This is a genomic window from Hungatella effluvii (assembly GCF_003201875.1).
GTDB lineage: Bacteria > Bacillota > Clostridia > Lachnospirales > Lachnospiraceae > Hungatella > Hungatella effluvii.
The window spans coordinates 57,672-173,014 of record NZ_QJKD01000004.1; the positions used below are offsets into that span (position 1 = coordinate 57,672).

General features: G+C 49.6%; 114 protein-coding genes, 2 tRNA genes and 1 pseudogene (1 of these 117 only partly in view). 62 read left to right on the plus strand and 55 right to left on the minus strand.

Annotated elements, in window-relative coordinates; all coding sequences use genetic code 11:
* The first annotated feature begins 5 nt into the window (after positions 1-5).
* The 5 genes from DFR60_RS08870 (at position 6) to DFR60_RS08890 (ending at position 7,001) form a co-directional block, all read left to right on the plus strand.
* Positions 6-845 carry an MBL fold metallo-hydrolase gene (locus tag DFR60_RS08870; protein ID WP_110322579.1) on the plus strand — a complete coding sequence of 280 codons (840 nt, stop codon included), beginning with the start codon at positions 6-8 and terminating at the stop codon, positions 843-845.
* Positions 846-867: 22 nt separating this feature from the next.
* Positions 868-2,247: an MFS transporter gene (locus tag DFR60_RS08875; RefSeq protein ID WP_110322580.1), complete on the plus strand. Its 1,380-nt coding sequence runs from the start codon at positions 868-870 to the stop codon at positions 2,245-2,247.
* Complete coding sequence (pgmB, locus tag DFR60_RS08880) at positions 2,204-5,179, plus strand: beta-phosphoglucomutase (RefSeq protein ID WP_110322581.1); 2,976 nt, start codon at positions 2,204-2,206, stop codon at positions 5,177-5,179. The genes DFR60_RS08875 and pgmB overlap by 44 nt, the downstream gene beginning before the upstream one ends.
* A gap of 524 nt (positions 5,180-5,703) precedes the next feature.
* Entirely contained in the window at positions 5,704-6,591 is an 888-nt protein-coding gene (locus DFR60_RS08885; protein WP_110322845.1) for a DUF3881 family protein, read from the plus strand.
* A 336-nt stretch (positions 6,592-6,927) separates the two neighbouring features.
* Positions 6,928-7,001, plus strand: a tRNA-Arg gene (locus DFR60_RS08890).
* Between the two features lie 213 nt (positions 7,002-7,214).
* Here the strand turns inward: DFR60_RS08890 and DFR60_RS08895 are convergent.
* The gene (locus tag DFR60_RS08895) at positions 7,215-8,645 is read right to left on the minus strand and encodes a site-specific integrase (protein WP_110322582.1); all 1,431 of its coding nucleotides are present in this window, start codon (positions 8,643-8,645) and stop codon (positions 7,215-7,217) included.
* Positions 8,646-8,665: 20 nt separating this feature from the next.
* Positions 8,666-8,875, minus strand: a complete 210-nt coding sequence (locus DFR60_RS08900; protein ID WP_110322583.1) for a helix-turn-helix domain-containing protein — start codon at positions 8,873-8,875, stop codon at positions 8,666-8,668.
* Between the two features lie 750 nt (positions 8,876-9,625).
* On the opposite strand from DFR60_RS08900, the gene DFR60_RS08905 reads away from it, so the two are divergent.
* From DFR60_RS08905 to DFR60_RS08960, 14 genes are all read left to right on the plus strand, one after another.
* The gene (locus DFR60_RS08905; RefSeq protein ID WP_110322584.1) at positions 9,626-9,829 is read left to right on the plus strand and encodes a hypothetical protein; all 204 of its coding nucleotides are present in this window, start codon (positions 9,626-9,628) and stop codon (positions 9,827-9,829) included.
* Between the two features lie 11 nt (positions 9,830-9,840).
* The gene (locus DFR60_RS08910; RefSeq protein ID WP_110322585.1) at positions 9,841-11,046 is read left to right on the plus strand and encodes a hypothetical protein; all 1,206 of its coding nucleotides are present in this window, start codon (positions 9,841-9,843) and stop codon (positions 11,044-11,046) included.
* 519 nt (positions 11,047-11,565) lie between these two features.
* Positions 11,566-11,727 carry a hypothetical protein gene (locus tag DFR60_RS30315; RefSeq protein WP_167437557.1) on the plus strand — a complete coding sequence of 54 codons (162 nt, stop codon included), beginning with the start codon at positions 11,566-11,568 and terminating at the stop codon, positions 11,725-11,727.
* A 2-nt stretch (positions 11,728-11,729) separates the two neighbouring features.
* Positions 11,730-12,794 carry a YqaJ viral recombinase family nuclease gene (locus DFR60_RS08915; RefSeq protein WP_110322586.1) on the plus strand — a complete coding sequence of 355 codons (1,065 nt, stop codon included), beginning with the start codon at positions 11,730-11,732 and terminating at the stop codon, positions 12,792-12,794.
* 59 nt (positions 12,795-12,853) lie between these two features.
* Entirely contained in the window at positions 12,854-13,027 is a 174-nt protein-coding gene (locus DFR60_RS30320; protein ID WP_167437558.1) for a hypothetical protein, read from the plus strand.
* A gap of 3 nt (positions 13,028-13,030) precedes the next feature.
* The gene (gene recD2 / locus DFR60_RS08920; RefSeq protein ID WP_110322587.1) at positions 13,031-15,307 is read left to right on the plus strand and encodes an SF1B family DNA helicase RecD2; all 2,277 of its coding nucleotides are present in this window, start codon (positions 13,031-13,033) and stop codon (positions 15,305-15,307) included.
* A gap of 67 nt (positions 15,308-15,374) precedes the next feature.
* Positions 15,375-16,961 carry a hypothetical protein gene (locus DFR60_RS08925; protein WP_146218587.1) on the plus strand — a complete coding sequence of 529 codons (1,587 nt, stop codon included), beginning with the start codon at positions 15,375-15,377 and terminating at the stop codon, positions 16,959-16,961.
* 52 nt (positions 16,962-17,013) lie between these two features.
* Positions 17,014-18,642 carry a YodL domain-containing protein gene (locus DFR60_RS08930; RefSeq protein WP_110322589.1) on the plus strand — a complete coding sequence of 543 codons (1,629 nt, stop codon included), beginning with the start codon at positions 17,014-17,016 and terminating at the stop codon, positions 18,640-18,642.
* An 87-nt stretch (positions 18,643-18,729) separates the two neighbouring features.
* Positions 18,730-19,725, plus strand: a complete 996-nt coding sequence (locus DFR60_RS08935; protein ID WP_110322590.1) for a Cas9 inhibitor AcrIIA9 family protein — start codon at positions 18,730-18,732, stop codon at positions 19,723-19,725.
* 22 nt (positions 19,726-19,747) lie between these two features.
* Complete coding sequence (locus DFR60_RS08940) at positions 19,748-20,296, plus strand: DUF7666 domain-containing protein (protein WP_110322846.1); 549 nt, start codon at positions 19,748-19,750, stop codon at positions 20,294-20,296.
* Positions 20,293-22,488, plus strand: a complete 2,196-nt coding sequence (locus DFR60_RS08945) for a PcfJ domain-containing protein (RefSeq protein WP_110322591.1) — start codon at positions 20,293-20,295, stop codon at positions 22,486-22,488. The genes DFR60_RS08940 and DFR60_RS08945 overlap by 4 nt, the downstream gene beginning before the upstream one ends.
* 60 nt (positions 22,489-22,548) lie before the next feature.
* A complete protein-coding gene (locus tag DFR60_RS08950) occupies positions 22,549-22,872 on the plus strand; it encodes a hypothetical protein (protein WP_110322592.1) in 324 nt (107 codons plus the stop codon).
* A complete protein-coding gene (gene ligA, locus DFR60_RS08955; RefSeq protein WP_110322593.1) occupies positions 22,873-24,888 on the plus strand; it encodes an NAD-dependent DNA ligase LigA in 2,016 nt (671 codons plus the stop codon).
* Between the two features lie 79 nt (positions 24,889-24,967).
* Positions 24,968-25,594, plus strand: a complete 627-nt coding sequence (locus tag DFR60_RS08960; RefSeq protein WP_110322594.1) for a hypothetical protein — start codon at positions 24,968-24,970, stop codon at positions 25,592-25,594.
* 111 nt (positions 25,595-25,705) lie between these two features.
* Here the strand turns inward: DFR60_RS08960 and DFR60_RS08965 are convergent, their stop codons facing one another.
* Positions 25,706-26,014 (minus strand): helix-turn-helix domain-containing protein, encoded by a 309-nt coding sequence (locus DFR60_RS08965; RefSeq protein WP_110322595.1) that lies wholly within the window; start codon positions 26,012-26,014, stop codon positions 25,706-25,708.
* A gap of 142 nt (positions 26,015-26,156) precedes the next feature.
* On the opposite strand from DFR60_RS08965, the gene DFR60_RS08970 reads away from it, so the two are divergent.
* From DFR60_RS08970 to DFR60_RS08980, 3 genes are all read left to right on the plus strand, one after another.
* On the plus strand, positions 26,157-26,861 hold the full coding sequence (locus tag DFR60_RS08970; protein WP_110322596.1) for a hypothetical protein: 705 nt from the start codon (positions 26,157-26,159) through the stop codon (positions 26,859-26,861).
* Between the two features lie 132 nt (positions 26,862-26,993).
* Entirely contained in the window at positions 26,994-27,908 is a 915-nt protein-coding gene (locus tag DFR60_RS08975) for a ParM/StbA family protein (protein ID WP_110322597.1), read from the plus strand.
* Between the two features lie 4 nt (positions 27,909-27,912).
* Positions 27,913-28,323: a hypothetical protein gene (locus tag DFR60_RS08980; RefSeq protein ID WP_110322598.1), complete on the plus strand. Its 411-nt coding sequence runs from the start codon at positions 27,913-27,915 to the stop codon at positions 28,321-28,323.
* A 15-nt stretch (positions 28,324-28,338) separates the two neighbouring features.
* Here the strand turns inward: DFR60_RS08980 and DFR60_RS08985 are convergent, their stop codons facing one another.
* The gene (locus DFR60_RS08985; protein ID WP_110322599.1) at positions 28,339-28,683 is read right to left on the minus strand and encodes a helix-turn-helix domain-containing protein; all 345 of its coding nucleotides are present in this window, start codon (positions 28,681-28,683) and stop codon (positions 28,339-28,341) included.
* A 162-nt stretch (positions 28,684-28,845) separates the two neighbouring features.
* On the opposite strand from DFR60_RS08985, the gene DFR60_RS08990 reads away from it, so the two are divergent.
* The 23 genes from DFR60_RS08990 to DFR60_RS09100 all read left to right on the plus strand — a co-directional run bounded on the left by DFR60_RS08990 (position 28,846) and on the right by DFR60_RS09100 (position 50,407).
* Complete coding sequence (locus tag DFR60_RS08990) at positions 28,846-29,175, plus strand: hypothetical protein (protein WP_110322600.1); 330 nt, start codon at positions 28,846-28,848, stop codon at positions 29,173-29,175.
* Positions 29,176-29,351: 176 nt separating this feature from the next.
* Positions 29,352-30,227 carry a LysR family transcriptional regulator gene (locus DFR60_RS08995; protein ID WP_110322601.1) on the plus strand — a complete coding sequence of 292 codons (876 nt, stop codon included), beginning with the start codon at positions 29,352-29,354 and terminating at the stop codon, positions 30,225-30,227.
* Positions 30,228-30,408: 181 nt separating this feature from the next.
* Complete coding sequence (locus DFR60_RS09000) at positions 30,409-32,322, plus strand: beta-glucoside-specific PTS transporter subunit IIABC (protein ID WP_110322602.1); 1,914 nt, start codon at positions 30,409-30,411, stop codon at positions 32,320-32,322.
* Between the two features lie 26 nt (positions 32,323-32,348).
* A complete protein-coding gene (locus DFR60_RS09005; protein WP_110322603.1) occupies positions 32,349-33,797 on the plus strand; it encodes a glycoside hydrolase family 1 protein in 1,449 nt (482 codons plus the stop codon).
* 54 nt (positions 33,798-33,851) lie between these two features.
* Complete coding sequence (locus DFR60_RS09010) at positions 33,852-34,109, plus strand: HPr family phosphocarrier protein (RefSeq protein WP_110322604.1); 258 nt, start codon at positions 33,852-33,854, stop codon at positions 34,107-34,109.
* A gap of 32 nt (positions 34,110-34,141) precedes the next feature.
* On the plus strand, positions 34,142-34,858 hold the full coding sequence (locus DFR60_RS09015; protein WP_110322605.1) for a YczE/YyaS/YitT family protein: 717 nt from the start codon (positions 34,142-34,144) through the stop codon (positions 34,856-34,858).
* The gene (ptsP, locus tag DFR60_RS09020) at positions 34,849-36,468 is read left to right on the plus strand and encodes a phosphoenolpyruvate--protein phosphotransferase (RefSeq protein ID WP_207659513.1); all 1,620 of its coding nucleotides are present in this window, start codon (positions 34,849-34,851) and stop codon (positions 36,466-36,468) included. The genes DFR60_RS09015 and ptsP overlap by 10 nt, the downstream gene beginning before the upstream one ends.
* Before the next feature lie 56 nt (positions 36,469-36,524).
* The gene (locus tag DFR60_RS30665) at positions 36,525-37,673 is read left to right on the plus strand and encodes a cyclophilin-like fold protein (RefSeq protein WP_207659514.1); all 1,149 of its coding nucleotides are present in this window, start codon (positions 36,525-36,527) and stop codon (positions 37,671-37,673) included.
* A 206-nt stretch (positions 37,674-37,879) separates the two neighbouring features.
* On the plus strand, positions 37,880-38,416 hold the full coding sequence (locus DFR60_RS09030) for a flavodoxin family protein (protein WP_110322848.1): 537 nt from the start codon (positions 37,880-37,882) through the stop codon (positions 38,414-38,416).
* 46 nt (positions 38,417-38,462) lie between these two features.
* Entirely contained in the window at positions 38,463-38,837 is a 375-nt protein-coding gene (locus DFR60_RS09035; RefSeq protein ID WP_110322607.1) for a MerR family transcriptional regulator, read from the plus strand.
* A 14-nt stretch (positions 38,838-38,851) separates the two neighbouring features.
* Entirely contained in the window at positions 38,852-39,517 is a 666-nt protein-coding gene (locus DFR60_RS09040; RefSeq protein ID WP_207659515.1) for a DUF4405 domain-containing protein, read from the plus strand.
* Positions 39,518-39,580: 63 nt separating this feature from the next.
* Positions 39,581-40,144, plus strand: a complete 564-nt coding sequence (locus DFR60_RS09045; RefSeq protein ID WP_110322609.1) for a flavin reductase family protein — start codon at positions 39,581-39,583, stop codon at positions 40,142-40,144.
* A gap of 1 nt (position 40,145) precedes the next feature.
* On the plus strand, positions 40,146-40,772 hold the full coding sequence (locus tag DFR60_RS09050) for a TetR/AcrR family transcriptional regulator (RefSeq protein ID WP_110322610.1): 627 nt from the start codon (positions 40,146-40,148) through the stop codon (positions 40,770-40,772).
* Positions 40,773-40,814: 42 nt separating this feature from the next.
* A complete protein-coding gene (locus tag DFR60_RS09055; protein ID WP_110322611.1) occupies positions 40,815-41,750 on the plus strand; it encodes an aldo/keto reductase in 936 nt (311 codons plus the stop codon).
* Positions 41,751-41,763: 13 nt separating this feature from the next.
* Positions 41,764-42,246, plus strand: a complete 483-nt coding sequence (locus tag DFR60_RS09060) for a flavodoxin (protein ID WP_110322612.1) — start codon at positions 41,764-41,766, stop codon at positions 42,244-42,246.
* Between the two features lie 113 nt (positions 42,247-42,359).
* Positions 42,360-43,019 carry an SDR family NAD(P)-dependent oxidoreductase gene (locus tag DFR60_RS09065; RefSeq protein ID WP_110322613.1) on the plus strand — a complete coding sequence of 220 codons (660 nt, stop codon included), beginning with the start codon at positions 42,360-42,362 and terminating at the stop codon, positions 43,017-43,019.
* On the plus strand, positions 43,016-43,951 hold the full coding sequence (locus DFR60_RS09070) for an amidohydrolase family protein (RefSeq protein WP_110322614.1): 936 nt from the start codon (positions 43,016-43,018) through the stop codon (positions 43,949-43,951). Before DFR60_RS09065 ends, DFR60_RS09070 begins: the two co-directional genes overlap by 4 nt.
* A gap of 139 nt (positions 43,952-44,090) precedes the next feature.
* Positions 44,091-44,849, plus strand: a complete 759-nt coding sequence (locus tag DFR60_RS09075; RefSeq protein WP_110322615.1) for a carboxymuconolactone decarboxylase family protein — start codon at positions 44,091-44,093, stop codon at positions 44,847-44,849.
* Between the two features lie 282 nt (positions 44,850-45,131).
* Positions 45,132-45,971, plus strand: coding sequence for a DUF362 domain-containing protein (locus DFR60_RS09080; protein ID WP_341457939.1), 840 nt, complete (start codon positions 45,132-45,134; stop codon positions 45,969-45,971).
* 16 nt (positions 45,972-45,987) lie between these two features.
* Positions 45,988-46,890, plus strand: coding sequence for a permease (locus tag DFR60_RS09085; protein ID WP_110322616.1), 903 nt, complete (start codon positions 45,988-45,990; stop codon positions 46,888-46,890).
* A 30-nt stretch (positions 46,891-46,920) separates the two neighbouring features.
* Complete coding sequence (locus DFR60_RS09090) at positions 46,921-47,673, plus strand: flavodoxin (protein WP_243005013.1); 753 nt, start codon at positions 46,921-46,923, stop codon at positions 47,671-47,673.
* Positions 47,670-49,874, plus strand: a complete 2,205-nt coding sequence (locus DFR60_RS09095) for a flavodoxin (protein ID WP_110322617.1) — start codon at positions 47,670-47,672, stop codon at positions 49,872-49,874. The genes DFR60_RS09090 and DFR60_RS09095 overlap by 4 nt, the downstream gene beginning before the upstream one ends.
* Before the next feature lie 227 nt (positions 49,875-50,101).
* Complete coding sequence (locus tag DFR60_RS09100) at positions 50,102-50,407, plus strand: winged helix-turn-helix domain-containing protein (protein ID WP_110322618.1); 306 nt, start codon at positions 50,102-50,104, stop codon at positions 50,405-50,407.
* 131 nt (positions 50,408-50,538) lie between these two features.
* On the opposite strand, the gene DFR60_RS09105 is transcribed toward DFR60_RS09100, so the two are convergent.
* A complete protein-coding gene (locus DFR60_RS09105; RefSeq protein WP_167437560.1) occupies positions 50,539-50,886 on the minus strand; it encodes a helix-turn-helix domain-containing protein in 348 nt (115 codons plus the stop codon).
* 442 nt (positions 50,887-51,328) lie between these two features.
* On the opposite strand from DFR60_RS09105, the gene DFR60_RS09110 reads away from it, so the two are divergent.
* Together DFR60_RS09110 and DFR60_RS09115 are read left to right on the plus strand one after the other, a co-directional pair.
* Positions 51,329-51,745 carry a sigma-70 family RNA polymerase sigma factor gene (locus tag DFR60_RS09110; protein WP_110322620.1) on the plus strand — a complete coding sequence of 139 codons (417 nt, stop codon included), beginning with the start codon at positions 51,329-51,331 and terminating at the stop codon, positions 51,743-51,745.
* Positions 51,735-51,917 carry a helix-turn-helix domain-containing protein gene (locus DFR60_RS09115; protein ID WP_110322621.1) on the plus strand — a complete coding sequence of 61 codons (183 nt, stop codon included), beginning with the start codon at positions 51,735-51,737 and terminating at the stop codon, positions 51,915-51,917. Before DFR60_RS09110 ends, DFR60_RS09115 begins: the two co-directional genes overlap by 11 nt.
* Positions 51,918-52,011: 94 nt before the next feature.
* Here the strand turns inward: DFR60_RS09115 and DFR60_RS09120 are convergent, their stop codons facing one another.
* The 31 genes from DFR60_RS09120 to DFR60_RS09265 all read right to left on the minus strand — a co-directional run bounded on the left by DFR60_RS09120 (position 52,012) and on the right by DFR60_RS09265 (position 76,723).
* On the minus strand, positions 52,012-52,344 hold the full coding sequence (locus tag DFR60_RS09120) for a hypothetical protein (protein WP_110322622.1): 333 nt from the start codon (positions 52,342-52,344) through the stop codon (positions 52,012-52,014).
* Entirely contained in the window at positions 52,341-52,715 is a 375-nt protein-coding gene (locus DFR60_RS09125) for a DUF4313 domain-containing protein (protein WP_110322623.1), read from the minus strand. Before DFR60_RS09125 ends, DFR60_RS09120 begins: the two co-directional genes overlap by 4 nt.
* 49 nt (positions 52,716-52,764) lie before the next feature.
* Positions 52,765-53,298: a decarboxylase gene (locus DFR60_RS09130; protein WP_110322624.1), complete on the minus strand. Its 534-nt coding sequence runs from the start codon at positions 53,296-53,298 to the stop codon at positions 52,765-52,767.
* 30 nt (positions 53,299-53,328) lie between these two features.
* Complete coding sequence (locus DFR60_RS09135) at positions 53,329-53,883, minus strand: hypothetical protein (protein ID WP_110322625.1); 555 nt, start codon at positions 53,881-53,883, stop codon at positions 53,329-53,331.
* Positions 53,870-54,301 carry a DUF6809 family protein gene (locus tag DFR60_RS09140; RefSeq protein ID WP_110322626.1) on the minus strand — a complete coding sequence of 144 codons (432 nt, stop codon included), beginning with the start codon at positions 54,299-54,301 and terminating at the stop codon, positions 53,870-53,872. The genes DFR60_RS09135 and DFR60_RS09140 overlap by 14 nt, the downstream gene beginning before the upstream one ends.
* 61 nt (positions 54,302-54,362) lie before the next feature.
* A complete protein-coding gene (locus DFR60_RS09145; protein ID WP_110322627.1) occupies positions 54,363-57,413 on the minus strand; it encodes an N-6 DNA methylase in 3,051 nt (1,016 codons plus the stop codon).
* A 13-nt stretch (positions 57,414-57,426) separates the two neighbouring features.
* On the minus strand, positions 57,427-58,326 hold the full coding sequence (locus DFR60_RS09150) for a hypothetical protein (protein WP_146218588.1): 900 nt from the start codon (positions 58,324-58,326) through the stop codon (positions 57,427-57,429).
* Positions 58,327-58,383: 57 nt separating this feature from the next.
* Positions 58,384-59,268, minus strand: coding sequence for a DUF5688 family protein (locus tag DFR60_RS09155; protein ID WP_110322629.1), 885 nt, complete (start codon positions 59,266-59,268; stop codon positions 58,384-58,386).
* Positions 59,269-59,429: 161 nt separating this feature from the next.
* Positions 59,430-59,687 carry a hypothetical protein gene (locus DFR60_RS09160; protein WP_110322630.1) on the minus strand — a complete coding sequence of 86 codons (258 nt, stop codon included), beginning with the start codon at positions 59,685-59,687 and terminating at the stop codon, positions 59,430-59,432.
* A 48-nt stretch (positions 59,688-59,735) separates the two neighbouring features.
* On the minus strand, positions 59,736-60,275 hold the full coding sequence (locus DFR60_RS09165) for a sigma-70 family RNA polymerase sigma factor (RefSeq protein ID WP_110322631.1): 540 nt from the start codon (positions 60,273-60,275) through the stop codon (positions 59,736-59,738).
* A gap of 103 nt (positions 60,276-60,378) precedes the next feature.
* A complete protein-coding gene (locus tag DFR60_RS09170; RefSeq protein WP_110322632.1) occupies positions 60,379-61,218 on the minus strand; it encodes a hypothetical protein in 840 nt (279 codons plus the stop codon).
* A 44-nt stretch (positions 61,219-61,262) separates the two neighbouring features.
* Positions 61,263-62,333, minus strand: a complete 1,071-nt coding sequence (locus tag DFR60_RS09175) for a DUF932 domain-containing protein (protein WP_110322633.1) — start codon at positions 62,331-62,333, stop codon at positions 61,263-61,265.
* Positions 62,334-62,366: 33 nt separating this feature from the next.
* On the minus strand, positions 62,367-63,179 hold the full coding sequence (locus DFR60_RS09180; RefSeq protein WP_110322634.1) for a hypothetical protein: 813 nt from the start codon (positions 63,177-63,179) through the stop codon (positions 62,367-62,369).
* A gap of 128 nt (positions 63,180-63,307) precedes the next feature.
* A complete protein-coding gene (locus tag DFR60_RS09185; protein WP_110322635.1) occupies positions 63,308-63,718 on the minus strand; it encodes a single-stranded DNA-binding protein in 411 nt (136 codons plus the stop codon).
* A gap of 337 nt (positions 63,719-64,055) precedes the next feature.
* Positions 64,056-64,544, minus strand: coding sequence for a hypothetical protein (locus DFR60_RS09190; RefSeq protein ID WP_110322636.1), 489 nt, complete (start codon positions 64,542-64,544; stop codon positions 64,056-64,058).
* A 6-nt stretch (positions 64,545-64,550) separates the two neighbouring features.
* Positions 64,551-65,246, minus strand: coding sequence for a hypothetical protein (locus DFR60_RS09195; RefSeq protein WP_110322637.1), 696 nt, complete (start codon positions 65,244-65,246; stop codon positions 64,551-64,553).
* Positions 65,247-65,295: 49 nt separating this feature from the next.
* Positions 65,296-65,874, minus strand: a complete 579-nt coding sequence (locus tag DFR60_RS09200) for a sigma-70 family RNA polymerase sigma factor (protein ID WP_110322638.1) — start codon at positions 65,872-65,874, stop codon at positions 65,296-65,298.
* A gap of 16 nt (positions 65,875-65,890) precedes the next feature.
* A complete protein-coding gene (locus DFR60_RS09205) occupies positions 65,891-66,307 on the minus strand; it encodes a zinc-finger-containing protein (RefSeq protein WP_110322639.1) in 417 nt (138 codons plus the stop codon).
* Between the two features lie 56 nt (positions 66,308-66,363).
* Positions 66,364-66,714, minus strand: coding sequence for a hypothetical protein (locus DFR60_RS09210; protein WP_243005014.1), 351 nt, complete (start codon positions 66,712-66,714; stop codon positions 66,364-66,366).
* A 180-nt stretch (positions 66,715-66,894) separates the two neighbouring features.
* A complete protein-coding gene (locus DFR60_RS09215) occupies positions 66,895-67,116 on the minus strand; it encodes a DUF6133 family protein (protein ID WP_110322641.1) in 222 nt (73 codons plus the stop codon).
* A gap of 53 nt (positions 67,117-67,169) precedes the next feature.
* A complete protein-coding gene (locus tag DFR60_RS30330) occupies positions 67,170-67,319 on the minus strand; it encodes a hypothetical protein (protein ID WP_167437561.1) in 150 nt (49 codons plus the stop codon).
* 127 nt (positions 67,320-67,446) lie between these two features.
* Positions 67,447-68,325 (minus strand): hypothetical protein, encoded by an 879-nt coding sequence (locus tag DFR60_RS09220; RefSeq protein WP_110322642.1) that lies wholly within the window; start codon positions 68,323-68,325, stop codon positions 67,447-67,449.
* On the minus strand, positions 68,322-69,254 hold the full coding sequence (locus tag DFR60_RS09225) for a type II secretion system F family protein (protein ID WP_110322643.1): 933 nt from the start codon (positions 69,252-69,254) through the stop codon (positions 68,322-68,324). Before DFR60_RS09225 ends, DFR60_RS09220 begins: the two co-directional genes overlap by 4 nt.
* A gap of 15 nt (positions 69,255-69,269) precedes the next feature.
* On the minus strand, positions 69,270-70,670 hold the full coding sequence (locus DFR60_RS09230) for a CpaF/VirB11 family protein (RefSeq protein WP_110322644.1): 1,401 nt from the start codon (positions 70,668-70,670) through the stop codon (positions 69,270-69,272).
* Positions 70,667-71,524 carry a CpaE/TadZ family protein gene (locus tag DFR60_RS09235; RefSeq protein WP_243005015.1) on the minus strand — a complete coding sequence of 286 codons (858 nt, stop codon included), beginning with the start codon at positions 71,522-71,524 and terminating at the stop codon, positions 70,667-70,669. Before DFR60_RS09235 ends, DFR60_RS09230 begins: the two co-directional genes overlap by 4 nt.
* Before the next feature lie 28 nt (positions 71,525-71,552).
* Positions 71,553-72,431: a Flp pilus assembly protein CpaB gene (cpaB, locus tag DFR60_RS09240; protein WP_110322645.1), complete on the minus strand. Its 879-nt coding sequence runs from the start codon at positions 72,429-72,431 to the stop codon at positions 71,553-71,555.
* 91 nt (positions 72,432-72,522) lie between these two features.
* Positions 72,523-73,014 carry a prepilin peptidase gene (locus tag DFR60_RS09245; protein WP_243005016.1) on the minus strand — a complete coding sequence of 164 codons (492 nt, stop codon included), beginning with the start codon at positions 73,012-73,014 and terminating at the stop codon, positions 72,523-72,525.
* Positions 72,989-74,686 (minus strand): DUF8193 domain-containing protein, encoded by a 1,698-nt coding sequence (locus tag DFR60_RS09250; protein ID WP_110322647.1) that lies wholly within the window; start codon positions 74,684-74,686, stop codon positions 72,989-72,991. The genes DFR60_RS09245 and DFR60_RS09250 overlap by 26 nt, the downstream gene beginning before the upstream one ends.
* A 164-nt stretch (positions 74,687-74,850) precedes the next feature.
* A complete protein-coding gene (locus tag DFR60_RS09255) occupies positions 74,851-75,429 on the minus strand; it encodes a DUF6550 family protein (protein WP_110322648.1) in 579 nt (192 codons plus the stop codon).
* 266 nt (positions 75,430-75,695) lie between these two features.
* On the minus strand, positions 75,696-76,202 hold the full coding sequence (locus tag DFR60_RS09260) for a hypothetical protein (protein WP_243005017.1): 507 nt from the start codon (positions 76,200-76,202) through the stop codon (positions 75,696-75,698).
* 8 nt (positions 76,203-76,210) lie between these two features.
* Positions 76,211-76,723 (minus strand): DUF4320 family protein, encoded by a 513-nt coding sequence (locus tag DFR60_RS09265; protein ID WP_243005018.1) that lies wholly within the window; start codon positions 76,721-76,723, stop codon positions 76,211-76,213.
* Between the two features lie 231 nt (positions 76,724-76,954).
* Here DFR60_RS09265 and DFR60_RS09270 point away from each other — a divergent pair, with 231 nt between their 5' ends.
* On the plus strand, positions 76,955-78,046 hold the full coding sequence (locus DFR60_RS09270) for a hypothetical protein (RefSeq protein ID WP_110322650.1): 1,092 nt from the start codon (positions 76,955-76,957) through the stop codon (positions 78,044-78,046).
* Between the two features lie 134 nt (positions 78,047-78,180).
* Here the strand turns inward: DFR60_RS09270 and DFR60_RS09275 are convergent, their stop codons facing one another.
* The 10 genes from DFR60_RS09275 to DFR60_RS09320 form a co-directional block, all read right to left on the minus strand.
* Positions 78,181-79,731 carry a S1 RNA-binding domain-containing protein gene (locus DFR60_RS09275; RefSeq protein WP_110322651.1) on the minus strand — a complete coding sequence of 517 codons (1,551 nt, stop codon included), beginning with the start codon at positions 79,729-79,731 and terminating at the stop codon, positions 78,181-78,183.
* Between the two features lie 69 nt (positions 79,732-79,800).
* Complete coding sequence (locus tag DFR60_RS09280; protein WP_110322652.1) at positions 79,801-81,786, minus strand: VirD4-like conjugal transfer protein, CD1115 family; 1,986 nt, start codon at positions 81,784-81,786, stop codon at positions 79,801-79,803.
* 23 nt (positions 81,787-81,809) lie between these two features.
* Positions 81,810-82,931, minus strand: a complete 1,122-nt coding sequence (locus DFR60_RS09285) for a hypothetical protein (RefSeq protein ID WP_243005021.1) — start codon at positions 82,929-82,931, stop codon at positions 81,810-81,812.
* 143 nt (positions 82,932-83,074) lie between these two features.
* Positions 83,075-83,737 (minus strand): DUF6100 family protein, encoded by a 663-nt coding sequence (locus DFR60_RS09290; protein WP_110322653.1) that lies wholly within the window; start codon positions 83,735-83,737, stop codon positions 83,075-83,077.
* A 19-nt stretch (positions 83,738-83,756) separates the two neighbouring features.
* Positions 83,757-84,284 (minus strand): DUF5697 family protein, encoded by a 528-nt coding sequence (locus DFR60_RS09295; protein WP_110322654.1) that lies wholly within the window; start codon positions 84,282-84,284, stop codon positions 83,757-83,759.
* 165 nt (positions 84,285-84,449) lie between these two features.
* A complete protein-coding gene (locus tag DFR60_RS09300) occupies positions 84,450-87,656 on the minus strand; it encodes a VirB4 family type IV secretion system protein (protein WP_110322655.1) in 3,207 nt (1,068 codons plus the stop codon).
* Between the two features lie 103 nt (positions 87,657-87,759).
* On the minus strand, positions 87,760-89,136 hold the full coding sequence (locus DFR60_RS09305) for a C39 family peptidase (RefSeq protein ID WP_110322656.1): 1,377 nt from the start codon (positions 89,134-89,136) through the stop codon (positions 87,760-87,762).
* Positions 89,137-90,150, minus strand: a complete 1,014-nt coding sequence (locus DFR60_RS09310) for a hypothetical protein (RefSeq protein WP_110322657.1) — start codon at positions 90,148-90,150, stop codon at positions 89,137-89,139. It abuts the gene before it with no gap.
* Positions 90,151-90,174: 24 nt separating this feature from the next.
* The gene (locus DFR60_RS09315; RefSeq protein WP_110322658.1) at positions 90,175-90,885 is read right to left on the minus strand and encodes a hypothetical protein; all 711 of its coding nucleotides are present in this window, start codon (positions 90,883-90,885) and stop codon (positions 90,175-90,177) included.
* 32 nt (positions 90,886-90,917) lie between these two features.
* On the minus strand, positions 90,918-91,310 hold the full coding sequence (locus tag DFR60_RS09320) for a fimbrial protein (protein ID WP_110322659.1): 393 nt from the start codon (positions 91,308-91,310) through the stop codon (positions 90,918-90,920).
* Between the two features lie 682 nt (positions 91,311-91,992).
* On the opposite strand from DFR60_RS09320, the gene DFR60_RS09325 reads away from it, so the two are divergent.
* Complete coding sequence (locus DFR60_RS09325; RefSeq protein ID WP_110322660.1) at positions 91,993-93,828, plus strand: hypothetical protein; 1,836 nt, start codon at positions 91,993-91,995, stop codon at positions 93,826-93,828.
* A 116-nt stretch (positions 93,829-93,944) separates the two neighbouring features.
* On the opposite strand, the gene DFR60_RS31140 is transcribed toward DFR60_RS09325, so the two are convergent.
* Both DFR60_RS31140 and DFR60_RS09330 read right to left on the minus strand, forming a co-directional pair.
* Complete coding sequence (locus tag DFR60_RS31140) at positions 93,945-94,070, minus strand: hypothetical protein (protein WP_278321378.1); 126 nt, start codon at positions 94,068-94,070, stop codon at positions 93,945-93,947.
* 11 nt (positions 94,071-94,081) lie between these two features.
* Positions 94,082-94,360: a DUF3892 domain-containing protein gene (locus DFR60_RS09330; RefSeq protein ID WP_243005022.1), complete on the minus strand. Its 279-nt coding sequence runs from the start codon at positions 94,358-94,360 to the stop codon at positions 94,082-94,084.
* A 333-nt stretch (positions 94,361-94,693) separates the two neighbouring features.
* Between DFR60_RS09330 and DFR60_RS09335 the strand changes: the two genes are divergently transcribed.
* Positions 94,694-95,041 (plus strand): helix-turn-helix domain-containing protein, encoded by a 348-nt coding sequence (locus DFR60_RS09335; protein WP_110322661.1) that lies wholly within the window; start codon positions 94,694-94,696, stop codon positions 95,039-95,041.
* A 2-nt stretch (positions 95,042-95,043) separates the two neighbouring features.
* Positions 95,044-95,676 (plus strand): ImmA/IrrE family metallo-endopeptidase, encoded by a 633-nt coding sequence (locus DFR60_RS09340; RefSeq protein ID WP_167437562.1) that lies wholly within the window; start codon positions 95,044-95,046, stop codon positions 95,674-95,676.
* Positions 95,677-95,737: 61 nt separating this feature from the next.
* Here DFR60_RS09340 and DFR60_RS09345 read toward each other — a convergent pair whose 3' ends face one another.
* Genes DFR60_RS09345 through DFR60_RS09355 form a run of 3 tightly spaced genes read right to left on the minus strand, consistent with a single transcriptional unit; the run spans position 95,738 to position 98,012 of the window.
* The gene (locus DFR60_RS09345; RefSeq protein ID WP_341457934.1) at positions 95,738-96,262 is read right to left on the minus strand and encodes a DUF5720 family protein; all 525 of its coding nucleotides are present in this window, start codon (positions 96,260-96,262) and stop codon (positions 95,738-95,740) included.
* 50 nt (positions 96,263-96,312) lie between these two features.
* The gene (locus DFR60_RS09350) at positions 96,313-96,858 is read right to left on the minus strand and encodes a hypothetical protein (protein ID WP_110322663.1); all 546 of its coding nucleotides are present in this window, start codon (positions 96,856-96,858) and stop codon (positions 96,313-96,315) included.
* On the minus strand, positions 96,855-98,012 hold the full coding sequence (locus DFR60_RS09355) for a MarR family transcriptional regulator (RefSeq protein ID WP_110322664.1): 1,158 nt from the start codon (positions 98,010-98,012) through the stop codon (positions 96,855-96,857). Before DFR60_RS09355 ends, DFR60_RS09350 begins: the two co-directional genes overlap by 4 nt.
* Before the next feature lie 374 nt (positions 98,013-98,386).
* On the opposite strand from DFR60_RS09355, the gene DFR60_RS30335 reads away from it, so the two are divergent.
* Together DFR60_RS30335 and DFR60_RS09365 are read left to right on the plus strand one after the other, a co-directional pair.
* Positions 98,387-98,453, plus strand: a tRNA-OTHER gene (locus tag DFR60_RS30335).
* A gap of 133 nt (positions 98,454-98,586) precedes the next feature.
* On the plus strand, positions 98,587-98,940 hold the full coding sequence (locus DFR60_RS09365) for a hypothetical protein (RefSeq protein WP_146218589.1): 354 nt from the start codon (positions 98,587-98,589) through the stop codon (positions 98,938-98,940).
* Here the strand turns inward: DFR60_RS09365 and DFR60_RS09370 are convergent.
* The 3 genes from DFR60_RS09370 to DFR60_RS09380 all read right to left on the minus strand — a co-directional run bounded on the left by DFR60_RS09370 (position 98,937) and on the right by DFR60_RS09380 (position 100,987).
* A complete protein-coding gene (locus DFR60_RS09370; protein ID WP_243005023.1) occupies positions 98,937-99,575 on the minus strand; it encodes a hypothetical protein in 639 nt (212 codons plus the stop codon). The two genes, DFR60_RS09365 and DFR60_RS09370, sit on opposite strands and share 4 nt — an antisense overlap.
* The gene (locus DFR60_RS09375) at positions 99,572-100,129 is read right to left on the minus strand and encodes an RNA polymerase sigma factor (RefSeq protein ID WP_110322667.1); all 558 of its coding nucleotides are present in this window, start codon (positions 100,127-100,129) and stop codon (positions 99,572-99,574) included. Before DFR60_RS09375 ends, DFR60_RS09370 begins: the two co-directional genes overlap by 4 nt.
* 171 nt (positions 100,130-100,300) lie before the next feature.
* Positions 100,301-100,987 carry a helix-turn-helix domain-containing protein gene (locus DFR60_RS09380; protein ID WP_110322668.1) on the minus strand — a complete coding sequence of 229 codons (687 nt, stop codon included), beginning with the start codon at positions 100,985-100,987 and terminating at the stop codon, positions 100,301-100,303.
* A 158-nt stretch (positions 100,988-101,145) separates the two neighbouring features.
* Here DFR60_RS09380 and DFR60_RS09385 point away from each other — a divergent pair, with 158 nt between their 5' ends.
* The 8 genes and pseudogenes from DFR60_RS09385 to DFR60_RS09410 all read left to right on the plus strand — a co-directional run bounded on the left by DFR60_RS09385 (position 101,146) and on the right by DFR60_RS09410 (position 108,749).
* Positions 101,146-101,334 (plus strand): hypothetical protein, encoded by a 189-nt coding sequence (locus tag DFR60_RS09385; protein WP_110322669.1) that lies wholly within the window; start codon positions 101,146-101,148, stop codon positions 101,332-101,334.
* Positions 101,335-101,489: 155 nt separating this feature from the next.
* Positions 101,490-101,732: a hypothetical protein gene (locus DFR60_RS09390; RefSeq protein WP_110322670.1), complete on the plus strand. Its 243-nt coding sequence runs from the start codon at positions 101,490-101,492 to the stop codon at positions 101,730-101,732.
* A pseudogene (locus DFR60_RS31420) lies at positions 101,717-101,815 on the plus strand (hypothetical protein); the annotation flags it as partial. The gene DFR60_RS09390 and the pseudogene DFR60_RS31420, both read left to right, overlap by 16 nt.
* Positions 101,816-101,852: 37 nt before the next feature.
* Positions 101,853-102,149 (plus strand): hypothetical protein, encoded by a 297-nt coding sequence (locus DFR60_RS30850; protein WP_243005024.1) that lies wholly within the window; start codon positions 101,853-101,855, stop codon positions 102,147-102,149.
* Positions 102,146-102,496 (plus strand): hypothetical protein, encoded by a 351-nt coding sequence (locus tag DFR60_RS30155; protein WP_146218590.1) that lies wholly within the window; start codon positions 102,146-102,148, stop codon positions 102,494-102,496. The genes DFR60_RS30850 and DFR60_RS30155 overlap by 4 nt, the downstream gene beginning before the upstream one ends.
* 19 nt (positions 102,497-102,515) lie before the next feature.
* Positions 102,516-106,043, plus strand: coding sequence for an InlB B-repeat-containing protein (locus tag DFR60_RS09400; protein WP_167437564.1), 3,528 nt, complete (start codon positions 102,516-102,518; stop codon positions 106,041-106,043).
* Positions 106,044-106,101: 58 nt separating this feature from the next.
* Complete coding sequence (locus tag DFR60_RS09405) at positions 106,102-106,782, plus strand: response regulator transcription factor (RefSeq protein WP_110322673.1); 681 nt, start codon at positions 106,102-106,104, stop codon at positions 106,780-106,782.
* Positions 106,779-108,749, plus strand: coding sequence for a sensor histidine kinase (locus DFR60_RS09410; protein ID WP_110322674.1), 1,971 nt, complete (start codon positions 106,779-106,781; stop codon positions 108,747-108,749). Before DFR60_RS09405 ends, DFR60_RS09410 begins: the two co-directional genes overlap by 4 nt.
* Positions 108,750-108,951: 202 nt before the next feature.
* Here DFR60_RS09410 and DFR60_RS09415 read toward each other — a convergent pair whose 3' ends face one another.
* Positions 108,952-110,424, minus strand: coding sequence for a GntR family transcriptional regulator (locus DFR60_RS09415; RefSeq protein WP_110322675.1), 1,473 nt, complete (start codon positions 110,422-110,424; stop codon positions 108,952-108,954).
* A gap of 430 nt (positions 110,425-110,854) precedes the next feature.
* Here DFR60_RS09415 and DFR60_RS09420 point away from each other — a divergent pair, with 430 nt between their 5' ends.
* On the plus strand, positions 110,855-115,343 hold the 5' portion of the coding sequence (locus DFR60_RS09420; protein ID WP_110322676.1) for a CheR family methyltransferase. Its footprint extends 326 nt past the window's final position; 4,489 of the gene's 4,815 nt are visible here — the first part of the coding sequence; its start codon is at positions 110,855-110,857; its stop codon lies beyond the right edge, outside the window.

Sequence of the window (115,343 nt, forward strand, 5' to 3'; positions counted from 1 at the left end):
TTTCCATGAAAATAAAGTATTTGGGAACCGCGGCCGCGGAAGGCTGGCCGGCGCTGTTCTGCGACTGCCCATCCTGCCAGATGGCCCGGGAGCTGGGCGGTAAAAATATCCGGACACGCGCCCAGGCGGTGGTGGATGGCAGACTGTTAATCGATTTTGGACCGGATACGTATCTGCATGTGATCAGAGACGGTCTGAAGCTCCATGAAATAAACCATTGTATCGTGACTCACGGGCACTGTGACCACTTTTATACCACGGATCTGATGATGAAGGCCAGACCATATGCACAGTCCGGAAGCGCCGCGCCGTTTCATGTCTATGGGACAAAGCGGATCGGAGAACTGTATAAACGCATGCGGGATGTGGATGACGACTGTGAAAATCTGGATGACTGTGTAAAACTCTCTGAAATTTACCCGTTTCAGCCATTTTCCGTCTTAAATTACCGGGTGACGCCTCTTCGGGCCGCCCATGATCCGGCGGAGTGCTGTCTGATCTTTCTGATCGAGGATGAGGCGGGAAAGACGCTTCTGTATGGAAATGATACGGCGTATTTTCCGGAGGAGACGTGGGAGCAGCTGCGCGGCCGGCGGCTGGATCTGGTAAGCCTTGACTGCACCATGGGGATTCTGGGGGACGGAGCGACCCATATGGGCTGGAATGGGGACGTAAGAACGAAGGAAAGGCTGGAGGCCATGGGTTGCGTCCATGACAATACCGTGTTTATCCTCAATCATTTCTCCCATAACTGCGGTCGCGGGCTCTCCCATGAGGAGATGGAGGCGCTGGCGGCGCCAAAAGGCTTTCTGGTAGCCTGCGACGGGTTTACAGCGGAAGTATAGGACGAAAGACGGGAGAAAGAAGATGCAGAAAAAATTAAATCGGATTTATGACGGCCATATGCAGGCGCTTTTATTCTGGATGTGCTGGCTGGTGTATTTTGCCTCCTATATCGGCAGGCTTAACTATTCATCGGCCATGCCGGCCATGATCGGCGGTTCTGTGATTACCGCCTCGCAGGCCGGGTTTATCAGTATGGTCTACTTTTTTGCCTACGGTGCGGGGCAGTTTCTCAACGGTATGCTGGCAGACCGCCTCCATCCGGGGAAAATGATATTTGCCGGGCTGTTTGCCTCCGGTCTCTTGAATCTGGCCATGGGTTTCTTATCAGGCTTTGGGATGATGGCGCTGTTCTGGTGTGTCAACGGGTATACCCAGGCGATGATCTGGCCTCCAATTATGAGAATCTTTGCAAAGATGATGACCGAAGAGAGAAAAGTAAAGTACTGCGTGCATATCACCTCCACCATGGCAGTAGGAACGCTTGCCTCCTATCTGTTGTCCGCGGCGATGATCGCGGCTGCGGGCTGGCGGTTTGTGTTTTATGCTGCCGCCGTATGCATGTGCGGGGCAGCGCTGGTGTTTTGGCGCGGGTTTGCAAAGGTCGAGGCGTATTCAGCGAAACATGGGGCTGCGGAGGCATATGGGGGTGTGGTAGAAAGCGGGAATGTGGTAGAATATGAAAAGACGACAGAACAGGGGAAGGCGGCAGACACCGGATCCATGCCATTTGGACGGCTTCTGACCGCATCCGGCCTTCTTTTCCTTCTGATACCGGTGGTGGTTCACGGCGTATTAAAGGATGGGGTAACCTCCTGGGTTCCAACGTATATCAGCGAGACGTTTATGGCCTCGCCGACGCTGTCCATCCTGGTGACGACCATGCTTCCGATCATCAACCTGACCGGGGCCTATGCCGCCCAGTTTATGTACCGGAGATTCTTTCAGAAGCAGGAGGTTAAGACGGCGTCCTTTTTCTTTCTCATTGCCACCGGCGCGCTGATTCTGCTCTGGCGGTTCAGCGCGGTCAATATGTTTCTGACGGCGGGACTGCTGTCTGTTATTACGGCGTCCATGATGGCGGTCAATACGCTTTTTGTCAATCTGCTCCCGCTCCGTTTTGAAAAGGAAGGGAGAGTGTCGACCGTTTCAGGCTTTTTAAATGCAATGGCATACCTGGGATGTGCCATATCCACCTATGGAATCGGTGTGCTGGTACAGCATGCGGGATGGCAGGTGACAATCTTTGGCTGGCTGGCCATAACTGCCGCTGCCATGGCCGTATGCTTTGCCTTAAGAAACCGGGTATTTACAGTGAAACTTACACAACGTTGTACTAGAGTGAAGGAGGAGGCAATCCATGAGCAAATGGATTTATCAGACAAACGGGTTCAGCCCCGATGAGGAAAGCTGCGTGCTGCACGAGACCGTGTTTCATAACGGGAACGGCTATATCGGAGTGCGCTCTAATTTTGAGGAGGGGTACCCGGAGGGGCTAAAGACCATCCGCGGCTCCTATATCAATGGGTTTTATGATTTTATGAAAATGCCTCAGGCGGAAAAACTCTATGGCTTTGTCGAGGAAAAGCAGACCATGGTCAATGTGGCTGATACCCAGACGATCCGCTTAAAACTGGGAAGTGAGGAATTTTCCCTGTTTGAGGGAACCGTCCTCCGGTTCTGCCGCCGTCTGGATATGGAAAAAGGTGTGACAGAGCGCAGTATGGTCTGGCGTTCTCCCGAAGGGAAAGAGGTGGAGATTACCAGCCGGCGTATGGCTTCTTTTGCCAAGCTGCCGCTTTTTACCATTGAATATCAGGTAAAATCCATAAATTACAGCGGCCAGGCCGAAATAATCTCGGTTCATAACGGGGAGGTGAGCAATTACTGTAATCCCGATGATCCGAGAGTCGCGGGAGAAAGTATCTCTCACCTTTGCCCGGTAAGGGCAGTGGTGGAGGGCGCCGTTTCCTGTCTGGTTACTTCCGCCGCAGTTTCCGGCCTTCTGGCCTGCAGTGCGGTATGCCACCAGCTGTCCGTTCCGGCGGAGGAGACGAAAGAGACGGCAGGCCATCAAATAACACGGACGTTCCATGTTCAGATGAAGCCGGGGGAGAGTGTCACTCTGACTAAATATACGGTGTTTACTGACTCCGTGCGCAGGCAGGACGCGTTTGCCTGGGCTATGGAGGAGATGAAAGAGGCCCTGGATATGGGGCTGGAATACTGGTATCAGAGGCAGCAGGAGTATCTGGCGGAATTCTGGAGGCGTTCAGATCTCGATATAGATGGGGATGAGGAGACTGCTGTGGCAGTGCGCTATAATCTTTACCAGCTGCTTCAGTCCGCGGGCCGGGATGAATTCTGTAATATTGCTGCAAAAGGGCTGTCCGGCGAGGGATATGAAGGCCATTACTTCTGGGATACTGAAATGTATATGCAGCCGTTTTTTACGCTGACGAACCCGGAGATTTCCAGAAAGCTGCTGTCATTCCGATACAGGACACTGGAGGAAGCAAGGAAGAACGCCCGAATAGCCGGACACAAAAAAGGAGCGCTTTATCCATGGAGAACCATCATGGGTAAGGAATGCTCAGGATATTTTCCGTCAGGAACAGCGGCGTACCATATCAATGGTGACATTGCCTATGCGGTGGCGGCGTATTACCTTGTAACGGAGGACCGGAAGTTCCTGGCAGACATGGGAGCTGAGATTCTGTTTGAGACAGCCAGACTCTGGATGGATGCCGGGAATTTCCATGAGGGCCGTTTTGAGATCCATGAGGTGACCGGACCGGACGAATACACATGCCTGGTGGATAATAATTACTATACAAACGCATGTGCCAAATACAACCTGCACTGGGCCGTAAGATCCTGGGAGATTTTAGAGAAAGCGGGAACCCTGGGGCCGGTGGCAGAGAAGATTGGAGTGACGGAAGAGGAGGTGGACCTGTTCCGAAAGGCGGAGCGGACCATGTACCTGCCTTATGATGAAAAACTTGGCATCAATCCGCAGGATGATACATTTCTGTCTAAAAAGGTCTGGGACTTAAACAAAACGCCTAAGGAGAATTTCCCTCTTCTGCTTCATTATCATCCGTTGTATTTATACCGCCATCAGGTGTGTAAACAGGCGGATACAGTTTTGGCCCACGTATTGTTTGAAGACATGCAGTCCAGGGAAACCATGGAGAAGTCGTTTGACTATTATGAGAAGATTACAACACATGATTCCTCGCTTTCTACGTGTATTTTCAGCATTATGGCTTCCCGTCTGGGGAGAAAAGAAAAGGCATACAGCTATTTCGGAGACTCGGCAAAGCTGGATCTGTTTAATACGCACCATAACACGGGGGATGGCATCCACACGGCCAACATGGGCGGCGTCTATATGGCGGTTGTCTATGGATTCGGAGGGCTTAGGGTTAAGGAACAGGGATTGTTCCTGGCTCCGTATCTGCCTGAGAAGTGGAACTCCTACCGGTTTACGTTTGCTTATCTTGGGAGCTTAATTTCAGTGGAGGTAAACAGAAATGGCTGCAGACTTACTTTGCTGGAAGGAAGACCGCAGACTGTGACTGTCTATGGCAAACGGTATTCTTTCACAGACTCTGTTGAATTTCCAATGATGGATAAAGAAGAGTGCGGTGAGAGTGACCAAAGGATAAGCAGAATGGAGAGCACGCCGCGGTATGATGCGGTTATCTTCGATCTGGATGGGGTCATCTGCCATACGGACGCGTACCATTATGAGGCGTGGAAGGCGCTGGCGGACAGGCTTGGAGTTCCGTTCGATCAGCAGATCAACAATCTTTTGCGGGGAGTGTCCCGGGAGGAAAGCCTGGAGATTATCTTAAGGCATGGAGGCCTGACTACTCTGACAGAGGAGGAAAAACGGCGGGCTTGTGCTGAGAAAAATGAGATCTACAAGGGACTTTTAGATGAGATGTCACCGGCCGATTTAAGCGCGGAGGTGAAGGACACGCTTGACGGCCTGCGGGCCATGGGAATCAAACTGGCGATCGGTTCCTCCAGCAAAAATGCGAAAAAAATTTTGGAGCGGATCGGTCTCGGCGGCTATTTTGACGCTGTTTCAGACGGAACAAATATTACGCGATCCAAACCGGATCCGGAAGTATTTCTTCTGGCGGCGCAGTACGCGGCGGCGGATCCGGAGCATTGTCTGGTCGTTGAGGACGCCAGGGCAGGCATCGAGGCGGCGTGCCGTGCCGGGATGGACAGCGCCGGTATTGGCGATGCCGCATCGTGCGGAGAGGCCTGTTATGGCATGGAGACATTTTCACAGCTGCTGATAATCTGTGGAAAGCCGTAAAATGGGGGGTACAGTTCACTCCCCACCAGGGTTACCGCAGTCCGGTTCGGCCGGGCAGGCCCGCTCAGTCTTTCCTGTGACTTTGCAGGGTATTAGAAGTTCTTAACGCGCAAAATTTTTCGTTCAGGTGAAATTCCCACTTGTCTGAGCGCAGCGAGTTTGGGAATTTCATCTGGTTTTTAGAAAAATTCTGCACGTTTAGAACTTCTTATGCCCGAAACCGGAACAGGAAAGACTGAGCGGGCCTGCCCGGCCGAACCGGACTGCGGTGGCCCTGGTGGGGAGTGAACTGTAACAAATGGGGATAAAATCATAATAATTTTGTAAAATATTACTGGCATTATCTCATATTATAGTATATAATAAGCGATAAGACTTGAGGCGGAGTTTTCTTCGCCTCATTGTTTTCTTTCCTGAAATGTGAGAAAATAGAGATAGGGAACAGGAAAGCAGTAAATTTGAGCAAAGAAGTAAATCTCAGTAAAGAAGTAAATTTCAGTAAAGCAAAGGCAGGTGACGACATTATGCATAAATTCTTAAGGTCTATTGGATTCAGCCTCTACCAGAAGGACCGGGATATCGATAAAATGTTAGATGAATTGACAGAAGATTTATCCGGCATGAAGCGGATTCAGCTGGATGAGGAGACGAACCTTTGTGAGATCAGAAAAGAGGTTGCGCCCGGAATGGGAATCGCCGTATTCGGTCAGATGGACCGTGATGGAGTATTTCGCCGGAATTATTACTATCCTTTTTTGAGAAGTGAGGATATGACATCGGATGTGTCCTGTTCCATTCAGCGCCATACAGAGCGTGAGACGTATGCGGGACTGCTTGATGAGTATAAGGTCGGTATTTCCCTGATTTTTTATATCGATAATTCATTCGAATGCAGGGAGAGAATCATGGATGAGCGTTCCCTGGAGACTAAGCGTGCCAACTTAACCGGACTGGCGGTCAGCGGCAAGATTCTTCTGCCGATTCAGAAGACGGAGAAGCAGAGGGAGAACGCGAAGGTCACGGCGAAGGAGCGGAACACGCTTTTGGAAGCGGCCAAGAATGGTGATGAGGATGCCATGGAGACTCTGACTATTGAGGATATCGACATGTATTCCCAGATTTCCAGGCGCGTGATGAAGGAAGATTTATATTCGATCATCGATTCCTGTTTTATGCCGTGCGGAGTTGAATGCGATCAGTACTCGGTAATCGGTGAGATTACGGAGATTGTGGAGAAGAAGAACCAGATTACCGGAGAAGACGTTTACGATTTGAAGCTGGAATGCAGCGACATCGTATTCCATGTGGGGATTGCAAAGCAGGATTTGACCGGAGAGCCCGCGGTAGGAAGACGGTTTAAGGGACAGATCTGGATGCAGGGCAATGTGGTGTTTGACGAGACGGCTGACTAGGCCGTGTTTGGATATGAATTTTTAAACACACGCAAAGCCGGGGAATTTTGAAAGATTCTTTAAGTAAAACTTGACGAAACGCATAATTGTTAATATAATAATATACAGCCTGTGCGTGGGGATGCCTGCGGAACAGGGAAGGTTTCTGTAACTCAGCAGGATAGAGCGTCCGCCTCCTAAGAGAACCTACTGCGGACACATTTTGGGGATTCGCCCCATCAAAATTTTATATGCGTTTCTGTAGCTCAGCAGGATAGAGCGTCCGCCTCCTAATATCCAGGTCATCAAAGTCCTGGGAGGTAAAAAAGCTCTTTTCATAAACTTCATATCGTTCGAGTCCTCGTAGCTCAGCTGGATAGAGCACACGCCTCCTAAGCGTGGGGTCGGAAGTTCAAATCTTCTCGGGGACGCTGAAATGCCGTAACTTCAAGGGTTGCGGCATTTTTGTTCTTTCAGGGATTCCAACATTTCCTCCTTTCTCAGCCTTATTTTCGACCTGCCGCCTGCAGGGGAAGTCCCAAATGGATTAGAACCCCCTTGCGGGAAAAACAAGGTCTGCTAATCGTTTTGCTAATTTGTACTTTTATGTACTCCGGTTGCGTCCTGTGTTATCTGGTGTCGTTTTATGCACCAAGCATTTTTTTTGCAAGCTGCGTCATGATCTGTTCGCCGTACTGCTCAATGAATTTCTGGGTGAATGCATCCATAGCCTGCGGGGAAGATTCCAGCTGTTTCATCATGGCGTCCGGATTTGGCATGGAGCTGTTACCCTCTTCCTGGAGGCTGCGTTCAACAGGGCGCATATCAGGATTGGAATAAAAAGCTGTCTCAAATTTCTGCGCATTCACTTTTCTGTCTTCATCCAGGATATGCGCGTAGATTTCCGTGATCATGTCAATTTGTGCGTGTCCGGTATCTCCCTGGGTGGCTTTTAAATCGCCTTTGTTCAGCTTCAGCTTGTAAGTGGTGCTGGAATGACGCAGGGAGTGAAACACTACATTGGGCAGCCCAGCAGACTTTTTAAGGCGTTCAAACTGATTGCCGATAATGCGGTCTTCACAGGGCCTTCCCGTTTCCTGTGCCAGTACCAGGCTGTAGTCCGTATAGTCCGGCCCCATGAACTCTTTGAGCCTGTCCTGCTTTTCCTTCCAGTCACGCAGGATAAGGGCAAGGGTTCTGGGAAGCCATACTTTGCGGATGCTGCTTTCGGTCTTCGGCTTTTTCAGGACAAGCCTGGTGGATGATTTGCCGCCCATCAGCCTGGGGAACACGAAAAGGATATCCTTTTCCCCAAGGGCATCTATGGCCCGCTGGTCTACTCTGGTAAGTTCTTTTTCAATCCACACATATGCGTTATCGTTTGCAATGTCTTCATCCGTGATGTGAACGCAGTCCCATGTCAGACCGGTGATCTCGCCCATCCGCATGGAGCAGGCAAAAGCAAGGTTGATCGCAATATACAATTTTCCGTCCTGGCAGTTGTCAAGAGCCTGGCGGATGATGTCCGCTGTCCAGATGGCACGGACATTCTTTTCCCGTTTCGGCAGTTCGGCATCCTCAAAGGGATTCCTGCCGATCATATCCCAGCGGACGGCCTGATGAAAAGCGCACCGGAGGAGCTTTATGATCTTCTCAATGGTACATGGTGTCACATATTCCGTCTTTGCATGGCGGTACGGGGTATTCACCGGAGCCGTTTTCTGAAGCTGCTGGATATATTTATCCACAGTCCTTTTGTTGATGTCCTGGACAACAAGGTTTCCGATCAGTGGATTGATGTAATTGTTGATCAGTGCCGTATTGCTGGCATAGATGGAGAGTCCCCACCGCTTTTCTCCGTAAAGCTCCACAAATTCCTTTAAGAAGCTTTCCACTGTTGTAGTATTGGGCGGGATAAAGGTTCCATTATCAAGTTCAGCCTCCACAGCTGATTTTCTTTTCCGTGCCTCTGCTTTGGTACTGAAAGTTTCCCATTTCTGTCTTTTCTGTCCTTCCTGATCTATATAGGTATAGACAACAGCATGTTTTTTTCCTCTTTTTTGAATTGATGCCATATGTGCAGGCTCCTTTCCTATTATGTTTTACTGCTCCCGTCAAGCCATTGGTCAAAGGATATCCTGGAGATACGCAGTTTCTTTCCAATGCGTACTGTTTTAAAAGCTTCCGCAGCGCAGAGATTATATACGGAGCGTTTGCTGACGCCGAGTATCTCTGCTGCCTCCGCAACAGAATAGCTTCTTTTTTCCGGATTGGCTTTCGGGGTATTGTCTTTATATTCAGCCACAGTGTCCTCCTTTCTGTGTGGCTGGAAAGAGCCTACGGTTCCTTACCTTTATATCTTACGAAATCAGAGCCAGCCACTTCAACAAAAAAATAAAAACAAGACGTTCTAATTCTAAAAAATTTGTTCGTATCCACATGGTGCCCCGGGCCACTTCCTGCGCCAGAAGTTCTTGCCGCGTATTTTCAGGCCGTGCTGTGCAGCGATCAAGCAGGGGTAAGACGCTTTCAAGGCAGGCTTATCCCATGCACCTGTATAACTCCCAGTACCATGCTATGAAATTTTCAATGTGCGTTCATATGGCATCCTTTCTTAAATGACCTATACAATAATAAAATAGCCGGGTGGGCAGGGGATTTCTGCAGGAATCGAAAAAAATTTTAAATACTATATATAGTTTTAAATCATTGACTGATTCCATATCTTGTGCTACACTTTTCCTGTAATTGATTTTTGTGCGAATTCCTTCATGGAGATACAGGCGGAAACGTCTGTATGCGGAATGCCTCCGCATTGCACACGCTGTTAAGTTTGTATGAATGTACCAGCAGTATCACTACGTCTGTGAGTGATGGATTGCTGTTTTTTTATTTTGTAAATTACAGATTCTTTTATCAGAGCAGGAATGACGCCGGTTCATAGAAATTATGAACACCAGATATATAAGGGGAGTCATCCCTGTTTTTTTATTGCCCAAATACCGGAAGGCTGGGGATAGAAACTGATACATTAGGAAAGGAAGGTGGAAAGAGATTGCAGAAAGTAAGATGGCTGGATCAGGACTGCAACAAATGCGGGAAACAGTTAAACAGCTGGGATGCCCGGCTATCAAAAACCCTGGCATACAGATACCCATGCTGTGAATCCTGCATTGCCGGAGAATACGGCATGTCGGCGGAAAGGCTGAGGGACCGCATGGAAGACTATTTTGGGATGCGCCCCTGCCAGGGGCTGTAAGGAGGAACGGAATGAAAGAGAATGAGTATAAGGAATATAATGCTTTAACAAAGCGGCTGCTGGCGGAAGGCTATACCGCAGACCATCATCCGGACAATGTAAGGGTTGATGTCTCCCTGTGGGAGAAAAAGACCCTTGATAATTATTACGGAGGCTTTACATATGAACGGTGGTGGATATTCGAGCAGACCTTTAAGACTCCCTGCGGGCTGCAGTGTAAGGGGCTGCAGTGCCACAGCAACATGAGCTATATGGGGATTGAGTGGACCTTTGAAAACGATATGGCGACCATCCACTGCCCTTATGAAAAGAAGGAGTGTAAGCTGAAACATGAATACCTCCAGGAGCATGGCGTGCTGCGGTACGATTGTGAAGTCCATATGACGGATGAGGAATACTGCTATGAAGGAAGTGTGGAGCATATCTTAAAACTCCATGATGACGAGATCCGGAGGCAGGAGGCCGGCTTTGAGCTGCAGAAGAACGGGCGCGTCTGCCGGGAGCATACAAGATTTAACAGAGATACGCTGGAATGGGAAATGAATTATGACCCTTATTACTGCGGGCTGAGGAGATGTGCCGGGATGTGTCCGGTCCTTGGACATGAACTGGAGAAGAAAAGGGGAAATGTGTTTTATGATGTGAAGATTTCCTATCTCAGATCGGACCTGAACGGCACACTGTTTGAGGGGCAGGTGGATACCCAGATGATCAAGGGGAAAAAGCTCTTTGAGCATCCGGTGAGCATGGATATCGCTGAACTATGCGCCAGGCTCTGCCAGGACAGGATAAGGGACAAGGTGCGGAGCCATTATTTTACGGAACTGTTTTTCTCTGAATACCACGGCAGGTATTTTTCTTTTGAAATCCTGAATGTTCGTGCCGAGCACAGGGAGAGCAGGGACCTGATGCAGGACCTGGAAGATATCCGGAACGGAATCCAGATCATACATGTCTCCGACATGGAAAAGCAAAATTCTGAAAACAAAAAAGAGAGGCGAAGGCAGCAGAGGGAATCTGCAGTCAGGCGTCTGGAAAAGAAACTGGTGGAGGATGGATATGAGAGCCTGAAAGAATTCAGTGCAGACCGGCGCCATGCAGATAAGTGGCTGGGGCCGGAGCGTATTGCAGAGCTGGAAAAGCTCCGCCAGGAAGAAGAGAAGGAGAGGAAAGAGCAGCCGGTGCAGCTCTGTCTGTTTGATGGGGAAGTTTCCTGAAACACAGGAGGCACTTTTATAGTTCCTTTTATGTTCCGGACACCCCTGAAAATACTATATATAGTATTGACAACTTGACTAAATCAATATATTGTGCTAAACTGTCCTTGTAATTGATTTTTGTGCGTATCCCGTAAGGGAAATACAGCCGTCAGGCCGTATGCGGAAACCATTCCGCATTGCACACGCTGTTAAGTTTGTATTTTTGTGCCAGTAGTACCATTATGCCCTGTGGGCAGTGGTTTTACTGGCCTTTTTTATTTGAAGGGAACAGGTTCCCTTTTAAAGCGGAAATGACAATGGTTCATGGGAATCCATGGACGCCAGAGATTTGGCAGTCATTTCTGCTTTTTTTATTCCACCGCCCAAACGCCGGCAGCGGCTTTGAGGATAAAGAATCGTTGAGCCGACAGGCGAAACGGTCCGCTACCCAAACGGAGCAGAGCGCAGTTTGGGGTTCCCGTTTTTTATGGAGCGAGGAACGAGCGAAATAAATATTAAGAAAGGCAGGTAAAAAGAATGAGAGCAGGAAACAAGAAGACCAGCAGGAACTGGAAGAAACAGGCGGCAGGCTATCCGATTCAGGATACCGCTGTCCGGAAAGCAGATGCCCAGTACGGGAAGAACTGTACCATAACCCGGACAGTGAACTTCACACACAGGGCCAGAAGGGGGGCGTGACCATGCCCGATACGAACATGGAAAGAGCAAGACATGATCCGCCGGTACTGGTGGATACGGAGGGCCTTACCCGCGAAGAGTGGCTGGGCTGGCGCCGTCACGGGATTGGCGGCAGTGACGTGGCTGCCATCATAGGGATCTCCCCTTTCCGCACGGCACGGGATATCTATTACGATAAGCTGGGCATTGCGGCGGTAGAGGAAGATGAAGGCAACTGGGTGGCCCTGGAAATGGGGCATCTCCTGGAAGACCTTGTGGCGAAAATCTTTGAGCGGAAAACAGGGCTTAAAATTTACCAGATCAAAAAGATGTACCGGCATCCCCTTTATTTGTTCATGCTGGCAGATGTGGATTATTTTATCACCATGCCGGACGGGACAAAAGCCATCCTGGAGATCAAGACCACCAATTATAATGCAAAGGATTTATGGTGGAAGGACGGCAGGGAGATCGTGCCGGCCTATTACGAAGCACAGGGCAGACACTACATGGCCGTGATGGATATGGACCGTGTATTTTTCTGCTGTCTGTACGGCAATACGGAGGATGAGGCCATCATACGGGAAATCCGCAGGGATGCGGCATACGAGGAAGAGATGATCTTCCTGGAACAGGAATTCTGGAACAGCTATGTGCAGAAACAGGTCCCTCCTCCCTATCTGGAGGACGGGGATGTGATTCTTGCAAGCGCCAGGCAGCACTGCGGGCGGGCCGACAGGGATGCGGAAACGATCATCCTGAAAGACACCATGCAGTCCACACTGATGCGCTACATGCAGCTCCAGGAGCAGAAAAAGCAGTCGGATAAATATTCCAAAAAACTGGAAGCGGATATCCAGAGGCTGAAAGCGATTCTGGCCGCGGAGATGGGAACAAGCTGTAAGGCTGTCTGCGACGTAGGCGGGAGCCGGTATACACTGACCTACAACCCTGTCCGCAAGATGCTGGTTGACAAAGACAACCTGGCACGGCTGAAGCTGCAGTATCCTGAAATCTACGAGCAGTTTGTGACGGCATCGGAGTTCCGGACCTTCCATGTAAAGGTCAGTGCCATGGATGCCGCCTGAAAGGAGAGAAAGACACACAGATGCTTTGTAAAAAACAAAATCAATGATAAGGAGTGAAAATGAAAAGAAAATTACTGATACTGGGGAGCACAGCGGGAATTCTTTTACTTCTTTTGCTGAAAGCTGTATACCGGCTCATACGCCTGGGCTGGTTTCTGCTGGCATACCCTCTGCTGGGCGCTGTCCTGGCAGTCATTGTAAGCCTGTTTGTGTTATGGCTTTTATGGAGGTGAAAAATGAGTTATACAGGTACTTATGACGGGAAGATCTTCCACAACCCGTCAAATAAATTCTGCATTGTGGTGATAAAGACTTCGGATACATCCGTTCCGGAGCAGGCGCGGGATAAGAGGCGGTACAGGGACCACCTGATCCGTTTCACCGCTGTCGGCTATGAAATCCCCATGACGGATGCCGTGGAGCTGGAACTGGACGGGGAATGGGTAAACGGAAAATACGGCATGCAGTTCCAGGTGGAGCAGTGGCGTGAGATTGTGCCGAAGACAAAGGAAGGGGTACTGAGCTACCTCGGTTCCGGCCTGATCAAAGGCATCGGGGAAAAGACTGCCTCTGAGATTGTGGCCAAATTCGGTACAAATACGCTGGATATACTGGAAAAACACCCGGAACGGCTTCTGGAAGTCCGCGGGATAACGGAAAACAAACTGGAGGATATCCGGACCTCTTTTGCGGAGAGCCGGATGCTGCGCGACATCATGACGCTGCTTGCGCCCTTTAAGCTGACGCCGAAGACAGCATTGAAAATCTACCAGCATTTTGGTCCGGCCTGTCTGGACCTTTTGAGAAAAAGCCCCTTTGAGCTGTGCCAGATACCGGGCTTTGGGTTCCGGAGGGTGGATGCCATTGTAAGGAAGACGGATAACCGTCCCCGCGATCCCATGCGGATCAGGGGCGCACTCCACTGTACCCTGGACGAGGCAAAGGGAAAGCAGGGGCATCTGTTCCTGGAAAAGGAAGATCTGTGTAAGGCAGCCTTTAAACTGCTGAATGAAAAGATCCCCCTGCCGGAGATGCGTGTGCGCCCGGAGGAAGTGGAAAGGGAGCTGGACGGCATGATACTGAGCGGCCTGGTTGTTTCCATGCGGGATAATATCTACCATCCCGCCGCATTTGCCCAGGAGGATGAGACTGCCAGCCGGATCGCAAGGCTGCTGGCAGAGGAAAAACCGCCGATGAGGGATATTTCTGCCCTGATCGATGCAGTCCGGGCGGAGCAGGGGCTTAAGACTTCCGGGAAACAGGAATCCGCAGTGCGGACAGCGTTTCTCTATAACCTGTCCGTTATCACCGGTTCGCCGGGCACAGGAAAGACAACGGTATTAAAGATGATTTTGGAGGTTTACTGCAGGCTTTATCCCGACAACAAAATCGTCCTTATGGCGCCTACGGGCCGTGCAAGCCGGAGGATGGCGGAGAGCACCGGGTTTGACGGGGCATGCACCCTCCACAGCGGGCTGGGCCTTGTCAGCGAAGAGGATGAGGGAAGCCGCAGCAGGAAAAAAGACGGCCTGGATGCGGATCTGGTGATCGTGGACGAGTTTTCCATGGTGGATATGTGGCTGGCAGGAAAATTTTTTCCCGCATTGAAAAAAGGGGCGAAGATCGTCCTGGTGGGAGACCCCGACCAGCTGCCCAGCGTGGGGGCGGGAAATGTGTTCAAGGAACTGATCCAGTGCGGCCTTGTGCCGGTTACGGTGCTGGATGAAATCTTCCGCCAGGCAAAGGACAGCCTGATCGCCCACAACGCACGGTTCATCCATGAGGGCAATACCAGACTGTATTATGGGAACGATTTTCAGTTCCTTCCCTGTGATAACCAGGAAGACGCGGCAGCGGCCATCATTGAAAGGTACTGCCAGGAGATTGAGGGCAGCGGGATCGAGCATGTGCAGATCCTCTCTCCCTTCCGTACAGAAGGGGCGGCATCTTCCGACCATCTGAACGCCGCCATCCGGGAGATCGTGAATCCGTTCCGGTCCACGGAGGACGAGGTGCGTATCGGCCCGAAGACATTCCGTGTCGGAGACCGCATCATGCAGACGAAGAACACTGACAAGGTATCCAACGGAGACCTGGGATTTATCCGGTATATAGAGGATACGCCGGACGGGAAACGGATCGGCCTGGAATTCGGGAAAGACCGGAACCTGGAATACGGCACGGAAGACCTGGTGAACCTGGACTTCGCTTATGCGACCACTATCCATAAGGCCATGGGTTCCGAATACGATATCGTGCTGATGCCTATACTGAAAGCACACTATATCATGCTCTACCGGAACCTTCTGTATACCGGGATCACCCGTGCCAAAAAAAGGGTGGTGCTGGCAGGAGAAAAGAGCGTGCTGTTCATGGCCATCCATAAGAATGAGATCAGCAAAAGGAACACACTTCTGGGAGAGCGCATCCGCCTGTATTATAAGGCTTATGCAAAAAGCGCCGGGACAGCCGTGCCGGAGTTCCCGGAAGAAAAACTGAAAGCAGCAGGTTAAAAATGGGATGCAGGTGCAGAAAACGCACGGGATATCCCTTATTTATTTGATGAAAGGAGTTTTTAAGATGAGTAAGAATGAACAGACAGCAACCATGTATGAGAGCATCCCCGCAGTGGCAGAACTGAACAAGGTGCCGGGCTTTAACCCGCTGAAGCTCCTCCGCCGCATCGTCTCCCCGGAAAACGGGGAGGCAGTGCTGCAGCTGGACCTTCCCTATAAAAAGTTATGGTTTCGGCTGGCGAACCCGAAAGGGCGCATTCGGCTGAACGCACTCCGCATCACGGAGCAGATGGCGATTTATGAGGCACAGATTTATCTGGAACGCACGGATGAGAATCCCATCGGCAGTTTCACTTCCAGCTGTACAACGGAAGAAGCGCCGGGAGGCCGGTATATCCAGGCGGCACAGCAGATGGCTATGGATGAGGCCCTGTCAGATGCGGGCTTTGGCATCCAGTTTGCCGATGTGAACATGGGCGCCAATGGAAGCCGTTATGGCAGCAGGATTCCGCTGAATGGAACTGCACCAGATAAAAATGTAAGTGTTTCTTCTGGTACAGGCATCGTTTCCAAAGAAAGTGTGCAGCCGTCAGCGGCGCCTGCGGGAGGCATGGTAAAGACTTTCCCAACTGCCGCAGATACCGGCATGGAAAAAAAGAAAACAGCGGATAACAGACTGGCAGTGGGTACAGCTGCGGAGACAAAGGCACCGCCTGAGTCTGTAGCAGAAAATGGCAGCCTTATGGCTGGCCTTCCGGCTGGTATGCAGGGAGGCTCAGAGAGCTTACCGGCCAATCCGGAAAACCGTACCGGGAATCTTGCGGTACAGCCTGCCACAGAGCAGAAAATGACAGAACAGCTTCCCGCAATGTCCACGGAAACCGTGAAGATTGGTGAGGCTGCTGACAGGGTACAGATGCAGACTGAAAATAACAGTCTGCCTGCAGGACCACAGACAGAGATTCAGGAAACGCTGCAATCTGCCGGCACAGGAGAGCTGCCTGTAAAAGCGGCGGAGGCAGAAGGACTTCCTGTACAGAAAAGTGCAGGACTGCCTGCCGCAAAAGAACCGGGAGATGTGCTTCCTGCTTCTGAAAAGAACAACGTGGAGGAAGATACCAGAAAAGCGGTACAGGGGATGATGGCGTTGTTAGGAGGACAGAATATCCCCCAAAAGACGGCGGCCGTTTCCACCGGAGCTTCCAGAAGTATTGAAAATACACAGATAAAGGCTTCGGCTTCCGAAGTACAGAACCTGCCTGTCACCGAAGGCACGGTATCAGAAACACAGAACCCGTCTGCCACCGGAGGCACGGTATCAGGAACACAGAACCTGCCTGTTACCGGAGGAGCAACACCAGAAACACAGAACCTGCCTGCGGCGGAAAACCAGGCACAGGGAGAAACAGAAGCCAGATACACGCCTGACATGCCGGTAGAGGAGATCGTCAAGCTGATGACCTTTGAAGAGGCCGGACAGGTGGTGGTGGATATGGGTGTCTGCAAAGGACAGACCATTGCGGAAGTGGCAGAACGGCGCCCGCCCAGCCTGAAATTTTATCTGTACGGCGGTTACCGGGGGGACAACAACATCCTCCGCGCGGCGGCCCAGATCATGCTGGATTCCCTGGCTGCAAAGAAAGCCGGGTAAAAGTGTTTTACAGAGAAAGGCAGAGAGAAAGTAAGGAAGGAGGGTGCAGGCGATGTCCTCATTATCACAGGATTTCCCGTTTGGGATCATGGATGTGGTGGAGCTGCTGCATCTGCGCATCCGGCGCAGGCAGGCGGACAGTGTCTATACGGACTGCCCGTTCTGCGGCGACCGGAGGGGAAAGATGAACGTCAATTTTGTCAAGAATGTGTGGCGGTGCAACTACTGCGGCGAGCACGGCGGAATGCTGAACCTGTACGCAGGGGTCAACCATACCACCAATTCCGAAGCCTACCGGGAAATCTGTGATGCCCTCCAGGCGGGGGATACTTCCTGGGGATTTGGAGGAACAGAAAATACGGATGTTTCTGCAGGGGTTCCGGCAAGGGAATCCCATGCAGGCAGCCAGCCGGCTGGGGGAATACCCCAGTCGGAGCGTGCCGGTATCCAGGAGATACACCAGACCTATTCCCTGCTGCTTGAAATGTTATCCTTAAACCCTGCACACCGGGCGCATCTGCGCTCGGAAAAGCGGGGGCTTACGGACGAACAGATCGACAGCCTGGGATTTAAGAGCACCCCGCCCTTTTTTCTGTGCCGATCCCTGACGGAAAGGCTGATGAAACAGGGATGTAAGGTAGAGGGAGTGCCGGGCTTTTATCTCCATGAGGGCGGATACTGGACCGTGAAGTTCAGCAGCCGCGCGGCAGGCATCCTGATACCGGCCGTCGGCGTAGACGGTCTGATCCGGGGGATGCAGATCCTTCTGGATGTTCCCTTTAAGGATAAGGATGATCCGCCGGAAAAGGCCGGGACGAAATATATCTGGCTTTCCTCCTCCGCAAAGAACATGGGGACCACTTCCGGGAGTCCGGTGCATTTTATCGGGAATCCCTTTGCCCGGACCATCTATGTGACGGAGGGGATACTGAAAGCGGACATCGCCTATATGCTGCTGAACCGCACCTTTGTGGCGGTGGCCGGGGCAAACAACCTGGCACAGCTGGGGCCAATGTTTAAACTCCTTGCACAGAATGGTACGGAGCTGGTCATCGAGGCTCACGATATGGACAAGTACAGCAATGAGATGATCGCAAAAGGAAGCTCGAAGATTTACCTGCTGGCAAGACAGCATGGGATGGAGTGCCGGCGGCTGACCTGGAATCCCAATTACAAAGGGATTGATGACTGGCAGCTTGCGCTCCGCAGAGAAAAACAGCAGAAAGAAGGTGACGAACAGAATGAGCAGAAAGACAGGGTGTTTTTCTGCCGGGAAGGAACAGGACAGCCGGAAAGGATTCCGGATTTTCCGCACCGCAGATGGAAGTTCCGTATTTACCAGCTTTCCTTTGACGCAGGCCGGGAGACCATCCCCTTTGCTTTTAAGGGAATCCGGGACCTGCACAGGGCCGGGTATGAACAGCCTCCGGCTGCGGTGTATGAGCTGGTATGGGATTCGGAGCTTCTCTGCCCGGACGGGTGGAAGGATACGGAGATACTGGAGCAGATTTCGGTACACTTTGGAAAACGTGTACCGGAGGACTGCAAAGGACACCCGCTTGCATCTTCGGATGTGGTGGAACTGGATGATGGAGCAGGACGCCGCTATTTCTACATAGACGGCAGGATATTTGAACCTGTCCGCTTCTCTCCCTTTCTTGCAAAGCCAATGAGAGGGTAAGAGGCGGAACAATAAGCATGGCATGGAGCGGGAACAGCGTTATGGCTCGTTTCTTCTCCATGCCGTTTTTGACGAAAGGAGATTTTTATGGGTACTTTTGCAGATATGAGCATGGAAATGAACATAGGAGACAATCCGTTTGAGGAAGACGGACTATTTGAAGATACTGCGGAAAGAACAGGGGAAGGCACACCGGATGGATTTCTGCCGGTGACAGGTTCGGTTCCGGACAATCCCTTCGAGGATGGAGCGGAACAGTCCGGCCGGTTGCCAGTCGTTGGAGAATCCACAGAGACCGGGGAACTGGTGGAAACGGAAGAAGAAAGTGCCTGTCCCAGAGAAGATGCAGGGGAAGAAGAGGAACCGGAAGAGAAAGAAACGGATGCCACGGATTCCGATGCGGAAAAAGAATCGGAAGATAAAAAGCGTGCGGAGCATGAGGCGGCAGAGGCCAGACGCAAAGCGGAGTGGGAGGCCAAAAGGCAGGAAAAGCAGGCTGTAAGGCAGGCACAGCTTGACCGGATCAGGGCCATGAATGAGGAAGAGCTGACCGCTGAATCCATGAAACGGATCAGTGCCGATACGGAGAAGCTGACCCGCCGCAACATGAAGGAATGTGTTTCGGAATATATCCAGACCGCGTGCCTGGAAGATGCGGCATTCGCCAGACAGGTCATGCTGCCCCAGAAGAACATGGTCCGCTGTTTCCAGTACATTAACCGGAAAGCCTATGAATACGTCCAGGATGAGATGAAGGCAGCCGGGATACAGCCAGGAAGGGATACGCCCTGCTATTCCAGCGATATTCCGGACGATCTCTGTTACCACTGGGCAGAAGAGTATTTCCGGACCGGGGATGTAAAGGAAGACAAAGAGGACGAGGAGGAGTTTGTTCCAAAGCCTTATGTGGGGAAGACGTCTCCCGGCTCCAAAGGAAAGAAAACCTCTGCCAGAAAATCCCCTGCCAAAAAGCCGGCGGAGAAGAAAGCAGAGAAAAAAGAACCTGCCGACAACGGGCAGATGTCCTTTATGGAACAGCTTTCTCTTGAAGGTCTGATGACACCGGAAAAGAAAGCAGGATGAATCATTTATGGAGGTGAAAAGGATGATTGCATATAAAGGTTTCGATCCCGGCCTGATCTGCCGGGAGTACCGGTTTATAATGGGGGTTAATAAGACGGAGAAGGCGAACTGCCGCCAGAACGGTTTCCACTGTGCGGAGAACCCCCTTGACTGTCTCACCTATTATCCCAACATGGACCAGGCTGAATACTACATTGTAAATGCCGGAGGAGACATGGATGAGGATGGGGATGATACAAAAATCTCCTGCACGGAGCTGACAATACTGAAAAAGCTGACAAAAGAGGATTTTTTCCTTCACAGCCTTGCTTTCATGGCCGACCATCCATTACGGGAGTGGAGCAGCCATGTAACAAAAGACCGGGCAGAGGCATCTGCCGGATATGTCGTGGTGAGGGGAATTGATCCGGTAGCAAACGGCAGAGAGAAAGATATCCTTGCTTTTGTAAAGGAAGATCCGGTAAACGGGCATATTATTCAGATTGCCCTGGCGCAGGTAGATGGGAGGAAACTCCTCCCAAATACCTGGTATGGAGCAGATCTGACAGAAAGGCAGGTGGCATTGTTATGAAAAAAAAGAAACTGCTGGAACTGAGGGCTTTGAACGCGACTTCTGACATGATGCAGACGGCAGATGCGGACACACCGCAGCGTACCGTACAGAAGTACTGGTACGGAGAGCATGTTTACACATCTTACCAGTATGGACTGTATATGCGCTGCCAGGTCATGAAAGATTTTCTGAAAGTTGCTTTTTTCCTTCCGGAGCATATGCGGATGGGAGGAAAAAAGCCTGCTTATGAATTGTATATTGATAAGAAGCAAAAAGAATTCCTTACCTATGACAGGCTCAGGGGAAAATGGCTGACAGCAAAGCTGGACCGGATTCCCTGGCCAGGGTATGTTTCTTATTCAAAGAAAGAATGGATCAGCCCGCAGGGACATAATCTGATTAAAAAATACCTCGGCGGGGAGCATGGAGGCTACCAGGGCCTGCTGGAATACCAGATGAAAGTCCGGGCAGACGAATTGAAGCAGCGCCATAGAAGAGAGACTGATCCGTGGGACCTGGATCTGGAACAGACACCGGAACTTCCCAAAGACTGGGAACGCTGGGTGGATAAGGTCGGCATCACAGAAAATTATATTTTCTACCAGTACAGCAGGAAAGGGGCAAAGACAGGATACTGTACATTCTGTGAAAAGGAAGTGGCGGTCAGGAAACCGCGTCATAATAAGACTGGGTACTGTCCACGCTGCCGCCATAAGATCACTTTTAAATCCATTGGAAAAGCCGGCACGGTTGTAACGGAGCGCGAGCGCATGTACCTGATGCAGCGGTGCGAGGACGGTTTCATCCTCCGGGAATTCTACGGCTACCGAAGATACCCGAAGGGGGATTATCAGAATCCGGAATGCAGCAGCTGGGAGGTCCGCAGGGCCATCTATGACTGTCATGCGTACCCCCTGAACGCATATTACTGGGGGCTGTATAAACAGTCTGAAACCCGGTGGATCAGCACATCTTTCTGTAATCCCGGCTGGTACGGGGATGGAAGGGGAAGGGTTTATGGAAAAACCCTTCCGACACTTGCCGCAAAAGAACTGCACCGTACAGGGCTTGTAGAAGCCATTCGGGACAACCGGAAAATCGATCCGGAAAAATATCTTTCGGTCCTTGATAGAGTGCCGCAGCTGGAACAGCTGGCAAAGGCGCATCTGCCCGCCCTGGTTACGGAATGTCTGGGAAACTACTATAATTTTAGGGAGGCATTTAAGAATCCGAAATCCGGAAGCCTGCTGAAGCTTTTGGGGATCGATTCCCAGCAGATGAAGCGGCTTAGGGAAAACAGGGGCGGACGGCAGTTCCTGACATGGCTGCAGTATGAAAAAGTTACCGGGAAATACCTGCCGGATAAAGCGGTTGCATGGTTCTGCAGTGAAGATATCCTGCCGGACAAACTCCGGTTTATCACAGACCGGATGAGCGTGGTACAGATTTATAACTATATCCGGCGCCAGATGCAGGAAAACCATATGAAAAGCAGTGAGGTGCTGGCCACATGGAGCGACTATCTCTCCATGGCCTGCCGCCTTAAAATGAATACAGGCGATGCGATCATCTACCGTGTCCGGAAACTGCGCCAGCGGCATGACGAGCTGGTAGAACTGTGCGGGCAGAAAGAACTGGCGATCAGGGCCGGGGAGGTTCTGGAAAAATATCCGCATGTTGAGGACATTTATCAGGAGATAAACAAAGTCTATGGGTATGCTGATGAAGAGTATGCGGTTATTGTTCCATCACAGATTGAAGAGATCATGGATGAAGGCGAAAAGCTCCATCATTGTGTCGGGAGCAGTGAACGGTACTGGGAGCGTATTGAAAGGAACGAGAGCTATGTGCTGTTTCTGCGGAAGGTTTCTGATCCGGATACTCCTTATTATACGCTGGAGATTGAGCCGGACGGGACTGTAAGGCAGAAACGGACGATGTACGACCGCCAGAAAGAAGATATCAAAGACGCGGAGAAATTCCTGCGGGAATGGCAGAAAGTAATTTCCAAGAGGATTACCGAAAAAGAAAGGGGGCTTGCAGAAAAAAGCCGTATTTTACGGAAAGAGGAATTCACACAGCTGCGTGAAAACCGGATCATTATCCATACCGGTGATTTAAGAGGCCAGCTTCTGGCTGACGTCCTGATGAAGGATCTGATGGAAAACAAAGAGGAACCGGCGGAAACTGCACTGGCAGATGCCGCTTAATATGTATCGGGCAGGGTGCTTTTGGGGCGCCCTGCCTTTGTCAATGACAAGGAGGAACCTATGGTAAAAAATCTGAGCCAGTTAAAAAAGACTTTAAAGAAGGGAACCTGTTTTGAGATCACCGCCCACTGCCGCCCGGAATACGTGGGGCAGAAACGTAAGGTAACGGTGGCAAATACCCAGGGGTTTTACAGCATCGTGCCGGAGGAGCCGGAGTGTAAGGTCACCCTTGCCAACAACGGCAAAGGGTCTGTCCTCTGGTGGAGCAACGCCCCGTATTGGAGATTTAAGGATGGCATCTGCAGTATATACTGCAATGATAAGCAGCATACACAAGAGTTTCTGATCATGTCATTCCGCATCATGGAACAGGAGGTGGCTTGAATGGTACAGAACGCATGGGAAAAAGTGCAGGCATTGACTGCACAGTTGAACCGGTACAGGGATGAATATTATAACGGCAATGCCCCGTCTGTTTCAGATGCTGTCTATGACAGGATGTATGACGAGCTGGCACTGCTGGAAAAGGAGACGGGAATCTGCATGTCAGATTCCCCCACCCGGACAGTGGGATACCAGGCCGTCAGCGAACTGGAAAAGACGAAGCACCCTATCCCCCAGCTTTCACTGGAAAAGACCAAAAGTGTAGAGGAACTGGTTTCCTTTGTGGGGGAGCATCAGATCCTTCTGATGCTGAAGCTGGACGGGCTGACGGTCAAGCTGACTTATGAGGAAGGGAAACTGGTCCAGGCCGCTACCCGCGGTGACGGGGATACCGGTGAAGTGGTCACACATAATGTCTGCGGCATTTCCGGGATACCACAGCACATTCCGTATTTGGGGCGTCTGGTGGTAAGCGGGGAAGCCTTTATCCGCCCCGGCGACTTTAAGCGCCTGCAGGAAACCCTGACGGACAGCAATGGGGAACGCTATAAGAATGGAAGGAATCTGGCTGCCGGCTCCGTGCGCCTTTTAGATGGCGCGGTCTGCCGGGAGAGGAAAGTGATGTACATGCCTTTTTCTGTGGTGGAAGGATTCCCGGAACTGGGGTTAAAGTCCCAGAAACTGCGGAAACTTCCGGAGCTGGGGTTCCAGGTGTGTAAATTTGTCATAAGCAGGCGGAGCCTTACCTGTCAGGAGATGGAGGATGGCATTAGGAAGCTGGAGCAGTTTGCCAGTGACAATGACATTCCTATTGACGGGATTGTGGCATCCTATAATGACATCGCCTTTTCACAGTCCTGCGGGAGGACGGGCCACCACTATAAGGACGGCCTGGCCTTTAAGTTTGAGGATGAACTCCATGAGACAAAGCTGCTTTCCATCGAATGGAATCCCTCCCGTTCCGGGGAGATTTCGCCGGTGGCGGTTTTCCGGCCGGTGGAGATAGACGGATGCCAGGTATCCAGGGCGAGCCTGCATAACCTTTCCTTTATCGAGGGAATGGAGCTGGTGCCCGGCTGCCGGATACTGGTCAGCAAACGGAACATGATCATCCCCCATGTGGAGGAGAATCTGGACCGGGGGCGTTTTGTCATGGAGCAGGCCGTGCCGGAAACATGTCCCTGCTGCGGGGAGCCTGCCCGCATCCATGAGAGCCGTTCCACAGAGAATGGGAAAGAAAAGGTCACCAGGACGCTGTTCTGCGACAACCAGAGGTGTGAAACCAGGCGCCTGCGTCAGTTCGTGCATTTTGCAGGGCAGAAAGCCATGAATATCGAGGGACTGTCCGAGGCCACTCTGGAGAAATTCATTGGAAGGGGATGGATTCATACTTACATGGATCTCTACAGGCTGGACGACCATAAGGAAGAGATCGTGAAGATGGAAGGCTTTGGGGAGAAGTCCTGGCAGCGCCTCTGGGACGCCATCCAGGGCAGCAGGAACACGACATTTGAGCGGTATCTGATCGCTATGGACATCCCCATGGTGGGAAATACCGCCAGCCGGACCCTTGCCGCACAGTTCCACGGGGATCTGGAGGAATTTGAGGATGCCGTGCATCACCAGTATGATTTTACGCAGCTCCCCGATTTTGGGGATACCCTGCACAACAATATCCACGAGTGGTTTTATGATGAAGAAAATTTATATGTATGGGAGGTATTACAGCAGATGTTACATATCGAAAAGAGGACAACGGAAGAGAATACAGGCATGGTACAGGAGAATCCCTTTGTGGGGAAGACGGTTGTAGTGACCGGAAAGGTGGAACCCTACACCCGTAGCGGCATCAACGAGAAGATTGAATCCCTGGGCGCCCATGCGGCAGGTTCCGTGAGTAAAAAGACCGATTATCTGGTCTGCGGAGAGAATGCCGGGAGCAAGCTGGAGAAAGCCAGGGCACTTGGGATCACGGTTCTGACGCCGGCCCAGTTTTTTAGTATGGCCGGCGAATAGGGACAGGCACATATAATGATATTATTTTTTGCATGGGGAGAGGGATATACGCTCTCCCCTGCTGCTAGGAGGGTATGAGATGAACAACAGAACAATGATAAAGCTGTCCGCTTCTGAGGACTGCATCACCCTGCGGACATTCTCCAAAGAGTATCATTCTCCCCAGGGTTTTATATTTCTGGAAAAAGATTTACTGGAACTGGAAGAAAAAAGATATATGACAGTATCCGATATCCGCTCCTTTGCAAAGCTGGCACTGAGAAAGACTATGGAGCAGGGGAATATTCTGGAAATTTCCTTTACCTGGCTGCGGGACATTGGAAGAGAAGAGGTGGCCGGAAGGACAGAGACGGTCCGGCTTTCTTATGAGAAGTTTAAGGCATTTGTAAAGGAGAGCCGGGAGAGAGGCATCCAGCTTAGGGTGCTGTCTTTGGAGGAACACACCGGGCCGAAGATTGAATTCCAGAGCAGACGGAACCTGAAAGCAGTGGCAGAGACGAAGGCACTGCGGAAAAAGCTGGGGAAGTTTCTGGGAAAACATTTCCTGAGATGGCAGGGCAGCAGGCAGATCACCGTATATGATGATTTTGAACCGTACAGCTTTTTCTTTCAGGAACAGACGCCTTATGGGAGCGGCATGTGCGGGGGAGTCATCCTTCACGGCAGGGAGAACCTGGAAAAGGCGTATTATGGAATACATACCTGACCGGAAAAGGCAGGATGGCCCTCTGTCCGGTATTTTTAGCAGGGGGCTGTAGGTAAGAAATGAAAAAGGACATGCGGAGAACGATTCCATGTCCTTTTCTTTTGCTTTCTTTCAATGCCTCAACCCTTTGACGATTTCCAGAACATTCTGCCGGTTTTTATCGTCCAGTGCATCCATATCTTTCAAAAACTCCCGATATTCCGAAGGATGGCTGTTGCCGTCATCAAAAAATTCTGATGGCGTGACTCCCAGATACTCGCATATATAGAAAAATACCTGCATAGACGGAAAGCCATTTCTGTTTTCCAGTCCGTTGATATATCCTGCGCTTTGTCCGATAGCGAGGCTCATTTCTCTTGCAGAAACTTTCTTCTCGGCTCTCAATTTTATCAATCTGTCGTAAAATAAATCCTCAAACATAACCCGCCGCCCTTTTTATATTATTGTACCCTACACCTGTTGCGATTATATCGTGGTAAATTATATGTTTCATTTGAGTTATCTGATTTAACTGGATATAATGATAAATATGAATAATTTACCACGACAGGAGGAAATTCCGATGAAGCGTAAAAGATTGTTTACAAAAAGGCAGCAGAAGTGGCTGTCAGTTCCGACATTTTTTCTTATACTTCTGACATCCGGATGCCAGTCTGACGGCCATACGGAAAATGTGCCGGCGGCTGCGGATATTCAGGAGGAAACTTCCCAACAGTATCATTCCGATCTGTCATCAGAAGATTGTTTTCTGTGCGGGGAAAGTAAGGGAACAGCACTGCCTCTGTACCGGGGCCAGGAAAATATAGGCATTATTGATTTAAATACATTTGACCTGGCTCCTGTAACAATCAACCGGTATGATGACTTTGGAAAGCTGATTGAAAAACCGGAAAACGGTTCTTCAACCCATATTACAAGAACCGGGGAAAATGGATTTTTTCTTGTTGTATCAGCAGACACAAACAGAGGCTATGCCCGCGGGCATTTATCTTTCGATAAAGAAGCAATGCTGGACATAGATCAGGCAGCTTCTTACTTATGCGCCGACTGTCTGAACCGGATGATGGATAACTGCTGGTCTGATACACCTTTGAATATGGGAGTGATTGATTTTAGTACAAGGGAGATACGGCTTTTCGAGGAGAAGATCCAGGCTTTTACAATGAATGACTATTATATTTCCTGTGAGAACCGGATTGCGGATGAGGAAGGCACAAGAAATATAGACCTTCTAATTTTTTATTGTCCTGAGCGGTATCAGGATTGATTGTTACGGTACAGGGGGGCAGCAGGGTGTGGCAGTTTCAGTTGCTGCCGCCCTGCTTTTTTCTTTTTTGTTGAAAAATGCGTAATCCATGCGTAAAGGATAAGTATAAAACAGAAAAGGAGATGGAAAACTATGTTAATTGCAATCGATCACGGAAATAAACAGATGAAGACGCTCCACTGCCCGCCTTTCGTATCCGGGCTGACAGAGAGCATCACCAGGCCGTTTGGCAGCGAGATTCTGGAATACCGGGATAAGTTTTATACGCTGTCCAACCAGAGGATTCCCTATAAGAGGGATAAGACGGAGGATGACCGGTTTTTTATCCTTACCCTGTTCGGGATTGCGGAGGAGCTTCATAAAAAAGAGCGGTACGGGGAAGAGGTGGTGCATGTATCCCTGGCAGTGGGGCTTCCGCCTGCCCATTATGGGGCGCAGAACCAGTCCTTTATCCGGTACTTTTCAGGCAGGGGTATTGTAAATTTCCAGTACCGTGATAACCCGTACACGATCTATATTGAAGATGTGCGCTGCTACCCGCAGGCTTTTGCGGCGGCTGTGACCATGATGGACAGGCTGTTGGACAAGCCGAGGGTGCTGGTCGTGGATATCGGCGGCTTTACGGCGGACTATCTGATGATGCGCTCCGGCCGGGCAGATTTAAGCGTATGTGATTCCCTGGAAAACGGGGTGATCCTTTTGTATAACCGGATTCGGACAAAAGTGAATTCGGAATTTGATATCCTGCTGGAGGAAACGGATATTGATGGTATCTTAAAAGACGATGGGTGCATATATGCCCCGGAAGTGGTTTCCCTTGTGGAAAAGCTGGCGCAGGATTTTGTCAATGACCTGGCAAACAGCCTGCGGGAGCGCATGCTGGATCTGATGTCCGGCATGGTAGTATTTGTGGGCGGCGGCGCCATCCTGTTGCGCCGGCAGATAGAAGCCTCCGGAAAGGTGAGAAATGCCCTGTTTGTGGAGGAAATCAATGCCAACGCAAAGGGATATGAATTCCTTTATAAGATGGAAACGGCAGGCAGGTGAGCCTATGGGGGAAAAGAAAAACAGGGAGCGGTTCAGCATCAAATTTAACGAAAATGATCCGGCTCATAATGCGGTCATACGTCTGCTGGAGAAACAGGGACCGCACAGCAAGGCGCAGTTTCTTGTCAATGCTGTCCTCCATTATATCCACTGTCCGGAAACGCCGGATATTACGGTTCCCCCGGCAGTGGACAGGGCGGCTATAGAAGAGGTTGTTGCAGAGATTCTGGAGAGGAAGGGAAAAGAAACGGTAAAGCAGAGCAGCCGCATACCGGATGAAAGGGAAGAATCTGTGACGGAGCAGGGAACTGTAAAACAGGAACAGAAAGAAGATACGGGGCCGCCGCAGAAAGAAATAGACCAGGCGACACTGGCATTGATTGCAGATACCATGTCGGCGTTTCGGAGCAGTTAAAAAGCACAGGAAGGATTATTTTCCGCTCTGTGCTTCCCGTTCATTCAGGGCAAGGATAAAACTGTTAATAATATCCTCCAAATGGCGGTATTGTAGGGGAGGAAGGTCCGAGATTTTAGAGAGCAGGACGGAATGGTCGCCTTTATTTATTTCACCGAGGAGCAGGTAGTCGGTGCTGATGTCAAGGGCAGAACAGACCCGGATGATATTTTCCGGGCGCAGTGCTTTCTTGCCAAGTTCTGCAGAGGAAACGGTCTGGGGCGTGATGCCCGCTTTTTCCGCCAGTTCCTCCTGTGTCAGGCGGAGCTGTTTCCTCCGGTTTAATATGCGGTTTCCAATCTGTTTCAGTAAATCATCCATTCCCTTGCCTCCTTGCTATGGACTAATTTTATCTGCTATGATATAAATAATTAAGCGATTATGGTTGATAAAATTCTTCTATAACATATATAATGGGCAGAAATGGGAAGAATAACAGGAAAATAGGAAATAATAATTGCAGCACAAAAAGGAGAAAATGGTATGTATAATGACGTTTGGTTAGAAGTAGCCCAGTTTCTGGGAAATCTGAACAGGGAAAATGTGAGCCGGAAAAGCTATGTGCGAACACCGGAGTATGAGAAGGCGGAACAAGCATGGATAGAAAAGGAAAAAGAGTGGGAGGCATTTGTTGATACCCTTTCTGATGAATACAGGGAACGGGTGGAAGATATGAAAGAATGTCTGGAAATTTATGCTTCTGAACAGGAAAGGCGGAGTTATATGCAGGGGTATGTGGATTGTGTACAGATGTTGTATCATATGGGGCTTTTAAAGGAAAACAAAGAGCTTCATGTGGAAAAGTATAACTAAAAAAATAAGGAAATAGATATATATCTTAGGAATGTAAATATAGTGATGCAAATATCGCAAAATTTTACGAATAGCATAATGCGTGAAATGTTGAAAATGAATAGCAGTATGTGATAAAATATGACTTGGATAGAATGATAACCCAAGTCATATTTAATATAAGGAGATTGATTACTGTGGAAATCCGCGTATTGAATTATTTTTTGATGGTTGCAAGGGAAGAAAATATAACAAAAGCGGCTAATCTGCTTCATATTACCCAGCCAACTCTTTCCAGACAGCTGATGCAGCTGGAAGAAGAATTTGGAGTAAAATTGTTTATGCGGAATAGTCACAAAGTAACACTTACCGAGGATGGACTGCTGCTGAAACGGCGTGCCCAGGAACTGGTATCACTTGCAGAAAAGACAAAAAAGGAAATGATACATGAAAAAGACATAGCCGGCGAAATTGCAATCGGGAGCGGCGAAATGATGGGAATGAGTGTGCTTGCAGGTATCATGGACGAATTTCGACAAAAATATCCCAAAGCACATTTTGATGTTTACAGTGGCAATGCTGATGGGATTAAGGAAAGAATTGAGAATGGACTTCTGGATGCAGGACTTCTGCTGGAGCCAGTGGACATATCCAAGTATGAGTTTGCAAGAATGCCGGGTAAAGAGCAGTGGGGGGTTGTGGTAAAAGAAGATTCTTCTCTGGTGGAAAAAGGGTTTGTTACGCCAGATGATATTGCAGGCCTTCCACTCATTACTGCGAAACGCGCAATGGTGCAAGATGAACTCCATAGTTGGTTTGGAGAAACGGCAGACCAGCTTAATATTGTGTCAACCTATAATTTGATGTATAACTCAATCATGCAGGTCAAAAGGGGAATGGGCATTTTATTATGTCTGAAACTGGATGTTCAGTCAGAGGGAGTAAAGTTCATTCCTTTGTCACCAACGCTTGAACTGGGTTCCGTGTTGGTATGGAAAAAGAATCAGATATTTAGTCCTGCCGTAGAAGCATTTACACAATTTTGTAGTCAATACTTAAAAGGCATTTCATGAAATAAAATACAAGTATTTGTATGGTAAACGATATAATGATACACTGAAGGTACTTCAAAGGAAGTACCTTTTTTAGTGGCTGGTCAATAGAAATCAATGTTTCTTGCAAACATTACAAAAGGATGAAATAGCGCAGGTGCACATGCCTATGGAAGCCTGAAAATAAAAAGGAGAGAAAGGTATGAGTAAAAAATATGAGGCTTTGGCCGGGGATATTATCCGTATGGTCGGAGGAGCAAAAAATGTGGACACGTTACATCATTGCCAGACAAGATTGCGCTTCAAGCTGTATGACGAGAGTAAGGCAGAACTGGAAGCACTTTCAAAACTGGAAGGAGTTGCAACAGCAATCAATAAAGGCGGAATGATACAGGTTGTGATTGGGCTTCATGTGGCAGATGTGTATGAGGAGGCTGTGAAGTATTTAGAGCCGGGTGGGGAAACATCGCAGTCACCGGCAGTACAGGAACAGAAAACAGATAGGGCTGCAGATAAGGAGAAGAAAAAGCAAAATCCATTTGATATAGCGACCAGCTTTATTTCAAGCATATTTGCACCCATTGTTTCAGCGCTGGCAGGAGCAGGCATGGTGAAAGCACTCCTGTCCGTATTGGTGGCCTTCCATCTGATTGATACAGCAGGGCATACATATATCATCATAAATATGATCAGTGATGCAGCATTTGCTTTTCTGCCTATTCTGCTGGCGTATACAACCGCACAAAAACTGAAATGCAATCCAATCATGGCCGCAACTGTGGCTGGGATTCTGGTTCATGGAACATGGGGATCTCTTGTGGCGGCAGGCGAATCAGTAACATTGTTCGGATTTATTCCGCTGTATCTGGTTGCCTATACCTCATCGGTAATACCGATTGTACTGGTACTTTTGGTGCAGGCGCCGCTTGAGAGATGGCTGAACAAGGTGATTCCCGGCGCAGTAAGACTGATCTTTGTTCCGATGTTTACTTTCTTAATCATGGGTGTTTTGGCACTTGGTATTTTGGGGCCGATTGGTGCGATGGTCGGACAGGGACTGAGCGTGGTGTTCCTGTGGCTTGGAACAAACGCAAGCTGGGCGCCGCCTCTGATTGTGGGAGCGTTATTCCCGATTATGGTAATGTTTGGTATCCATCATGGTATCGCACCGGTAGGCACTATGTCAATTATGCAGCTGGGATATGATGCAATCTGGGGACCGGGAATTGTATGTTCCAATATCGCTCAGGGTGTGGCAGCGCTCGTCGCCTCCGTTATGACGAAGGATGCCAAGACAAGGCAGATTGGGATTCCTTCCGGCATTACCGCACTGATGGGAACAACGGAGCCGGTATTATACGGAGTGAACCTTCCTAAAAAGTACCCTTTGATTGCAGCCATGATTGGCGGCGGGGCAGGCGGCCTGTTTGCGGGTATTACGCACACGAGACGTTTTGCATTTGGTTCTTCCGGTATCCCGGCGGTGGTCATGTATATCGGAGAGAATACGCTTCAGTATTTTTATCAGATTATTATCGCACTGGTGATCAGTGCAGCAGTATCAGCGGTATTTACCGTTATTTTTGCAAAAAAGCAAAAGACAAAGACGGAAACGGACAAAGATGCGCGATTGGAACAACCAAAAGAAAAAGAGAGAGCGGATGCAGGAAAAGTGTTTTCTCCCGCAAAGGGAAGAGCTGTGCCGATGGAACAGATTCCGGATGCAGTATTTTCATCCGGTGCATTGGGAATCTGCTGCGGGATTGAACCGGAGGAGGGCGTCATTACGGCTCCGCTTAATGGAGAGATCGTTCAGCTTTCCGATACGCTCCATGCAGTTGGGATTCAGGGAGAGAATGGAGCAGAAATATTGATTCATGTAGGTGTGGACACTGTTGAGATGAAGGGAGATGGATTTGCAGCCTTTGTCAAGGTGGGAGATCAGGTACATACCGGGCAGAAGCTTTTGACTATGGCTCTGGATAAGATTAAAGCTGCAGGCCATGAAAGAACCGTGATTACCGCAGTTACAAACAGTGATGACTTTTCAAAAATTGAGCTGACTGCAGACGGCATGGTTCAGGCAGGAGAAGAATTATTGACATTAGAAAAGTGACAGGATTTTAATGAGGAGGTAATAGAATGGCTGTTATTAGAATGCCGGAAAATTTTCTGTGGGGCGGTGCGGTTGCAGCAAACCAGTTTGAAGGAGGATGGAAGGAAGATGGGAAGGGACCCTCTATTGCGGATATGTGTACAAGTGGTTCTCCCGAACATCCAAAACTGATTACAAGGACGATCCGTTCGGACTGTCTGTATCCCAGTCATGAGGCGTCTGATTTTTACCATCGTTATGAAGAGGATATTGCCCTGATGGGGGAAATGGGATTCAAAGTTTTTCGCCTTTCCATCAACTGGACAAGAATATTTCCTACAGGTATGGAAAAGGAGCCAAATGAAAAGGGGCTGGAATTTTACGACAGGGTGTTTGCCTGCTGCAGGCAGCATGGGATAGAACCGCTTGTTACGATCAGTCATTATGAAATGCCATATGCCCTGGTTGAAAAATATAACGGCTGGCACAGCCGCGAAGTGATTGATCTGTTCCTGAATTACTGTAAAGTTCTTTTCGAGCGATATAAAGACGATGTGAAATACTGGCTGACCTTCAATGAGATCAACGCAGGTACCAATCATGTCCTGGGAGCAATGATTTCTCTGGGGACAGTACAGGGATATGAGGGAGCGGGTATTCAGGCACCGTCAGATCTTACGGTACGATATCAGGCGCTGCATCATCAGTTTGTTGCCAGTGCGAAGGCAGTTATTTACGCACATGAAAATTATCCGCAGTTCCGGATGGGAAATATGATCTGTTTCCTGACACGCTACCCGTTTACCTGCGATCCGGAAGATGTCCTGGCCTGCCAGGCAGAGATGCGGAGGCTGAACTGGTTCTGCTCGGATGTGATGTGCAGAGGCGAGTATCCATTTTATGCAAAACGCTTTTTTGAAGAGAAAGGAATCGTGATAAAGCAGGAACAGGGAGACACCGAAATCCTGAAAAAGGGAACGGTTGATTTCTATACACACAGCTTCTATCAGACAAACTGTATTACCACGCACAGCGGAGCGGAAACGAGCGCCGGAAATATGGGCGGAGGAGCCAAGAACCCCTATCTGGAATCTTCGGAATGGGGCTGGCAGATTGATGCGAAGGGACTGCGGTATGCGTTGAATGAGATTTATGAGCGCTACCATATGCCGGTCATGGTTGTGGAAAATGGCCTGGGAGCCAGAGATACGGTAGAGCTGGACGGAAGTATCCATGATTTATACCGTATCAATTATCTGCGGCGGCATATAGAAGAAATGAAAGAAGCGCTCCATGATGGCGTAGACCTGATCGGTTATACCCCCTGGGGATGCATTGATCTGGTATCTGCTTCTACCGGCGAGATGTCAAAGCGTTACGGTTTTGTTTATGTGGACAAAAATGATGATGGTACGGGAACGCTTAATCGGATACGCAAGGACAGTTTTTACTGGTACCAGAAAGTGATCCGTACAAACGGGGAAGATTTATCATAGTGCCTTTGGCGCAATTACTATCATTGGAAAGAAAATAAGGAAGGAGACAAAGGTATGAAAACATTTGAATACACAATTAAGGACGAGGTAGGGATTCATGCAAGACCGGCGGGACTGCTGGTTAAGGAAGCAAAAGGCTATACATCCACGATCAAGGTGGCAAAGGGTGAAAAAGACGCGGATGCGACCAGACTGATGGCAGTTATGTCGCTGGGGGTAAAATGCGGTGACACGGTTGTGGTTTCCATTGAGGGAGAAGATGAGGAACAGGCAGCCGAAGGAATCAGGAAATTTTTCGAGGATAATTTGTAAAAAAGCTGGAAGTTGGAAGGAGAAGGTAAACGGTGAAACATTTTAACAGGATTACTTTATATCTGTTTGGGTTATTTGTGATTACAATAGGCATCAATCTCTCCATTATATCGGCGTTGGGGGTGTCACCTGTTTCGGCGTTTACCTATCCCTTGAGCGAAGCAACTGGCATTTCGCTGGGAACGGTCACGGTAGTAACTTATGTCAGTCTGGTTCTGATTCAGTGGGGAATGCTTGGAAGCAGATTTAAAAAGAAAAATCTGTTGCAGGCACCCTTTAGCTTCTGCTTTGGTTTTTTTGTGGATCTGACAGGAAGGGCGCTGGCGTTTATCCGTCCGCAGGATTATATGCAGCAGTTTGGCATTATGCTTTCCGGAGTAGTGGTCTGTGCATTTGGCGCTGCAGTCTATATCATTATGGACATTGTGCCGAATGCACCGGAAGGTTTTAATCTGTCATTGAGTGAACGGTTCAGAATACCGTTTTCAAGGAGCAAGGTTCTGTCAGATTTGATGTTTATTGGCATCGGGGTAATCATTTCGCTTGCCAGTGCGGGAAAAGTTACGGCAATCCGCGAAGGGACTCTTATTTCCGCATTATTGACGGGGCATATTGTAGGTTTTTTTATGAAGTATCTGGAGAAACCGTTGAAAAAGGCAGCTTTTGAAGATAAGCAGATGGATAATATGGAAAGATCTGAAATTGTGGGGAACAGTAGGATACATATTGGGAGAAAATCATGCAGATAAATGGAAAAAGTGTTTTCAATGGAATTGCCATTGGAAGGTTATTTGTTTATAACAAGGCAGAAAATCAGATAAAAAGGAAAAAGGTAACGGATGTCCGAAAAGAGATAGAACGGTTTCAAAATGCAAGAGAGGAAAGCAAAAAACAGCTTTCGGAACTCTATCATAAAGCGCTGAAGGAAGTAGGTGAGGTGAATGCTGCCATTTTTGAGGTCCACCAGATGATGCTGGATGACCTTGACTATGAAGAATCCATAACGAATATGATCACAGCGCAGGAGGTAAATGCGGAGTTTGCAGTTGCCAGTACAGGCGACAATTTCTCTGAGATGTTCGCGGCAATGGATGATGATTATATGCGTGCGCGGGCAGCGGATGTAAAGGATATATCGAACCGTATTATCACAGTTTTACAGGGAGAAAACCACAGCATTATTCAATCGGAGGAGCCGGTAATACTTCTGGCGGATGATCTTGCGCCGAGCGAAACTGTGCAGTTGGACAAATCAAAGATAATATCATTTGTAACAAGACATGGATCAACAAATTCTCATACGGCAATTCTTGCCAGAACCATGAATATTCCGGCATTGATAGGCGTGGATTTTCCGGAGGATGCAGATGGAAAGATGGGAATTGTGGATGGACAGGAAGGGGTTCTTATTATAGACCCGCAAGTGTCTGTCATGGAGGAATATACGGCAAAGAAAGAAAAGGAAGATGAGGAAAAGCGTCTGCTTTTGGAACTGAAAGGGAAGGAGAATATTACCCTTGACGGGAAGAAGATCAATCTTTATGCCAATATTGGCGGTGTGGGAGATGTCGCAGACGTACTTGCAAATGATGCAGGCGGGATTGGTCTTTTTCGGAGCGAGTTCTTATATCTGGAATCGGAAGATTACCCTACCGAGGAGGAGCAGTTTAAGGCATACCGTACAGTAGCGGAAAACATGGCCGGGAAAAAGGTCATTATTCGTACCCTTGATATTGGGGCGGATAAGAAAGTGGATTATTTTCATCTGGACAAAGAGGAAAATCCGGCAATGGGGTATCGTGCAATCCGCATTTGTCTGGACAGCAAAGAAATATTCAAAACTCAGTTGCGGGCATTGTATCGTGCAAGCTATTATGGGACGATTTCCATTATGTTTCCAATGATTATTTCAGTGGGTGAAGTAAAGAGGATTAAGGAAATAATCCGTGAAGTAAAGACAGAACTGGACGAAGCAGGTGTTCCCTATAAGGATGTAGAACTTGGAATTATGATTGAGACGCCCGCAGCTGTCATGATCAGCAATGAGCTGGCAAAAGAAGTTGATTTTTTCTCTATTGGGACAAATGACCTGACCCAGTACACACTGGCAATCGACAGACAGAACCCAAAACTGGATAGAATTTATGACGCACACCATCCCGCACTGTTAAAAATGCTTCAAATGGTTATTGAAAACGGACACAAGGAGGGGTGCTGGGTGGGTATCTGCGGAGAATTGGGAGCGGATATTACTATGACAGAAATCTTTCTGAAAATGGGACTGGACGAGCTTTCTGTAAGTCCTTCCATGATTTTACAGGTACGTCGGAAAATCAGGGAATGCAGGATTGAGGGGTGAAACTGCTTCTGGTATCAGGAATTTGCAGTAAAAGTGAACGAAAGGAATGGTACGCTATGAAATTTAAGAAATTGGCAGCAGGGCTGCTCTGCCTTATGTTAAGTATTTGCTTAATGGCATGCGCAGGCGAATCCGAAGTAATAGACTCCATTGTGACAAGGAACGAAACCGAAATTCAAATGGAAAGTCAGGGGGAAGAAACAAGTCAGGAAGCATCGGTGGAACCGATACTGGGGCAGGAAAAAACAGGAAACGGGAATATATTGATTGCCTATTTTACATGGGCCGACAATACCTATGTGGAGAATCCGGACGCAGTTGATGTGGATGCAACAACCTCTGCAAGCGTGCTTCCGCCGGGAAATGCGGCACTTCTGGCATCATGGATACAGGAGAGTGTCGGCGGCGACCTGTTTTCTATTATTGTGGAAGAGCCTTATTCCAGTGACTATGATGAATGTCTTGACAGGGCAGCGGAGGAAAGGGCGCAGAATGCCCGTCCCACGCTTACGTCTCACGTTGAGGATATGAGCCGGTATGATATTGTCTTTCTGGGACTTCCTAATTGGTGGTATGGTTCCCCAATGGCAGTACTTAGTTTTCTGGAAGAGTACGATTTTACAGGAAAAACCATCATTCCTTTTGTAACCCATGGAACAGGAGGCTTTGCCAGTACGCTGACGGATATACAGTCGGTACTTCCGGATGATATTACAATGCTGGAGGCAATCGGCATTTACAGACCGGAAGTGAAAGAATCCCATCAGGCAGTGCAGGAATGGATCGCAGGATTGGGAATTGATTTTGACGCAGGAGAAGGCAGCAGTGCCGCAACGGCAGAGACAGGAGAAAACAGGGTTCAGATTTCTTTTCGGGATATGCAGGTCGTTGTGAAGATGGAGGATAATTCCGCAAGCAGGAACTTGCTGGAACAGTTGCCGCTTACCCTGGAGTTTGAGGATTATAACCGGACGGAGAAAATAGCTTATATGGATGCGGAGCTGGATTATGGTGATGCGCCAGACAGCTGTAATGCGGTAGCAGGGGTTATGGCATATTACATACCCTGGGGAAACCTGAGCCTGTTTTATGAAGATTTCAGAGAATCCGATCAGCTTGTCCCATTGGGAATGGTTGAGTCAGGACAGGAATTTATCCGTTTATTGGAAAACGGGGAAAGCGTATTGATTGAACGCATAGAATAATTCTATTTTAAATCAAGGCTTCCGGCATCAGGAACAGGGCACGGAAGCTTTTTATACATAGTGATATGCAAAAATTGTATGACATGAGATAAACGATAAGCATTAGACATTCCATGAGGACAAAACTATAATATTTACATAAGCAACAGAAACGGCAGTCTGCGAAAAGAAATACGAACTGTCAGGAGGAAATGGAGGTATGGAAGATGAATATTGTTGTTTTGCAGGGAAGTCCGAACAGAAGCGGCTCTACAGCGATTCTGGCAGAAAATTTTGAGAGAGGAGCTGCAGAAGCAGGGCATAGGATACAGCATATTGATGTGGCCGCTAAGAATATAAGACCGTGTACAGGATGTGTTACCTGCGGATATGAAGGACCCTGTGTGATAAAGGACGATAACCGGCAGATTCGGGAGGCGGTTCTTGGCGCAGATATGCTTGTGTTTGCAACGCCGCTTTACTATTATGGAATGTCCGCACAGCTCAAAACAGTCGTAGACCGGTTCTGTGCATATAATTCCAGCATTAACAGAAAACATATGAAATCGGCGCTTTTGGCGGTGGCATGGAACAGTGATGGCTGGACATTTGATGCACTGGAAAGCCATTACCAGACACTGGTAAGGTATCTGAATTTTGTTGATCAGGGCATGGTGTTAGGCAGAGGATGCGGGACACCGCAAATGACGGCAAAAACGCAATATCCGGCGTCAGCCTACCGGCTGGGCAGGGAACTGCGCTGACTGAAAGCAGGCGTAAGTGGGCGGTAATGACAGGAGGAGCAGGATAATGACGATTGACGAAGTAAACAGAAAATACCAGATTCCGAAGAAAATTTTGAAAGAGTATGAGAGCTGGGGACTGTGCGGAGCAGTTCGGAAGGTCATGGGAAACTGGCAGTATGATGATCAGGATCTGGAGCGTTTAAGTCTGATTATGACGCTGCATGACATAGGATTCCGTTCGGAAGAAGTGGAAACTTATATGCACCTTGTAATTGAAGGAGACGGGACGCAGGATGAAAGGATGCGTATATTGGATCAGAAAAGGGAAAAAGCTCTGGACGAGATCCATTTCCGGGAAAAGCAGCTCGACCGGATGGATTATCTGAGGTATGAGATACGGAAATGCCAGAACAAGCAGAAGAAACCGGGAAGACAATAAAGGGAGTGATGTTCGTGCAAGGAAGAATAAAGACCATAATAGACATTGCAATGTCGGTACTCTTGCTGTTTCTGATGGCATATATGCTGACAGGGCAGAAAGTGCATGAGTGGATGGGAACAGCGATGCTGGTGTTGTTCCTGCTCCATAATATCCTGAATTGCAGATGGTATATGGGCTTAATTAAGGGAAAGTACAGCCTTTACCGCATCATGCATACGGCCGTCAATTTCGCTTTGCTGGCAGCCATGATTGGCATTGCGGTGAGCGGAACCATATTGTCGCAGTTTGTGGTGGGATTCCTGCCTATTCATGGAGGAATGTTCTTTGCCAGAAAAACCCATATGCTGTGTTCCTACTGGGCATTTCTGCTGATGTCGGTACACCTTGGGATGCACTGGGGAATTGTGGTCAGAAAAATAGAGAATCTGGCAGGAAAAGCCGGCAGGGGAGTGGTATGGAATAACATACTGAGGCTGACGGTTATTGCAACAGCCTGTTATGGGGCATATGCCTTCATAAAAAATAACTTGCTGTCCTATATGCTCCTGCAGAACCTGTTTGTATTTTTTGATCCGGATCAGCCCCTGTATGCATTTCTGGCGGAGTATGCTGCCATGATGGCAATGTGGGCATGCGCAGCTTACTATGGGGCAAAGCGGTACAAAACACAGCCCTAAAAAGTAAAGGTAACATATCAAAATATATTGACACAGTATCATAATAGAAAAGGAGAATGCACAATGAAAAAGAATATTGGATCACGGTTAGCTTTATATCCCACACCAGTAACGGTAATCGGGGCCATGGATGGCGAAAAACCTACCTGGACGCTGGTAGCCCATGTGGGGATCATCGGACATGACCGTGTACTGGTAAGCCTTGCGGCACCGCACTTTATCAACCATTGCATTAAGGAACGACAAAAGCTGTCCATCAATATTGTGGATGAAGGATTTTTGCCGGAAGCGGATTACAGCGGATCAGTCAGCGGAGCAAATAATGACAAATCTGAGCTGTTTTCGTATGAACTTGGCTCATCAGGGACGCCAATCATTGATAAGGCGCCGCTGACAATGGAGTGCAGCGTTGTGGACGTTTATAATACGCCGAATTTTGAAAGCTTTATCTGTACGATTGACAGTACCTATGTGGATGAGGAGCATCTTACGGATTCCGGAAAGATCAACTACCGGACCTTAAAGCCTGTGCTGTTTGAGTTCCCAACATATGAATACCTGCGGACCGGAGATGTGATAACGCCCTGCCTTTCTTATGCAAAAGAGATGAAAAAAGGAGAGCGGTAGAATGCCGAAAGGATCGCTGGGACTGAGACAGGCAAGAAGAAATGAAATTATTTCGGCCTGTGAACAGTTATACCAGACCATGTGTTTTAGGGAAATTACCCTGAAAGAGATTGGGCAGACGACTTCTTTTACGAGGACATCTATTTATAATTACTTTCAGACAAAGGAGGAGATTTTTCTTGCCCTGCTAAAAAACGAATACGAGCTGTGGATTGAAGAACTTCAGACAGTCATGGATGAAAATGAGAGACTTGATAAAGCTGCCTTTGCCGAAAAGATTGCGTTGAGCCTTGAACATAGAAAGCAGCTTCTTAAAATTATGTCCATGAATATGTATGACATTGAGGAAAACAGCCGGATGGAAAGTCTGGTAGAGCTGAAGGAAACATATGGAAAGGTATTGCAGATCTTTGCTGAGTTGTTGGATAAGTTTTTCCCGGCTATGAGCGCAGAGGAACATAAGAACCTGATTTATCAGTTTTTCCCATTTATATATGGAATTTATCCACACACAACTGTAACAGACAGGCAGAGGGAGGCCATGGAAAAGGCCGGTGTGAACTATACTTATATGTCAATCCGTGAGATTACAGGAAACTGTTTAATGAGGCTTTTGCCTGACAAATAAGAATAAAAACAAATCAATCATATTTTAAGGAGGAAACTTACAATGAACAAGAATTTACCGAAAATCGCAATGGGAGCATGGGCATGGGGTGATACCGACGGGTATTTTGGCAATACAATGACCGGAGAGGAGTTCCGCCCGATCTTTGAGGCAGCAATGAAAGCGGGTTTAAATCTGTGGGATACCGCCACGGCATACAGCAACGGGGAGTCTGAAAAGATCCTCGGCGGCTTTGTAAAGGATGCCGGGCGTGAGAACGTGCTCGTATCCACCAAATTTACGCCCCAGATGGCCGGTATGTATGGTGACAGCGTGGAGAAGATGTGCGAGGCAAGTCTGGAGCGCATGGACATGGATTATTTTGATATTTACTGGATTCACAATCCCGTCGGCGCGCCGGAATATACAAAGCAGCTCATTCCCCTGCTTCAAAGCGGCAAGGTAAAGAGTGTGGGCGTATCAAACCATAACCTTGCACAGATCAAGGAGGCTGATGAGATACTGAAAGCTGCGGGCTACAAAGTTTCTGCGGTTCAGAACCATTACAGCCTGATGAACCGTTCCTCTGAAGAGTCCGGCATCATTGCGTATTGTAAAGAGAACAACATTGTTTTCTATGGGTATATGACACTGGAACAGGGCGCCCTTTCCGGAAAATATGACACAGAGCATCCTTTCCCCGAAGGAAGCGCAAGGGCGAAAGTATTTAACCCGATGCTGCCGCAGATTGAGGTCATTACGGCAGAACTGAAAAAGGTTGCCACGTCCCACGGTGTCTCTGCAGCGCAGGTTGCAACAGCCTATGCGGTAAATAAGGGCGTGCTTCCGATTTTGGGTGTAACCAAGATCTATCAGGTGGAGGAAGCGGTAAAGATTGCGGATATTGTCCTGACAGCGGAAGAAATCGCTGCATTGGAAGCGGCGGCGGATAAATCCGGAGTTGACTCCATCCAGTTCTGGGAAAGCAAAATGGAATAAGGGGGAAAGTAAAATGGGCAAGACATTAGTAGCATATTTCAGTGCGAGCGGAGTTACCAGGAAGGCGGCTGAAAATCTGGCACAGGCGGCAGGAGCTGACCTGTATGAGATTAAGCCTGCCACGCCTTATACCCGCGAAGACCTTGACTGGACGAATAAGAACTCCCGCAGCAGCATGGAGATGAATGATAAGTCCAGCCGACCGGCGATTACGGATACTGCTGCGGACATCTCAGGGTATGATACGATCTTCCTTGGCTTCCCGATCTGGTGGTATGTGGCGCCGACGATCATCAATACTTTTCTGGAGGCATATGACTTTTCCGGGAAAAGAATCGTGCTGTTTGCAACCTCCGGTGGAAGCGGGTTCGGCAAGGCTGTAGAAGGACTGAAACCTTCCGTTTCCGCGGATACCGTAATCGTGGAGGGAAAACTCTTAAATGGCAGAAGTTCTTCCGCAGACTTAAAAGCATGGGCTGAGAGTATGATGCAATAGGAAACGTGCTTTGGAAGCAGTAGGAAGCAACTCGGTAAAGGCAGCCTGGAATCAATGATTCAAGCTGCCTTTTTTGTAAAATTTATGCGCTGTGAGCGCAGACAGGAGCAGAAATGGAAAAGACAATCATAATAATCGGATCCGGGAAAGGGCTTGGCAATCATATTGGGAAAAAATTTGGTCATAATGGGTTTCATGTTATTCTCATGGCGAGAAACAGGGCGGCGCTGGAAGAATACCAGCAGGAATTTGTGTCTGAGGATATAAAATGTGACATATATCCGGTGGATACCTCGGATTTTCAGGGATTAAGCACAGCATTAAAAAATGTCAGGGAGAAATATGGCACTCCCGATACCCTGGTCTACAATGTGGGGGTGACGGATGCGGATGCAGACCATGACATTACAGCGGAACTTCTGATGGAGAGATACCGTGTGGATGTAGCGGGCTGCTATCAGGCGGTAAAAGAGATTGTGACAGACGAATTTTGTGACCGGAAAGGCACTATTCTTGTAACAGGCGGCAGACTTTCCATAAATCCTGAGTTCACCTATCTGCCGCTTTCATTGGATAAAGCCGCCTTACGCTCCCTTTGCATGATTATGAAAGAAGAACTGGAACCGAAGGGCGTCCATGTGGGAACAGTCATGGTGTGCGGCGGGATTAAACCGGGAACTTATTTTGCACCGGAAAACATTGCGGAAAAATTCTGGGAGCTTTACCAGAACCGGGAGTTGTTTGAGATCCGGTATGAGAAGGTGACAGAATGAAAAAATTTGACGTACACGGACATTATTTCCCGCCTGCGTATGAGGAACTGCTGAAAAGGCATGAACTCAGTATTTTAGACGGGGCAAAGCGCCCTGCATGGAGCGAGGAAGGGCAGCTTTCCTTTATGGACGAGTTGGACATTGAGAAGACAGCTCTTTCCATATCTTCCCCACACCTGCATATGGGTGACGTGGCGGAGGCGGTTGAAACTGCAAGAGCCTGTAATGAATATGGTGCAGGTCTGCTCAAAAAATATCCGGGCAGATTTGAGATCATGGCGAGTCTGCCGGTGCCGGAAATTGGCTATGCAATCGGAGAAATCCGCTATTGCAGGGAGTATCTAGGCATTAGAAACTTTGCGCTCCAGACACATTCCCGTGGAATTTATCTTGGCAGTGAGGTGCTGGAGCCACTCATGGAGGAGCTGAACAGGAAGCAAACGGTAGTGGCGGTTCACCCTACCCAGCCTTCTGCTGTCTGCGGAGGGGTAAATGAGAAACTTCCGTCGGCTCTGATGGAATACTTTTTTGAGACGACCAGAGCTGTCACCAATATGTTGATGAATGGAACGATTCGCAAGTATCCGAATATCCGGTGGATCATTCCCCATGCGGGCGCTTTCCTGCCGGTTCTCTCAGACAGGCTTGCAACCCTTGCCGGAGCCTTGAAGTTAAGTGACAACCTGGATATATTTGGCGATCTGGCTCTGCTGTATTATGACCTTGCAGGCATTTCCATGCCGAAGCAGTATGAGGTTCTACAGAAAATCGCCCCGGCAGACCATTTGATGTATGGAAGTGATGAGCCGTTTACACCGCCTGTTTTATGCAGGAAACTAGCAGAGGTGATGGAGCAGACAATCGCCGGAGAATGGCAGGAGGATATTTTCAGCGGAAATGCAGAAAGGCTTTATAAGGAAATGGCATGGTGAAATGTCTAAAAAGCATTTCATAAACAAAGAACTAAGCATTAGACATATGACGGCAAGTGAAATATAATTTAAGTACAGTAAAAGATCTATGAATAGTAAAATTTTTAAGAAAATATGACAAAATGGAGGAAGATTTATAATGAGCGAAAAGATTGTACAGACAGCAGGACGGAGAGATCTTGGAGAATTTGCGCCGGAGTTCGCACATTTCAATGATGATGTCCTGTTCGGGGAGAACTGGAATAATCAGGATATTAACTTAAAGACACGCTGCATTGTGACGATGGTGGCGCTGATGTCCTCCGGCATCACGGATTCCTCTCTGGTTTACCATTTGGAGAACGCAAAAGCGCATGGCGTTACAAAGGCGGAAGCAGCGGCAATTATTACCCATGCGGCTTTCTATGCGGGATGGCCCAAAGGCTGGGCAGTATTCCGGTTGGCAAAGGATGTGTGGAAAGAGGATATTCCGAAAGAAGATGCTAAAGCGGCTCACGCTGCAGAAATGGTATTTCCCATCGGTGCACCCAATGACGGCTTTGCACAGTATTTTATTGGCCAGAGCTATCTTGCTCCGATTTCTGCCACACAGGTTGGTATTTTTAATGTGACCTTTGAGCCGGGCTGTCGTAACAACTGGCATATCCATCATGCCGACAAGGGCGGTGGGCAGATCCTTGTCTGTGTGGCAGGCAGGGGATATTATCAGGAGGAAGGGAAAGAGGCACAGGAGCTTCGGCCTGGGGATGTGGTAAACATTCCTGCAGGTGTAAAGCATTGGCATGGAGCAGCTAAGGATAGCTGGTTTTCGCACCTTGCCATAGAAGTTCCCGGTGAAAATGCTTCCAATGAATGGCTGGAGCCGGTGACGGATGAAGTGTATGATTCGCTGAAATAACGGAGGTGCAGGATGAAAAAATGGATTTTGTTTTTCCTCGCAGCAATGCTGGTATTAGCTATAGCAGGCTGTGGGCAGAATGGAGACTGGCGGGAGGATACGCCTGCTGAGGATGACAGGGTTGTTTCAGGAGAACCTGGGCAGTCGGAGGAAACAGGTTTCGTGAATGAGCCGTCACAGGTGGCGGGCGATACAGCGGGCGGCAACACAGCAGACGAGGCAGCGCTGCCTGCATCAGATAGTGCCGATGCCGCTGTAAATGGTGATGCGCCTGCTGTCTATATGACAACGGATATCAGTCCGGAGGGACTGATGGCGATTTACGAGGCATTGGGAGCAGAGCCATCCGGAAAGATTGCAGTAAAGTTGTCTACCGGCGAAAACGGGAGCAACTATCTGCGCCCGGAGCTGATCGGGGATTTGGTTCAGGAGCTGGGTGCGACGATTGTGGAGTGTAACACGGCTTATGGCGGACAGCGCGCAAATACGGCAATGCACTATCAGGTAGCGGAGGATCACGGCTATACGGCGATTGCGGATGTGGACATTATGGATGAGGACGGTTCCATGACACTGCAGGTAACAGGCGGTGATAACCTGACAGAGAATTATGTGGGCGCTCATTTTGCAAACTATGATTATTATGTGGTACTCTCCCATTTCAAGGGCCATGCGATGGCAGGATACGGTGGAGCCATCAAGAATATTTCCATAGGCATTGCGTCTTCTGAGGGAAAAGGTCATATTCATACAGGCGGGAAAGGCGGCAGTATGTGGAGCGCTGACCAGGATTCCTTTCTGGAGTCCATGGCAGAGGCCGGCAAGTCAGTAACGGATTATCTGGACGGAAATATTTTATACATCAATGTAATGAACCGGCTTTCGGTGGACTGTGATTGTGACGGGAATCCTGCGGAACCGGATATGCACGACATCGGTATTCTGGCTTCCCTTGATCCGGTAGCTGTGGATCAGGCCTGCATCGACCTTGTGTACGGTGCGGAGGATGGACAGTCGCTGGTAGACCGGATTGAATCAAGGAACGGACTCCATACATTGGAGCAGGCAGAAAAGATTGGGCTTGGAAGCCGGGAATATCAGCTGGTTTCGATTGATGAATAACGGGAGGTGACGGTGTATGTTGGAGGTATTGCACCGGGAATTTATTTATCTCTGGTATTATTTCAGTATCCAGTTCCAACAGATTTTCCGTTATTGGATTTTGGGAATGGTGCTTGGTTCTGCGGTCTCCGTCTTTTTGAAAGACAGGATACATAATGTTTTCCGTTCCCTGGGAGATAAGAAGCTGGGGCTTTTAGGGATTCCGATTGCCTCGGCGCTGGGGATTGCCTCGCCGCTGTGTATGTATGGCACGATTCCCATTGCGGCATCTTTTTCAAAGAGCGGGATGAAGGATGACTGGCTGGCAGCATTTATGATGAGTTCCATCCTGCTGAACCCGCAGCTCATCCTGTACAGCATGGCGCTTGGAACCACGGCGCTTGTTGTCCGTATTCTCTCCTGTTTTTTATGTGGGACTGCCGCCGGTTTGCTGGTGCATTTTATTTATAATGAGAAAGCCTTTTTCCGCTTTGGGAATTTCGATGAACCGAAATCAAGGGACACCGATCCCAACATGGTACTGCGGTATCTGAAAAATCTCTGGCGGAATGTAAAAGCGACAGGCTTATATTTTCTGTTTGGCATTGTCCTTTCTGCGTTGTTTCAAAGATATGTGCCGACAGGAGTGACTACGGCTCTGTTCGGAGGAAATGAAGCGTGGGGCGTACTTATGGCAGCTACAATAGGCGTTCCTCTCTATGCCTGCGGCGGCGGGACGATCCCGCTTTTGCAGCAATGGCTTATGGATGGCATGAGCATGGGGAGCGCCGCGGCCTTTATGATTACCGGCCCGGCTACAAAGATTACAAATCTTGGGGCGGTGAAGATCGTACTTGGAATGAAGCATTTTATTCTTTATATCGCTTTTGTTATGCTCTTTTCTTTGCTTTCCGGGCTGCTGGTTAATTTAGCTGTGTAAAAAATATAAAAGTTCAGGAGGTCTTGTATTATGAAAAAATTTCAAAAAATGATGAGCATTGTATGTATGATAGGGATGCTGCTTAGTTTTACGGCTTGTGGTTCTTCTGGCGGAAGCCAGAGTACAGGCGGGCAGCCTGAGACACCGGAAGAGGCAGTTTCGACACAGGAGGAAACGGATAAAAATTCGGATACGGAGGCTGTGGAACAGACCACAGATCAGGATACAGAGGTTGCGGAACCAGCAGATACAGAAGATGAATCTGGTGAAGAAACCAGCGAAGAAAGCAGCAAGGTGCTGGTGGCTTATTTCTCTGCAACCGGAACAACGAAGGCTCTGGCTGAGTATGCCGCAGACGCTTTGGGGGCGGATCTGTACGAGATTGTACCGGAGGAGCCATATACAGATGAAGATTTGAATTACAGTGACAGCAGTACAAGGGCAACGGTGGAGCAGAATGATAAAACTGTACGGCCTGCCATTTCCGGCAGCGTGGAAAATATGGATCAGTATGAGATTGTATTTCTTGGCTATCCCATCTGGTGGGGCGAAGCTCCGCGCATCGTTGATACCTTTATGGAAAGCTATGAGTTTGGCGGAAAAACCATTGTTCCCTTCTGTACATCCGGCAGCAGTGGGATTGGCTCAAGCGCTGCAAATCTGCATGACTTGTGCGGGGATGATGTGACATGGCTTGACGGCGTCCGTCTGGGAAGCAGTTCTTCCCGTGAGGATATTGTAGAATGGATTAACAGTCTTGGACTGAATGTGGAGGCAAAGTGAAATCGAAAGCAGTTGCAAAAAGAATCATAGATATCATCATGCTGTTTCTGCTGCCTGTTCTTATGGCGGAAATTCTGACTGGGCAATGGCTGCATGAATGGCTTGGAACCGGTATGGTATTCCTGTTCCTTCTGCATCATGTTCTTAATTTCGGATGGATGCGGAATCTGTTTCAGGGAAAATATACCCCGCTGCGGTGCGCGGGGACAGCGCTTAACATCCTGCTGATTTTTGATTTTCTGGCTCTGGCGTTCAGTGGCATTATGATGAGTGGCTTTGTATTTGAATGGCTTCCATTTTCGGGAGGGATGATAACCGCCCGAACCCTGCATCTGTTTTCTTCCCATTGGGGTTTCATTTTGATGTCCCTGCATACCGGGATGCACTGGAAGCTCGTTTTAGGTATGTGTAAAAGCAGGATGCCGGAGAGAAAAATGGATGATGTGTTTCTCTGGCTGCTGCGGGGAGCCGCCTTTGGTATCGTACTGTTTGGTATCTATGGGTTCATGCAGCAGAAAATGACAGATTATCTTTTCATGCAGACACATTTCGTATTTTTTGATGAAACAAAATCCGTGTTGATGTTTTATGCGGAAGTAACTGCCATGATTGGTATGTTTATTGTGGCAGGGCATTATCTTGGAATGGCAATGCAGAAATGGAGGTGCGATGAAATGGGAAAGAGGATTGCAAAAATTCTGGCGTTCTGTATCCCGGTGGCGGTGATTGCTGCTGTTATTTTTTCCTTAAATCATGGTAACAGCAATCCCGGAGATACATGGAGCGCAGATGTTCCTTCGATGGAGGAAAATGTAGAAGAACAGGCACCGTCACAAGGAGAGACGGTACAAACGCAGATAGAAAAGCCTGCGGTGCAGACAGAGGTGGAGGATGGCTTTGTCTTTATTTCGGGAGGGATATTTGAAATGGGAAGCCCGGAGGATGAAGCGTGGCGAAGCGATGATGAAACTTTGCATACCGTAACAGTCAGTGATTTTTATATCAGCCCTTACGAGCTGACACAGAAGGAATATCAGGAGGTCATGGGAGAGAATCCAAGCAATTTTAAGGGGGATGATCTTCCGGTGGAAAATATTTCATGGTTGGACGCGATTGCTTATTGTAATACAAGAAGTGAAAGGGACGGGCTGAATCCTGTATACACGATAGATGGAGGAAACGTATCATGGAACCGCGCTGCGGATGGATACCGTCTGCCCACAGAGGCGGAATGGGAATATGCCTGCCGGGCGGGTACGAAAACGCCGTTCAATACGGAAACTTCCATCGGTGCGGAGGAAGCGAATTATTACGGGCATTATCCTTACATGATTGAGGACAATTATTTTTCCCAGGGCAATCTGGATACAAAGCCCGGAGAATACCGGCAGACAACGGTGGAGGTAGACAGTTTTTCTCCGAATGGATATGGGCTTTATAATATGCACGGGAATGTCAGTGAATGGGTGTGGGATACTTATGGCAGCTATGGAACCGATGGGGAAACCGATCCGACCGGAGCTGCAGACGGGAATCGGAAGGTTTATCGGGGCGGCGGCTGGAATGATTTTGCGAAAAATATGCGTTCTGCTTACCGGGCCACATTAGAGGCAGATGCCGCCAGCTTTAATATAGGCTTACGTCTGGTGCGTGGAGCTGTTTCCGGGGACGGTGATGTGATTTCTTCCGGTCAGACATCAGAACAGACAGAGAGTGGCGGGAAAATCCTGATCGCCTATTTTTCATGGGGCGGAAATACAAGGGGCGTTGCGGAGGAGATTCAGGCGCAGACCGGAGCCGATCTGTTTGAGATTACCTGTGTGGAACCATATTCCAGCGATTATAATACGGTTTTGGAGGAGGCACAGAGGGATCAGAACATACAGGCACGACCGGAACTTTCCAGCCATGTTGAAAATATGGACGAATACGATATTGTGATGATTGGTTATCCAAACTGGTGGGCATCGATTCCGATGCCGATAGCGTCCTTTTTGGAAGAATATGATTTTTCCGGCAAGACAATTCTGCCGTTCTGCAGTCATGGCGGCGGACGGTTCGGACAGAGTCTTACGGCAATCGCAAAGCTGGCTCCCGATGCGGAAATTGGGGAAGGGCTTTCCGTCCATTATTCCGGGGGAAATGAGCTGCCGGGGGATGTGACGGAGTGGTTGGAAGCTAACGGAATAGCACAGGAATAGTTTTGATACAGTCAATTAGTAAATAAAACCATACATTCCGATATGAACATGGTATCGGAGTGTATGGTTAAAGGTTCATTATGGGAAATCTGAAAAGGATTTTTTATTTGCTATTAAGATCGTTTTCCTGAGTTATTTGGTATATGTGTTTAATCCAGATATGAACTGTATGTTCGATAGGAATAATATTACTTAAATTATTCTATTTTAGAATGGAGGTGTGAATAATGTCAGAAACAGACGAAGAAATGATATTCGGAAACCTGCATATTCATCCTGCAAGCAGAACGGTTGATGTGGATGGACGCAAAATTACGCTTACCAGAATGGAGTTCGATGTGCTCTGCTTTCTGGCAGCCAATTCTAATATTGCTTTAACGAGAGACCAGATTTATGAAACAGTGAACGGGGATAATTATTTAGGAGGCTCCTATGTTATAAGGGATATTATTTACCGGCTCAGGACAAAGCTGGGAATCCCATACATACAGACCTTGCATGGGTATGGATATAAATTCAGTATAGAAGAATAAATAAGGCAATGAATGTTGTAAATTGTCGAGAAAAAAGATAACCTGTCTATTTCCTGTCGATATTATAAAGATATTTGCCATGTAGAATATAACCCAACCGGAAAAATAGTTGGGTTATATTTTTTGTAGAATCAGGTTGACGGGTTATTCTTCTCACTAATGATTGCTGTGGCTGTAGCCATAAGGATTTTCAGGCAGCTTTCATCACATTGCGAGAGCAGCCGGAGCAGCTTGTGATATGTAGAATCCGCATCGTGGCTGTCTGGAAAGACACACTCATCTGCGGATATATTTAGTGTCCGGCAGATATGGTAAAAGTTCTCAATGCTTGGGGAGCAGCGGCCGCGTTCCAGGTCCTTTTGGAAGGAAAGGGAATAATCTAATAATTCCGCACAGGTCGCCTGGGTCAGATGCATTTTCTTCCGGGCTTTTTTGAGGACACGGCTGAAAACATCGGCATCATTGACTGACAAAGACATTATCATCACCTCCTGGTAGTAGTTTATTGCCATACTTTTTAAATGTAAAAATGGTATGAACATCTAAAAAATATATGTTATAACTCTACTTTTTGCACTCAATGTTTTGGTGAATTAAAAAAAACGTGGTTCATCAGGACATTATTTGAGTGCTTTTTTTGCGTATGGCCATGAGGAAGGATACATGGTCATTGAGAAGTACGCTCACAGCATATGGCTGTAAAGGAAGTTTATTAAAAAAATTCATCTTTATTTACGGCTGAAGTGCGTTGATAATGGTAGCGTATTACACTACTTTTTTGAGGAAAATAGAGATATTTGGGAAAAGAACGGTTATCTGAGAGAAGAAACAGGTAACGGTTCTTTTTCTATTGTCCGATGCCGTTCACCTCCGGTTTCAGGATTTTGCAGCCAAAATTCTGAAATTCAAGGAGGAAACGCCATGTGGCAGAGAAACAGCGGAAAAAGTGAAACAGAAATTTTGCAGAATCAGTTTACGGCCTACCTGACAACAGCAGTAAAACGCCGCAGACATGATTATATACAGCAGCAGGACAGGCGCCTGCAGATCGAGAGCCTGACCGAAGACTTCCCATTTATGCCGGAGTGCAGTATCGAACAGGATATGTTTCTGGGGCTTCCGGTTCTCATGCAGCTGGAGGACAGTGCGCTTCTCCAAGCGCTGAAAGAACTTAGCGAACGGGAGCGGTACATATTCCTTGCGAGGACACTGGATGGGATAGGTTTTGAGGAACTGGGAGAAGAAATGGGGCTTGGGTATAAAGGCGTGTCGGCAGTGTATTACCGAGCAGTACAGAAGATCAGAAGAAAGATTGAGGTGATGAAAAATGAATTTTAAGGAAATGCTTTTACAGGCGAAAGCCGGCAGGGAGTCGTCAGTCATGGACCTTTTGGAGATGTACAAGCCTCTTTTAGTGAAAAATGCCATTATAAACGGCAGGTTTGATGAAGACCTTTATCAGGAGCTTTGCATCATACTGCTGAAATGTATCGTCCAGTTCAGGATGTGACATTTAAGACAGGACTGCTGCAGAGTGGACAGGCGGCAGGAATGGGAAAAGCGCCGGAGCATATCGCCCGGCGCTTTTCTGGAATCAGTTTAACTTACGGCAAATCTGCAAATGTATTTGGCTCATAAAAGAGCTTTTGCAGCTTCTCTGCCAGATCTGTACGTGAGGTGCAGCGGATATGCCGGGTAGGGCCATAATTATTCAGCTTCTCATCCATATTACAAAAACTGATGGAAAAAGTGCTGCCGTCATGGGTAATCCAGAAACGTCTGCCGGTGGCAGGGTCAACTGCTATAATCCAGAGGCTGTGCAGCCTGTCTACATAAGTAAGACGATTGAGACGCCAGCAGCTCCGGTCATCATACCCAAAACCGGAAGCTTCCTGCTTTCGTTTCTCCAGTACAGAATAAAGGGCTTTGTATTTCATGCGCCATACCTCTCTTTCCAGTCACGGAGATAGGAAGCATATCCATCCGGGTCGATCTCCTGAAGGACTTCCGGGCGGAACCGGTATTCCGGATAACGGCAGAAACCGCTGCGGCCATAGGTGCCGGTAGGGACTGCCAGGCCGTGCCGGACGATCCATGCGAGGATATCTTCGCCATTGTTATTGGTGTCAATAAATGCACAGTTTTGGGGGCAGACGGAATCCAGATTGACGGTCAGGACATTCCAGGGTTCCGCTTCCCCGTCCTCCCAGGAAGTCATTGTGATGGCAAGGTTGCCTTCCATATAAGAGGTGACGTTTAACTGGATCTTATATACGTTTCCATATTTCTGTAAATCAAATGTTTTCATAGTGTCTCCTTTCGCTGTGTTTGTATTATTTTTCTATTGTTTATTTCTGTTATGCCGCTGTTTTTGGCATCTCCTGCGCCGGGAGAAGGATTACCCCTTTTTCCACCTCCGCAGGTATCCAGGCGTTGTTTTTCCACATACATCCGCTTGCCTCATTGTAAAATTTGGGCGCTTTGGGCGGTTTTCCAAAGCACTCATCATCCAGATACAGGCAGATGTGCTTATCATAAAAAGGGATAAGTGCCTGGTGAATCTGCGCTTTCAATGTCAGGGCAAGCCGGTCGATCTCCTCAATATCCTGTCTTTTAAAAGCAGCCTGGGAGATCTGCTTCAGGATGCCGGACTGGTCAATCGTGTTCTGGATCAGCGGCTGTGCCTCGTCCATAAAATCCGCACGGATGCGGATATTTTCCAGTGTGATCTGTTTCACGTAAGCGGTAGCCGTGGAGCTGATGTTGTGCCGCAGTTCGTCAAAGGGCTTTTTATATCTGGTCTTCAGAACCTCCAGGGATGCCACGGCAAGGTTTCGTTTTAAAAGGTCAAGATGTCCTTCCAGTGTTTTTCTTAATTCATTGCCTGTCATATGGATACCTCCTTCTGTAAAATAAAGTCTTCATGAAAAATCATCTTCCCAGGGCGGCAGATTTTCTTTTGCCGGATATGTGGAACTGCTTTCTGCTGCCTGGGGTTCCGGCTGTCCTGCTTTTATTTCTTCCGCATATTTTTCCGGTGTTTTTTGCCGTCTGCGGGCAGTAAGTGTCAGGGCATCTTCCCCGACATCATCAGAGCGCTGCTTTTTTGCCTGTTTCTTCCGGCATTTTTCTACGGCAGCGGCGTAATCGTAGCCGATGGCTTTTTGAAACTTCTCCGCAATCTCCCGCAACTTCCCCGCCTGGTATTCGTATGTGGCTTTGTGAAAGCCGGTCAGGTTCCACTGCTCACATACCAGATCCAGCATGTGGGTATAGTCCATGAGGGCGTTAATGGTTTTCAGAATGTCGCCGCAGCAGGTCCGCAGCTCATGGGAGCCGTCCAGATCCACATAGGAGAGGGTAAGCTCCTTCTTTAAATATTCTTCTATTTCCATGTGGTGTGCAAATACAGGCTCATAGATTTCTCTGGGAAATTCCGGCGTATTGGGGGATGCGGTTCTTTCATGGCTGTTCATCCGGCACACCTCCTGTCTGCTGTGGCGGGACGGCAAGCCCGATGACAATCATCTGGACAGCGGTGCGGTATCCGCAGCAATAGGACTGTTCCGCTATGGCGCTGTTTCTTTTGGAAACCGCCATCTGGTACTGTTCAAAAAGCGGCCAGGATTCTCCCAGCGCAGGGAGCAGGGCTTTTTCCGCTTCCTTTACATGCCGGTCCAGTTCTGAGGGAGCCGTGACGCATCCGTAAATATCCGGTTCATAGTTCCCGTAGAAAAGGTTATGTAAAAAATCCGGTTCGCCTGTGTCCGTCAGCCGGACAGCCGCCGTGGCAGGTTTTTTCAGGGTGTCGGCAATCTCCTGGAGTGTTCTGATCAGCTCCGGTAACTGATGGTTAAAGAAAACTGCCCCCATCTTTGTTTCGTGAAAATTCATCTGTGGTCCTCCTTTCGCTGTCTGCCCTGGCTGGGGCAGAATGATTTGTTTCTCTGGTACTTCATGCGATCTTCTGTTCACCCCAGCGGATCTGAAGCGCACCGTTTTCATCCCGTTCCTGACGCATCAGGAGGGAGAGCAGGTCATAGTCCACATCAAACCTGTCATAAATCTCATCCAGGTCCACATCCTGTCCTTTCATAAACAGGTTCAGCTTCTCCTTTGCCAGCACCATCTGCATCAGGTTGGACTCAATGCTTCCGGCATAGGTCAGGAAATAGATGTCTTTCTGTTCCGTTGAGGTGTACCGGATAAACCGGAAATAGAACTGGCTCATGCCGGAGTTGTTGTAATGCAGTTCCGGTATGATGACTTTGTTGACATAATCGAAATTGACGCTGGAGGGAAGGCTCTGCTGAGTGCAGAGAAGAATCCCGTTGCCGCTGTCCTGCAGAGTCTGTTGGAGCGCCCTCCTTTTGGCAAAGCTGGTATTGGAGCCGGTCACCACGAACAGGGGGCGGTCCGGCAGGTATTCCCGCAGTGCTTTTTCATAAGATTCCAGCACGGCAACATGCCGTACTCCGATAGCGACGATCTCATTCTCCCATTCGGCAGCCATATCAACGGCGGCCATGACTTTGACCGGGGTATCCCCCAGATATTCCTGCACCGTATCCGGTGCGGCGCTGATGCGCAGGAGAAGGACGATCTGCTGGACCAGGCGCATCATGGAGTCTTTCCGGGAATTGCCTGTGGATGCAAAATAGTTCTGCCGCATCTTATAAAACTCATGGATTGCCCGCTGGTAGACTTCTTTTTCTTCCGGCGGGAAGTGGAGCAGTACCTGATGGAGCTGCTTGATATCCTTGCAGGAAACCTCCTCAAAGGTTCTTGTGATCACGGTCTTCCCTAAGATATCGCTGAGAATGTCCGCATTGTAGATGTCCTGTGTGCGCTTCTCCATGCCGAACACCGTTACTTTTTCCGGAAGGTGGGAGGCGGCAAACAGGGAATAGCCTTTCTTGTAGGCAGGAATTGGCTGGCCGAAATAAGGGTTGATGTCGCAGTCCGGTTCTTCGTCTTCGTCTGCCTTCCTGTCATTGTGATAGATATACCGGTTCCAGGAGATCATGTTGACGGAATTGTTGTAGAGCAGCTCCAGCTGCGGGGCAAACTCTGAAATGTTGTTCCGGGTGCTGGTGCCTGTGGTGAGCAGCTTCATCCGGCAATGGCGGAAACAGGTAAGTACCGCCTGGCTTCTGGTGGTTCCGGGGTTGGAAATCTCATCGCTTTCGTCCAGTATGAACTGGATATTCTGGTGCAGGCGCTTCATATGCTTTCTCAGGTACTTTTTATAAGTGCTTACTTTGTTCAGTGTCATCAGGACAAAGTCTCCGGGGTGGATACGTTTTAAATCCGCCAGCCGCTTTACAAATACATAAGGCAGCCCGTAGTTTGCCAGCACCACATCCCAGTTGTTGCGGATGGAGATGGCGGAGGAAACAACCCATGTACTGTGTACGTTCTGGTTCTGCATCCGGTACAGCCCTGTTGCAATGCCGGCCAGTGTTTTTCCGCTCCCCTGTTCCCACTGCAGCAGCGCATAGCGCTTCTGGAGGGTAAGGTTGATGTCGTGCCTTTGAATCTCATTCAGGCGGATCTCCTCAAATTTGGAGGAATCCCACAGGGAGAAGTCATTAAGCCATCTGGCGATAGCCGGGTCTTCATCCATTTCTGCGTAGGGCGTATTCTGGATTTCGTATTCTGCCTGTTTCCTGCGGAGCAGCCGTTCATAACCCGGAAAAGATTCCGGGGTGTTTTCCAGCACGGCCTGGTAGACAGGCACGGGCAGACGTTTGCTGTCTTTGATCTGTCGGCGTGCTGCGGCGCTGTATCCCTTATAGGCAAACTCCCCCTTGCGCTTCACCAGACGGATGACGTCTGTTTCCGGCACGGGATTCTGCTTTTTTAACGCCTGCCGGAGGTAGGTGAGCACCTTGTTCTCCGTAAGCTGGACCCGGCACCATTGTTCATAGCTCATGTCATCGGGCCTCTGCTGGGTATAGAACCGGTGTACATATTCACAGCATTTGGCGTATAATGGACTGGTAAGGGGATGTGCCTTGATATGGTATAAAAGCTTTTGTGTCCGGTATCTGAAATCATCGGATGTATGGCGCATCCTTGCCAGTTCCAGCAGGATCTTTGACTGGTTGTTTTCCAGCGCCGACCTGGCAAAAGCCAGTATCTTCTGGTAGGTATATTCCGCTTCCTTTTGGATATCAAAGTCTCCCGGCAGGGCATGGTCAGCCTCCGTGCGGTACGGATGGGCCTTCCATCCCGGGTCAGTTGTCTTTTTCTGCCAGAACTGCAGCTTGGTAGGGAAACGGCTGACGCCCAGATGGGAGAATGAGTTTTCCGGAAACAGTACCTGCCCCAGAAAACTGAACTGCTTTTCCATCTCCCGGATCTGTCCGCTGTCAGTAAAAGTATCCACCAGAAAAGACCGGGGTACGATCAGCGCAAGGATTCCCAAAGGCTTTAAGACCTCTGCCGCTTTCAGGCAGTAGTACATCTGGGAGGGCATTTCCCTGCCGCTTTTTGTCCACCACTTTAAATGGAAGGGCGGGTTGCCCACTACAAAGTCAAACCGTGTCTCTGGCTGGCAGGTGCGGATATCCCGGCATTCAATCGCGGCCTCCGGGTAAAGGAACTTTGCCACCTTTACGGCATTTACATCCAGCTCGCATCCGTAGATGTTTGCCTCTGTGGGGATAAAGTTGAAGAAACTCCCCATGCCGCAGGTAAGGTCCGCCACCAGGTTATGTTCCGACAGCTTCAAGCTGGCCGCTATAAATTCGCACAGACGGGGTGGCGTGAAAAACTGGCCGTTTTCTATTTCCTTTTTCGCCTCGCTGTACGCATGGTAGTTCTCATAGTCCGACCGTTCCAGGCCGTGAAGTCCGCCGTCCCCGGTATAGGCATTATAGATATCCTCCGGACTGATGGAGCATTCTTTAAAACGGCCGCTGTCGATCAGGTACAGGACTTTTTCATTCAGTGTTTTTCGTTTCTCCTGGGGGATGGATTCCCCCCGGTAAGCATATTTCATTCGTATCACCTCGCTAACATATGGTTTTCAAATAATCCTCTATGAACTGAGCCGCGAGGGCTTCACTGGCAAACCTGATATCTACCCTGCCGTTTTTGAACATCCGCAGGGACTGCAGCTTTTCGCAGTCGGGAAATTCATGCTGGCTGTCAGGAAGATCATATCTGCCGAGAAGCCTTGACAGGCTGCAGGGGGCGGTGCCAAACATCCCTGTTTCAAAATGGGCAATGCCCCGTAAAATATCTTTTGTTCGGTCTGCCAGCTCCCAGACATCCCCGCTGTATCGGTCCCGGAAACTGCAGGCATAACCGATGAGCTGCAGGGTGCTTTTTTTCTGTTCAAACAGGGGCTTTCCGCTGCCGGTGATCCAGGCTGCCTGGTGGCATTTCTCCTTAAGCTCATGGAGCGCCTGCTCAGAGAAGGTCCGTCCGCCTGTCTGAAGGAAGATCTGTTCAAGTATATCTGTGTAGGAAAGAGACAGTTCATCCATATCCTTCATATATTTTTCAACCAGTTCCTTATAGTTGTCCGTCCATCGGTCGGCTGGTTTTTGGGGAATAAGGTTGTGTGTAATACCATTTGTGTCTATGGAAAAGCGGTATGTTTTGCTGAAATAGGAAACGATCTGGGAGATAAACTGGGGATGCAGGGAGTGAATCTGCTGCTGGATAGCATAATCAGAGAGCTTCAGGGCGTCATAAGTGACAAGGTAAGTTTCTGAAGATGCACCTGTGGGTGCCAGCAGTTCCCTCTGCTGGCTCAGCATATCGTTCCAGAAGAATTCCAGTTCCGGCAGGGTAATTCTGGCGCTGTCATAAGCCGCCTGGTGTGCCACGCAGAATATGCGGTCCGCTTCTGAGATACGGGTATCCGCTTTTACTTCAACGGTTTCAAATTTTGTGAGTAGATCCATAAGAGCCTCCTTTCTGTTTGACATGGGGCAGGATGTTATCCTCCTGCCCCATGAAATTTAAGCGATTGCAAGCTGCTTGCTCTCCCTGTTGAAAATATATACATTGTCAGAGAGAAATTCCGACCGGTCCAGTATGGTGCGGTTAATGTCATAAACCATATCCCTGAGACGGTCAGTATCATCATTTTTATGCATGGGCAGAAGGATTGTTTCGTGAACGGAACTGGGCAGGATCACCAGGTCATCTTCGATCTTCCGGGCGAAATCATCCAGGACACCTTTATAGCACATGGCGGCCGCCCCGTTTTCTGCTTCCACATTGGAAAGGGTGTACATGGGGATAAAAAAATCTTCTGGTACTTCAAGTGCTTCCGGGGGAATATCCGGTGTGAAAACAGGGAACATATTTTTGATATGTGCCGGATACAGTCCGGGGGTGTTTTCTTCTGCTGTTTCCCTCAGCTCATTCTCATCAATTCCCCAAAGCCTGATATGTTCATAGCGGACAAGGAAGCTCCCCGGCATGTCTTCCGCAATCCTGCAGTCGGCATAATAAACCTTTGCAAGATCCAGAAAACGGGTATGGGGAACTTGTGCAAGCAGTTCCTGGTTTGCTTCATAGTTGATAAGCCTGTAATACAGTTTCTTTTGAATCTGGCTGAAATCCCTGAACCACTTCATATCAACAGAATCTGTAAGGACGTTGTTTTCATAAAACGCAAGAACGTCTTTCACGGCCTGCGCCCAGTCGTCTGTATCAAGATACCTTTCAAAAAAGGGTTCCAGATAGATAGTGGGACTTGTGTTGGAATCCGGTTCTTTAACCGCAAGCCCGTAAGGACGGATGCCGTTGGTTTTTAACGGATTTACAATCTGGACTTCCCTGTTCAGGGCATCTGAAATGGCAGCTTTCATTCTGTCAGTAAATTCTTTTATATTCATAGCATCTCCAATCTGTATGCAGTACGCATACTCTGTGAAAGACCAGCATCCGTATTCTCTGGTGTGGTCTTATAATAGGAAAAGGCCGTGGTATGGATAGCCACGGCCGGAACATGGAGGCGGCCGGCATTACGCAGCCGCCATAATTGTTCAAAGTCCATTTACGCACATGCGGCCAGTCTCACAGGGAGCGGACTTATGGCCGCCAGCGGAAAAGGGCTCATGGACAGGTGATAATGGGTATTTCTCGTTTCAAAATGGATATTGTCCTCGGTCTGCTCATGCAGGGCGACAACCGCAGATGTGCGGTAGAAGGTTCCCCCGGCTGCAAAAACAGCGGGTTTTCCGATGGTGACCGGACACAGGAGCGTTCCGCAGAGCATGACGGTCTTCTTTTCTTCTGCTTTTTTCTTTCTCATTCTTTCTGACCTCCATTCTTTTTCAGTATTAAATTTGTAATGGCGGCATTACCCATAGCACAGATCGAGAAGCACACGGCGTACTTCTTTCAGAAGCATCTGCACATGCTCTGTGGTGGTGTTCTGGCGGCGGGCAATATCGCGGTCATTGTAGCCGCAGGTCTTCATACGCACGATGTTCATCTGCTGTTTGGATACCCTTTTAGCCAGATCATGCAGGAGAAGCTGCTCTTCCAGCTGCCGCATATACGGGTTGGGGGCGGGTATGGTTTCCTCTAATGTGTAACTGTCCTCATAAGGATTGGTGTGCAGGCTCAATACCAAAGCATTGTGTTTTTGGGCTTTTTGAGATCTATAGTAGTTGTGCAGAGCACAATTCATGGAACTCCACGCAATAGTAGCAAAGGAGTATTGTTTTAAAGCAGGCTCTGTTAAAAAGCGACGGACAGATCGAAGATAAGCAAAGACGACAACATCATAAAACTCATCTATGGATAACTGCTTTTTCTGAAGAAACTTATAAACCAGACCGTGGTGTTCTTCTGCAAATAAGCGCTGCTCAGGTGTTAATGGTATTTCAGATTTCATAAGAATTTCCTCCTTCAAATGAGAAAAGGATTCCCCCGGCAGTCAACCAGGAGAATCCTTTCCATACGTTGTACATGGCACCAGCCATATCGGTTACATCAGATCATGCGGGCAGGGCTTCCCGTTCTCCGTCAAGGGGCTGCCCATAGTGAAACTTTTTGCCTCCGCCTGCGGGCAGGACTTCCAGATTGCTGCTGCTGTAATCACAGCCGTCATCACGCTGGGTTTCCTGGACAGCCGCACGCTGCTGGAGCATCATACGGATCTGTGCTTTAAAACCATCTGCATAGTTCCGGATCTGTGCCAGCTCCTCGCCGCTGAAATCGTACAGGCGGCGGAAGGTGGCAACGCTGTAATCATCTTTTCCGTTGCTCATCTTTTTCAGTGCGATCTGCACCACGCTGCCGTAGGTCGCACGGCGGCGGAGCATAAAGGACTGGTTCATGAACTCACGGAAGGGTTTTAAGCTGGTGGGCGGCAGGGTTACCTGTAACGGCATGAACTCGCCGTTGCGGAGCAGATAAAGCACGCGCATGTTCTTGCAGGCTTTTCCGTTTCCTTCTGCGGCGGAGCCGAACTGGTTCAAGGCACAGGCCGCACAGGAACCGCCAGGCTCCCCGATCCCTTGCTTCCCGTCCACAGAAGAGCATAAGGGATTGGAGTTGTCGTCATACTCGCTGCCCTCCGGCCAGTAGGCGTTGTTGGGGTGGTTGAAGAGGATAACCCCTTCCAGGGTTTTTGCATAGTCCGGATTCTCCGGGTCATCGGAGGGGATCTCGAACATCAGCGCGCCGCCGCCCGGAATCTTGATCCGGGGGAAGCTCATCTGCAGGCCGTCCATATCCTCCGCCAGTTCCTCCTGGGTGAATTCCCCTTCCGGCATGGCTGCCGGGAGCATAAATTTTTCCTGTTCTGCCAAAGCGTTGTTCTGGGTGTTATTCATACTGTTTTCCTCCTTGGATTTGAATTGTGTCTGAAGCGGCTGCGTTATGCTGCCGCCTGGTTGATCCGGTTCCACTGGCGGGCCGGCATGGAAAGAATGTTGTAGCCGATGCTCTCCAGCTGGGTGGCCCTGTCGTAATTCTCCACATCCTGGCTGTGCCTTGTGACCGCATTGGAAAGCCCGTACAGTGTAAGGTCCTTTCCCTCGATCAGATGCTGGAGGATGCCTTCCCCCTCCTCATCCGTGATGTGGAATTCCCGGCTGGCCAGCTTGACGATGCCGGGAACATCTTTTGTGTTCATCTCCGCCTTTGTGGCGTCCTGCATCATGCCGACCACCTGGGCAAAGTGTGCCTCTTCCACGGCGGCCCTGACCGTATCCTGGATCTTTAGGATAAAAGCCCTGTCATCGGCGGCCAGTGTCTTTTCGGAATAAAGCTGGAAGTTTTCTTCCGTGTCATTGATCTGCCCCACATGGTTGCGGCGGGTCTGTGCGTCATTGACGATCATGCCGTTGCTGCATACCAGGCGGTAGACAAGGGGCTGGATATTGACGGCCCCCATGCCGGTCTCGCTGTTGGAGATGATGACGCCGGCCTGCACAATGTCTCCCGGCACCACCTCCGCTTCCAGGCGGGTATTGACCACCTTCATATACATCCGGCTGTCCGTGATCTGGCAGCTCTCAAACCGGGCGCCCTCCATCTGCCCGATGATGGGCAGGACGGCGGTGGCGATCTCCAGGTTGTCGATCCGCCGGTAACGGTTGCTGAGGAAAGCCCTTGCGGTGCCTCCCATGGTGCGCAGAAGCCGTTTGGATGGGGCATGCCGGAGCCAGGCGTTGACATTTGCGGCCAGAAGCTCCGGTTTTTCCGTGAGCATCCGGTCATAGTAGGGGGCAGGGATCTTTAAATGCGTCCCGATCTGCCGGTGGGCAATAGGATTGACCTGCATGGGCTCCACCGGTTCGGTGTTCCCGTCAAACATGTGGAGATAGACCTGGGAATCATAAGGCTCCATCTGCAGGCTTCTGGTATCCACCAGATAATCTTCCTTCATTTTGCTCTGCCTTGTGATCTCAGCGGCCATTTCTTCCAGGGTAAGTCCTTCTTTCATTCGTGTTCCGCTCCTTTCCTGTTGTGTGCGGGCTTACCAGGATACCTGGATGCCCTTTGCCATGATCTCAGCCGCCAGCCCGTTGCGCTCAAAAACCTGCACAAGCCGGGGCCAGTATGTTTTTTCCGGAAAGCCGGCAAGGTGCTCTTTTGCCACCTCCTCCGTGTCCTCCTCGATGCAGATATCGCCGTCTTCATGGATGGTGAGACGGCTGTGCCCTCTGGAATTTAAGTCTGCCACAAGGGATTCCAGAACCTTCCGGCCCTGGACCTCATACCAGATCTGGGGGTCTACCGGCTGCCTGTTGGGCGGCACCGTATCTTCCGGTCCGCCGCCTCCGGCCTCCGAGAGGGGGACGATCTTTAACATGTTGCAGGTGATGCCGGCGTTCTGGTCCACGCATACATCCGCATGGTCAAAATCCGGGATGCCGTAAAGGCGGATGCGCCCGGTCCCTCCTGCCAGCACCAGCTTTTCCGGTCTCTTTTCGCACCACTCCCAGCGCACATCCGGATAGACCGCCCGAAGATAGGCGGAGATCCGGTGGTTGACATGGCGGAGCAGGAGCAGTTCCGTCTCCGCAGGCTCCATAGCCGGAAATACCGCAGACTGTGAAGGGGAAATCCCTTCCGCCAGGCGTTTCTTTGTAAGCTGCTTGCGCATCCTGCGGCGCTTTGCCTGCTGCATGTAAGGCCGTAAGAGCACCGCCACAACCCACAGCCCCCAGAGGGTGAATACCCCGGTCAGAAGCCAGGACTGCCAGGCGCCCCTTACCAGTGCCAGTATGGCGATAACCGCACCCACGAGGATGCTGATGCTGCCCCACAGGGCTTTGTCACGTTTCATTTTTTTACCATCCTTTCTCTGCTGTTGTTAAAAGTAACCGGTATGCACAAAAAAAGAGGAACCATACCGGCCTTTCAGTATCATTCTGAAAACCGGTATGGTTCCTCTTTCTGGAGCCGGTGTGAAAATCACTCCGGCAGGGACTCGCGTTCCCCGTCCAGCACCTCCACAGGGGGAGGGGCGGCGTCTGCGGTCCCGGGGTCATCTGGAAGATCGGCGGGGCTTTCCTTTGGAGAGCGGCCGGGAAGAAACCCGAAGTTTGACAGGTAGATCTTTAAGACCTTCGTCTTTTCCTTCCCATGGCCTGCGGTACAGTCCACCAGCTGCTGTGTGCCGGTGATCCATAGCCGGCTGTCCTTTTTTACGCCAAGCTGTATCAGGCGGGATACTTCATCCTCCCATGCCCAGACCTGGTAATACTGGAACTGCCCTTTGCCGGTCTGCTCGGTAAAGCCGAAACAGACATAGGTGGAATCCTTCTGGCTCTTTTTTGGGGCCAGGTCATTCTCCACACGTCCAAATGCAAAAATCTGTGCCATAACACTCCTTTCTGCCACTGGCCTTGTTATCTATAAAAAAAGTGCCAGCGGGAATCCAGCCCATACGGGCGCAGCAATGCCACTGACACTTATATACAAACTTAACAGCGTGTGCAATGCGATTTTCTTATCGCCATACAGACAGACCTGCCTGCAATCCTGCAAGGATACGCACAAAAATCAATTACAAGGTAAGTATAACACTATATATGGTGCCTGTCAAGTTTACAAATACAATATATAGAATTTTGGAGTGGCGAAACACTATATTTTGTAGACGGATGCCGGGGAAATATGCACGAAGCCTCCTGTCATATAAACAGGAACCGGCAGGCCCTTATTCTGCAGTTTCCTGCTCTTTTGTCTCCAGCCTGCTGTCCGGCAGACCGGAATCGTATCCTAAAAACAGGTCCGTGGAGAGGGATGCATCCAGATATTCGCTGCCCAGGGAAGGGCGGGAGGACTTCCGGAAATAGAAGGAGTAGGCCCTGTCCGGTTTTATCTTTACCTGTTTTCCCAGAAGGAGGATGACCGTTTTTCCCTGGCTGTCTGTAAGTTCTATTTTTTGATACCTGTGCAGAGGCTGCGGGGAAACGGCGCTGCATACGCCCGTGATGGTTTCATAGTCTCCACGCAGGATCACGATCAGAAACCCTGTGCTGCGCAGCAGGCAGCCGCCAAAGATGATGCCGCTTAAAACCAGTAAAAGCCGGTCGCGGGAGATAAAAAATGCAATGGCGGCAATCAGGAGGGTGCCGGCTCCTGTAAACAGGAAAAGAAAAACCTTCAGCCGGAGGGTAAAAGGGGCATTTAACCATTGTTCCATAAGATATCATATCCTTTCAAAAATAATCTGCTGGCGCAGGTACAGGTTTGCGACCGCAAGCGTGACCGCCCGGCTTTTTGGGGAAACCCGCATCAGGCAGCCGATGTTGTCACTGGTGGTGTCCAGGTCATCATAAAGCCCTTCCAGAACGCTTTCCTCGGTGGGGAGGGCGCGGATATCCTTTTCCATGCACCGGATCAGTTCCGCTGTGGAGAGCAGGGCCTGCCTGGCAAGGGCCATGACCTGTTTCTCATGTTCGGTGCGCCGGTCTTTGTGGAAAAGCCTTCTGGCCGTGCGAAACGGCACATGGTTTATAAGGGTCAGTTTCAGGAAGGACAAAACCCTGAGAAAGCCGGAACCGTCCGTGGGGATGATGTACATGGAAGAGAGCAGGTCATAGAGGGCGTCATATTCCGTATCGCCTTTTCCACAGACCAGCAGGCCCCGTGTCAGCAGCCGGTCCACACAGTCCTTCCAGGGACGGCTTACGATGTCCTCCCGGCCCGGCAGGGATCTGGTATAGAGCTGCCCGATCTCTTCCATGCGGGCGATCCGCCAGTTCAGGCAGCTCCAGATGACCATTTCCTGCAGATCGACCATGTATTCCTTTCCCCCAAGGATAATGACGGGGCAGCAGCGCCGGCATCCGTTGGTCCTGCGTTCAAAGCGGCCGACCGCCGTGTAAAGTGTTCTTAATGCCATAAAGAAATCCTCCTGTTTTCATTGTGATTATGGGGACCGCCTGCGGCAGTCATAAAAGCCCGGATAGAAATGGCGTGTCTTTCTTAAGCTTCTGGGCAGCACGGGAGATCCATGCGCCCACATGGGGCGGCGGCACATCATACAGCCTGGCGATATCAGAAACGCTCATGCCTTTCAGTTTCAGGGCCAGGGCTTCGATTCCGAGTTTCGTCACGCCGTGGTATTTCTTTTCTGCGTATGCGAGAAGGTCAAGGGTTTCTATCATGTTTACCTGTACATGAAAGTCATCCGGCTGGGGAACAGGCTCCCCGTCCGCTAACAGCTCCCCATGCGTTCCTACAGCCAGGTATGTAAAACGGCGCTGTTTGAAGCACATCTGCCTGCAGTAGGAGAGCAGGCCGTTACGCACAATCTTTCTGGCATAGGTGGAGAATTTGGAGCGTGCGGGGTCATAGGTGGCCGCTGCGTGGCAGAGCCAGATACAGCCCTCCTGATACAGATCCTCGTATTCAAACCCGTAGACTGTCTCATTGACATGGATGCTTTCCAGGATGACCCAGTAGACAAGGGACAGGCTGTTTTCCACCAGTTCCTGCTGCTCTCTGGTCAGTGGGATGTTCCGTTTCATAAATGCTCACCTCTCTTCATGCCGCCATGCCGCCGCCCGGCCTTACCGGGGAACGGCACAGGGAAATAACCTGTTCACACATCTGCTCTGAAAACATGCCGATATGGGCCTGGCTTTCATCAAGCCCCAGCTTTGCCTGTAGCCATACATAGGCGGCCCATTTATCCATATGGCGCTCTTTCTGCAGCCTTTTTAATGCTTCGTGAGCCTGGATGCGTTTGCGGCGAAGCCTCCGGTCCGCCATGGTTCCCATGGGCCTGCGGTCCCTCTTATGGGCGCTCACGTAGGCGTCACAGGCCGGCCAGCGGGAGCAGATATACAGATAGCTTTTCCGGTCAATGGTATCCGCCCCGTAGACCGTGCTGGCAGGGCGGCAGACGGCCGGGGAGCCGCAGTAAGGACATTTCAGGCTGTATTTTTTCATGGTTTTCATTGGTCACCTCCGTTCCTGCCATCCATGGCAGATCTGTTTTTTCCTAATTCCCTTTTTTAAAAGCAGCGGCATCGATCAGATACCTGGCAAAGCTCCAGGAGAGGGCAGTCCGTGGATGATACGGTGTGCCACTCGATATACAGGCCGTATACGCTCTCAAAAGTCTGTTTTCCTATCACGGCCCGGCAGCCTTCCGGTTCTATGGATTCTCCGGTCATCTTCTGTAAGAGTTTTACAGGCATAAGGATGAGGGAACCGTCCGCATCCACAGCCATCAGGAATCCTTCACAGGGCGGAGACTGGCCGTGGGGGCAGACTGCATGTTCGCATTTGATAAACAGGGCATTGTGCCAGCAGCCGCGGACCGCTTTTAAAAAGGGATAAATTCTACAGTTTTTTTGATTCAATTTCTTTTCACCTCTCTTACGTTCTTTTTTCAGTCCTGAAATGGTCAATTTGGGCCAAAAATTTCTTAAATTTTTATAAAATCCGGTTATTTCTCTTAAAAAGTTCCTTCTAAAAATAAAAAAAGGAGGGCCAGCCGCAAATTTCTGCGGTCCGGCCCTGAAAGTTTTTATTCCGTTATATTATCCGAACAGCCCCTCGATCTCCTGCGTAATTCTGGGGATGACCGTATCATTAAAGATTAAGGTCAGCGCTGCCAGAAGCAGGGCGCCCAGCACAACGGCAATGATGATCTTCACGGCATCCGAGATATAGAAATCCCCCCGCTGGTTGGAAACCGCCATCCGGGCACGGATGATAAACTGGTCTGCTTTGTTACGGATACAGGTTGTGATTTTTCTCATGGAAACCTCCTATTATTTTTCATGCATGGTTACAGGGATACAAGGCCGGCTCTTTAAGGCCGCCGGATCGGTCTTTTCCGCTTGTTCTTTCTGCCCGCCGGCCTGTCCCGGCAGGGTGCAGGCTTCTGGCGGAGCAGGCGGCGGAACCGCTGTTTTTCTGCCTCTGCCAGAGATGGCAGGGGATGTTTTCTGTGTCTTTTCATAGGCAACTCCTGTCTGTATTCTTTCTGCCGTGGAAGGACGGCGTGGGCTGACTGCTGTAGAATGCTGTGCTAAGGAAAACCGCTGGGGTACAGGTGACCGCCTCCTTTCCATAAAACTGCTTTGGATTTATCCAAAGAACGCGCCGAGGGAGCTTAAGACCTCCGTACAGAGAACCACCAGATAGATGATCATGATGCAGATCAGCATCATCATGGAGTAGCGCTGGATCTTTTTCGGCCGTTTGGCAGCTTCTTTTTTCAGGTTGTTCTGCTCAATCTGCCGCATGTCAAAGCAGATCATCTTAAAGTACATCCGCTGGTCATCCCCCCGCAGGACGCCCACCAGCCCCCGCACTACATCGGAAAGCATGGGGCTTCCGATACGGGTCTCGAAGCGGATCAGGGCATTCTCATAGTTGCCGGTCTTCATGTCTGCGATGGTCTGGTCCAGTTCCGCCCCGAAGTCCCGGCCTGCCACCCTGCGGTAAGAGGTGAGTATCTTCAGCACGTCCCGGTCATTCTCCAGGTTCTGCCCGATGGTCAGGGCAAAGCGGGGAATCTCCGCCTCGATGAGTCTGCGCCGCTTTTTTACAAAGTCAAAGGCCGCATAGTAGGTGGAGAACCAGAGCGCCACGGCGGTTCCGATCAGGACGGGCACAAAGAGCGGCATCAGGAACGCCATGGGGAACGCACAAAGCCCCACGGCTCCGGCCGTTACCCAGGCCCTGGCCGTGTACACCTCCGGCGTCAGTTTCAGCCCGGCAATGGAGAGGGCCGCCTGCAGCTTGTTCCGTTTCAGGCGGTCCAGCCGAAAGTAAGGGGCGAACAGCTTTGCGATCCTTGTGATATACACATCCAGGAGCTGTTCGTTTTTCGTGCCCCGCTGTTTTTTCGCCAGCATCATCATCCTGGATGTTTTGCTGGTAGGGATGTCCGCAAAAGCCGTGGACAGGTTATAAACGGCAAAGCCGAACAGGATAATGGCAATCAGTGCTAACAAAGTCATGTTCCGTCACCTCCGTATTCAATGGGCTTGCTCAGCTTCATGATCTGCGTAAAGGCAAACAGGATGATGGCTGCGCAGATGGCCAGGGCAATCTTGCCCGGCGTGGTGTAGATCAGGGTGTGGAACCAGTCCTTGTTGAGGAAATAGAGTAGGGGGACGTTGCCGATCACCAGGAACATCATGGTGATGGCTTCCCGCCTGGGCCCCTGCATCATGGCTTCCAGCTCCGACTGCACCACACGGACATCGGAGAATTTCTGCACAATGGTAGGCAGCGTGTTCTTCATGGAACGGTCCGACTGGCACTGGATCAGGATATTGGCCCATTCGTGGAATACCCGGTTGGGTATCTTCATTTTTAAGGAGTTGATGGCGCTGGTCATGTTGGCATTGATCAGCTCGCTCTCATATACAAATGCCTCGAAGTTTGCCCTGATCGGCTCATTGATGTAAGGCAGGTTCTCCCTTACGGAGCGCAGCAGGTCCTCTGTCCGCAGGTAGGAAGTGGTGACGATGGAGATCGCGGTCTCCAGTTCCTCGTTCAGGTGCTTCTTATAACTGGCCGCCGTGCTGCGCAGATACCATACGGGAACCAGGGAAAAGCCCAGCCCCAGGATGGGGACCAGGTACACGTTGTTAATCAGCAGCGCCAGCACCGCTCCCACGGCGAACAGGATAAGCGTCAGCCGGGTAACCGCTTCATAGCGGTCTGCCCGCCCGGTATCCTTTAAGATCTGTTTGATCTCATAGCCCTGGTTGAAAAACCCTCTGGCAGGCGTGCCCATGATGACATTCAGCTCATCCGACAGGGTGGCGGTTTTCCTTCCGGTGTTGAAGATAACATCCGTAAAATCCCGCGGCTTTACTTCAAACAGTGCCAGAAGCCCGGCACTCAGCAGGGCAAAACAGATAAGATAAATCCAGTGCAACTATTCCACCTCCTTTCACGGTGTCTTTTTTCCGGATGTGCCTTTACGGGGCGGCCCGGTTTCTAAAAATTCCTGCAGCTCCTTGTGGGAGATCCCGTTGTCCAGGAGCCGTTTTTTCAGTGTCTCGGACATGGCTTCCATCCTGCGGTGCCTGCCTACCACATGGGCATTTCCGTCTTCATCGGTCACGTTGTCCACCACTTCATATTTATAAAGGGAGCGGTACAGCAGTTTTCCGTCCAGATAGTCCTCCCCTTCGATGATCTCCATGATCTTCCGGGAACGGTCCTCCAGCTGTTTGGTGAACACCACCACGGGATAGGCTTCCACCATGATCTGCATGAGGATGGAATCGTCCATGCTGTATTTCCGCTTGGCCAGGGTCATCATGCGCCGGTAGGTGCTTTCGCAGGAGTTGGAGTGGATGGTGGTGCAGACCGTGTGGCCGGTCCGGGAGCTTTCCGCTGCCGACAGGCTCTCTGCCGCCGACCGCATCTCCCCCACGCCGATCACGTCCGGATGCTTGCGCAGCACCCGCTCCAGAAGGAAGTCCTGGTTGATGTTCATGGACGGGTTCTCATGGGGGCGGGTCAGCAGGTGGACCACGGAGTTTAAAATATTCCCGTCTTCATCCCTTTTTACCAGGTCAAACTCCCGGCTGCCCTCCTCAATGGTGATGAGGCGGCGGTTGTTGGGCACATTGGATAAGAGCCATGCCATGATGGTCGTCTTTCCGGAACCGGTGGAGCCGGCGATGCACACGGAAACCCCATAGCGGATGCAGGCGGTCAGGAAATGGAGCATTTCCGGCGTGGCGCTGCCGGAATCCAGGAGCTTTTCCTCGGATACCGTATTCTGGTTGACGATACGGATGGAAGCGTTGATTCCCACCTCCGAATCCACGATGGGCGTCTTATCTACGGAAATACGGATGTTCTTGTCCAGAAAGCCGATGACGGAGGGCATGGTGTCGTCAATGACCATGCCGCAGGCGTTCAGCATACGCCGCACCACATCGATGGCGTGCTGGGGAGAGGAAAACCGGTCCGGTATCTTGATGCTGCGCCCGCTGTTCATAATGACTTCGATATCGTTATAGGCATTGATGTTCACCTCCTCCACCCCCGGCTGGTAGATCCATTTTTTCAGGAAAGAGTAGCCGGCCATGTCCTCATAAAGCCTGGCACAGAGCTGTTCGGTGGTAAGCCTTTTGATGGCGTATTTGCGTTTTACCAGATACTGCACCATCAGCTCCTTTAATACCGTGACTGCCCGTTCCGAATCATTTTCCCCGGCGCCGGCGATGGTGGAGGCATGGTTTTCGGAAAAGTAGCGCTGTACGTCCTCCAGCACCTGCTCATAAGTCAGGGCGCCGTTTTCCACAGGGGCAAAGAAAATATCATTCAAGTTATTCATCCTTCGTATTCCTCCCCGTCTTCGTCTTCGCTGTATGCGTCCTCTTTATCTTCCTCCCCTCCGTATGCCGCCTCATCATATCCGTCCTCATAGCTTTCCTCCTCCTGCTGCTCGGCAAGCTCCATCTGTTCCAGGGCATCCAGCACCCTGTTTAAAGAGGCGGTATATTTGGAGTTGCAGTATTTGATGGCCTGGAACATGCCCCCTTCAGTAGCGCAGCGGTCAATCTCCTTCCCATAGGGCAGGAGGCCGTCAAAGCCGCCGATGATATAGCCCATCTCGTCAAAGGCATGGAAGGGGCGGGCCATGCCGGCAAAGGTTATATGCTCATGGTAATGGAAACGCCCGTCTGCCAGTAAGGGCTGGTGCGCTTTCAGGTAATTGATGCCTTTTAAATCCGGCGTCACGATGCGGAGCACCAGGTCCCCGGATTCAATGGCGGCAGGGGTGAACACGTTGGTCATAACAGAGCCGCAGTCCAGGATGACGTAATCCACCAGCTTCTTTGCGGATGCAATGAGCTGCAGGGCCATCTGGTAGTCCGTTTCCGGGTAGCTTAACGGGTTCTCCCCGGCGCAGTATCCCATAAGGCCGATATAGGGGTAGCTTTTCAGCACCGTCACATGGCTGGCTACCAGGGATGTGTCGATCTCCACGCTGGTTAATACCTGGCCGATGGAGGCGGCCGTGGTGGTGATCTGCTCCGGGAGCCAGACCGGGAGCATGGGGATGCCCGGCTCCCCGCTTATGATGATGGCCTTTCGTTTGTCACGGGTCAGCGCTTTGGCAAGGATGCAGCAGAACATGGATTTGCCGCTGCCGGGGCTGCCCCAGACCGTGATTGTTTTGGACATGGAAACCATTCCTCCTTTCTGCCTGCGGTCAGGTATTGTTGTCCGAATCTTTTTTGCTGCTGTTTCCGGTTTCTTCTGCAGTTTCGTTTTCTTCCGTGGAGGCAGGTTCTTCCCCGTTTTCCTCATTACTTTCGGTGTCCGGATTGTCTGCTTCCCCGTCCATCTCTTCCGTTTCTTCCTCCGAAGGCTCCGGGAAATAGATCTCCTGCAGGATGGTATCCTGTTCGGCCAGAAGCTCCTCTGCCAGCTTTTCATTGCCCCGGGAGATCAGGGCCACATGGGCAACCCCGTCATTTTCCAGGGAAGTGATGACCCGTGCCTGTTCCGGGCTTGCCAGCACCGTGATGGTGGCGGACTGCTGTTTTTCCTCATCCTCCACAGGCTCCTTTGCGTTGTCCACGTTGACGCCTTTGGCATCCGTGACGGAAAGCACCCGGACAAAGCGGAGCTCCGGGACCTCCTGGGCTGCATCCAGGAAATGATAAACCCGGATGATGTCGCCCGGCTGCAGCTTGTCGGACAGGCCGGAGGCCAGCGTCTTGACGGTCAGGGAGATGGCCACTTTCCCGGAGGGGATGTTGTTTAAGGCCACATCCGAGGAGACCGGGACGGCGCTGATCTTGGAGCTCAGGATATAATCGCCCTGGGATAAGTCCGCTGTGGCATAAAGTCCTTTCACATCATCAAGGGAATGGGCGATGTTGGGAGGAAGGTTGTAGCTCCCCACTTCCACGGTCTCCGTATTGTCGGCTGAGAGCTGTTCTCCTTTCAGCACGGGCTTTGTGATGCGGACGATCTCGGTCTTGCCGTTGGTCTGCTTTGCAATGGTGGGCAGGGCGACAAAGGCGATAACGGCTGCCAAAAGGATGCTGAGCAGGCCGAAGATAAAGCGGTTATTCAGTTTCATGGTTGTTTTCACTCCTGTCTTTTAAAGTGTGGCATCTGCCGCCGGTTCTGCCGGATAAGGCATATCGTGTGATTCTACGGGGCAGATGAAGTTATAAAATTGCAGCTATCGTAACGGCCAGGCTCCCGATCATCAGAAACGGCACAAAGGGAAGGGAAAGCATTTCCTCTTTCCGCCGGTGCCGCATTGCCAGGGAGACACAGGCAGCAAGGCCGGAGGCAGTAAGCAGGATGACAAGCATCCGGGAAGGGCCGTAGAAAAAGCCCATCACTGCCGCCAGCTTGATATCCCCTCCTCCGATGCCGGCGCCCTCCTTTGACAGCATTGCGGCGGCCAGTAAGACCAGAAAGCCTGCTGCCAATCCCGTAAGAGAGTATAAAAATAAAAGCGGCAGCAGGGCGGTTCCCAATACCACGGTACGGACAAGGGGCGCCGCAAGGGCAAAGGGGAGGAAGAGCAGGAGCGCCCGGTCGGGCACCCGCTTCTTTTTCAGGTCGTATGCGGCAAATCCAGCGATGCACGCAAAGGCCAGCAGTTCATAAAGGAAAAGGACAGGGCTATTCACGGTTGGTATACCAGTCATCAAACACGCTCTGGTGGATGGTGACGTAGTCGTTTAGGTTGACCGAGAGCATCCCGTCCGGCGTCCATGCGTCCCATACCTGGGTATATACCACATAGCTTGTGCTGTCCGGGAACCATACCGGCGTGAAATGCACCGTGCGCCCGTAGGTGGAAAACTCATTGGGCTGGAAGGCAAACCGTGCGCTGCGCCCGCTGGATGTGCGCTGCAGAAGCCGCAGGTAGGTATTGTACTGGAACTCCGGAAATAGGGAAAAAGCAGTCTGCGGGTTGCTGTGGTGCCCGTCCGGCGAGTTGGTGGACAAAGTGGCCCGCACTTCCGTTTTGACGCCGTACCCGCTCTTCATGTCCTTTCCGTTTGCTGTCGGTACGATATCATCCGGCATTAAAGTCATGGTGCCGCTGATGGATGCAGAGTAGCTGGTATAGTCATACTCCCAGTCTCCCCAGTCTACCCAGTGGCCGTCATCCTCCCCATGGCTGCACCACTGCCAGTCAGGAACCCAGTAACAGCTCCACACACCCCAGCTTGCGCTGAGTTTCTGCGGATTCACCGGGAGGGCAGGGACGGTATAGCCGGGGTTGATATCCGTTGCCAGAGGGTCAGGCGGTATCTTTTCATTCAGGTCCACGATTTTTGCCACAAAGGTATCCTGGGCGGTAAAGCCCCTGCTTAATGACACCGTGATGGTGATGGTCTGCGGCGTAGGGGGCGTGTGCCATTTCACCCATACCAGCTGGGAGTCGTTTGCAGGTATGACAATGTTCCGGACGGTGTAGCTCCTTCCCATGATATGGAAAGTGACCGTTGCCGGGTTATCTGGTGTTAGACGTCCGCCTGTCCGCAGGCGGATGGCAGTGATCACATCCGTGTCCACCCGGTATTCCACATCCGGCGCTTCGATCTCGCCGCCGGGCTCTTCCGTTTCCTCAAACCAGACAATGCCGACCCCCAGGGCATTTATGATATCCGCATTGGACTGTATCCCCCGCCTGCCCCCGGTCCAGGCCGGAAAGCCAAGGTCATCGTATTCCAGGAACAGGGCAAGAGGGAGGTTCTGGAATGCCACCGAGGGCAGCTTACTGCGCAGGGCGCCGCCGGAGAGCTGGTCATAGAGGGCGGCCTCTGTTGCCGTAAAAGCGTATTTTGTCCCATTGAAGGTCACATAGGCAATGGGCTCTAAAAGGATCTTGTATTCCCCAGACAGCATGCGCTCATAGCTGACGCCTGCGGCATCCGCTACCATCATGCAGGCATACTCCGAACAGAAATAGCGCTTGATGGCTTCAATGGTGGCAGGCCGGCTGTTGCTGGTGATGATGGCCGGCATGGAATAGGCGGGCTGCCGGCAGTTATAAGGGACGCCGGACTGCAGGGAAACCGAAGCTCCGTCCCGGTACTGGATCTTGTTCACTTTGCCGAAATGGAGCATCGTGGCGGACTGGCTGCGGTTGGCGAAATCCACCGGCGTGCTCACGGCGGCGCCGGACTGGGCATCCACCACCGTCACTCTTACCCCGTCATTTCCGGGGGACCAGAAGTTGGCGGAGGTGCCCTGGTTCATGCTGCCGCCGCCTCCGTCAAGGTTGCCCTGCCCGGAAGCAAAAGCCTGTGCGGGGCACAGGCAGAGCAGGAGCGCGGCGGTGCAGAGGATGGCATAAAAGCGTTTCAAACAGTATCACACTCCAATCTTTTTTTACATAAAAGAAAACCGCCTTGCATAGCGGTTTTCCGGTTTTCAGTATTCAGTTTTTTTCGTATGTGCCGGTAATCAGCAGGGTAACCTGTCCTGAAAGCCTGCGGATGTATCTTTATAGGCTTGTCTGGAGTAAGGAATCAGTTGCCCATGTTCCCGACCATCTTATTCGGGTCGCCGCTGCTGTCTATGGCGGCCTGGTTGACCTGTCCGGGCACCACCCAGCCGAATACGGGATCGTATACGGCGCCGTTCTCATTGGTGGAGCCTGCTGCAGGCGTATCCCCTTTTCCGGTATCGGTGGAAGAGGGGGCTGTATCCGGAGCGGGGTTCACAGGATGTTCCCCGCCAGGGTCTGCCGTGACGGCCTTGCCTTCCGGGGGCGGGGGAGGCGTTTCCTCTTTTGTTTCTTCGGGAACAAAATCAATTACAATCTCCTGTTCGGATTCCTCCGCCACCTTCGGATATCCCTCCAGCTTTTCCTCTGCGCTGTTCTGGCCGGGGATGCCGGCATCTGTACGGTCCTGGAAGCCTCCTGTGGAATCGGTGGTATCCGGGGTGTCTTTCCATTCCTCCTGGACGGCATCCGGGGGCTGTTCATCCGGCAGGAAGGCAGCTTCTTTATCCCGGCCCGCCAGCCAGCAGGCGGCGAGGATGGCGATACAGGAAACAGAAAGGGCTGTGACAAGGAATCCTTTGGATTTAAAAATTTTCTTCATATAGCAGTCATCTCCTTTTTTTCTTTCTGTATATCCTTTACGTTATTCAGGCAGGTTTTTTCAACAAAAAAGCAAATATAATGGGATACCTGCAGTCCGGCCATTATAAACTGCTGCCTGCTGCCCTGCGGCGTCCGATGAAGCGGAAGGCCAGGAAACCGGCAAGGGCCGTGAACAGGGTGGTAAGGATGAACTTTTTGGATGTAAACAGTTTTTTCATAAGAGTAAGCTCCTTTCATAGCTGGCGGCTGCATGTCTCTGGCAGCCTAAAATTTGGTGTTGTGGTAGCCGGTCAGTTCTACGCGCCGGGTAATGGCGGGGTAAGAGTGGCCGAACATGTAGACATAGAACTCGACATTGCAGGTGAATACATACTCCACCCGGTCGCCTGTTACATGGAACGCAAGGTGGATGTCCCTTACCCGGTAGTCATCCGTGGAAAGGGGGATCTTGTTTGCGAGGCCGTCTGTCACCATGTCCTCCAGCATGGCGGTATAGTCGCTGCTGGAGTAGAGGGTATTTAAGTATTCGCTGAAATTGGTCTCCCTCTGGGAACGGTAGGTGTCCGCATAGATGCTGGCGCTCAGGTTGTTCAGTTCCATCTTTGCGCCGTTACGGATGTTGATGCAGGTGATGCGGATGGAGGCGTACAGCAGCAGGAAGGAGACCAGCATTACGATCCCCACCACAAAAAAGCAGGTAAAGATAGAAATATCCCCGCGGTCATTCCCGAGGAGATTCCTGGCTGTGCCTTTTTTCATACATTTCTTCATGGGGCACCTCACTTCCAGTAATGCTCACTGACGCCCGCCCCTCTGGAGACAACCGTGATGTTCACCAGGTTGAAGTTCCAGAAGCCTCCCAGCTTTGCCCTGCCCGTGATGGTGATGTAGAAGGGTGTGCCCAGCTGGATGGCCCGGCTCATGCCGGACGGGGTAGGGGACTTGTAGGAGGCGTCAATGGAATAGGAGATATTTTCAGCCCCCTCGATCTGGGAACAGAGGAACTGAAAAAGCTGGTCGGTCTCCCCGTTGATGCCGCCGGAAAGCTGGATCTGCTTCACCATCTGGTCCGCACAGTGGTCCAGTTCCTGTTTGGTGGAGATGATGCTGAACAGGTTCAGGATGAAGGCCAGCAGGAGCACCGCAATGAAGATGAACACCACCGTACTGAAATAGTTGACGTCCCCGCGCTCATTTTTCAGTATGGCTGCCGGACTCCTACAGGATTGACCTTTATGGGGAGAGGCCCTGCCGGCTGCTTTGGACATTGTGCCTGGAATTGTCTGGGACAAAGTAAAACCACCGCCTTTCTGACAAAAACAGCCGTCTCCACGGATGGAAAACGGCTGCTTTACATATTTTTGACTGTACCAAGTATAGCATGGATGCCTTTACGGGGAAAGAGCAGAACCGTGCCAATGTTGTGCCGATGATGTGCCAATTTTTTATAATTATTGAAAGGCTTGATAGATTCTATATTAGTTGTATAATAATTATGTGAAATTTATTAGGGGGAAATATAGATGCAAAAAGATAATAAACAGGTTGAACCTATAAAAGAATATTATATTGCATATTTTGATTTACTGGGATATAAAAATTTTTTTGAAAAGAATCCAGAAAGGGTAGGAGCCTTTTTAAATACAATATATGAAGCAATCCAAAATACAAAATCATATATACAAGATATAGATGCTTCTCCAATTATTAGAGGACTTGGTGAAATATCTATTCAAGTAAAAATATTTTCGGATAATATTTTATTATGTTTGGAAAGAAGCGTTGAGCAAATAGAATATTTGCGGTTTTTGGCATTTGTATCCATTGTAGCAGATATACAACGGAATTTTATTTTACAATATGATTTATTTTTACGAGGCGGAATAACAATTGGTTCGCTTTCATTTAATGAAGACTTTATTTTTGGACAAGGCTTAATTGATGCTGTTGCACTAGAAGAAACAGCAATATATCCAAGGATTATTATTGGACAACCAGTCCTTGATTATATTTTACAGACACATTTTATAAAATCTGAGGATTTAAAGAAAGCCTGTGAAATTGAAAATCGTGCACATGCCGGTGAACATATTTCGGATGAAGAACTTAAATTTTGTAATGATATTATTCCTGCAGTTAATATGGAAAAGTTTTATTTACAATGGAGAGATCATCTTATTCTTAGAACATCTGATGAAGCAGTAGTTTTGAATTATTTATATTGTATTGACGTAAATACAATGATTCCTCAAACCGCTAAGGAGCAGATATTAGAATATGTTAAAAAAATTTCTCCAAGTGACTATCAAAGGTTTAGTAATCTTAATCCAAACCAAAAACTCCGATTGGAGCAGCATAAAAAACATATTATTCATAAGATTAACGAATATGGAAAATATGATGACCTGGAAATATCTGCGTGTAAAGAAGCACATTATAGAGAACGCATTCTTAAAAAATATTTATGGGCATTATCCTTTCACAATTATGTGTGTACAATATATCATTTTCCAGAGTGTATGATTAAATCAGGGAGTACTTGTGATATTAGATTTATGAAAATGACTGCAAAAGTATTTGATGATGACGCATTGCACTCAAATGAAATCTTCTAAAAATGTGAGTTATGAAGTAAGAAATATTCGAGCTGATTATAATACCATATGAAAATGAAATATGGGAGGAATAGAAAATAAAAAATTCGGAACTGCTTATAAATTTGCAGTTCCGAATTTTACTATTCCGGAAATCACAGATTCTGCCGAATAATCCGTGTAATGATCCCCACGGCCACGCCCCGCTCTTCATCCAGACGTGTCACGGCAAAGCTTACATCATCCTTCTTGCCGGGAGTCCGGTAGTCATAGCAGGAGTGGGCCACCGCATTGACGCCGTTGGACAGCCGGATATAGACCACGCCCTTATGTACATCCGTGACCTTGCCGGCATACTTGCTCTGGATACGGCATTTTTTCAGGTTGTCATGGCTGGTGTTCTGGGACACGCTCTTGATGTCAGCTTTGATTCCCATATCCTCCAGGCTGTCACGGCGCACGCTCAGGATACGCACAAGCACCTGGTCACCCACGGAAAACCGCTCGTGGGCATCCCCGATCCACTCCCAGGCCAGGTCACGGGCCATGATGGAGCATTCTACACCGAAAACCTCTACCCGGATGACTTTTTCTGCCACAGCAATCACACGGGCCTGGGCGATACGGCCTTCGTAAATGCGGTACATCCCCATGGCATCCGTATCCAGATAGAAGATCTGCCGTTTCCGGAGCATGGCTTCTTTCCGGCTTGCCACCACGCTGCGGGATTTGGAATCAATGCCTTTTACAATAAAGTCGATTTCCGCGCCAAGCATGTTGCCGAGGATCTTGTTCTGGCGCAGCATCAGCTCCGCATATTCCTGCCCGGAAGGGCTGCGGCCGATATTGATCATCATCTCTTTTAAGGGAATCACAATGCGGAATCCCTTGTAGTCTACGATGGAAATGGTCTTGCCATTGTCCGTCTGCTCAATCCCGCCAAGCTGTCCGGTAAGGATGCGCCTGGTGCGGTAGGCGTTGTGGATCTCATGCCAGATGGCATCCTCGCGGGATTCCTCGGTCTCTACTTCTCCCCGGACTTCCAGTGTCAGGACAGGAGCATCCTCTTTTCTGTTTCTGGCACGCCGGGAGGGCGGAACTGTAGTTCCTGTTTCCCTTTCGCCAGAAGGGAGGGGTGTTTCTTCCGGTCCGGCCCAGGCAGGCGGTACATCTTCCTGGGGGATTGTTTCTTCTCCTTCGTCTGTATCAGGAACTGCGGCAGTATCCGGGAAATCCGGCACACCATCAGAAACTGCTTCCGGTGTATCCTTCATTTCTGTATCCGTTTCCTTTGTTTCTCCGCCATTTCCTTCAGGAGTTTTCTCTTTCTTACTGCGTGTGGTGCGCCTGGTCTTTGCAGCGGGGGCATCTGTTTCAGGAGATGCTGCAGATTCCGGTTGTACTTCACCGGAACTGCCGGCATCATACTCAGTACCAGAGCCGTCCATATCCCCCAACACTTCCCCAAACATTTCCTCTTCTGTAAGCTCCGGGAGCATTCCGTCTTCCATATCCGGCCCCTCTGCCGGTTCCTGGTCCATGCTTCCCAGCAGCTCATTTAAGTCCATGCCATCCCCGTCAGTTTCAGGCGGCATGCCGTCTCCTTCAGTGAGGGAAGCTCCGGTCTCTGTGTCCGTTCCGTCCAAAGGAGTGTTTTCTCCCATAGAAGGGTTTTCCAGTTCCATAAGTTCCTTTTTTCTTGCCATGTGTTTACCTCCATAGTGTTGTTATTTTATTTCACAGCCCGGAAATGAGCTGCTCCATAGCGTTCTGTGTTAGGACATGATGGAATCCCTGTCCGTGGATACGATTCCGGCAGGCGTGCCGGAAGATGCGGTTGGGGCAGCCTTTCCCCGATCAGCTGCCGGTGGTTTTTGCTGTGCGCCTGCCGTTGATGGCTTTGGAGTTCCTTTCACAGCGGGTTTTGTACCGGTTTTGGAAGCAGCCCCGGATGATGCCTTTGGCGCATTTTTTGCAGTCTGTTTTTGTGGAGCGTGCTTTGCCACAGGTTCCGGCGCGGCAGCGGTTTCCATTTCCAGCCGCCTCCATTCCGGGATGTGGGCGGATGCCTTGCAGGAGCGCAGCAGGGGATATTCCGGGTGTCTGGAATAGTCCATTTTGTCCACTTTTAAGGTTTTCTTTCCCCGGATGATCACGAGTGCTTCGTCAATGGGCAGGCGCAACACTTCATCCGGCGTCAGCACGGGCCGTTTCCCCACGCCGCTGGTCTCCCGGTATTCCGGTGTGTAGTTGGAGATCCGCCAGGTCCCTAACTGTTTGGACTTGCTGGAGACCGCCACGCTGGCCAGCCCGGTGCGGGAGGAGACAAATTCCGCGGTCAGGGGGTCGGTGCATCCCAGAAAGAGCTGGACGTCACAATTCCCCAGAATTTCCTGCCAGAGGTTCAGCGGATACCGGTTCTGCAGGCCCGCAAGGTTCTGGAACACGCAGGACATGGAGATATTCCGGGAGCGGATGACGCTCAGGCGCCGGGAAAGGTCCGGGATGGTGCCGCAGGCGGTCAGCTCCTCCCCCAAAACATGGACGGGCACCGGGAGCCTCCCGCCCTCGCAGTTTTTGTCCGCATACCGCACCAGCTTGATGAACACGAAGGACAGAAACAGGGACGCCAGGAAGTCGAAGGTGCTGTCCTGGTCGCTGGTCACAAGGAAATAGGCACAGGGCTTCTGTCCTAAGAGTTCTAAATCAATCTCGTCCCTTGCGGTGATCTTTTTGATCAGTTCGGACTGGAACACCTGCAGGCGGCTCCCCAGCCCGATGATCACGCCGCTGCGCACGGAATCGGATGCCTGTTTGAACAGGCTGTAAGGCGCCTTTGCCGGGTGGCTGATGGGCAGCACTTCAAACAGGCTGTTCAATGCGGTTTCCGAATTCAGGGTAATGAGCTGGTAGACCTGGCCCATGTTCCGGTTTTCCGGCGGGTAGCCCTTATCCACATACAGCACCAGCGCCTTTAACAGGTTCATTTCCGCGGAATCCCAGAAATGGTCTCCCTTGCCGCCGCCCGTGGTGTTTCTGATGATGACATCCACGAAGAGCTGCGCCATCAGTTCCTGCCCTTCCACTTCCGAGAGGCAGTTCCAGGAATCCGAGTTTTCCGGACTGACCAGGTTGAACACGTGGACGGTATAGCCTTTGTCACGCAGGTACTCGCTGGATTTTTCGTACAGCTCCGATTTGGGGTCGCAGATTACCAGGGATTCCCCGCGGGATACCCCCTGCAGAATGCGGTTCATGCAGAAGGAGCGTGTCTTCATGGAGCCGCTGGCGCCGTAGACTGCCAGGTTGCTGTTGAGCCTTGTCTTCTCCGGCACGCAGACCGCTTTCCTGTCCAGCATGCCCAGCACGATCCCCTGGTAACGGTGCAGGTCTGCCACCAGCTCCAGAACGCCGGCCATTTCCTTCCGGCTCATCCATCCGGACGTGCCGTAGGTGCCCCTGGCGGAATAGGTGAAATTCCGGTCCTCGTCATATTCCCCGGTATCGCTGTAACCGATCCGCATGACAAGGAGCAGAAGCACCGCCAGTAATCCGATGCAGATAAATATCCCGTAGATCCCGTATGGGGGATGCACCGCCGCACGGAGGCAGGCGGACAGGCCCGGAGAGGGGGACAGGGGAGAAGTGCCGTCCCCCGGATAGCCGCCGCCCTGTTTCCAGAGGGCGTAGTTGCCGATGAACTGCCCCAGGTAGCCGCCCGCATACAGGATGGCAAGGATAGCTATGGGGGCAGTGACCAGTCCTTTCAGTAGTTTTTTCTTGTCTATGGGAAAAACCTCCTTTCAAATTTTTCAAAGCTGATGGTGGAAAACTCTGCCTGCCCGCCGCAGAAGCGGTGGAGGACTTCTTTCTGGAAGTCAAAGCAGATCAGGATTCCTTTCCTCCCCTGTAGCTGGAGCGCCGTGTGGAAACGGTTGATGCGGGGGATGTCCAGAAAGTAACCGAACAGCACCGGGTTTCCGTTCTGGTCCAGGGCGTCATGTTCTATGGGAAGGCCCGCATCCTTTGGGGTAAAGCCCTGCATCAGCAGGTTGTCAAGTTCCGTTGTTTTTACAGGGTCGCATAAGAGTTTCAGCAGCGTATCCCCGTAATGGTCATTGGTCAGGTAGTAAAAATGCTCATAATTCCCGTCCAGAAGGAAGAAGCAGCGGGTATGGCTGTCGCCTTCTTCCAGAATCTGATAAAAAGGTTCCAGAGTATTGCAAAACAGCAGGCCGGAAACTTCCGTCCGGGCATACTGGGAGGCCATCCGCTGGTGGCAGAGGACCATTCTCAAAAGGACCTGCGCCCGCTGCTCTGCGCGGTAGTCCCATTTTGCCATATACGGGCCGCTGTTATAGGTAAGGAAGATGCCGGACGGTGCAAGGAGCACGCCGGTCATACGGGAACTTCTGATCTTTACCATCTCAATCCCCATTTCCTTAACCTCACGGGAACCGTAAAAGGCAGGGGTTTTCAGGGCAGGGAGGGGAACCGCTTCCAGTAAAAAGACCGGGGGCTTTTCGTCCCGGAAGACAGCCACGCCTGCGTTCAGCATGGAGGCATAAGTCTCCGCTGTCCGGTGCAGCCTCATCCTTCTCGTCACTTCGCTCCTGATCCGGTTGGTGTCCGTATCCCCGGTAAGGTAAAAGGAAAACCGTTCGGGGTTCTCTGCCAGAAGTATGCCCTTTGCCCGCCGTCCCAGGCGGAAACCACGCAGCCTGTCTTTGTAGAATACCCGCAGCAGCCCCTCCTTTTTTAGTGAAGTTATGACCGCCTCCATATAACTGGAGCTGTCGTGGATGCGGGGGAGAAGGCTGGACGGGAACTCGCCGCAGACGGCGGCCAGTTCGAGCAGGTAACGGCCCAGTGTGTCCTGCCTGGGGAATGTGTCCTTATGGGACATAAAAAATCACCTCCTTTCCCGGTTTTTTACCGGGGCGGCTAAAGACTTCGGTAAACAGGGTTTATATCCGCCGCAGATAAAGCCCAATAAATGCAATGTTTTTCTGATCCTGGCTGTATGGAGTGGAGAAAGCCTGAAAACCACTAAAAATCCGATATGGATTTCAGTTCTTTTTCCCTGCCGGAAAGCCATCCGGCAAAGCGGCTTTTTTCCATGATGTAGATACGGGTGCCGTTCTGATCTCCAAGCTCCGTGGTATTGTAGGCGTCACATAAAAGCCCGCTGTCATCCGCCATCACATACAGGGCGATGGCGTCCAGGATCTGTTTCTGCTGCAGGTTGTCATAGTCCAGAAGGCACCAGTCCGGCAGTTCATGGTCGTATACATGGGAAATGCATACCACGCATTCCCGGAAGTGGGGCATGGGATGCTCTTTCGCATACTGCCCCAGTGTTGCATGGAGAGGATCAAGCAGGAACAGGCTGCTCTGCCTCATTTTTTTCTTTGGAAGCAGCCGTGGAAGGGATACCTCCAGGATGCCGTTTTCATAGCTGACCTCAATGCCGTGTACTTCCCCGGCTTTCACAAGGTACTCTGCTTTGGGGACAGAGGTGGAAGCGTAGAGGAGATTCCTGAGCTGGCAGGCGATCCCTTCGGCCCGCAGGGCGGCTTCGGTTGACATGGTTTCATAGTTTTCCGGATAGCGCTGGATATCCAGGGAATCCATGGCGCAGATATGGCTGCTCAGCCGGGAAAGGCCATTCTGGATATCTGCGATCCGGCGTGAGATGATTTTTCGGTCCACTCACATCCCTCCAATCTTTTTAGGTTGATTTTTTGTAGTAGCTTACGTTTCCGGCAGCATCCACCGTACAGAATCCGGTAATTCCGGGAAATTCCAGTAAAGGGATCTGTTCCGGGCTGTCCACCAGCACGATACGGCGGCTCCCGCTGTCACGGCTCTGGCGCAGGGCATGGGAGGCGATGGCTTCCTGCCCGGCAGCGGCATGGATGATCTCATACAGTTCGCCGCCGGAGAAAAAGGCAATCTTCACGGGGAACTCACTGGATGAGTGGTATTCCGCCCGGTCGATAAAATCCAGCAGTACCCATGCCGCCCGTACCATGCCGGAATCCGTTTCCATTCTGTCATTCCTGTATGGGAAATAGCCTCCGGTGTCCGTCTGCCGGGTGCGCCCCTGCCTGGATAAGTGGGAGAGCAGGTTTTTCGTGACATCCTCCCTATCCGGGTAGAACCGGCATAACTGTTTTTCTGAAAGCCCCGGATACATGGATATGATCCGGAGCAGTTCCGTGGCCTCATGGCCGTATATATCCGCTCTGGTTTTCACAAAAATTTCCTCCCTTGCTTTTGTCTGCGGAGCAGCCTGGACAGCATAAAAGCTGTATGGGAATCAGGCCGTGGCTGTATTCTGATTGCGTAATCTGTGCGTACAGCAGACGTAATAAAAATAGTATTGCGTAATCCATGCGTATATGGTGCGTAATCCTGTATGCTATCCGGCTTCATTCTGCCGGCGCATCCGCTCCACGATGTCCTTTAACTCCCTCCGGTCTGTGGTGATCAGGTCTTTTTCCAGGGGGCTTGCCTTGAACTCCACCATGATGTTATTGTTGTTGGTACTGATCAGGCCATTGCCCCGTTCAAAGTGGGTGACTTCCATGATCTCCGCATCGGAGAGGTGGAGGGCGCTCTGCACGCGCATGGCCTCGTCATCCTCTAGGTTCAGGATGATCTTGGTCTTGGAGTTGTTGATGATGCCTTTCCCAAACCGCCCTTCATCCAGGTTGAAGAAGTCATTCAGGTCCTGGCTGGCGCAGACGGCAGAGCCGCCGTATCCGCGGATGGTCTTGAAGATCTCCAGGACAAAATCCCCCGCAAGGCGCGTGCCCGTGGCGCCGGCGCCGGATAAGAGCTGCCAGCACTCGTCAATGAAGATGGTCTTTTCCTCGGTACGGTCTTCCTTGGCCCGGTCCCAGACAAAGTCCAGGGCAACGAACATCCCCACGGTGAGCAGGTCCCCGGTCAGGGAGGAAATATCCAGTACGGTATATTTATTGTCCAGTGACACGTTGGTCTGCTGGTTGAAGGTGCTGGCGGAGCCGTTCACCAGACGGTTCAGGATATTGGCAAGACGCCTGGTGGCAGCGGCTTTCTTTAAAATCTCATAAAGGTCGCCCAGCACCGGCATTTCCCGGTATCTCCCCGGGGCTTTTGGGTCAGCCAGGGAAGCGTTGTCATGGGTGATGCCCTTTTTGTTGTAGGTGTGGATCAGGGCCTCATCCAGAAGCTGGCGCTCCTCATGGTTCATGTCCGGGATCAGCAGGCTGAAAAAGATATGGAGCCGCTGGATCTTCTCCGCCAGTTCCGAAAGCTGGATGCCGGGGCCATCCAGCAGCTCGTTCACGGTGCGGTCCACCTGCCGGATCTCCATCACGTTAATGCAGTGTGGGCTTGCCGGGGAGACCTGGATAAATTCGCCTCCCACGTTGGCGCAGGCCCGGTGGAACTCATGCCCTTTTAACGGGGCGATGATAAAAATGGGGATTCCCTTGCGCCGCATCCGCAGGGCCATAAGCTGCATGGTAAAGGTCTTGCCCGCGCCGGAAGTCCCCAGGATTGCCATGTTGGCGTTTTTGTAGACGGCGGAATTGAAGATATCCACAATGATCAGGGAGCTGTTGTATTTGTTCACCCCCAGAAGGATGCCGTTGTCATCGCACATCTCGTAGCTGGTAAAGGGATAACAGCTTGCCGCGCCCCCGGTTAAGAGGTTGCGCCTGCTGCGCTCATACAGCCCTTTATCCACGGATACCAGGGGCAGGGCGGTAAGGAAAGCCTGTTCTTCCCGGAAGTGGCAGGAGGATACCCGCATGTCCTGGGAGAGCAGGAGTTTCTTCATCTCGCTGACCTTCCATTCCAGGTCCTCTTCATTGGGCGCCGTAATGGTAATTAACAGGTTCATAAAGTAAAAATCTTCATTGTCTGCCAGCCCCTCCTTCAGGAAATAGCCGCTCCGGATGGCGCTGTCGATATCGTCAAAGTCCGTGTTGGTATCGCTGGCGTCCTTGATCCGGGAGCGGTTGATGCGCAGCTGCTGGCCCACCTTCTGGATGATGCGCTCCTTGGGCTGGCGGGAGAGGAACATGTCCAGGTCGATCCCGTCCCCGGCATTGACCATCAGGCTGAGCCAGCCGGCCGGCACATGGGTCTTATAGCCGTCCGAGGGGATCAGCAGGTAGGCATAATACAGCCCGTCGATGCAGATGTACCTTCCATGGGTAAAGTCAATGCTTGCAGGGGCGATAAATTCCCCGGCCGGGATATGGTCGATCTCCGCCTCCCTCCCGTCTGCCAGATACCGGGCCACCACCTCTTTTGCCCGGACAGGGAGGGGCTTTGTGGCGCTTTCCTTCCGGCACAGGAGGTTGTAGAGCACATCTATGGTAAACTCGTCCTCGTTGTCCGGCAGCACCACTTCATTCCCGCACTGGCGCAGGTAATTGGATGCAGTATGGACGGCGGACTGCAAAGAACCGATGGCCTCCCCTTCCTCGTCCGTGCGCCTTGCGTTCCCCCAGGGTTCATATTCAAAGATCAGGAAGAACCGGCGCGTCACCGCTTCACGGGAACAGATCTGCTGGATGAACTGCAGGTAGTCCTCCTGCATGAGCCGGCACTGTTCGTTGATCTCCTGTGCCATCTCCCGGCGCACCGTGTCCATGTGGCGGCCGATGTCCGCCCGGCGGGTCAGCACCTTGAACTGGAGCTTTACGGGGCTTATCTTTAAATAGGAAACAAAGGAATAGATGATGCTCCTCTGTTCTCTGGCACTCCTGAGCAGGAAGTTGATGGGGACCACCTCCACCACCTTGACATAGCGGTGGTCTTTTGTGTAGATGATGCCGTTTTCAATTTTGCGGATGGGCAGGTAGTCCGCCACCGGGTTTAAGTGGGTAAACTGGGGTTCCAGTGTACGGAGCGGTTTTCTGGCAGAAGGATTCCTGCCGGACTGCCTGTTTTTATGGTCTGCTTTTTTGGATTTTGCAGATGCTTTCCGCGTATCTGTTTTTTTGTTTCCTTTTTTTTCGGCTTTTCCCGTTTTGGGGTTCTGGGTCCTGCCGTTTTGGGGTTTCTGTGTCTGGCTGGGGCGGAGCTTCTGCCGTATCTCATATCCTTTCACCTGGTCGAACTCTGCAGGAAAATCATCCTCCCCTTTGCGTTTCCAGCCGGATATGCCACCGATCCTGTCATTTTTGCCGGAAGTGTTTTTTCCAGCCGGCTTTGTATTTTGGGCAGCATTTTCTGATGCCGCAATTTCCCCACTGCTGTATTTTCCTTTCCGGTGTTCTTTTCTCTCTTTTTTTGAGCGGGGAGTTTTCCGCATGGTCTCCTGGCTTTCGCCGCCCACGATACGGCGGTTCTTCATATATTTTAAGAAGATGACCAGGAAGGACGACAGGCTTTCCCCCGATATGCCGATCAGGGCAAACAGCACAAGGGGCAGGGTAGTCAGGCACAGCACGATGATCCGTGCGGTCAGGCCAAAGGGCAGAAACAGGAAGATTGGCAGCCCGGTCACTACCGCCAGGATGCCAGCCTCGATCACGTTCCTTGCCCGGAACATGCCGCCGAAAAACGTGCCCGTGTCTACAAAGTTCGGCGGGATGATATAGGTATCATGGTCATTTTGATGGTTCATGTAGTAGTACCTCTCTTTCGCAGTGTGTCAGTTCCGGCCATGGGCAGATGCAGAGCGGAACCGTCCGTAAACAGGTTTCATGGCCGGACTGCGGCAGGGCGGCTCATCCGATGATCCAGAAGGGGCCGCCCGCGCCGACACGTCTGCTGGCTTCGTTTAAAATAATGGAAAGGTCCCAGAGCTGTCCGCTCCGCCGGTAGCTGGCGGGGTCCGCCACCAGGATCTTCCCGTCTTGCACTCCCCGCAGCACGATAAAGTGGCCGCCGCTTGTGAAGTGTCCCTTTGACATGATGGCCACCACCAGCTTCCCGTCCGCCAGGGCGTCCAGTATCCGCTGGGGCTCCGAGGGGGAACAGCCGGAAACGGCAAGCCCCCAGTGTGCGGCCGCCCCGGGGATCAGGGCATGGTAGGAGCCGCTGCCTTTGCACCAGTAGCCGTTTTCATACGCCCACCGGGCCATCTGTTCCGGGTCCACCGTCTCGCCGGCCAGGGAGGACACCACCATCGCCATGGAGGTAGGCCCGCAGCCGTAGCCGCCGATATGGTCGGTGCCATAGGGCTTCCCGGCATAGCGTTCATCCAGCTGGTTGAAATAGACAACCTCCGTGCCCCCGTCCGTGAAACGCACATCGCCCAGGGAGGGGATGCTGTTTCCTTCCCAGTTCTCCAGGTTCTGTATAAGTCCGTCTCCCAGAAACAGGCTCAGGTTCTGCGCATAATCGGCGGCAAGCTCCTTCTGTTTATCCGTAAGGGCGAATACCTGGTCGGCAAAGTAATCCTCCCCGTTGTAGGAAATGGTATAGATCATCCATTTCTCCGATACGATGGTCTCTTCCCCGGTCTCCGGGTCCTCCACGGTCTTCTCACGGATTTCTTCCGTCCGCCTGTAGGAGTAGAGATGGGATTTCCCCCGGCGCATGACAGCCGCCATGTCCGCAATGGAGATATCCGCGAAGTCTTTTTCCTTTGCCGCGCAGTACTGGGAGACAAACAGGTTGGCATTGTATACAGGACTTGTCTCATAAGGGTTAATGACTTCCATGCCGTCCCCGTCCGAGGCTGCAAAATCCCGTTCAATCCGCTCCATGACATCCTCCATGCCTTCCCCCAGGATGGTGATGATGGTATAGGTGATGGTGTTGGCATTTTCTATAAGGGCATTTTCGCTGTTCAGGATGGGCGTTTCCGGGTCTGCTGGGGAAAAAGCGGAGGAAAAGCCGTCAAAGAGCAGGCCGGGGAGCATAAGTACAAACAGCACCGGGAGCAGCAACAGCACAGCGGCGGCCGCCACAAATTTCCCAATCGATTTCCGTTCTTCCCATAACGCCCCGGCCACAGCCCCGTAGGGGCCGCCGGCAGCGGCGCCTTTTGCAGCCCCGGATACCGCCTTTCCCGCTTTCAGGGCGCCCCTGGCCAGGTGTGCCGCGGATGCGCCGGTTTCCAGGGCTTCTTCCAGCCCGTTTTTCTGTTGTTCTGCCATTTATAACCTGTCCTTTCTTTTCGGTGCCGGCGGCATCTTTTTCACGATGGATTCTTTGTAGGCGATAGAGCCGTCTGCCGCCATATAGGGTGACTTCTCCACGGCATCCTGCGCATACTGTTTATACCAGGAAGTGCCGTCCACGGCCTGCACGGTGGCGTATGCCCCTTCCGGCGGGGTGTACTGGTCCGCATGGTACATGCCGAAGGAAATGCCCTCCGGGTGTTCCCCGGAGATCTCCGTGCCGGTGATGCGCCCGCCCCCGATTTCTACATTGGTAAAGGACGGGACATGCTGTGCACCCTCTTCCAGGGCGGCATAGCCCATGTAGGAATGGAGGGCCTGGGCTGCCTTTTCCCCGGTCATGGAACCCACGGACGCCATGCTTCCGGTCGCCACCGTGCCAATCACGCTGTTAGCAAAATCGCCGCCCTTTGCAACGGAAGACGCATACATGTTTCCCCCAATGCCTGCGGATACGGCGGATGCGAAGCCGCCGATACCGGTTTTGGAAGTCCGTTCACTCTGCCGGTCTGCCTGCGTGTGGGTAGTAGCCGTGCGGATGGCGCTGTTTGTGACCTGCCGGCTGACCACCCCGGCAAGGCCGCCTGCCATGAATCCGCCCGGACTGCCGGGGCTTCCGGGTGAGCCGGAGCCTGCATTCACATGGGAGGAGGAACTGCTGTAGCCGCCGCCGAAGTGCTGGCGGGAAAAGTTACGGACCGCCCCCACGCCCCTTGCGGCGATCATGGCCTCCGCAATCATGGAACCGCCCGTATGCCCCACGTTGACACCCAGGCTGGACATGAAGGAGTCAATCTTCTGGGACACCTTTAAAAATGCGATGGCACACAGGAACCAGACCAGGACATTGCCCGATACCGCTTCCCGGCCCGCCGCATCCACCTGGGCCTGGGCATCGCTCTCCGAAAAGGCAAAGGTCGTCTGGCAGGACAGGCAGAGGAGGAGTGCCACCAGAAAGGCCGCAGTCAATATTTTTTTATATCTTTTCATGGTTTTCATCCTTCCTTTCGTCTCTCATAATGAAAGCGGGTTTGCAATAAAAGCCCCGACCATGCTCGTGAACAGGCGCAGGCACCAGGCATTCATGAGCAGGAGGAAGACCTGCCCGCCGAACATCCGGCACCAGGATTTGAAAATGTTAGCGGTGGACTGGGAGGCCCCCATGGAAAAAGCCACAGGCGCCGTGTAGACCAGCACCCCTAAAAGGACATACCGTTCCGCCGCTTCAAAAAGGAGCTTTAAGTAATTCCATGCCAGCACCAGCACGACGATCAGGGCGATCAGGGCCACCGCCCCGTTGGCACAGACGCCGATGATGGCCAGCATCACCGAATTGAAATCGGCAAAGCTTAAAGCCGGCAGGTCGGAATCCATGATCCAGTGGTACGGGGTGCCGCCGATCTTTAAGACCGTATCCACGATGCCGTCCGAGAAGTAGGCCAGCAGGATGAAGAGGACGGAGCGGATGCTCAGGCGCACCGGGTCCTCCGCCTCAATGCCTGCCCCCAGCCCGAAGTTTTTGAACAGCTGCCATACCCAGTTTAATAAGATGATGCCGATAGCCAGCGCCACAAAGACTTTATACATGGTCTCCGCGGCGGGGAAGTAGCGGAGGAATACGGTCATGTCGCAGCCCAGCGCCCCCAGGACCGAAGTGGTGACAAGGTCAAGGCCGTGCATCACCTGTTCGGCGATCCATTCCACAATGCCGTCTAAGATACCCATAAATGATCACTCCTTTCCGTGTGGGATGCCGGTCATCCATTCCATTTGCCGTCCGCAAAGAACGGGGTGATGTAGGCCATGATGAAGCCCAGCCCGTTTAAGATCGCCCAGGTGATGCAGATGCGCTTCAGCCATGCCCGGCTCTCGTCCACCGTGCGGCCGGAGCGGGAGAAGTTCATCATCAGCAGGGCAACCGAAGCAGTGACGATAGCGGCAACCGTGGAGATCAGCACGATCTGGTTATAGACATCTTTCATAATCTCCGTGGCCTTCGTCCATACATCCGCGGCGTATGCCGTCTGGGTGAACATTAGGAACATCATGGAACTGAGGAAGGCATAATAGGCTGCCTTTGTGGGGGAGAACCTGAATTTTGGTTTCTTTCCTGCCGGGGCAGGCGTCTGCAGTTTGTTTTTCAGTCTCAATTTGTGGACCTCCTTTAAATAAGATTTGGTGGTGGAAAGAAAAAACCATGCCGCAGATAGGCATGGTCCTCTTTCCTCCGGGCTGCAGGGGTGGGAATATCCGGATTGCGGTGAAAGGCGCAAAAAAAGCACCTCTCTGGAAAGGTGCCATGCCAGCCCGGATTGCTTCTGGATACAGTTTTCAGCATATTTAGTGTAACATATCTCTATTTACGGGGAAAGAGCAGAACCGTGCCAATTTTGTGTGGAATTGTGCCAATTTTGTGCCAGAAAAACAGATTACGGAATATATTAAGAAAAATTAGATGAACGTTATTTTGTAAAACATACTATAGAATACAGCTTATATATGAGGGGTCATTTTTATAAATTATAGATACCCAGGTTCCTGCATATCTGATATAATACAAAAGAAGATGCAGTATTTAAGGAGGACTACCCTGGCAGCCCGGTCACAAAAATAAGCATCTTCCAGTAATTTAGTATATGCCATAGCAAATTGTATTATGTAAAATTAAAAAGATACAGTAGGCAAGAGAGTACTACCCGGGTAGCCTGTTTCAAGTCTATGTATCTTTAACTGCTCTAATCATAACCGATACATAGGGCTTTGTCAAGCAGAAAAATACAGGAAAACAGCCAGTACCAAAGCTGCTCTGGCAGAGATACGAGGAGAAAACAGATGGAGAACAGCGGAATCCAAAAGTGCAGAAAATATTTTATATTTAAAATTCAGGATTTGGTAAATAATTCATACCACACATTAGAGGAAAAGCGTCAGGAGAGCCTTCTTAAATATATTGAAATCTGCATAGACACTTATGATGAATTGAGAATGTCATTAGATCAGAGTAAACTGAACCGTTCTTATGAGGGGCTGTTGGACGGACTGGATGCCCAGTTACAAAAACATCCTTTCCGACTTCTGGATCTGTATAAAGATGATTTTTCCAGACTTCATTGCCTGTTGAAACCGGCTAACGGAAAAAGAGAGAAGGAAAGCGAAAAAGAGAAAGAAAATGGCAAAGGACCAGAGATTCATAATATCCATAGAAATCTGGTTGCTTTAAAGAAAAAGCTAGAAGCCGAAAATATGATTGAGCGTTACATAGAATGCCTATTGAAGGAACAAGTTTTCAGTAATATGGACTACCTTATGGAAGCTCTGGTTAGCGATTTGTTAAATATGGGTTATTCTATGGCTTATATTGTAGAATATTTTAAAAACCAGCAGAAGCGATTTGTAGAGACTGGAGATTGTGAACAAATCATCAGGGATATGAAAAATTTGAATAAAATTCCCGTAGGGTTCAGAATCTTTATAAAATATAAAGTTGATAGTGAAACTCAGCAGGAACGGGCGCGGGAATTGTTAGGACGGCATTTTGAACTTGTATCCGAAGAAGTTTTGCCAGCCAATAATCAGTGGATGCAGGACGGGTGGCAGGTTGCTACCAAAGTGTATCTGGCACTTGATGCATATAAAGCTATAGACATGGCAAGAAAGGAATTCCAGTCAGTCAAACAGCTCTTTGATATGTGGCAGGCTACTCAAAACTTTATCAGGGACGATATATGGTATGCCTGGGAGGACGAAACAGGTTTTCATAAAATTGGATTGGGCAGTGTGGATAATACAAGAATGCTGTCCTATATTGATAACAATTATCGTAAACAGATGGAACGCTTTTTGCAGCTTGAAAAGACTGTTGTTAATGAAAATAAGGGAACACTGGAAAGGGTACTTTATACCCTGCATACAGCTAAGGGTTATTCCATACAAAACAGATTTTTGAATTTTTGGTCATCGTTGGAGTATATTCTTCATCCGTTCCCTAAATACACGATTATCGAAAAGGCAAGGGTAATCGTACCGGAAGTATTTAGTCTCTTCTATCTTAAAAATAAGCTGAATATATTCTGGACTCGCTTGACTTATTGTATGGAGAAAAAAGGATATAAGGAAAAATATCCTGCATTAGATTTTTTCTGTACAGACTGTAGAGAAGGAAAGGATTATTCCACAAGAAAAGTAATATCTTACCTGTTAGATAAAGAGAAATATGCCCCCTTACTCTCAGAACTATCCTTTCACATTGTTTTGGAGAGGGAATGTATGGAACTGATTATGCTCTTAACGGAGCCACAGAAGGCATCTAAGGCGATAAAAGAATATTACGAAGAAATCAGGCATGACTTGAATTATATTTATCGGCTACGGAACCAACTGATTCATTCTGCAAAGGATATAGATGATTCATTGGAATATATCAGTTTTCGGTTATACAGGTATGTAAATTCTGTTCTGTCAACGATTTTATATTACGAGGAAAAGAACAGTGCTTACAGTATTATAGATATACTTAGTTCTATAGATGCGACTTATCAGAATTATAGCAGTAAATTGTTCATTGAAGAGCCAAGGAAAAAACAAAATAATAAAGAACAAGAAAGCAATACGATTACGGAAGAAGAAGGCTACCGCTTAGTAAGGCCCAAATATCTTTTCTTAGAATAATATTTATTTAAAATGTTTTTGCTTCCCACGGCAAAAGCCCGTCAGGATTCCATGGAGACGTTTTCCTGACGGGCTTTTTGGATAATGCTCTCGAACCTCCCTTAGCCGAAAGTGATTTAGTGCTTTGTGTTTTTATGATTGACTAATACCTTTGCCGCTTTGCTTTTAGTTCTTTTGCTTGATGATTTTGATGCTAATCTTCTGCCAGCGGCACCAACTTTTCCACCGTGATGAACAGCCATAGTACACCTCCTTACATTCTGGGTAATTTCAGTAAATTGTCATGTATGGTATCGTTTGCTTCTGAACGAACATACTTTTCTCCCCGATAACTTGTTGCGGGAACAACATACGGAAAAGGAGAAATATTAACTTTAATACTGTTAGGATTTGTCTTCAGAAAGTCGTGAAGAACAGCTTTGGGAAAAAATCCCGGATTATTGCATCCATCCACATAGATTTCTGCGATTTCCTGTGTGTTGTTAGAGTTTCTGCAGCCATTCTGCATTCTGATCTTTTTTGCGTACATCATAGAATGTACCTCCTTAAATAATTATTTACAGAGCATTCTTCTGAGCTGTTTCCATAAGAAACCTACTATTTTTTGATGATAGAGGTTGTAATTTAACTATCAAAATGCTAAAATGACTGTAGGGAGCAGACATTGCATTTTGAATGGATTGTCGCTACAGAAAGGCAGTGGTTTGTGAGTGCCAGTCACAATACCGCTGTTTTTTGTTCTGCATCAATGCACCGTTCCTTCGATGCAACATCATTATAGCACATCTGTTCCACGGATGCAACATATTTTTGTTGCATTTGTGGAACAAATATGGTATGATTTTTCCAGAAAGGAGCCACTATAATGAAAAATACATCATTTGGGCATTACCTCGTACAATTAAGAACTGAAAAAAAGATTAGCCAGCGAAAACTGGCGGAACTGGCAGGAGTAACAAATTCTACAATCAGCCGTATTGAAGCAGATGCCGTTAAACCTGATCCAGCAACACTGGAGAAGCTAGCTGCGGCTTTACAGGTTGATAAGGCATTATTATTAACAAAATGTGGATATAGCGAAATACCAGAAGAATTTGTTATCATAGCCCGTAAGACAGGGGAGTTGTCAGAGGAAAAGAGGAAAGAGGCATATAAAATATTTAATGATACTATAGACAAATTCCTTCTTGATGATGAAGATGAGGAGGAATGATAATGTTCGAGTGGTCAAAAATAACTTCATTGGCTTATTTGACGCTATTGGAACTGAATATACAAGAGTTTCCAATACCGGCAAAAAAAATAAAATGTAAAGGGGTAATGATAAGCAGTTATCAAAATTATGCTAAAAAAACAGGGCTTTCGATGGATGAAATTACATTGGGCCATGAATTGGAAGATGCTTTTCTTTTAAAAGGTTTACGTCCAGGACTCACACTAATTTTATATAATAAAGAAAAATATGGGCCACGCATGAAACATACTCTTTGGCATGAAATAGGTCATGTTAAATGTGAACATAAAAAGCACAGTGAGAAAGAAGAAATTGAAGCGCACTTTTTTGCGGCACAAGCCAATGCACCTAATGTCCTTATTAAAACCATTGCGAAACGAGGCTATAAAATAGATGTACATTTTCTTATGGAATGTTTTGGTCTAAGCGAAGAAGCCGCACAAAAGAAAATGGGCTATTTAAACAAATATGGTTTTGAACATTCCAACGAGTATGATGATATTGTGCAGATGCAATTTGCAAATTATATTGATACGAAATACCCACCTAAAACAAAATACTTTTATGACGATTATTATGATGATTTAGACAGAGAACGTGAAAATTGGTATTAGATATTAAAGAGGCGACTGTTAAATGATAGCCGCCTCTTTGCTAGTTCTTGGAAAATATGAATTATAATTCCCTGTCCGCATAATCATACTTTAAATTTCCAACTATTACTCTCGCATGATTTCTGATCTGTATATACTGTTTTCTTTGATTTTCCAATGCCTTTTTATATCCAGCTTCTGTCAGAAACAGTCTCATTCGACTACCTTTATCTCCTATTGGGGATTCTCCTGAGAGTACATCAAACACAATCATATGCTTTACTTCCGGGTCAAAGCGTTCCAGTGCCATAATATCATGCCCTTCCAGTTTCCGGGCACCGGACTCCTGCCGGGCCACCGCAATCATCTCCCCAACGGTCCTTGCTTTCCATGGCAGGTGATAATTTCTCTGAATGTCACAGATCAGCTCTTTGCAGTCATCCTCTGAAAGTTCACGGAGTTTCTTTAACAGATTTTCTGCAGTCTCTTTTTTGTGCTGATTGCGGGTATACTGGCACAACACAGCAATCTCCTGTACCGCGTCATATCGGCGGCATCCCTCCAACTGGAATATCATCCTTTTTTCCTCTTCGGTCAATGTTATCATATATTTCCTCCAATCCGGTTTTATCACCTGTCATGTTATATAGCTGCCTGTTATTGTTCCCCGACATCTTTATCCTCCGGAAAGAACTGCTCCAGAATAGCAATACTGTCTTTAGAGGTGTAGCCCCACAGGATAGAACTGAGCGCATCAATGGCCTCCCGTCTTCGGCGGTAATAGGTGCGGAAGCTGATATCCCGGATATGGGGACGAAGATTCTCTATGATTTCCTCCACATTCCGCAGCTGCTGCGGGGAAAGGAACGAGTAATACAGCAGCCAGTAATAGCTCTCCCCATTCTTGTGTTTGGTACGGAGCAGGTCGATGGAGGTGTCCAGGAGTTTCAGCATCCGGTGGCTCCGTTCAATGCATTTGGCGTGATGTTCGATACTGCGGTCCGACAGATCGATCCCGGCAACATAGACGGACTCCAGAAAATCCTCAATGGAACTGCCGTATTCAATCTCGAACCGGTTACGCACCTGCTGGACAGACAGCTCCAGGCTCCACACCACATCCCTGTATTTTTTCAGCAGTTTCCAGGTATCATGGTACAATGGGTTGTCAGCAATGTTTATTTCTTCCGGATTCTTTTTCATTCCCTGCATCCTCCTTCCCTGTCATTTTCAGTGGGAGAGAGGCTCAGCTCAAAGGTATAGACCGGTTTATCCTCCCCACAACATACGGACATTCCAAAACGTGCGGCAGTATTCAGTGTATGGAATATATACTCTTCCCTGCAGGCGTTTGATAAAGGATATAACTTATATATGGATTTCGGGCATCGGAAGCAGGAAATTCCCTGTGCATCAAGGACTTGCGCCATTTTTCTGATGACAGCATCCATGTCCGATTTTGAAACGCAGGATAATTCTTCTGAAACGCATACTTCATGTTCTGTGAGGGCAGAATCCGCCTGCGGTTCTCCTTCATCCGGCAGAGTGATACTGATTTTCAGACTCATGGCAACCTCCTCTTTATCCACAAGGACATCGGATATCTGGAACATGGTGGAAAGGTAGCTGTGCAGATAGATCACGCTTCCTGTTTTTCCGGGAAATGACATTAAGGAAATATAATCCATGTCAGCAAGCTTTTTCAGCACACGCCCGGTTGTGGCTTTGGAGATGCCCCAGCGGGCAGCCATCTCACTGTAAGCCACCAGCGGAGAGCCGGTGCCATTGCGGAAATAGACAACCGGGCCGATCTCCGAACCCTGTACCTGATTGTCGTTATAGACAGCAGACATCCACAGATCCAGCAGGATATCCATTTCAGAGCAGCGGCCGGCACTGACCAGTTCGGTTGCAGTGACAACAGGCATAAAGAAAAAGCCCGTATCTTTTTGACAGGGACAGTTGTAATCCAGTACGGTATTCTGTTTTTTCCAGTCACGGATCTTATATTTGACTACCTTTCCACGGTCAAGAAAGAGATAGGAGATCAGGTGGCGTTTCTGCAGCTCGTCCAGGATAGAGACTGCCTGGCACTGGAAACGGGTGCGGAACCATGCAGACAGTTCTTTTACGGTACAGATCCATTCTCCGGGATATACCGTGTAGCCGATACCGTCTATACGGAGATAAGAAGTACGGAAGTTTGCATAGTTGCAGAGCACCGTATAATAAAAAAGACCGGAGCCTCCGTTTGTGCGAATGCTTCGGTCTGCCATTAAGTTCTGGATAAATTGCCGGTAGATCCGGCAGCGTGGATAATCCACGACCTGTTTGATTTCTAATTGATATTCTGACATAAAACCCTCCATAAATTAGAGAAGCCTGTTCTGGAACGGGAACGCCATTTTTTGTTGCCAGCCGAACCAAGCTGTGATAAAGTGGTATTATCAGATGTGTTCCAACAATTTTAATTTGGGGACACATCTACAACAAAATAGGAGTTTTGATTTGAGGCAATTTGCGTGAATCGGCATAAAAATCAAATACTGATTCTGCTAATTTTTTGCTAATCGGCGTTCCAAAAAACGGCGTCTGCTAATTTTCTGCTAATTTAACGAAAGTTGATAGTAGTAGATGGAATTGTGCAATATGCAATAAAAAAGCACAATGAACTGAGTTCTACGAGGACATTTTTGACATGAAAGAGCATGAAAAGATGTGTAAGGGAACCGTAGGGCAAGGGGTTATTTTTCCTCCTAAGCGGAAGGCCAGCGGTTCGAATCCGCTCAGGAACGCCAGTACGCAATGCCGAAAACCTTGATTTTACTGGGTTTTCGGCTTTTTTGTTTAAGTCGAACCTCCGGATTTTGCTAATACGATATTTCAACGCCTGTTCTACCTCTCCCGAAGGGGCAGGGGCAGCGTTGTCTATTGTTTTACCGCCCAGGAAATCATCCATTTTGTCCGCATCTCGTGGTCTGTGCCGACTGCGGGGAAACCGTGCCGGCATCCGCCGCCCGTTACATGGAGGGAGCCTATTACTGCAATACCTGTCTGTACATCTGCACAGCCTGCATGGAGTATATCGATCCCGCGGCAATGGAACGGAATATCGGACTGGAGCGCCGGAGCCGCTGCAAGTACCTGATGCCGTTACCGGAGGATGCCAGCCTGACTATGGGCGGATATGAGTCCAGCGAGACAGACGCCCACCTCATCGACAACGGTGGGAATAATGTCTACGGTTATCGCACTCCGCCTCGATTGAGGAATAAGAAATATTAAAAATGGAATAGATACGCTGGGAGCTTAGAACTTAAAAGCGGTTCGTATTCCCATACAGCATAGGGTTCTTGTAACACGATACTTGTGTTTGGCGAAGTGTTTTCGCTAATCGTCCATTCCCCGGTTTCAATGTCCTGGGTTAAGTAAAAATACTGTTCCGTATAGCCGTCATCCATGAAGGTCTTTGTATGATCGTACTCCACATAATATTTGGCACGTACAACGATAAAGTGTTCTGCGAGATACTCGTCCGTCCAGCCCCGCGCTTCTGCAAGTTCGCTGCCGGAGTACATAGCCGCTACACGCGCCGTTTCAGCGTCATCTACCTCAATTTCTTCTATACGCACTCGGAGCGTATATTCTTTGGCAGCCTGGCCTTCAATCGCGCTTTGGACGGTTTGCACCGGATCGGCAGACGGCTTTTGCAGCCATGGGTCAAACCAACCGAATTGGTATGCAGCAAATCCGCAAAGGGCAAGCAGCGCGGCAATCACCGCAACGAGTGTCAGCGTCCGTTTTATATTCCGGTCTTTTTTCCCGGCAGGAGTTGTACTCATATTTCCCCTCACCTTTGCTTCAATGATATATGTATCATCAATCATTTCTAATGCGTCAAGTATATGATTTGCATTCATACTAATCCCTCCTTTTTTAGATAGGAAAGCAGTTTTGTCCTTGTCCTATGGAGCATGGATTTTACTTTGCTGCTGCTAAAGCAAAAGTCCATGCTTATTTTTTCAATAGAGTCCAGATACCAGTAGCGGCAGAGAAAGACTTGCCTTTCCGTAACCGGCAGACTGGCGATAAAGCGATTGAGTGTTTTCGCCAGTTCCATCGCAATAATTTGATCCTCTACCACAACATTGGATGGAACACATTCCGAAAGTTCGTCAAGGGCAAGGGACACTTGGCTTCCGCCGCGTTTATCCCGGTGGCTGTCCCGCCATCTTTTCAGGGATACGCGGCGGGTGATTTTGCCGAGGAAAGTCCCCAGGACTGACGGACGATGGGGAGGAATGGTATTCCATGCACCAAGGTAGGTATCATTCACACTCTCGTCCGCATCCTCTTTATCGCGGAGGATATTATAGGCAATAGCGTAACAATAATTTCCATATTTCGATGCGGTTTCCGTTATTGCACACTCGCTTCGCATCCAATATAAATCGACAATTCTGCTGTCCTCCATAATTTTACCTCCTTTGGTCTGTGCCATAACCCCTTCATCCATCTACTACCCGTTTTTTGTCTATGGTTGCACCGTGCGCTTCTTTTTTTATTCTATTTTCTTTTACCGGTACAGGCAAGAGCATAAATGAAAAATCATACGGTTATAAGTTTTGCTTCTGTTTTGTTGTCCTTATGCGTATTCAAAGCGTAAAGAAGAAGTATAAAATAAAAAAGGAGCAATACCAAGCCATCTTTTGGGGGGGATATCCTGGAATACAAGGGAAAATACTATTCGCTTACCGGAAGCCGTATCCCTTACCTGCGGAACAAAGCAGTTGATGACAGATTTTTCATTCTCACCCTTTTCGCAATAGCCTATGAAATCGAAGCAGCGGGCACTTATGACCCGGATGAGATTATGGACGTACAGCTTGCGGTGGGGCTGCTCAACGAGGCAGTCTGTTTCCCACAGGTTTATGCCGCCTCGGTTCCCCTGTTTGGCAAGCTCTGTGAGCGCATGATTGACCTGCGCAGCCCCAGCCGCAGGGGGCAAAGAAAAAACTTCGCAAATCAGAGGATATCCGGATTGATGACGCTGAGGCAGTTCTTGGTGAAGACAAAAGGCTACCCGTTCACAGAGGATGCTGTCACAGAGCAAATCGCTCAGTGTGCATTCCAGCGCGTTGGCAATCTTGACCAGCGTGCCAAGCCCCACCTTGGACGCCGCCCTCTCTATGTGAGAAGTGTTCGAGGGTTCTATAACGACACGCTCCGCAAGGACACTCTGCGTAATTCCCTTTTCCTTGCGAATCCTGTTGATTCTTTCACCAAGTGCCTCATAGTTTAATTCTACAGATTCACCACCTGACTTTTTCATAATGTTATTGTAGCCCCTTTTAGGAAGTGATAAAATAATACTGTACTCATAAAAGGGGTTATATTCATCAGTAAAGGAGAATTGAAATGACTGAGATGGTCTGCACAATTACCGGGGGAGTATCGGCGTAGAAACATGGGCGGCTGGTGGGGAACCTTTTGTCGGTGGAAATCCTCTGCGACGAAAACCTGCTGTGGAGTGTTACAGACGGGCAAATTAAGCTGACACAGAACGGCGATTACGAGATGTCCGGCACATGGAGCGGAACGCTGACTGGCATAGGGCCTCTAATCGAAAAGCCGTCATCATTCCGGTTGCAGGCAACCAACAAATATGATAAAATGTGATTATAAAATAAAGGAAATGCGAATACGTGAAGACGTATTCGCATTTCGTCGTTTTAGGGAATATGAACGAATTTGTTCATATTGGCAGAGCTTGTCGGTAAAGTAGATGAGGCAGTGAATGGGCTGCAATATGCAGTCCCTGGAAAAGGAGGTATATGATAACGAAACAAGAAAGTAAGAATTTGAATTATGAAGACTATCAGGATTTTTTTGACGCGGCAGAGGGTTTTATTAAAGAACCTCTGCGGTATGATAAGGACAACAAGACGGAACAGGAATTTAAAGACAGGGTGAAAGAACGGATTGAACTTTGTCCGGCTTGTGTCAATAAGAGTTTATGGCGGCAGGCGCTTCTCAACAATATGCACGGGCTGTACCGGGTATGCGATTCAATCTAGCAAGCGCAGCGCTGAATCTATACTGGGAAAACGCAGACACCGAAAAGAAGCGCCCGGTTAAAGCCATTATCCTCACCCACACCCACATAGACCACTACGGCGGAATACAGGGAGTGATGGATGCCCATCGCAGGGGACGCCATGGCACGGCGGTCCACCTACCAGTACGGCACGCTGCTGGCTGTCAGGGGCGATGGCAAAGGCAAGATAGATGCAGGACTGGGAAAGGATATCCAGCAGGGAGGTACCGTGAGCTTTCAGACACCGGATATTACCATTGTTCCCAATCCTAAGGATGACAAAAACCCTGACTGGGAGCACGTTGGCGATACCATATTTGAGCTGGCAAACATAGAGATTGACGGAATATGCTTTGAATTTTTCTTTGCCCCGAGACGGAGGCTCCCGCCGAGATGACAATATGGATAGAAGGGGAGTCCCGCAATTGCCTGATAGCTGCGGAAGTGGCAACCCACACGCTCCACAACATACTGACGCCCCGCGGCGCGGAGGTGAGGGACACTAGAAAATGGTGGAAGACCCTCGATAAGCTGCTGCTCCGGTATGGCGAAAGTATGAGTTGTATCTGCGCCACCCATCACTGGTCCGTCGTGGAGAAGCACAGCAAAGGACGGTGCCGGACTTTCCTGGAGCAGCAGCGTGACACCTATAAATTCCTGCATGACCAGACAGCCCCGAATTTTAATATTGTGCTGCCGAAAAAAGAGCTTAGATCAGACTTTAGGACAGGAGGAAAAGCATGAGATTTCAGATAAAAAACAATTGGCGTATTTATTGACTGTGATCATGATTGCAGTACAGTTTCCGTATGTGGCTCTGGCAAAGCCAGATGTGCCGGATACCAAAACCGTGGCATCGTTTTCCCCGCTCAGGGACGATATGAAACAACAGACTGTCCCGACGGGAACAGAGCGAGAGGATTTGATTCTGCCGGATCAACTGGAGGCGGAGATAATCGAAGAGCCGGAGGAAAACCTGGATACTGCCACGCCCTCGCAGGCAGAAAAAGAGGAAGGGGAATCCACACCGGATTTCGTGTATTCGGCGTGGATTCCGGTGACCTGGGACAGCGAGCCGGAGTATGACGGCGATACGGAGGGAAGCTACGTGTTTACTGCGGATATCGGTGACTATATGATGGCGGACAGTGTGAAACCACCCCAAATTACCGTAACCGTGGAAAACTCTGAATTTCTCCCGCCGGATGCCGGCGCCGCAAAGCTCGCCTCCAGTCTTTTGGATGGAGGAGGGGAAAAAGTTTTTGAATCGCCTTTTGATTTTCTTGCCGCTATGGGGACTGGTGACATTCAGCCCGGAGACGTTATTTTAGCAAACTTTACGCTAAACTCAGATTGGATTTTTAATGAAGAAGTGTTAGCAGACGTAACAATCATCTATTATGTAAAAGGATACTTCCATGCGAGCTTTGGAAATGTAGGAAACCTCACCTTAAAACAGGGAGTGATTGAGCTGCTCGGCAAAGTAGAATCGCTGACAATAGAAGATGGATATGTCAGGGCTTCCAATGATTCAGAGATAAAAGATATCACAATGATGGGCGGTAAATTAGACATAAATTCATCCTGCAATATCACTGGTAAATTTAGCTATCAGGGCGGTACCATAAACGGGGATTTCAGATTGTCCGGGGATGGTGTGTTTATAAATGACAGTGATAACTATGTTAAAGTCTTAATGGATTCCAATGAGTATACCATTTATCCCGGAGTAGAAATGAAGGCAGGTGGAACTCTCTTAAACCCGGTTATACTGGATAATGTGGAGGGCGGATTTGTAACTGTCAGCTCTTCAATGGTAGAGGCAGGTCAAACCTTTGATGTTAAAGTCGTTACTAATGAAGGCTATGTATTTCAAAGGGTGGACGTATCAAAGTATATGGGGGGTGTTTTTCTCTCCGCTCTCGATCAATCCTTCCAGTTGCAGATGCCGTATGAAGGAGCTATCCTCACGCCGGTATTCTATAGTAAGAATGCTTCGTTATCAAGCCTGCGGTATCAGGTGAATGGGGAAGTTTCTGTTGATGTGCCTGGGTTTACAGGTGATCGGGATACATACCACGTGTCTCTGCCGCCTGACACGCCGCAGGATGCGGTCATTGTCTTGAAAGGAGTTCCGGAACACAAAGGGGCAAAGGTCGTGGGGAATCCCCAAATCACCCTTTCCGGCGGAGCCGGCCGTGCGGCACTCACTGTTGAGGCAGAGGCGTTTGAGGAAAGGGATGCCGACGCCAAGACCTATGTAAAGACATACACCGTGGATTTTTCCATAGGAAGCGATTATGATATTGTCCCACTTTCTCCAAATCAGGACTTTGGAAAAGCCGAGGCAGGTTATCTCCCCTCCTCTGCCGCGAAGACCGTGAGTTTTGAGAACACGGGAACCTTGCCGTTAAATGTAACAGGCGGCATCCTGTCAAAGGTGGAAGCATTTGAAGTTGTGAATCATCCAACGAAAACCGTATTGCTCGCGGCAGGTGAAACAATATCCTATACCATACAGCCGAAATCCGGTCTGGAGCCGGGAGTATATGAGGATACGTTTACCGTCCATACGGCGGAAGGCGTCACCGCAGCAGTGAACCTAAAGTTTACAGTGACAGAAAAGACCGTTCAGACCGTCACCGTCACCTTTGACCCTGCGGGAGGGACGCGGACCGGCGGAGGAGAACTGATACAGGCGGTTCCCGTGGGCGGCGGGGCGGCTGCCCCGGAGGTGACCCGTGACGGATATACCTTTACCGGGTGGGATAAGGATTTTACAAAGGTGACGGCGGATATGACTGTCACCGCTTTATGGAAGAAAAATTATGCCATTGAGGTATCCCCTGCCGACCTGGACTTTGGCACTGCCGAGGAAGGTTATGAGGGCTACTCTTACACAAAGACTATGAATTTTACGAATACGGGAGCCCGTCCAATGAATATTACAGGTGTCGTCCTGTCAAAGGCGGAAGCATTTGAACTTGAAAGCAATCCGCCAGGACCAATGCCGTTTTTGATAAATCAGGGATTCACCTATTTAATACGACCGAAGTCCGGTCTGGCGCCGGGAGTATATGAGGATACGTATACCCTCCATACAGTGGAAGGCGCCACCGCCACAGGGAACCTAAAGTTTACGGTGACAAAAAAGACCGTTCAGACCGTCACCGTCACCTTTGACCCTGCGGGAGGGATGCGGACCGGCGGTGGGGAACTGACACAGGCAGTCCCGGTGGGCGGAGCGGCAGCTGCCCCGGAGGTGGCCCGTGACGGATATACCTTTACCGGTTGGGATAAGGATTTTACAAAGGTGGCGGCGGATATGACTGTCACCGCTTCATGGGAGAAAAATGGCTTCTATGGGATTGAGCCACTCTCTGCCGATCAGGACTTTGGCAAGGCCGAGGCAGGCTATCTCCCCTCCTCTGCCGAAAAAACCGTGAGTTTTGAGAACACGGGAACCTTGCCGTTAAATGTAACAGGCGGCATCCTGTCGAAGGCGGAAGCATTTGAAGTTGTGAACCATCCAACGAAAACCGTATTGCTCGCAGCAGGTGAAACAATATCCTATTCCATACAACCGAAATCCGGTCTGGAGCCGGGAGTATATGAGGATACGTTTACCGTCCATACGGCGGAGGGCATCACCGCGGTAGTGAACCTAAAGTTTATGGTGACAGAAAAGACCGTTCAGACCGTTACCGTCACCTTTGACCTTGCGGGAGGGACGCGGACCGGCGGAGGGGAACTGACACAGGCTGTCCCGGCAGGCGGAGCGGCGGCTGCCCCGGAGGTGACCCGTAACGGATATACCTTTACCGGTTGGGATAAAGATTTTACAAAGGTGGCGGCGGATATGACTGTCACCGCTTTATGGGATAAGAATACAGGTTCGTCGGACAGTGGCGGCGATTCCTCGTCGGACAGCAGCAAAACTTCCTCCGCGGATGCATCGGTCCTCCACGGGGACTGGGAACAGACCGCTGCGGGCGTGTGGCTGTTTAAGATGCCAGACGGTTCCTATGCAAAGAACCGTTGGGGTCAGGTAAACGGTCTGTGGTACTACTTTGATGCGGAGGGCAGAATGCTGACGAATTGGTACTATGACCAAAATTACAGGAAATGGTTCTATTTCGATCCGAGTGGAAGCATGGCGGTCGGATGGAGGCAGATTGACGGGAAGTGGTATTATTTCAATCCGGTTTCCGATGGAACCAAAGGAGCGATGGCAGCAGATATCGAGGTGGACGGATATACCCTTGGGGCAGATGGCGCGGCAATTCACTGATTTTTCTTACATCCAACGTACCATAATGCTATATTCATCTTAAGGGGGGTGGAAACATATGGACTATTCTTATCGGCTGCTGGCAGTTGATGATGAACCGGATATTCTGCGGACAAACCGCCGGTATCTGGAGGCGCGGGGATACCGGGTGGATTCAGCCGTCTGTGCGCAGGATGCCCTGGAATTGTTAAAAAAACATAGCTATGACTGTATTCTGTTAGACGTGCTGCTTCCGGATATGAACGGATTTGCACTGTGTGAGGCTGTGCGCGCGCTTACTTTTGCCCCAATCCTGTTTTTGAGCTGTATGGATGATGAGGAGGATAAGATAAAGGGGCTGATGGCAGGCGGCGATGACTACATCACCAAGCCATACAGTCTAAAGGAGCTGGCGGCTCGGGTGTATGCCCAGGTGAGGCGCAGCGCCATGAAAGGATTTGCCATCGACCACCAGAACCAGATTCTGCGGATTGACAACCGGATTATTCCTCTGGCACAAAAGGAATTTGATTTGTTCCTGTTTTTGCTGGGGAATCCGGGCAGGGTCCTGTCGGCGGCGGAGCTGTACCGGGAAGTGTGGCGTACGGGGAAAGCGGATGCGGCCAATACCGTGGCGGTTCATATGTTACGGCTAAGGCACAAGCTGGAGGACGCGGAGCCCGTCATTGGTCAGATTGAGACAATCCGCGGCGAGGGATACCGGTTTATGCCCAAGGAGAAAGCGAGGACCATGCTATGAAACGGTTTTTGGCAGTATTTCTGTTGATTTTTTCCCTGTGCCTTGCTCTGTTTTTCACTTCCTCCAAATCTTTTGTCTCCAGGGGACCGGCGGCTGGAGAGGGAGTTCTTGATTACCGTGAGACTGATTTTACGTCTTCCGTGTACGCTCTGAGCGGACAGTGGGAGTTTTATTACGGCAGACTGTACACCCCGGAGGATTTCCGGCAAGGCATTCCCGAGGGGATGGAATATATTGATCTTCCAGGACCATGGACCCAAAAGGGGTATCCTGGACTCGGCTATGCTACTTACCGTCTGAAAATCCTGACGGAGCCGGGGCAGCCCTATCTTCTCTATATCCCGGAGATCATGTCTTCCTCGGTTATCTGGTTGAACGGGGAAGATTTTTACCGGGCCGGACGGGTGGGAACCTCGGATGTGGAGACGGTCACCGGAGTGCGCAATGAGCTGCTGACCGCCGTTTCCGCAGACGGTGTCCTGGAGCTTGTGGTTCAGTCTGCCAATTACAGGATGAACGGAAGCGGGATTTTTTATCCGCTTCTCATTGGACGGGATACGGTGCTGATCCATCACATACTCTGGCAGCGCACGGTGCTGGCTGCCGCACTGGGCGGCATCCTGCTGATCGGTGTCTATCATCTGTTCCTGTATTTCTTCCGCCGGCGGGAGCTTTTATATCTGACCTTCAGCCTCATCTGTCTGACTGCGGTGATGCGGCTGGGGATGGAGAGCAATGCCCTGGTTCAGTATTTTCTGCGGGGCGGGATTGGATTTGTTTTGAGCCGGGTATTCCTGCTGCTGTTTACCACACACAGCATGTTTATCTGTCTTTTCATGATACAGGCTCTTTCCATCCGTCTGGGACGGCGTCTGCGTTTATTTTACGTGTTCTGCTTTGCCGTGCCCATGGCTGGAATCTGTATCCTGCCCTATGCAACAGCGGTTGCCGGGATGTTTCTGGTCATGATACCGTTTGGCGTTTCCATCGTTCTGGCGGTACGGACGAAAAAAATCGGCAGGGATCCATACCGTCTACTGTATCTGTGCAGTATGGTGACCTTTGTTTTCTATGGACCTCTGTCAAAAACGGTATTGGAGGGTGATCTGTTTGTCCCCGGTATCGTCCCGAATATGTTTTTAATCCTCAGCCAGTGTGTCATGCTGTCGCGCAGCTACGCCCAGGCCCACGAAGAGGTGGAGCGGGTCAATGCAAATTTGGAGGGACTGGTGGAACAGCGGACGGCTCAGCTAAACAGCGCCAATGAACAACTGGCTGCTTCCCAGGCGGCTCTCCGGGAGATGATCAGCAACATATCACACGACTTAAAGACTCCGCTGACCGTGCTGAACAACTACTTAGAGCTGCTGGGAGATGAGACGATTGCCTCCAGCGAGCAGGAGCGGACCGAATATCTGGGGATTGCCTACAACAAGAATCTGGATTTGCAGCGGCTCATTCACAACCTGTTTGAGGTCACCCGGATGGAGGGAGGAACCACAGTCTACCACCTGGAATGGGTTTCCGCGTACAGTCTTATGGCGGAGGCAGGAAGAAAATACGGAGATTTGGTTTGTGATAAGGGACTCTCTTTCCATGCAGAGAGTAACGATACGCTGGAACTGAAGATAGACAAAAATAAGATATGGAGCGTGCTGGACAACCTGATTTACAATGCGCTGCGTTACACGCCGGAGGGTCAAAGAATCTCCCTCTCCCTTTTCAGAAATGGGGACCGGGCGGAGCTTACCGTTGCCGATACCGGGGAAGGGATAGGCGCAGAGCATCTTCCCCATATTTTTGAGCGGTTCTACAAGGTCTCGGCGGAGCGCGGGGAGAAGGACGGCTCCAGCGGACTGGGACTTTATATTGTGAAAACCACGGTGGAAGCTATGGACGGCACCGTGTCGGTGGTAAGCGAGCCGGGAAAGGGAACGACCTTTACCTTGACATTTCCTGCGAGATGAGGGGGCTGTGTTTTCATAGAAAATATTATTTAAAGTTGGCTGCCATATATGGCAGCCAACTTTCGTTTTGAAAGAGAGGCTATGTATGCCAATTATTCCATGGTATTACCGTTTGGCGGTTGATATTGTTCCGGGAAAAATGATACGATGGTCAGGTATTCGGCTTTTTGTGTGATGGGAGAGACAGTATAGCTTCAATCTGTTATTTCCACAACGCACGGCCATCATAGACTTCCATGGCAGAATCATAGTATCCTAATTTCTTACATTTGCTAACTACATAATCATAGATATACCGGAATATTTTAGCAGTCCCATCAGAAAATTCTTCCTGATGTCCGGCGTAAAGCTGGTTCAGTGCAGTCATACATTGTCCATGCAGTTCATGGTCCACAGCAGTTTTTCCTGTTTCAAGCAAGGCGGGAATACTTCTGCCTATCCCCAGATTTCTCCGCAAAAGAGTATAAATTGCATTGAGAGAACCATCACCCGTATGCTTTACAATAAGATTCAGAAGGAAAGATGGGGTAAGCATGTATAGATAGTCTTCATTCCAGAAGTGGTTCATTTCACCCATCACTTCCTCGATTTCTTCCTGCATAATGTGTGTGGCGGCATAAGCGGCAACCCCCTCAATTGTCAGGGTAAGTAAATCCAAAGTATCCAGATAGCGGCGGACATGACAGGCAATTAAGTGGGGAGAGATTTCTATTTTCTTTAAATCATGGATATCCATCATTACAAAGATTCCATTACCGCGAACTGCTTTTACCACGCCCCATTCCTGCATAATCTGTATTGCTTTAATGGTAGTGTCCACGCTCACATTATAAAGTTTCTGCAGTTCATTATGAGTCGGGAGTTTATCTCCCGGTTTATAACGGCCTATAGCAATGAGGCTCAAAAGATCCATATACACAGCTGAGTATCTCACTTCTTCTCTTAGTAAGAGTTTTTCCAGCTGCTCTCTGCCAAGTACGGCTGCGGAGTCTGCAGGGACATCAAATGCAGGTTCACTTCCATAAGTGAGACCGTAGATTCCGGACATATCATCGAAATGAACGCTGTCGGTATCCCCTCCTTCTTCAATAACACTCATCAATTCTTGCAGCTGTCCATAAAACCTGATTCTGATTTCTGTGTTGTCCCGCAGCGGTCTTAACTCTGAAAGCCCCAGACTGTCCATGACACGCAGGCTTAAATCATTTTCGTTCCGTCTGATAAAAAAGCGCTGGAACTGTTTGGCTAACCGCCAGAACTCTGCAGAATCCTCAATATTCATACTATCTACGATTTTACGAGGAATTTGGAAGCCCTCCTGTTTACAAAGAGCAATCCCTTTTTCAATCACTGGATATCCCAATAAAACCCCTGTTTTCAGCACCTCATCGGTAATGGAGGTATCGATTCTCTTCAATGCGAGATTGATCATTGAACGCCTTGGATGGTAATGAAAGCATACAACGGGACGCATTCTTTGGTGCGTTTCAATCAATCCATGTTCCTTTAGCATGGATAATACGCGGCGAATTGTCTTTCCCGATGTTCCGAATTCTTTACATAAATCATCTCGTGACGGGAGCTTTGTACCGGCTGGCAACAGCCCGGATTCAATTCTATTTTTTAATATTTCATATATTCTTTCATACATCAAGCCATCGTATTTCAAGCCCATCTTAGTCTCTCCTTAATGATGTTAATTGTTTTGTATACGGCCAGGTAATCGGTATGTATGATGCACGGTCAAATCCGTCGATATCTTTAGACGGGGGATTTATTAATGTGATAGTCCCGGTTCCCCTGCCTCCTGGTGAAATTATACCTTTTTGAAGAATGAATTACAAGTCATAGATACACCACAGCATTACCTGCCATAATCGTAAAATTAATTCATACAAAATATTACTTATAGAATACTAAAAATACCGCAGGAATCATTGATATTTAAAGACTGCGGTGATATAATTACCTAATATATGGCTGTGGTACCAAGATTATCATACAGCTTATTAAGCAAAGAGAATCAGCTGATTAACAGCATTTAATTAATCGAATTATTATGTATTAAAATAATGGTACAATTGTAAAAGGGGGATATCAATGCAATGGATCAGATGAACCATGGTACTGTAAAACACCAGCTAAAATATTGTGTTGGAATTGGAGCTTCTGCTGGAGGTGTGGAGGCTTTACAGGAGCTTTTCCGGAATATGCCGCTGGATACAGGAGCCTCTTTCATCGTTGTACAGCATCTGTCTCCTGATTCTGTGAGCATGATGGATAAAATTCTCCAGAAATCGGTTAAAATGCCGGTACGGCTGGCAGAGGAGAATATGGAACTCCGGCCTAATGAGGTATACTTAAACATACCGGGCATGATGCTGGAGGTAGAGAATGAACGCCTGCATCTCAGGCCGGTGCAGGACCGTATACAGCGCTATGCACCAATCAACCAGATGCTTAATTCTCTTGCTTCGAATAAAAACATACACAGTATTGCCGTGATTCTGTCTGGCAGTGGATCGGACGGCACCATCGGTATCGGCTCTGTCAAGGAAAACGGCGGTACTATTATCGTACAGAAGCCTTTGGAGGCACAGTACGCTTCGATGCCGCAGAGCGCTATTGCCACGGGCCTGGTAGACCTGACAGAAAATGTGTCCCGAATCGGACCGGCAATACGGGATTATTTAAAAAATCCGAATAACCAATACCTTCATTTTGGGGATGAAGTTGAGAATCAGGAACTGGCGGGATATTACAATCAGATTATCGATGCAATGTCAAAGTATTCTGATATTGATTTTTCTGCTTATAAGTCCAATACAATTTACCGTCGGATTGAACGCCGGATTGCCATCAATAAATTTACCTGCATTGAAGATTACATGGATCATTTGCTTGCTTCTGAGGAGGAAAAAGGGCTTTTGTGCAGTGATCTTCTGATTGGAGTGACTTCGTTCTTTCGGGATGAAGCTGCTTTTAAAAGTTTAGGCGAGCATGTGCTGGCTCCGCTGCTGCGAGAAAAAAAATCAATCCGCATCTGGAGTATTGCCTGTTCTACTGGTGAGGAAGCGTATTCCATAGCGATTTTACTCTGCGAGTATATGGAAAGGCTGAACCATAATGTGGAGGTTAAAATCTTTGCCTCTGATACAGATCCCGATGCAGTTGCCACAGCCCAGAGAGGATTCTATACCGAAGGCAGCCTGGCCAGCATAGACAATTACTTGATAGAAAAATATTTTGATAAGACAGAGGACGGTTACATCATCAAGGACATGATCCGCAAGATGATTGTATTTGCCAAGCACAATATATTCAGGGATGCCCCTTTTTCTAAACTTGATTTAATTGTCTGCAGGAATATGTTCATCTATGTAAAGCCAGAGGTACAGCAGCGTACTATTGGAAATTTCCACCATCTTCTCAATGATGACGGGTGTCTGTTCCTGGGTAACAGCGAATCCCTGGGAGACTTGGAAGGCGCATTCGATGTTCTGGACAGAAAATGGAAAATATTCCGTAAAAACAAGGGATTCCATACAGAAAACAACGGTTTTTATCTATGGGATAGTCTCTCTCAACCCCAAAAGGGAATACAAGAATCTGCCGGAAGCCTGCGTTCAAAAGTCCGGTCCACCAATATCTTTGAAAGACTTTTTTTTGAATTTGCGGGACCATCAGTCCTGGTGGACGGTTCTGGAAAAATTGTGCAGATTATTAAGAGCGGAGGCCGGTATCTTCGCTTGCAGGATGGACAGTTTGATAATTCTATCAGTTCGTGTTTTGCACCTAGCCTGACGATTCTTTTGGAGCACATCATGAAAGAAATCAAGGAAAATAAAAGTTCCGTTATTGAAAAAAATGTGACGGGAGTAGCGGATTATCCAGGTGAAAGCCTGAATATTAAGATCAATTATTTTAACCTTGATAATGATGAATATTTTCTGATCCAAATAGAATTCGGTCAGCCAGCCGTACCAGACTTAGCCGATAAAAGCCTGGATATCAGTGAATTAACAAACAGCAGGATTGCCCAGCTTGAATATGAACTGGGGGAAAGCAACTGGAAGCTGTCCCTGGCGATGGAGGAGTCAGAATCCCGTAACGAGGAGTTACAGGCGACAAATGAGGAGCTGATGGCATCCAATGAAGAGCTGCAGAGCACCAATGAGGAGATGCAGTCAATTAATGAAGAACTCTATACAATCAACGCAGAACACCAGAGTAAGATTTTAGAGCTGACCACGGCATACTCAGACTTTGACAATCTGCTGGTAAATGCAGAGGTAGGCGCACTCTATGTGGACCGGGATATGAAAATCCGCAAGATTACCCCTATCATGCTGCAGAATACCAATCTGCTTGGGTCGGACTTAGGACGTCCGGTGTTTCATATCAATTTCATTGACTCCTATGAGGATTTTAACTCAGATATAAAAAAAGTGGCTGAAACAGGAACCATAATAGAAAGGGAAGTGACGGATTCCCGCAATACCATATGGCTGATCCGTATCCGCCCCTACTATGAGAAGCCGGAACAGGTCGGCGGACTGCTGGTGACCATGTTTGATATCACCAAGCGTCTGGAGGCTGCGAAGTTTGAGTTAAAGCGCCTGACGGACAGTGTACCGGGCGGTGTAGTGCGGATGCACTATGACGGGGAACTGGTCATTGATTATGCCAACGACAGTTTTTATGCCATGACCGGCTATAGTCCTGAGGATGTAAGGTATAAATTTCATAACCGTCTCAATAAAATGGTACAGCCTGAAGACTGGATGCAGATGGAACAGCAGATTGAATCTGCAGCAGCCGGAAATGGTATGTTGAAAACTGAGTATTGCGGACGCGGGGAGGCTCTGCCTGCCAGGTGGTATTCCATTCAGGCCACGGTGTTTCAGGTAAATGGCCTGACTGAACTTCAGGGCATCATCATGGATATTTCTAAATTGAAAGACTATGAGCATCGGCTGCAGAGAGAACGGGATTATTATGATACACTCTATCAGAATATGCTCTGTGGGATTGCACAGTATACATACGATGAAGATGCCATGGATTTTATAGGTATTAATCCTGAATCACTCCGTATACTGGGCTATTCTTCCATGGAAGAATTTAAGAGCCAGGGCGAGCCTACAATGCTGGAGATAACATACGAAGAGGATAAGGAAAGAATTGTCGAAATGCTGCGTTCCCTGACAAAGGAGGGGGACTGCGCCAGTTTTGACCACCGCATTGTCCGCGGGGATGGGGAAATCCGCTGGGTGACTGGCGCCTCCAAACTTATTACGTCTCCGGAGGGAAAACTGCTGATTCAAAGTACTTTTATTGATACAACCGAAGAAAAAAGGATTCTTGAACAGCTCAAGGAGGAGAGAGACCGTTATGATCTGCTGTATGAGACATCTTATAATATGGCAGTGTGCGGCGTCATTCAGGCAGATGTCAAACATAACAAAATAATTGCTGTCAACAAGGAGGCCATGCATCTCCTCGGAACAGATGCGGCAGGCCTTGAAATGCAGCTGTTTGGCCGAAAATCCGGAAAGGACGTTCTGGATTTAAGCAATATCGGTAAAATGATGCAAACCGCAGAGAAAAATGAGCACAAGCTCTTTTCGCAGGTTGTGAATTTTGAGGACAAATATATGTCCATTGAAGGTGCCGTAGATTATATCATGGAAGACAAGAGTGTCAGAGTGGTCCAGTTCACGTTTTTGGATAATACGGAACGGGAACTTCTGCGTGAAGCAAAGACGAAGCTGGAGATCGCCACGAAATCCAGCGAGGCTAAATCCTATTTTCTTTCCAAAATGAGCCACGAGATCCGTACACCCCTCAACGGAATTGTAGGTATGATTGATAGTGCGATGCTCTACCGCCATGATAAAGAGAAGCTGCAGGACAGTCTGACCAAGTTAAAACGTTCCTCTCTCCACCTGCAGCAGCTGGTCAGCGAAGTATTGGACCTGTCCAAAATTGAAAGCGGAAAGATGGAAGTTAATATGGAACCGGTAAACCTGAAGCAGCTGCTGTCCGATGTCATTGAGGAGTTTGATGCACTGGCGAAGGAAAGAGGAGTAGGCCTTACCCGGACGGGAAAACTGCTTCATGAATCTGTGAATACCGACAAGGTTAAGTTGCATGAGATACTGGCAAATCTGGTTGGTAATGCCCTTAAATTCACCGACAGTTCCGGAGTGGTTCTGCTAAATATAGAAGAAACAGTAATTACGGAACGGGAATCCCTGTTTACATTTCAAGTCCAGGATAATGGGAAAGGAATCAGCAAGGAGGACCAGGAACGGATTTTCGAGGCTTTTGACCAGGGTTCTCATGATCAGTTATACGGAAACTCCGGGAGCGGCCTGGGGCTGACCATCTGCAAGAACCTGGTGGCGATGCTGGGAGGCACTTTAGAAGTTGAGAGTATAGAAAATGAAGGGTCGGAATTCTCATTTACACTCACAATGGATCTGTTAGATGAAGAAAAGGAGAAGGATACTCCGTTAAAATCCTGCTCCTGCTACCAGGGAAATCGCGTGATTGTAGCGGAGGACAATCTTATAAACGGGGAAATCGCGG

Bases quoted from the DNA above. Each gene is read 5' to 3' on its own strand.
- DFR60_RS08870 (WP_110322579.1), top strand. From the start codon at position 6: ATGAAAATAAAGTATTTGGGAACCGCGGCCGCGGAAGGCTGGCCGGCG.
- DFR60_RS08875 (WP_110322580.1), top strand. From the start codon at position 868: ATGCAGAAAAAATTAAATCGGATTTATGACGGCCATATGCAGGCGCTT.
- pgmB (WP_110322581.1), top strand. From the start codon at position 2,204: ATGAGCAAATGGATTTATCAGACAAACGGGTTCAGCCCCGATGAGGAA.
- DFR60_RS08885 (WP_110322845.1), top strand. From the start codon at position 5,704: ATGCATAAATTCTTAAGGTCTATTGGATTCAGCCTCTACCAGAAGGAC.
- DFR60_RS08895 (WP_110322582.1), bottom strand. From the start codon at position 8,645: ATGGCATCAATTCAAAAAAGAGGAAAAAAACATGCTGTTGTCTATACC.
- DFR60_RS08910 (WP_110322585.1), top strand. From the start codon at position 9,841: ATGAAAGAGAATGAGTATAAGGAATATAATGCTTTAACAAAGCGGCTG.
- DFR60_RS30315 (WP_167437557.1), top strand. From the start codon at position 11,566: ATGAGAGCAGGAAACAAGAAGACCAGCAGGAACTGGAAGAAACAGGCG.
- DFR60_RS08915 (WP_110322586.1), top strand. From the start codon at position 11,730: ATGCCCGATACGAACATGGAAAGAGCAAGACATGATCCGCCGGTACTG.
- DFR60_RS30320 (WP_167437558.1), top strand. From the start codon at position 12,854: ATGAAAAGAAAATTACTGATACTGGGGAGCACAGCGGGAATTCTTTTA.
- recD2 (WP_110322587.1), top strand. From the start codon at position 13,031: ATGAGTTATACAGGTACTTATGACGGGAAGATCTTCCACAACCCGTCA.
- DFR60_RS08925 (WP_146218587.1), top strand. From the start codon at position 15,375: ATGAGTAAGAATGAACAGACAGCAACCATGTATGAGAGCATCCCCGCA.
- DFR60_RS08930 (WP_110322589.1), top strand. From the start codon at position 17,014: ATGTCCTCATTATCACAGGATTTCCCGTTTGGGATCATGGATGTGGTG.
- DFR60_RS08935 (WP_110322590.1), top strand. From the start codon at position 18,730: ATGGGTACTTTTGCAGATATGAGCATGGAAATGAACATAGGAGACAAT.
- DFR60_RS08940 (WP_110322846.1), top strand. From the start codon at position 19,748: ATGATTGCATATAAAGGTTTCGATCCCGGCCTGATCTGCCGGGAGTAC.
- DFR60_RS08945 (WP_110322591.1), top strand. From the start codon at position 20,293: ATGAAAAAAAAGAAACTGCTGGAACTGAGGGCTTTGAACGCGACTTCT.
- DFR60_RS08950 (WP_110322592.1), top strand. From the start codon at position 22,549: ATGGTAAAAAATCTGAGCCAGTTAAAAAAGACTTTAAAGAAGGGAACC.
- ligA (WP_110322593.1), top strand. From the start codon at position 22,873: ATGGTACAGAACGCATGGGAAAAAGTGCAGGCATTGACTGCACAGTTG.
- DFR60_RS08960 (WP_110322594.1), top strand. From the start codon at position 24,968: ATGAACAACAGAACAATGATAAAGCTGTCCGCTTCTGAGGACTGCATC.
- DFR60_RS08965 (WP_110322595.1), bottom strand. From the start codon at position 26,014: ATGTTTGAGGATTTATTTTACGACAGATTGATAAAATTGAGAGCCGAG.
- DFR60_RS08970 (WP_110322596.1), top strand. From the start codon at position 26,157: ATGAAGCGTAAAAGATTGTTTACAAAAAGGCAGCAGAAGTGGCTGTCA.
- DFR60_RS08975 (WP_110322597.1), top strand. From the start codon at position 26,994: ATGTTAATTGCAATCGATCACGGAAATAAACAGATGAAGACGCTCCAC.
- DFR60_RS08980 (WP_110322598.1), top strand. From the start codon at position 27,913: ATGGGGGAAAAGAAAAACAGGGAGCGGTTCAGCATCAAATTTAACGAA.
- DFR60_RS08985 (WP_110322599.1), bottom strand. From the start codon at position 28,683: ATGGATGATTTACTGAAACAGATTGGAAACCGCATATTAAACCGGAGG.
- DFR60_RS08990 (WP_110322600.1), top strand. From the start codon at position 28,846: ATGTATAATGACGTTTGGTTAGAAGTAGCCCAGTTTCTGGGAAATCTG.
- DFR60_RS09000 (WP_110322602.1), top strand. From the start codon at position 30,409: ATGAGTAAAAAATATGAGGCTTTGGCCGGGGATATTATCCGTATGGTC.
- DFR60_RS09005 (WP_110322603.1), top strand. From the start codon at position 32,349: ATGGCTGTTATTAGAATGCCGGAAAATTTTCTGTGGGGCGGTGCGGTT.
- DFR60_RS09010 (WP_110322604.1), top strand. From the start codon at position 33,852: ATGAAAACATTTGAATACACAATTAAGGACGAGGTAGGGATTCATGCA.
- ptsP (WP_207659513.1), top strand. From the start codon at position 34,849: ATGCAGATAAATGGAAAAAGTGTTTTCAATGGAATTGCCATTGGAAGG.
- DFR60_RS30665 (WP_207659514.1), top strand. From the start codon at position 36,525: ATGAAATTTAAGAAATTGGCAGCAGGGCTGCTCTGCCTTATGTTAAGT.
- DFR60_RS09030 (WP_110322848.1), top strand. From the start codon at position 37,880: ATGAATATTGTTGTTTTGCAGGGAAGTCCGAACAGAAGCGGCTCTACA.
- DFR60_RS09035 (WP_110322607.1), top strand. From the start codon at position 38,463: ATGACGATTGACGAAGTAAACAGAAAATACCAGATTCCGAAGAAAATT.
- DFR60_RS09045 (WP_110322609.1), top strand. From the start codon at position 39,581: ATGAAAAAGAATATTGGATCACGGTTAGCTTTATATCCCACACCAGTA.
- DFR60_RS09050 (WP_110322610.1), top strand. From the start codon at position 40,146: ATGCCGAAAGGATCGCTGGGACTGAGACAGGCAAGAAGAAATGAAATT.
- DFR60_RS09055 (WP_110322611.1), top strand. From the start codon at position 40,815: ATGAACAAGAATTTACCGAAAATCGCAATGGGAGCATGGGCATGGGGT.
- DFR60_RS09060 (WP_110322612.1), top strand. From the start codon at position 41,764: ATGGGCAAGACATTAGTAGCATATTTCAGTGCGAGCGGAGTTACCAGG.
- DFR60_RS09065 (WP_110322613.1), top strand. From the start codon at position 42,360: ATGGAAAAGACAATCATAATAATCGGATCCGGGAAAGGGCTTGGCAAT.
- DFR60_RS09070 (WP_110322614.1), top strand. From the start codon at position 43,016: ATGAAAAAATTTGACGTACACGGACATTATTTCCCGCCTGCGTATGAG.
- DFR60_RS09075 (WP_110322615.1), top strand. From the start codon at position 44,091: ATGAGCGAAAAGATTGTACAGACAGCAGGACGGAGAGATCTTGGAGAA.
- DFR60_RS09080 (WP_341457939.1), top strand. From the start codon at position 45,132: ATGACAACGGATATCAGTCCGGAGGGACTGATGGCGATTTACGAGGCA.
- DFR60_RS09085 (WP_110322616.1), top strand. From the start codon at position 45,988: ATGTTGGAGGTATTGCACCGGGAATTTATTTATCTCTGGTATTATTTC.
- DFR60_RS09090 (WP_243005013.1), top strand. From the start codon at position 46,921: ATGAAAAAATTTCAAAAAATGATGAGCATTGTATGTATGATAGGGATG.
- DFR60_RS09100 (WP_110322618.1), top strand. From the start codon at position 50,102: ATGTCAGAAACAGACGAAGAAATGATATTCGGAAACCTGCATATTCAT.
- DFR60_RS09105 (WP_167437560.1), bottom strand. From the start codon at position 50,886: ATGTCTTTGTCAGTCAATGATGCCGATGTTTTCAGCCGTGTCCTCAAA.
- DFR60_RS09110 (WP_110322620.1), top strand. From the start codon at position 51,329: ATGTGGCAGAGAAACAGCGGAAAAAGTGAAACAGAAATTTTGCAGAAT.
- DFR60_RS09115 (WP_110322621.1), top strand. From the start codon at position 51,735: ATGAATTTTAAGGAAATGCTTTTACAGGCGAAAGCCGGCAGGGAGTCG.
- DFR60_RS09120 (WP_110322622.1), bottom strand. From the start codon at position 52,344: ATGAAATACAAAGCCCTTTATTCTGTACTGGAGAAACGAAAGCAGGAA.
- DFR60_RS09125 (WP_110322623.1), bottom strand. From the start codon at position 52,715: ATGAAAACATTTGATTTACAGAAATATGGAAACGTATATAAGATCCAG.
- DFR60_RS09130 (WP_110322624.1), bottom strand. From the start codon at position 53,298: ATGACAGGCAATGAATTAAGAAAAACACTGGAAGGACATCTTGACCTT.
- DFR60_RS09135 (WP_110322625.1), bottom strand. From the start codon at position 53,883: ATGAACAGCCATGAAAGAACCGCATCCCCCAATACGCCGGAATTTCCC.
- DFR60_RS09140 (WP_110322626.1), bottom strand. From the start codon at position 54,301: ATGAATTTTCACGAAACAAAGATGGGGGCAGTTTTCTTTAACCATCAG.
- DFR60_RS09145 (WP_110322627.1), bottom strand. From the start codon at position 57,413: ATGAAATATGCTTACCGGGGGGAATCCATCCCCCAGGAGAAACGAAAA.
- DFR60_RS09150 (WP_146218588.1), bottom strand. From the start codon at position 58,326: ATGGATCTACTCACAAAATTTGAAACCGTTGAAGTAAAAGCGGATACC.
- DFR60_RS09155 (WP_110322629.1), bottom strand. From the start codon at position 59,268: ATGAATATAAAAGAATTTACTGACAGAATGAAAGCTGCCATTTCAGAT.
- DFR60_RS09160 (WP_110322630.1), bottom strand. From the start codon at position 59,687: ATGAGAAAGAAAAAAGCAGAAGAAAAGAAGACCGTCATGCTCTGCGGA.
- DFR60_RS09165 (WP_110322631.1), bottom strand. From the start codon at position 60,275: ATGAAATCTGAAATACCATTAACACCTGAGCAGCGCTTATTTGCAGAA.
- DFR60_RS09170 (WP_110322632.1), bottom strand. From the start codon at position 61,218: ATGAATAACACCCAGAACAACGCTTTGGCAGAACAGGAAAAATTTATG.
- DFR60_RS09175 (WP_110322633.1), bottom strand. From the start codon at position 62,333: ATGAAAGAAGGACTTACCCTGGAAGAAATGGCCGCTGAGATCACAAGG.
- DFR60_RS09180 (WP_110322634.1), bottom strand. From the start codon at position 63,179: ATGAAACGTGACAAAGCCCTGTGGGGCAGCATCAGCATCCTCGTGGGT.
- DFR60_RS09185 (WP_110322635.1), bottom strand. From the start codon at position 63,718: ATGGCACAGATTTTTGCATTTGGACGTGTGGAGAATGACCTGGCCCCA.
- DFR60_RS09190 (WP_110322636.1), bottom strand. From the start codon at position 64,544: ATGGAACAATGGTTAAATGCCCCTTTTACCCTCCGGCTGAAGGTTTTT.
- DFR60_RS09195 (WP_110322637.1), bottom strand. From the start codon at position 65,246: ATGGCATTAAGAACACTTTACACGGCGGTCGGCCGCTTTGAACGCAGG.
- DFR60_RS09200 (WP_110322638.1), bottom strand. From the start codon at position 65,874: ATGAAACGGAACATCCCACTGACCAGAGAGCAGCAGGAACTGGTGGAA.
- DFR60_RS09205 (WP_110322639.1), bottom strand. From the start codon at position 66,307: ATGAAAACCATGAAAAAATACAGCCTGAAATGTCCTTACTGCGGCTCC.
- DFR60_RS09215 (WP_110322641.1), bottom strand. From the start codon at position 67,116: ATGAGAAAAATCACAACCTGTATCCGTAACAAAGCAGACCAGTTTATC.
- DFR60_RS30330 (WP_167437561.1), bottom strand. From the start codon at position 67,319: ATGAAAAGACACAGAAAACATCCCCTGCCATCTCTGGCAGAGGCAGAA.
- DFR60_RS09220 (WP_110322642.1), bottom strand. From the start codon at position 68,325: ATGACTTTGTTAGCACTGATTGCCATTATCCTGTTCGGCTTTGCCGTT.
- DFR60_RS09230 (WP_110322644.1), bottom strand. From the start codon at position 70,670: ATGAATAACTTGAATGATATTTTCTTTGCCCCTGTGGAAAACGGCGCC.
- DFR60_RS09235 (WP_243005015.1), bottom strand. From the start codon at position 71,524: ATGTCCAAAACAATCACGGTCTGGGGCAGCCCCGGCAGCGGCAAATCC.
- cpaB (WP_110322645.1), bottom strand. From the start codon at position 72,431: ATGAAACTGAATAACCGCTTTATCTTCGGCCTGCTCAGCATCCTTTTG.
- DFR60_RS09245 (WP_243005016.1), bottom strand. From the start codon at position 73,014: ATGACTGGTATACCAACCGTGAATAGCCCTGTCCTTTTCCTTTATGAA.
- DFR60_RS09255 (WP_110322648.1), bottom strand. From the start codon at position 75,429: ATGAAGAAAATTTTTAAATCCAAAGGATTCCTTGTCACAGCCCTTTCT.
- DFR60_RS09260 (WP_243005017.1), bottom strand. From the start codon at position 76,202: ATGAAGAAATGTATGAAAAAAGGCACAGCCAGGAATCTCCTCGGGAAT.
- DFR60_RS09270 (WP_110322650.1), top strand. From the start codon at position 76,955: ATGCAAAAAGATAATAAACAGGTTGAACCTATAAAAGAATATTATATT.
- DFR60_RS09275 (WP_110322651.1), bottom strand. From the start codon at position 79,731: ATGGCAAGAAAAAAGGAACTTATGGAACTGGAAAACCCTTCTATGGGA.
- DFR60_RS09285 (WP_243005021.1), bottom strand. From the start codon at position 82,931: ATGTCCCATAAGGACACATTCCCCAGGCAGGACACACTGGGCCGTTAC.
- DFR60_RS09300 (WP_110322655.1), bottom strand. From the start codon at position 87,656: ATGAACCATCAAAATGACCATGATACCTATATCATCCCGCCGAACTTT.
- DFR60_RS09305 (WP_110322656.1), bottom strand. From the start codon at position 89,136: ATGGCAGAACAACAGAAAAACGGGCTGGAAGAAGCCCTGGAAACCGGC.
- DFR60_RS09310 (WP_110322657.1), bottom strand. From the start codon at position 90,150: ATGAAAAGATATAAAAAAATATTGACTGCGGCCTTTCTGGTGGCACTC.
- DFR60_RS09315 (WP_110322658.1), bottom strand. From the start codon at position 90,885: ATGGGTATCTTAGACGGCATTGTGGAATGGATCGCCGAACAGGTGATG.
- DFR60_RS09325 (WP_110322660.1), top strand. From the start codon at position 91,993: ATGGAGAACAGCGGAATCCAAAAGTGCAGAAAATATTTTATATTTAAA.
- DFR60_RS31140 (WP_278321378.1), bottom strand. From the start codon at position 94,070: ATGGCTGTTCATCACGGTGGAAAAGTTGGTGCCGCTGGCAGAAGATTA.
- DFR60_RS09330 (WP_243005022.1), bottom strand. From the start codon at position 94,360: ATGATGTACGCAAAAAAGATCAGAATGCAGAATGGCTGCAGAAACTCT.
- DFR60_RS09335 (WP_110322661.1), top strand. From the start codon at position 94,694: ATGAAAAATACATCATTTGGGCATTACCTCGTACAATTAAGAACTGAA.
- DFR60_RS09340 (WP_167437562.1), top strand. From the start codon at position 95,044: ATGTTCGAGTGGTCAAAAATAACTTCATTGGCTTATTTGACGCTATTG.
- DFR60_RS09345 (WP_341457934.1), bottom strand. From the start codon at position 96,262: ATGATAACATTGACCGAAGAGGAAAAAAGGATGATATTCCAGTTGGAG.
- DFR60_RS09350 (WP_110322663.1), bottom strand. From the start codon at position 96,858: ATGAAAAAGAATCCGGAAGAAATAAACATTGCTGACAACCCATTGTAC.
- DFR60_RS09355 (WP_110322664.1), bottom strand. From the start codon at position 98,012: ATGTCAGAATATCAATTAGAAATCAAACAGGTCGTGGATTATCCACGC.
- DFR60_RS09370 (WP_243005023.1), bottom strand. From the start codon at position 99,575: ATGAATGCAAATCATATACTTGACGCATTAGAAATGATTGATGATACA.
- DFR60_RS09375 (WP_110322667.1), bottom strand. From the start codon at position 100,129: ATGGAGGACAGCAGAATTGTCGATTTATATTGGATGCGAAGCGAGTGT.
- DFR60_RS09380 (WP_110322668.1), bottom strand. From the start codon at position 100,987: ATGAAAAAGTCAGGTGGTGAATCTGTAGAATTAAACTATGAGGCACTT.
- DFR60_RS09390 (WP_110322670.1), top strand. From the start codon at position 101,490: ATGATAACGAAACAAGAAAGTAAGAATTTGAATTATGAAGACTATCAG.
- DFR60_RS30850 (WP_243005024.1), top strand. From the start codon at position 101,853: ATGCCCATCGCAGGGGACGCCATGGCACGGCGGTCCACCTACCAGTAC.
- DFR60_RS30155 (WP_146218590.1), top strand. From the start codon at position 102,146: ATGACAATATGGATAGAAGGGGAGTCCCGCAATTGCCTGATAGCTGCG.
- DFR60_RS09405 (WP_110322673.1), top strand. From the start codon at position 106,102: ATGGACTATTCTTATCGGCTGCTGGCAGTTGATGATGAACCGGATATT.
- DFR60_RS09410 (WP_110322674.1), top strand. From the start codon at position 106,779: ATGAAACGGTTTTTGGCAGTATTTCTGTTGATTTTTTCCCTGTGCCTT.
- DFR60_RS09415 (WP_110322675.1), bottom strand. From the start codon at position 110,424: ATGGGCTTGAAATACGATGGCTTGATGTATGAAAGAATATATGAAATA.